Source organism: Nostoc sp. FACHB-892 (assembly GCF_014698795.1).
GTDB lineage: Bacteria > Cyanobacteriota > Cyanobacteriia > Cyanobacteriales > Nostocaceae > Nostoc.
On sequence record NZ_JACJTR010000003.1, the window covers coordinates 115343 to 230685 of the forward strand.

Genomic DNA, 115343 nt, shown 5'->3' on the forward strand with positions numbered 1-115343 from the left:
ACAGCCACAGCTTGCCAACGCTCATTGGCATAACTACCAGTTGCCCGGACTGTACCACCACTTACATTAAGAGCTACATTGCGGAAAGAAACGTTGCGATTTGGAGCGATCGCAACTTCGCCAGTTCCGGGGTAAGTTCCGTTAGGAGCTTGAAACTGTACCAAAGTTTGGACGTTGGTAGGAGCGCCAGTTAGTTGGGCTGTACCTGAGACATTGCCGATTTTGAAGGCGGGAGTTATTTCATAAACTTTTGCGATCGCATCCCCTGGAACATTCTTAGCAGCAAAATTTATATCCAGTTGCGGGTTTTTACCGAGTTGAATTGTGCCAGCGCCCGTGATATCACCACCAAATTTAACTTTACCTTGAATATCTTTTAGGGCAATTAAAGAGGAACTAGTAGCAAGTTCAAACTTACTACTGATGCTATTAAAATCAACTTTATCAATCCGAGCAGTTTGAATAGTGGTGACTGTGCCTGAGAGAATTGGCTCTTTAGTTGATCCAGTAATCTGCAAATCAGCTTTTACTTGTCCAGCGATCGGCATAGGTAGTTTTACCTTGAGGGTATCCTGGGCATTAGCCAAACTTACCGCATTTACACGCCCTGCCAACTTAAAGCCTGCTTGAGCGTCGATGATTCCCGCAGCCACTACGGGAATTTTGCCGTAGTTAGTAGTAACATTGTTTAACTGCAACTCCGTCCCCTGGAAGCGGAGATTTCCTTGGCTATTGCTCAACAGTTGCGGGACTTTGGGTATTTGAAGTGTTACCCCTTCCACAGCAGCACTGCCATACAATAAAGTCTGCTGTCCTGGTGTTAACCGAACTAACAAATCGCCATTGGCTCGACCCGTCTGTAAGTTCACTGGCAACTTAATCAACCGAGTAATATCCGCAGCCAACAAGTCTTGTGCTTGCAACTGAAAGTTGCCTGCTAGCACCTTGGAACGCGTCTCTCCCTGAATAGAAATACTGCCACCACTGTCAGCTTGACCCCCTACATTAAACCTGATCAACTGATTATTTGCTAAAAGTTGGGCAGAACCGTTGATTTGAGAAAATGTTACGGGAGATGAGGACGATCTTGCTCCCCCTGCTCCCCCTGCCTCCCCTGCCTCCCTTGCCTCCTCTGCCCTCTCCTGCGGCATCAAAGCCAGCTTGGCATTACGGAACCGCAGGTAATCCAAATCGGTTTTAATTGCACCGCCTTCACGTGACGACGCTATTTTAGTGGAAATCCAGCGTCCTTGGTCATCCTGGTCAATGTAAATATCTGGGTTGACTAAGGTAACATCTAGCTTTAAGTGGCGGTTAAAGATTAGTTGTAACAAGTCAAAACCCACCTCTACAGTTTCGACTGCGGCCCGATCTGGATCTGTGGGTGTCGCCGGGATAGCTGAAGCCCCAAACTGCACTCCTGTCAAGGAAAATTGTGTGACTCTTCCTAGTTTTACCGGACGGTTGAGTGTAGTAGTCAGACTTTGTTGTGCCAACGGCGTTAACTCTGTTTGGACAAAAGTCCACAACCGCCAAATACCGACGACAACTCCTAACAGTAAAAGTCCGCTCAAAGTAATGCTACCCCGACTCAACACCAGCAACCACAGACGCTTGCGGATAGGCGACGGAGACAGAATATCTTGATTGGGAGATTTAGTCATTTGCTTTCACTGTATTAATTGCCGGATGTTGCTGGCACAGACAAGCATTAACTGACACATTGATTCAGTATGCCATTTCCAGGATACGCCAACTAAACCCAAGACCTAATTGGTTGAGTTACAGTATTTCCCTGATCCAATACTTATGCTTAATAATATTGGCGTTTTCCGGTAAATCTGATCTGAATAGAGTGAAAATTGTTCCTGTGACTTTTGCACAGGCACAACGTCGAACTTTAATATGAATAGACCTTAAAAAAAGACAGATGATTACACCAATGCGTGTCTTTGTGTTAATTTTTAATGCTCGAACCGAAAATGAGGGAATTCACACAATTCGGGAGGGCGATCGCAATAAAATTCTGATGTTCGAGTCAGAAGACGACGCGACGCGCTTTGCCCTGATGCTGGAAGCTCAGGATTTCCCCTCACCTACGCCAGAGCCAATCGATGCTGAGGAAATCAAGGAATTTTGCGAAAGTGCTGGATATGAATGGGAAATCATCCCAGAAAACAGCAATTTAGTTGTAACTCCCCCAGAACTTAACGTCGAACAAACCGACTGGCAAGTAGATGCCCAGAAGGAGGATACTGTTGAAGACACTTTCCCTCTCAATCAACAGCCACTAGAAGAACCAGAATTATCTGATTCTGAACTAGAGAAGATGCGTCGCAAATTGGAAGGATTGTTGTAATTAGTCGTTAGTCACTGGTCATTGGTCGCTAAGTGACTAATGACAACGGACAACGTGACAACGGACAACGGACAAAGGATAAATGACAAACTTGCAGGAACGTGGACATCTTTTAACCGAGCTGGTAAATCCTAACAGTCTTAACTTAGACCAGCTCAGTTCTCTGGAATTGGTGGAGCTGTTTAATAGCGAAGACCAAAAAGCAGTCGAGGCGGTTGCGGCGGCGAAAGTTCAGTTGGCACAAGCAATTGAGCGTACCGCAGAACGTTTGCGCCACGGAGGACGCTTATTTTATATCGGTGCAGGCACAAGTGGCAGATTAGGAGTGTTGGATGCTGCTGAGTGTCCACCTACTTTTTGTACACCCCCAGAGTTGGTACAAGGGATTATTGCTGGTGGGGCTGGCGCACTGGTACGCAGTTCCGAGGATTTAGAAGATAGCATCCAAGATGGCGAGGCTGCGATCGCAGGGCGACAAATTACCCAGCTAGATGTAGTAGTTGGGATTACTGCTGGTGGAACAACTCCTTATGTCCACGGTGCGCTTCATGCTGCACGTCAACGGGGAGCCACTACTATTTTTATTGCCTGTGTTCCAGCCGAACAAGTTAGCTTTGATGCCGATATTGACATTCGCCTATTGACAGGGCCAGAAATAATCGCTGGCTCAACTCGCCTGAAAGCTGGTACAGTCACAAAATTAGCTTTAAATATCCTTTCCACTGGAGTGATGGTCAAGCTAGGCAAGGTTTATGGCAATCGGATGGTGGATGTAGCAGTAACAAATCAAAAGTTACGCGATCGCGCTTTGCGAATTTTGCAAGACCTCACAGGTTTAAGTCGAGAAGCTGCTGGCTTTTTATTAGAACGCAGTGGTAAATGGGTTAAGCTAGCGCTATTAATGCACTGGACTGGTTTGGAAAAAGACGAGGGCGATCGGTTGCTTTCAGAACATCAAAGTAATCTCAGAGCAGCTGTTTTAAGTTATCAAAACCACAACCAAGCTTAAAGAAATTTTTCTCAATAAATACTCTATTAATGGCTGTTACTTTTCTTAGTAGCACGCCTTTTTTGTAAGTATAATGTTTTCTAGATAACTTCAAGCTCAGTAAGATGTATGAACAAATGTTAATTTAAATCAATAGTTTTAACATTTGTTACCAATCTCAATAGCTAAAACAAAAATTTCTAGAAACTGCTAATTATTTTCAAACGAAAATTCAGAACTTATACGGATATGATTTCCTAGAAAAATTCTTAAAATAATATATCAATAATGATGTGGATTATAGCAGCTAATCGAGCGATTAAATATTAGGAGAGCAATAAAGTATACCAATAATCAACTCTCTACTAAATAGTTTATTTTCTAGCAAAAATTTTGCAATTTCACATCTTTCTTACTTTTAATAAACTTGATTTAGGCTATATACCAAATGTATTTCCACTTTTTGACATATCTACTGACCACTATATAGCTAATGTGGGTTTTTCAACGCCTGGCTTTTCAATAAAAGGAATAAAGTATGACCCACCCAGAACTTATTTTTTCAAATAACATAGTTAATGAATTTAAAACTTGTACTCAGTTGCAATACAATGGCAAATTAAATATTAAAAGTTCAAAGGGTAGTCAATGGACTTTTTATTATCGGCTAGGACGCATAGTTTGGGCAACAGGTGGAACTCACCCCTTCCGGCGCTGGCGTAGACATATGTCTCAAAATTGTCCTCAAATTGATATTGATAAATTGCAGTTGCGTTTACAAGACGTATCAATTGATTACTGGGATTATCGCCTTCTAGAAATATTTTATAAAAAACAGAAAATCCAGCGTGAACAGATTCAATCTATTGCAGAAAGCACGATAGTAGAACTATTATTTGACCTAGCTCTGCAAGGAAATTTTGCTTCTATAAGTTGCAATCGTAGCCAAGAAGTTATCTTAGAAACACCAATGAGCTTCACGAGTGCAGAAATGTCTGTAAAACATATGCAAGATTCGTGGAAAATTTGGTCAGAAGCTGGTTTAGCAAATTTTTCTCCTGACTTGGCACCAGTTCTGCGGCGGCCAGAACAACTCCAGCAGATGGTAAGCCCATCTGTCTACAAAAACTTTGTCAATTTAATCAACGGCAAATTTACTCTGCGAGATTTAGCAGTGAAAATGAAGCAGAGTGTACTGCCATTAACGCGTTCGTTGCTTCCTTACATTCTTAAAGGAATCATAGAATTGGTGGAAGTACCTGACTTGCCCTTAGGAGTTACTGAAGTCAACAATAACTCTAGCAACACACAACTAAAGAAGCGGACTGCTCCACTAATAGCTTGTGTGGATGATAGCCCTCAAGTCTGTAAAATCCTAGAGGATATTATCACTTCCAATGGACTGAGGTTTGTGAAGATTCAAGATGCTGTACAAGCTCTACCAAACCTCATTCAGGATAAACCAGACCTGATTTTTTTAGATTTGGTTATGCCAGTTGCCAGTGGTTACGAAATTTGTACTCAGTTGCGACGGATATCCACTTTTACCAACACACCAATAATTATATTAACAGGCAGCGATGGCCTTATAGATAGAGTTCGTGCCAAAGTAGTTGGTTCCACAGATTTTCTCACTAAACCTGTTGTAGCTGATAAAGTAATGGCTATAGTACGTAAGTATTTACCTACAGCGAGTGTATCTATCGATAAGAGTAAATCTAATTTAGAGGTTTGTAATTAGGTTAAATTAGTAATTTTATTGATAATTAATCTGATTACCTTGAAATTTTAATTGATCAGAAGTGTTTATTACGTACTTTTTCTGAGGTTAATAAATAAAGATTAGATCAAAATTAGACAAATACATTTTTTGTATTTTTAGCAGTCCTATTTTAGTTATGAAATAGTGGTTATGGCAAAAGAACTAGGGGTTAGCCTCTAGTGTCTTCCATGCCTTTATTCACAAATTATTTAGGACTTGTTTGTATGTCTTAATCTGTTTACATTCTGAAAATATTTTAATGGATAATTACCATGAATACTGTTTTAGTTGTTGAAGATGGCTTAACAGATATGGAAATAATCAGCCGTTACTTGCAACAGGCAGGTTATTCTGTGATTAGTGCCAAAAGCAGTGAAGAGGCTCAAGATAAAATAGATAAAAATAAGCCAGACCTAATATTTCTCGACGTAATATTACCAGGTAAAAGTGGCTTTGAAATTTGCCGCGAACTAAAAAACAACCCCAATACTAGCCAAATACCTGTAGTTTTTTGCTCTACAAAAAATAGTGATGTAGATAAAATTTGGGGCAATATGTTGGGTGCTGATGGTTATTTATCAAAACCGATTAATCGAGAGGAATTAGTAGTAACTTTGAAGCGGTTGATTAATAAATAATAATTGCAAATAGTTGCTACCAGTAAATCATCAAAGAAAAGGATCAATAAATTTGGAAACCAGAGAAAAGTTTTTAAATTTCAATTTGGGAGCCAGTGATACAGCCGTAATTTCGTTGCAAAATATCACAGAAGTTTTGCAAGTACCATTACCTGAAATATGTGGCGTTCCTCAGATGCCCAGTAGTGTTTTAGGTATTTATAACTGGCGGGGTGAGATGCTGTGGTTGGTGGATTTAGAGGCAATGTTAGGTTATCCTCCAATTTCGCAAGGATCAAACTTACTTTCAAAAATGATGGCGATTGTTCTGGAAAACAAGGGTAAGTATTTGGGATTATTGGTGCGACAGCTTATAGATATTGAATGGCTAGATATTCAGCAGATGAAACCCCCAACTACCGAATTATTTTATCCTAAAATATCACCTTTCTTGCAGGGATATTTTATTAACGATTCCGAGGATATGATTTTTAATTTGGATGCCATAACGATTATTCAAGCTCCCATGTGGGGGATTCATAATTGAACATAGATACAGTATTTTGACATCTCCTAATTATTGATGGCAAAATACCAGTTCATTCTTACCTGTAAAATATCAACCTATTACAAGCCACAAAAATTGAGGATAATCAAATGACATTTTTGTATAATAGTCACGATAATCAGCATCTAATCTCTGAATTAGAAAATCAAAATGGTAAAGCTGATATAACAAATATTGCTAACAATGAAATATCTTTATTAAATGCGATCGCTCAGGAATTTAAAACTTCGCGGCGACAGTTGCAAGACATTGCAACTCATATGCGCCAAGCTCCAGACCTTAATACACTATTCAAAATCACTGTAGCGCAAATTAGAGAGAAGATTGGCTGCGATCGCGCCTTAATTTATCAGTTTACTTCTCTGGAATCAGGTAATGTTTTAGCAGAATCTAGAACACTAGGTTGGACACCGACTTTAGGCGAAAATATTCCCGGAATTGTTTTTGGTTTATATGCCAATCAAGATTATATAGAACCTGTAGTTATTGACGATATCAATCAGATACAACTTACACCCTATCAAAAGCAACTGTTAGATAAATTTCAAATCAAAGCTAGTTTGAGTTTACCAATTGTAGTAAAAGGTAAAGTCTGGGGGTTACTGGCAGTAAATAATTGCTCCTCGACACGGCAGTGGCAAGAAGTAGAAATCAGTCTATTATCTCAAATTACAACAGAACTGACCTACAAATTGCAGAGCTTTGAATTCCAAAAAGAACAGCAACAGCGCATACTAGCAAAAAAATCGGTAGCTAAAGTCATCGACAAAATTCTGCGGGTATCAAATGTCGAAAAGCTTTTCCAAACAACCACTCAAGAAGTACGTCAATTACTAAAATGCGATCGTGTCGCTGTCTACCGCTTCAAAGATGACTGGAGTGGCGAGTTTGTTGCTGAGTCAGTGGGTAATGGCTGGATAAAAATGGTTGGCCCTGATTTTTACATGGTTTGGGAAGATAGCCACTTACAAGACACTCAAGGAGGACGTTATGCCAAGGGCGAAACTTTCGTGGCCAATGACATCTATAAAATGGGCCATGCTCAATGTCATATTGACATTTTAGAGCAGTATGAAATGAAAGCTTACATCATTGCCCCCATATTTTCTGGAGAGAAATTATGGGGCTTGCTGGCAGCTTACCAAAATTCTGGGCCTCGTGATTGGCAACCTTGGGAAGAAAGCTTTGTAACTCAGATTGGGCTGCAATTTGGTGTAGCTATCTCACAAGGAGAATATCTGGAACAAGTGCAAACGAAATCTGACCAACTAGCTCAAATAGTTGAACAAGAAAAAACTTTTACTAAGATAGTTAGCCGCATCCGACAATCCTTAGATGTAGATAGCGTCTTCAAAACAACCACTCAAGAAGTGCGTCAATCACTGCGATGCGATCGCGTCGCTGTCTATCGCTTTAACGCTGACTGGGGTGGTGAATTTGTGGCTGAGTCTGTGGGTAATGGTTGGACAAAACTGGTAGGGCCTGATATTAAAACCGTTTTGGACGATACCTACTTACAAGATACTAAAGGAGGTAGATATGCCAGAGGTGAAAACTTTATCGTTAATGACACCTATGAAGAAGGGCTTGCTCCCTGCCATATTGAGATTTTAGAGCAGTTTGAAGCCAAAGCTTACATAATTGTTCCTATATTCTTCGGGGAAAAATTGTGGGGTTTGTTGGCAGCTTATCAAAATTCTGGTCCCCGTCAATGGCAAACTTGGGAAGCGAACTTTCTGGTTCAGATTAGCTTGCAGTTTAGCCTAGCTAAATCACAAATAGATTATTTAGAATTAGTTCGCGTTAAATCTGAGAAACTAGCTCAGATAGCAGAACAAGAGAAAGCTGTTACTAAGATCAGTAACCGCATCCGGCAATCTTTAGATGTAGAAGAAATCTTCAAAACAACTACTCAAGAAGTACGCCAATTACTACGGTGCGATCGCGTTGCCGTCTATCGCTTCAACCCTAATTGGACTGGCGAATTTGTAGCAGAATCAGTAGCTCATACTTGGGTAAAACTGGTAGGCCCCGATATCAAAACTGTCTGGGAAGATACCCACTTGCAAGAAACTCAAGGAGGTCGATATGCCCAAGGGGAAAACTTTGTTGTAAATGATATCTATCAGGTAGGTCATTCTCCTTGCCACATTGAAGTTTTAGAGCAATTTGAAGTTAAAGCTTATGTAATTGTTCCTGTATTTGCTGGAGAACAATTGTGGGGATTGCTGGCAGCTTATCAAAATTCTGGAACTCGTGATTGGGAAGAATCGCAAGTTACCTTGTTAGCACGCATTGGTAGCCAGTTAGGCTTGGCATTACAACAAACCGAATATTTGCAACAAGTACAAGCACAGTCAGCAAAATTAGCAGAAGCCGCAGCACGAGAAAAGGCAGCCAAGGAGTTACTACAACAACGATCTATTCAACTCCTAACAGCCCTTAGACCCGCCCTCAACGGCGACTTAACAGTACGCGCACCGATTACAGAGGACGAACTAGGAACGATCGCAGATGCTTACAATAATACTCTGCAAGCACTGCGGCAAATAGTTCTTCAGGTACAGGGGGCTGCTCAACAAGTTGCCCAAACTTCCAGTAACAGCGACGCTTCACTAGCCGGATTGACCAATTTAGCGCAACAACAATTGGAGGAAATTACCGCAGCTTTAGGTGACATTCAACAGATGGTAGACTCTACTCAAGCTGTGGTGGCGAATGCTGAGTTAGTGCAAGTAGCGGTGCAACAAGCCAATCAAACTGTAGAGTCTGGCGATGCTGCGATGAACCTGACTGTAAAAGCAATCCAAGGAATTCGTGAAACTGTTGCTCAAACCAGCAAAAAGATTAAACGCCTCAGTGAATCTTCGCAAAAAATCTCCAAAGTGGTGAATTTGATTGGTAATTTTGCTACACAGACAAACGTATTAGCTCTGAATGCAGCCATTGAAGCCACCCGTGCCGGTGAATATGGCAAAGGCTTTGCAGTTGTCGCGGATGAAGTTCGTTCTTTATCTCGCCAGTCAGCAGCAGCAACCATCGAAATAGAAAAACTAGTCCAGGAGATTCAAGCAGAAACCGGGGAAGTTGCAGTAGCTATGGAAATTGGCATTCAGCAGGTGGTAGAAGGTACAAATCTTGTTAGTGACACTCGTCAAAACTTAAATGCGATCGTTTCTGCAACTGCCGAAATTAGTCAGCTAATTGAGCGAATTACCGCAGCGACTCAAAAACAAATGACGCAATCTGTAACAGTCACAAAGTCAATGCAAGATGTAGCAGAAATTGCTAATAAAACTTTTGCTGAATCTCAAGAAATTGCTACTGTGTTCCAAGAATTGTCAGGCATGGCGCAAGAGCTATTAACAACTGCTAGTAAGTTTAAGGTGAAATGAAAAATAGTTAGGAGTTAGGAGTTAGGAGTTATTGGGTTAAAGCATTAATTAGATAAATCACTATTTTGTTGACAAATTTAAAAATGCTTTGACCTTAATTAATTGTAGATTTTGAGTCGAAGATAGGAGAAGAGTAATTGGCAGAGAGTATTATTCAACAGAAGAGTTTTCAATTTGCTTTGGAAATTATTCACCTATATATTAAACTGCAAAAGCAACGGGAATATGTGCTTTCTAAGCAATTACTACGAAGTGGAACAAGTATTGGTGCGAATGTTGAAGAGGCTAGCGGTGGCCAGAGTAGAAAGGATTTCTTGGCAAAAATGTATATTGCATACAAAGAAGCTAGGGAAACCAAATACTGGCTACGTCTACTACAACAGTCCAAACTAGTAAATATTGATTTAACCAATGAACTAATCTATGCAGACGAAATCATTCGGATTTTGAGTTCAATAGTCAAGACAACTGAAAAATCAATTGGTTGATCAACTCCCAACTCCCAACTCCCAACTCCCAACTCCCCACTTCCAACTCCTAACTCCTAACTCCTAACTTATAACTCCCCACTCCTAATTATGATTACAGATAACGAAATTCGTGAGCAAGGATACATCTACTTTCTAGCTGAAGCTCCGGAATTAGTTCAAATTATTGAGCAAGAATTATTTAGCTTATCGGAAGGTTATAGCATTACCAAAGTTCATAACTTAATGCGGGCTACTCATACAATTAAAGGTGGTGCTGCTAATGTTGGGCTAGAAGTAATTAAGATGATAGCCCACTTTTTAGAAGATGTATTTAAAGCTCTATACAACCCAAAAGTAGTGGTTGATGATGAATTACAAACACTTTTACTACAAGCTTATGAGTGTTTGAGTATAGCATTAAATACTGAGCTAATAGGCAGCAATGTTAATAATGAAGAACTGCTGCACCGAGCAAGTTCAGTTTTTGCACAATTGCAAGAAAAACTGGGTGATGCATTTGGTGCTGAGTCTCATATTCCCACTTCTGAAGAACTGGGCTTTGATATTGTGCAGTCCGTTTTTGAAGCAGGAGTAGAACAACGTCTAAACACTATTGCTGAAGTTGTTAACAATCCACCAAATAATGAGGAGTTTATAGAGTTTTTACAATCTCAAGCTGAGGTGTTTCTCGGTTTAGCAGAATCTCTAAATTTACCTGGATTGGGAGAAATTTCCCAAACAATTTTGTCAGCGCTGCAAGCAAATCCCACTCAGGTGCAGCAAATTACAGAAATTGCTCTTGCAGATTTACAACAAGCACAAAAATTGGTACTAGAAGGCGATCGCACATTTGGTGGAGAAGCTTCTCCAGGTTTGCAAAAACTCGCAACAGTGGCGAATAATGAGTTATCTGGAGAATTGCAAAATAATTCCTCTACTGACACATTTATCATCAATGAAGAAGAATTTTACCAGTTTATCACTACCTCTGATAATACTAAAAACGAACCTGTAAACCCAACAACTGCAAAATTTTATTTAAAAGTAATCCGCTACATTTTTGGCTGGTTTAATCACGAACTACAAATACCAGAGGCAGAGCTTAGTTTAACCTTACTAGTTCCTAGACTAGGAAACAAAGAATTACTTAATTATCTTGAAAATTGGCTAAATAATTTTCTTGATTTTATTAAAGATGAAGAAGATAGTCAAAATCTTTGTATTTATCGACATGGGATCATTTTAATTATCCTATTTGCAGTAGCAAAGTTTGAATATTCTATTAACAAAGCTGACAGTTACCTCTTGGTAATTAAAACATTACAAACTCGAATTCATACATTAGCAAAAGAATATAAAAACTATCCTCCTGTTACTGGTAAAGAGAAAAATTGGCTTGATAGCCCCAAGTTACAAAAACTGCTAGTTATTAAAGAAATATCTCAGCCTCTATCTTCTCAAATAACTGATAACTTCCTAGAAGCAATATGGGGAGAAGACGCTAACCAAAATCTTATTCCTGAAGCTGTGGCGATCAAGACTGATGATTCTTTAGCTGTCAGTGAGCAGGTAGTTATAGATGTTTCAGAAACAGCTATTGAAGTCATGCCTGATTTAACTACACAAATCAATAAAGAAATAGAAGATAAATCACAGTATGTTCAAACTAAAAATCTCCGCCAACCTTCATTTATTCGAGTAGATACAGAGAGACTGCAACACCTCAATTATCTGGCAGGAGAATTGCTGATTTACCAAAAACGGCGGAGTTTGCAAGATGACCAAGTTAAAGAAATAATTGAGCAATTAACCCGGCAACTCACTAGACACCAAACCACTTTAAATGAATTACGTGATTTACCATTACAAATACAAAATATTGCCTCAAAGCAAACGCAAAGTTTTGCAGTTAAATTTGACTCTTTAGAAATGGATGTATATACAGAATTCCATACTACATTGCATGAAGCAATAGAAGAGACACTGCAACTACAAGAAACCACAGAATCTCTTGACTTGCTCGTGACGCAAGCGGCTCAAATTAGTGACAAACAAGAGAATTTGACTCTTAATATTATAGATAGCTTAGTCGAAGCACGAATGTCGCCTTTGGGCAATATCCTGAATCGCTTCCCACACATGGTAAATAAGTTGGGGAATGTTCATGCCAAACTTGTAGAATTGAAACTTACTGGTACTGAGGTACTAGTAGATAAAGCGATCGCAGAAAAGCTTTACGATCCGTTATTACACTTAGTACGGAATGCTTTTGATCACGGTATTGAAGCTCCGCAAGTTCGCCGAGAGCTTGGTAAACCAGAACAAGGTTTAATCGAAATCTGTGCCTATCATCAGGGTAGCCAAACTATTATCGAAGTTCGGGATGATGGGATGGGATTGAATTTAGACAGAATTCGCAGAAAAGCTGTTGAATTTTATCCTATACAAACTGAAGACAAAATTAGAAGCTATGGTTCTAATCTGGCTGAACCTGAACTTCTAGATTTGATATTTTCGCCTGGATTTTCTACTGCTAGTAAAGTTAGTGAAATTTCTGGGCGCGGTATGGGTTTAGATATTGTACGTACTCAAATGCGCGCACTCAACGGCTCAATTTCAGTTGAATCCTCACCCAACCAAGGAACAATATTCATACTCAAAATTCCTTTTTCTATGACTACAGAAAAATTAATGCTAGTTCAAGCCAAAGGTGTTGTTTATGCACTTCTTTTGGACAGTATTGAAAAAATAGTGATTCCTTCTGAACAACATATTAAAGAAATCGAAGGGAAAAAAGTCTTGTATTGGAACACAGATAATGATGAGACTATGGTTAGCCTTCGTCAGCTTTCAAAGTTGATTGATTATAATGGTTCATTTTTTAATAGTAGTACTCCATATAATACATCAAATACTCATGACCCAAGCGTAGCGAAAAACCCGGTGCTTTTGCTACGACGGAATCAGGAAAAGGTAGCTTTGGAAGTTGATCAAATTATTGGCGAACAAGAACTAGTAATCAGACCTTTAGGAAATGCGATCGCACCGCCAAAATACATTTATGGTTGTAGTAGTTTAGCTAATGGTAATCTCATCTTAGTGATTGATGCTTCATTGCTGGTAAAATCTTGCGAGATCCAACAAACAACGCTTGATATCATGGCGCTACCAGTAGCTTCTTCCTCAAATAAAAAAGCTTTGCCGATATCGGGACATAGTTTTTCATCTACGCCATTACTTGTTGCATCTACTTCCACAAAAACTATAGATACCCAACCCAGCTATTCTCAAGAGCCAGATAATAAATTACCCATAGAAACCCAACCTAGTTATCCTCAGGAACCAGATAATAAATCACCAAAAGTTGTTTTGGTAGTAGATGACGCAATTAGTCTGCGCCAAACTCTCTCTCTGACTCTGCAAAAATCTGGTTATCAAGTAATCCAAGCCCAAAATGGTGTAGAAGCTCTAGAAAAGTTACAGTTACATCCAGAAATTCAACTTGTCGTCTCTGATTTAGAGATGCCACGAATGAATGGTTTTGAATTGTTAAGTAACTTTCGTCAATACCCAAACTTGGCAAAAATACCTGTAGTAATCCTTACTTCTCGTAGCGCTGAAAAACATCGTCAGCTTGCTCAAGAATTGGGTGCTAAGGCTTACTTGATCAAGCCTTATTTAGAGCATGAGTTTCTCGCTACAATTAAGGGATTAATTAATAGTAATACAGATGACTTTAACCATTTACTTATGGTGACAAATCATCGATGATTTTGGAAATGCTATCGCCTTAGTTAATAGGTAGATTATTTGGATCTACACCTAAAGAACGTAAATACTGCGCTAAAGTTTCAGCCCTTTGTCGTTCCTGTTGTGCCTGTTCTGCATCTGTCAAATAGCGATTTCCTTGCTGATCGTACCAACACAAAAACTCCTGTTCTATCCCCGCAATTACAGCTTGGTGTCGCCCAATACCTAACCCCAGTTCTGACATCAAATAGGGTTCACCTATTTGTAATTGGTAGTTTCCATCTATTAACTTATACACTTCAAAGGGTTGATGTTGGTAGCGTCGCCAAAACTCAGGGTTATAAATTACGTAGTACAATACACCGAGTTTTTTATATATATCTAGCTTCTCGTCGTATTCACCTCCGGGGGTGTGGGATACCATTTCTAATGTGAATATTGGAACTACCCCATTTTCTTCCCAAACTGCGTAACTTTTGCGTGATTTCCCTCCCTTTTTCCGTTCTACTCCCACACTTAAAAAAGCATCTGGCACTACAGGTACTCTAGGATTTACTCCTGTGGTGTGATATACTCCCATATTTACCCCGAAGTACCAATCCATACGATTTGCCCAAATGGAATTGAGTAAGAAGAGTAAAATATTGGGCAAAAAGTTTTGGTCTTCGTTATCCACTGCCGTATCGTCCGAACAGGGAAGTTCATCAGTAGTCGGTAATGCATTTTTGAGATCAGGTGAGAGCATAACCGTTGTCTCGCTGGCGTTTGATGCCCTTATTATAAATGAGTGACAAAAAGTTTAGCGTTTGGGTGCAGCCTCGCCAAACTTAATTAAAAGTGCGATCGCAATACTAACAAGCAAAATTAACGTCATACTTAAAGCTGAACCAAATCCCCAATTTTGCGTTGCTCCAAGAAACTGGTTATAAACTAACCGCGCTGCCGTCATACTAGAAGCACCACCAAGTAATTCTGGATCGACAAAATCTCCTAAGCCTGTGATGAATACAAGCATAGAAGCAGCCGCAATTCCAGGGAAAATTTGCGGTACGGTTACTTGGAAAAAAGTTTCCATTGGATTTGCACCTAAATCAGCCGCTGCTTCTAACAACCGCTTGTCTAACTTTTCAAGTGAAGCATATAAAATCAAAACCATATATGGTAACAAGCTGTAACTCATGCCAATAAATACAGCTTGACTCTGGTTAAGTAATTGTAAAGTAGGCAAACCTAAACTGCTGAGTAAACTGTTCAATAAACCAGTAGGACGAAGAATTGTAATCCAAGCATAGGAACGGAGTAACGAGGAAGTCCACAAAGGCAAGACAAAGCCTAATAGTAGCAAATTTCGCCAACGCTGCGGCGCTATCTGAGCAATCCAATAGGCGACGGGGAAGCCCAAAATTAAACAAATTATTGTAGTGCCAAAGGCAAAAAATAGCGATCGCCCAATTACTTGTAAATAAAGTGGGTCGAATATTCGGATATAGTTTTGGAATCCGTTGGGATTGACCAAATCTCCTGGGCGGATGTCTGCAACTAAACTTAACTGGAAAATTATTAAAGTTGGCAGCACCAACAAAAGTAATAACCAAATCCCAGATGGTGCAAGTAATACCAAAGGTTGGAACCAATTTGCTGGTGGGCGATGCAATTCTTCTATTTTAGAAATATCACTTTTTTGAAAATTCACCACTTATAACTCCTAACTCCTAACTCCTAATTATTTTATCCACTAGTTAATTGAGTCCAATAGCGCTCATAAACCTCTTCAAATTCTCTTACAGGAGTAACACGTTCACAATTTGCTAAAAGTGCCTCTGAGGGAAATAAATTAGGATTATTTTGGATTGTTTTTGGCAATTGCTCAAATCCAGCACTATTAGGCGTAGAAATATTCAGACGTTGACTGATTTGGGCTGCTAATTCTGGTTGCAAAATCATATTAATCCAAGCATAAGCTCCAGCTAAATTTGGGGATGTTTTAGGAATTACAATAGTATCTGTCCATAGTGAAGAACCACTGCGAGGAATCACATATTTTAGTTTAGGGTTTTCTTGAGAAATTCTTACCGCATCTGCTGAATAGCACATTGCCAATAGTAAATCTCCCGCCAGAATTTGATTTTGCCAAGCGTCGGTGTCAAAACGTGCGATCGCAGGTTTTAGCACTTTCAACTTTTCATAAGCTTGTTTGATTTCTTGTTCATTTTTTGAGTTATAAGAGTAACCTAGCATCCGTAACGTCGCACCCATCACTTCTCGAACATCATTGAGCAAGGTCATTCGCTGGTTAAGTTGCTTTTGGTTTTGCCAAAGATAATCCCAGTCTTGTGGTGCATTTTTAAGTTTTTCGGAATTGTAAAGTAAACCTGTTGTCCCCCAGTTAAAAGGGATGCTATATCGGTTATTCGGGTCATAGCTAGGATTCTGAAACCGGGGGAATAAATTCTCTAAACCTATTAAGCGATCGTGATCTATTTCTGTTAACAAACCTTTGTCCACCATCTTCTGCACCATGTAATCTGATGGATAAATGATGCTGTAAGTGCCACCGCCTCCAGCTTGGAACTTAGCCAGCATGACATCATTAGAATCGTATACATCAGCTAGCACTTTCATGCCAGTTTGGGTGCTAAAAGTTTTCAGTAATTGGTTGTCAGTATATTGCGTCCAGGTAAAGATATAAAGTTGGTCACGTTGACCAGATGTATTAGAATTAGCTCGTACTTCAGCTAGCCTCCAGCCACAACTAGTTAAAGATAAGCCAGAAAGCCCTGCCACCCCTTTTAAAAATTGGCGTCTGTTAGTCATTAAGTTAGAAGCTGTTTATCAACAACCTCTAGATTACGGTATACCTAGTAGCCCCTGCCGTGATTTTTGGGGATAAATGTGTCAATCTTCACACTTACTGTAGAGCTTGCTTAATCTATGGTGATTGTCCTGCCTCAACCAGATCCTTGCATCGGAAGGAGTTCTTCATCATACGGGTATCAGTGGGACAACAAACTAGAAATTTTTGCAGATGAAATTATGTAGATTTGTGACTATATAGCTTAGACTAGTAAATCTATCATCATATTTTTATAGCTTCAATCAATAGGCTGTTATGCTCTTCCCAAGAAAGCCAAACAAGTTTGTAGAGAATTGCGGCACAAAGTAGTTAAATATGTTGTTAAACATTTGTAAACTGTTAGCAGCCGAGTAGCCGCGTGTCACATCTTGTTAAGGAATTATCATGAGACAACTTGTTATTGCTGAACGCGTATGCCTGATTGGTCATATCGTGTCAAAAGCCTTTGGACTGGTAGGGATGCTACTGGTCGTGCCTAATGCCGAAATACTTTTCAACTTATCGCAGGTTGGAGAAACTGCCGTACAGTTAAGTATGGCAGGTGGCGGTGTAGTTGATATCATCTTGGGGACAATAGCTGTCTCTATTTATGCCTACCGAACGCTGGGATTAGGAGTTTGGCTAGCATTTATGCTGCCGGCTATGTTTATTTCCTTAGGTAGTGAATTACTGGGAACCAGCACGGGTTTTCCATTTGGTGATTATAGCTACTTAAGTGGCTTGGGTTATAAGATTGCGGGGCTAGTTCCTTTCACAATTCCTTTATCTTGGTTTTATGTTGGGCTGTCGTCTTATTTAATTGCGAGAACTGGTTTGAAAGTGGCACAAAAACCTAGTTGGGGACGCCATGTTGCGGCTATAGCCGTTGGTGCTTTACTCTTCACTTGCTGGGATTTTGCCCTTGAACCAGCGATGAGTCAAACTTCTCTGCCCTTCTGGTATTGGGAACAACCAGGAGCTTTCTTTGGCACACCTTACCAGAACTATGCAGGTTGGTTTGGCACTAGTGCCCTGTTTATGACTGTGGCAGGATTGTTGTGGAGAAACGCTTCGATTAAATTAGAGCGATCGCAACTTAATCTACCCTTAGTCGTTTATTTAACTAACTTTGCCTTCGCCGCCGGACTAAGCTTGGCCGCTGGATTCTACATCCCCGTGTTGCTCGGCTTATTCCTTGGTGTAGTTCCCGCCGTGGCTCTGTGGTTAAGCAGTTCAACCACTCCTATTCCAGTTGCTGTTGAACCAGCAAGCAACGAAGTCTCGGTGGCAAGAAGCGTTAAAGTTGCCTTAAAATAAGCTTCTTTGGGGACTGGGGATTGGCGACTGAAGATTGGGGGCAGGGAAAGGATACAAGGAGAATAACCCATGCCCAATGCCCCATCCCCAACACCCCATGCCCATTTATTTTGTATAACCGCGATTTTAATTGATAAGTATTTTGACAACAGTAGACAACGCTTTGATAGTAGAAAGCGGCATTTCCCTTTTATTGCTACTTATCCAAGTACCAGCAACGGCGATTCTGTTTTCGCGCCTGTTAAAGGGCCCAAGACGGCATCCTCCAATAGAACCGCAACAGCCGACGTTAGAGCTTTTGGGTAAGGTTAGCGTTGTCGTTCCCACTTTAAACGAAGCGCTTCGCATTAGCCCTCTGTTAGCTGGTTTAAGTCAGCAAAGCTACGAAGTTCGGGAAATTATTATTGTAGACAGCAACTCCAGTGATGGTACACCCGACTTGGTAAAAGCGACACAGCAGAAAGATCCGCGCTTTCGTGTGATGACAGATGACCCCTTACCCTTTGGTTGGGTGGGACGTCCTTGGGCGTTGCATAACGGTTTTTTATTTAGCTCTGAGGGTAGTCAGTGGTTTCTGGGGCTGGATGCTGATATCCAACCGCATCCTGGTTTGGTTGCTGGCTTGGTGAAGACGGCGGAAGCACAAGGCTATGACCTCGTTTCCCTTTCACCCCAGTTCATTCTCAAATATCCAGGAGAGTGCTGGCTACAACCTGCTTTGTTGATGACTCTACTTTACCGATTTGACCCGGCTGGGATCAATACAGAGCAGCCAGAACGAGTGATGGCAAATGGGCAGTGTTTTTTGTGTCGTCGCTCCGTTTTAGCTGCTGTGGGTGGCTATAGCAGTGCGAGTGGTTCTTTTTGTGATGATGTCACTTTGGCACGAAATATTGCTGTTCAAGGGTATAAGGTGGGCTTTTTAGATGGCGCAAAGGTGCTGAAAGTACGGATGTATGAAGGGGCGATGGAGACTTGGAAGGAGTGGGGGCGGAGTCTCGATCTCAAAGATGCAACTTCTCGTTCGCAGTTGTGGGGAGATTTATGGCTACTTACATCTGTTCAAGGTCTACCTCTTTTAATTGTTCTCACTTTTCTGTTGATTTCTCCCCCACTCTCTTATTCCTTTACTCCCCCACTTATCTTACTGGGACTAAATTTATTTCTGGTGGTGATTCGCTTTGCTATGCTAATTGCGATCGCACCTTCTTACGATCGCAAAAGCGCTAAAGGTGGCTGGTTATTCTGGCTTTCCCCTTTGGCTGATCCCTTAGCTGTGCTGCGAATCTTCTTATCTGCGTTCCGCAAGCCACGCGAGTGGCGGGGACGCAAATATAGTTAGGAGTTAAAAGTTAAGAGTTAGGAGTTAAGAGTTAGGAGTTAAAAATTCATAACTCATAACTCATAACTCCTCACTCCTAACTCCTCACTCCTCTTCACCTCCTACTTGATCCCCGCGTTCCAGTTCCCAAAGAATTTGATTTCCTTCACGGCGTACCCGTGACACTATCCAGTTTCGCCAGCGCCATTGATCTCCCCGACTGGTAACAGCGCTGGCGTGGACATCCATCAAGTCTGCTAACTCAGAACTGGTGATTAAATAGCCTTTCTCTGAAATTTCGTCAGCGATACGCAGAGTTTCGACCAAGCTGCGGAGTTGCGAAACCCTCATTTCTGGCGGTTTTTCATCGGTTGCGGCCGCAGTTGGCCCAGTAGATGGTTCCATAACGATTATTTCTGGTGCAGAAGTACTGATTTGTTGCGGACTTTGGTTAGTTATTCGAGAGTTTTTTTCATAATCAGCTACTTTTGCTACATTCAGTTCATTTGTGGAAGGTAAAGATTTATAAAAATTTGTAGGTGTTAATTGTTGTAGCGAAGGAATTTTACCACTGGCGTATGTGCGAGCGATCATATCACAACGTTCGTTACCTATGTTACCAGAATGTCCCCTGACGTGTTGCCATTTTACTTGTTGGGTATTAAGTTCATCGAGAGTTTCCAAAAGCTCTTGGTTTTGAACGGGTTTTCCATCTGACTTTTTCCAGCCTTTCTTTTTCCAGCCTTTCACCCACTTGGTAACGCAGTTAATTAGGTATTCGCTATCGGTATGAAGGATGATGGGTTGGGTTTGTTGAGATGTTTGCAGGAATTGGAGGGCTGCGATCGCAGCTTGCATTTCCATTTTATTATTAGTCGTATGAGGGGATGCATCGCCCATTTCGTGGATTGAGCCATCGCTGAAGTAGACGACAACTCCCCAACCGCCAGGGCCAGGGTTACCGGTGCAAGCACCATCGGTGTATATGCTTTGGATTATAGGTTGAGTGGACATGATTAGGTTATCGAACCGCAAAGGACGCAAAGGGAAGAGTTATTAGCGGCGAATTTTTTTAAAGAATATCCAGGCTATTATACTGGTTAGTACTCCGGCTTAGGTAACTAACGATGTGGGCGGGAAGATGAAGTTAAAACTAAGGTGAGTTGTAGCAGTTTTCATGTATTTGAACCACATTTATCGTAGGGGCACAGCAATGCTCATTGGTGTCAACTTAAGTTAAAACGCTTATTCCACAGGCGTTTTACCCCACACGCCAGATGCTTCACTTGGGGAGACCCCAAGACCGCACTGGCTCCCCTTAATCCCCTCCCCGTTCACGGGGAGGGGAGGTTTTGTCGCTAGACAAAAGCGGGGTGGGGTTCCGACGACTTAATTGGTAATTGAGTAGGCTTGATATAACGTCATTACCATTCACGTTAAGTTGACACGTATGAGCATTGCTGTGCCCTTACTGCGCGGTCTTCTATTTAACTGAAAATAGCAGTAATTTTTATCAGCCGATACAATCGCATTGTTAGACGATACGATCGCATTGTCAGCCGATACAATCGCATTGTCAGTTGATACAATCACATTGTTAGCCGATACAATCACATTGTCAGTCGATACAATCACATTGTTAGTCGATACAATCGCGTTGTTAGCCGATACAATCACATTGTCAGTCGATACAATAACAATGCAGCAGGTTGCCTTTAAATAGCATTAGACGGCTGGAAGTGGTGGCTACACAGACAAAACACCCGCCTCCGCACGTTGGAAAGCATTAATTGTCCGTTACACTGCCTAGCTTCTTCCCTACTCCCCACTCCCTCTCTACACAAATAATCTCAAAAATCAAAACGGACTGCTATACATACGTTTTAAATCTTGTAAAACTGCGGCGGCTGATTGATAGCGATCGCTAAAATGATAGCAAACCATCTTATCTAAAATTGTCGCTAATCCTTCACTCACTTGCACCCTTTGCCGCCACATCACATTGCCTGTTTCTGGATCTGGGTGGAGTTCTTGCGGCAGTATTCCTGTTATGGCTTGAATACCAATCATTCCTAAAGCGTAAATATCACTGCACAAGCGGGGATGACCGGCAAATTGTTCTGGAGGCGCATAACCCCGCGTCCCGATGGCTACTGTGGCTAATTCTGTTTGCTCACTACTTTGCGGTTGCATCAATTTGACAGCACCAAAGTCAATCAATACTAGCCGATTATCTTGAGTGCATCTAATAATATTAGTTGGTTTGATATCACGATGAATCACTCGATGCTGGTGAACAAATTCTAGAACTTCTAAAACTTGTTTGAGCATCTCCATCACAAATGATTCGTTTTGCACATTCTGAACAGGTGGTAATTCCTCACTTAGGGTATGTCCCTCGATATATTCTTGAATCAAATAAAATTCTTGGTCATCTTCAAAATAAGCAAGTAATTCGGGAATCTGATGATGTTTACCCAAAGATTGTAAAATTTCAGCTTCACTATTAAACAACCTGCGAGCAACTTGTAAAAATCGTGGATCTTGACGGGCTGGCATTAACTTTTTAACTACACAAGTAGGATTACCCGGTCGTTGAGTATCTTGTGCTAAATAAGTGCGGCCAAATCCACCTGCACCAAGAACTTGAGAAATTTTGTAGCGTCCACCTAAAAGCAAATCACCTGATTTTTTTTCTGGTGAATCAACTGGGGAAGGAAAATCAAGATAGGAGTCAGGAAGCGCTGTTTTGTCTTCTAAGAGTACATTTAATTGAGCGATCGCTTCTTGTTGTTTTTCAACTTGCAGAATAATCACCTGAGTTTGTCGTTGATTTTGGTAGCTACTATAAGTAATCACACAGATGCTACTAATCACCAAAGCGAGTCCAGAGGGAACTAATGGTATCCATCCGCCTTGCAAAAACAAAGCAACGCAGATTCCTACTAAGCCAAGTAGAGTTGTCCCTCCCACCACTAGCAACAGCAACGGATTTTGCCACCGCCATGCTATGATTCCACCTAAAAGCGACCAGCCCCATACCCAAATAAGTTCCGCCGGGTCGGGCCAGTACCAAATTAGAGGTCGTCCATCCAACACTGTACTGATGAGTTGACTTGCTATCTGTGCATGAATAAACAGAGCAGGCATTCTGGGTGGTTGATCTGGCAAAGCGCTATAAGGTGTATAAAAGCTACCTGGACTTAGATTAGCCGCAGTAGCGCCAATAATTACAAGACGGTCTTTAATTAAATAGGGGTTGACTCGGCCATTAAGAACATCTGAGAGAGTTACTTCCTTAGCGAGGCTATTGGGGTGACGGTAATTTAATAATATTTGATAGCCATCTGCATCCAGATGTTGATAGCTAGCGGAATTAGGTTGTAAACGCGGGAACAGGGTTTTACCTAACTGAAAATCTCCTTTATTAGTAAAATGATATTCAATGCCTTGTTTTTCTAGATAATTAATTGCTATGAGCGCACCAAATGCAAATGATGTTGTACATTTGTTATCTGGAGAGTAAACAAATAACAAGCTGCGGCGGAGAATTTGGTCGTTTTCATTGTCAGCAACCACATTGCTAAACCCAACATTATCTATAGGGAAATTTGGTGGTGGTGGAATTTCATCTTTACCCAAGCTGCTGAAGGAACAAGTGCTGACGATGTTATCTTGATTTTGCAAATTAGCTGCAAAATTGTTGTGTTCTGGTTGGAAAAGATATAAACCAACAATTCGCGGTTGATAAGACTCTATTTTCTTTAATAGCTGATTGATTGTCCGATCTGATGGAGTCCATTTCTCTCGTTTGAGATCGTCGCCAGTGATTTTTACTAGCAAAATTCGCCGATCAGGTGCTTGTATTGGACGCGATCGCAACATTTGGTCATAAACTCTCATCTCCCAAGGCTGCAACCATCTGAGTTCACGAACTCCCCAGATTAAAGCGGTGACTCCTACACTGGTAACTACAATTATTTGCAACCAGCTTTTGCTCTTGGAAGTTTCACGAGAATCCTGAACTTTGACAAAGGGAAGACGGAGTTTTTCTAATAGTCCACTAATCACGGCGTTGCGGCGGTAGCCTGAATTGGGTAGATGTTGCAGGCGCAGAAGTTAATTTTCTGGCTCTAAGTTAAAAGCTAATTAACCTGAGCTTTTATTTATATTAATGTAATGTAGCAATTTACCTGCTGCTTAGAGGTTTCGGGGTATTCCTACTCTTAAAGCAAGCTTAAGCCCAGCGTTGACTACAGAATCAAACAAGCGATTGTGCTATGCAGTTAATCATCTGTTTGAGATATGTGAGCATCTTCAACAGGACTGGCAATTGTGAAAGAAATAGGATTAGTAGATGGGGTTAGTGAATCTAATTGAGGTTGTTCGAGTGATGCTTCGATACTTGAATCAGCAAAATAGGAATCAAAGATTTTATCATAGTTAGAAGCAACAGCTAAAAAAGCGCCACCCAAAATATAGATAGGTAATGGCAAATTAAATTCTTGCAACCAGTCAAACAGTTCTGCCAAAGCAAAAAGCACCAAAAAGCAGGCAAGCCAAACCTTCATGTTTTCTATTCCCCGATTTAAACAACTCTATTACTAGCTTAAACCGATGGGAAAACGGACGAACACAATCTTCGCCACTGGCTATGCAACAAATTGAAAAGCTACTATACGAAATGGGAGAACCCGGTAAGGCGCTTTTAGCCAGATACTTTCAAAAATGAGGAGCAGAGACTGTGACTGCTGAAGTTCCAGCAACTATCATCCCAGACGTTGAACAGGTATTAGCTAGGATCAGCGATGCTTTTGTCATATTGGATCATGAATGGCGCTACACTTACGTTAATGACAAGCTAGCTGAACTAGCTGGGATGAATAAGGAAGACTTTTTAGGCAGGAGTATTTGGGAGTTTCCTGACACAGTTAATAGCCTAATTTATACTGAACTGCACCGTGCTGTTGCTGAACAAGTTACAGTTAATTTTGAGTATTTTTATCCAGAATGGCATCGTTGGTTGGAAAATCGCGTCTATCCCTCAGAAAATGGCGTATCAATCTTAATTACAGATATTACTGAGCGCAAACGCAGCCAGCAGCTTCTGAATGCACAGTATGCGATCGCCTGCATTCTCTCTGAGGCAACCACGCTTGTAAATGTTTCAACTATATTGCGATCGCTGTGCGAAAATTTAGGATGGCAAGCAGGTATTTTCTGGAGTGTAGACGATGAAGCTAATGTTCTACACTGCATGAGTTCTTGGTATTCATCTGACTTAGAGAAAGAAGCATTCAACCAGCAGACAATTGCTTTGAGTGAAGGGTTACCCGGTCAGATTTGGGCAAGTGGCCAACCTGTTTGGATTTCCGAACCCGCCCAAACCGAGAATTATTTTGCCGCCGCCATCGGATTCCCAATTCGGCTGGATAATAAAATCTTAGGTGTGATCGAATTTTTCAGCGACCAAATTTTAGAGCCTGACACCAATTTACTGCAAATGATGAGTGCGATCGCCACTCAAATTGGTCAGTTCATTGAGCAGCAACGAAGTTCATTGTTACTGCAAGAAAGTGAGGAAAAATATAGCCGGATTTTTGAAACTTCAGCCGTCTCGATTGGGGAGGAAAATTTTCCCCTTATTAAAGATTTAATTTATAATCTAAAAGCTCAAGAGGTTACAGATTTGCGGCAATATTTGGACGAACAAGAGCAAGTAGAAGAAAATCTGCGTCATAGTGAAGCACGCTACCGCTCACTAGCAGAAGCAAGCGCATCTATCGTCTGGAGCGCGGGGCCTTGGGGCAACGTTGTTGACGATATTCCGACTTGGGAGGCGTTCACTGGGCAAAGTCCCGAAGAATATAAAGGATGGGGTTGGGTTGAGGCACTGCACCCAGATGACCGTACATCTATAACTGCTATTTGGAGGCAGGCTTTTTTTGGGCGTAGCGTTGCAGTTGCCGAGTATCGTGTTTTGCGGCATGACGGCGAATACCGTGACATGGCCATACGCGGTGTGCCTATATTTGATGAAATAGGCGAAATCCGAGAATGGGTAGGAATGTGTGTAGATATTACTGCTCGCAAGCAAGCTGAAGCAGAACGTGAACAATTGCTGGTGCTACTGAAAACAGAACAGACTCGCTTGATTGAAGCTAACGTTCTACTTGATACCCTCTTCAATAACGCACCTATAGGTATTGGTTTATGGGATGAGAAATTAAGATATGTTCGGTTGAATGACGCTTTAGCTGAGATTAACGGTCTTCCCCAAGAAGCACATATCGGTCAAACTGTTGCCGAAGTACTACCAGGAGTAGATTCTGCGATCATGGAAGCTTTCCACCATGTAGTTGAGACGGGAAAATCTATTGCCCAAGAGGCCAGTGGAGAGACACCCGCCGCCCCTGGAAAGCAAAGGCACTGGTCAGTAAATTACTATCCGATTAAACTACCAGGTAATGTTAATTGGGTGGGCGCAATCTGCCAAGAAATCACCGAGCGCAAGCAAGCCGAAGCCGAGCGTCAACAGCTATTTGAGCGGGAGCAAGTGGCTCGTGTTGAGGCTGAAGCTGCCAAAGAGCAAGTTACCCAAATTTTAGAAAGTATCACTGACGGCTTTATTGCCTTTGACAGTGAGTGGCGCTTTACCTATCTCAATCATGAAGGAAGCAGAACTTTGGGGCGTTCTTGCGAGGAACTACTGGGAAAAAATTTGTGGGAAGAGTTCCCAGAACTAGCTGGTACTAGCTTTGGTCAACTTTATCAAAGGGCAGTTACTCTAGGAATGCCGCTTGAGCTTGAAGATTATTACCCACCCTTTGATGCATGGTTTGCGGTTCGTGTTTACCCTTCAGTCACAGGGTTATCACTTTATTTCCGTAACATTAATGTACGCAAGCAGGCAGAGGCAAAACTGCGCGAGAGTGAAGCGTGTTTTCGGCTGATGGCTGAAAATTCAACTGATATTATTTCGCGCCATACAGTAGATGGAATTCTTCGGTACGTTTCACCAGCTTGCTACACAGTATTGGGGTATGAACCAGAAGAATTAATAGGTCATCACAGCCAGGAGTTAGTTCACCCAGACGATTTGGCAGAGATTGCTAGTAATTATCCAATCAATGCCGATCTACCAGATATTTATACTATTACTCACCGTGGTCGTCACAAAGACGGACATTATATTTGGTTGGAAGCAACTATTCGAGCTATTCGCGATCGCCAAACTAAAGAAATTTTAGAAATGCAGGCATCTTCGCGGGATATTACTAAGCGCAAACAGGTGGAGGAGGAGCAGCGTTTTATAGCTGAGGCTAGTGGGATTTTGGCTGGATCATTAGACTACGAGACGACCTTAACCAGTTTGACGCGTTTAGCAGTACCTGAAATAGCTGATTGGTGCGTAGTTGATATTATTTGTGACAATCAATTAGTTCGCCGGGTTGCAGCAGCCCATGCCAATCGAGCGAAACAAAAATTAGTAGAACAGTTACAAAATTATTCGCCTGATTTGACATCAAGAGAAGGTGTTGCTGAAGTAATAAGCACAGGCAAATCACAAATTACTCATTTTATTTCTGATGAACAGATACAAGCGGTAAGCCGCAATACCAATCATCTAAAAATCTTGCAAGAATTAAATCCTACATCTGGGATGAGTGTACCGCTCATAGTTCGGGGGCGGGTGCTGGGAGCTATAACTTTGGTATCTTCTTCAGCTCGTCGCTACGACACCAAAAGCCTAATGTTAGCTGAGGAATTGGCTCACCGTGCTGCCATAGCAATTGATAATGCTCGACTCTATACAGAAACACAGCAATCTCAACAAGCTGCTGAACGAGCAGCATCTCGCACTGCCCGTCTGCAAACCATTACCGCTGCACTTTCTGAATCTCTCACTCCGGCACAAGTTGCTGAAGTAATTGTAGAGCAAGGTATGGCAGCTTTGGGAGCTAGTTCTGCTTTAGTAGCACTACTGACTAAAAGCGGCACTGAACTAGAAATTGTCCGTGCAGTAGGTTATCAACAGGAAACGATAGATTCATGGCGTCGATTCTCTATTCATACATCCGCACCACTAGCAGAAGCAGTACGAACCAAAAAGCCTATCTGGCAGGAACCAACAGCAACAAGGGTAGCTCGTTACTCACATCTTGCTAAGGAATACGCCCAGGTTGACTACGGCGCTTGGATTTCGATTCCATTAATCATTGAGGGACGAGCCATAGGTGGAATGTCTCTAGCTTTTGCCGAGATTCAAGAGTTTAGCCAGGACGATCAAGCCTTTATGCTGGCATTAGCACAGCAGTGCGCTCAAGCAATGGAACGTGCCCGCCTATACGAAGCAGAGCAAACGGCACGGGAAGCAGCAGAAAACGCTAACCGGATTAAAGACGAGTTTCTAGCAGTGCTTTCTCATGAATTGCGATCGCCACTCAACCCAATTTTAGGATGGTCTAAGCTACTCCAAACCAAAAAACTTGATGAAAAGACAATCCCTCAAGCGCTGAAGACTATTGAGCGAAATGCTAGGTTACAGGCTCAACTGATTGAAGACTTGCTAGATATCTCCCGGATTTTACAAGGTAAACTCAGCTTGAATATCTACCCAGTTGATTTGGCATCTGTGATTTCGGCAGCAATGGAAACAGTCAGGCTGTCGGCAGAAGCTAAGTCAATTGAGATGCACATCAGTCTGGAACCAAATTTAGGGCAAGTTTTGGGTGACTCCGGCCGATTGCAGCAAGTCGTTTGGAACCTGCTTTCAAATGCAGTTAAGTTTACACCTGCGGGGGGACGAGTTGACATCCGACTCTCATCATGTCCTAATTCCAATTCCAACTCAGCACTAATTGAAGTCAGCGACACTGGCAAAGGCATCGATCCTGATTTTCTGCCTTACGTGTTTGAATATTTTCGCCAAGAGAACAGCAGCACCACCAGAAAGTTTGGTGGATTGGGGTTAGGGTTAGCGATCGTCCGTCACTTAGTCGAACTGCATGGCGGCACAGTCCAGGTAAAAAGCGAGGGCGAAGATCAGGGGGCAACTTTTACTGTAAGACTCCCACTGCTCCAACATCAATCAGAGGTTAAACAGGACACTAGCGACTCAGAGACATCCTCAAATTTAAATGGTGTCAATATTTTAGTAGTGGATGATGATGCAGATACGCGAGAATTTATTGCCTTCTTGTTAGAGCAATATGGGGCAAATGTGACAGCAGTGGCATCAGCAGATAAAGCACTAGCCGCTTTAAGCCAATCTTTGCCAGATATACTTTTAAGCGATATAGGGATGCCAGAAGTGGATGGATGTATGTTCATGCGACAGCTGAGAACCCTACCAAAAGAGCAAGGAGGGCAAATTCGAGCGATCGCACTTACAGCCTATGCTGGAGAAATGAACGCCAAGCAAGTACTTGCAGCCGGATTTGATAAGCATCTTGCCAAACCAGTAGAGCCAGCCGAATTAGTAGATGCGATCGCCAACTTGATAGCTGAATCAAGGAAGTAGGCGGTGCTGAAATTGCAAAGCTTTTTCTGGTTCGGGAATTTGGGATGCTAAAATCTTCACAAATTCTACACGAGAAATTTGCCCAGAAGATTTAACAGCTTTTTGGACTAGAAACTTAGCTATTGGACCAATTAAATCAGCCAATTCCCGCTCACACTGATGCACAAAGCTATCGTTGATTAATTGAGATTCTTGGCTTGGTAAATTATTTGACTTAATTTCAGATTGAGCAGTAACTTCTTGTAATAAAGTAGGTTTCTCTAGTAAAAACATTGTTTTCTTCTTAAAATCAACTTGTTGATTTCCTCGAAGATGAAGGGCCAATTGACTAATTAGTTCTTCACAGTTTGATGCTGATGCCGCAATTTGTTTTAATAATCTTGACGCAACGGGACCGACAAATTCTAAAAGAACTGTTTCCAACCGATTGTAATTTTCCGGTGACAGGGCAGAAGCAAGCGGATACTCAATTGAGTTTTGTTGAAATGAAGCTTGAGGCGGTTGTGTAGAAGATATTGGTTGAAGTGATTGCCTTCCTACTTTAGTATCGAGATGCTTCAGTACCTGTAGAACTTCAGCCGCAGATTGATAGCGCTGTTTAAAGTGGTGTAGCACCATTTTAGATAGCACAGATGCCAACTCAGAACTGACATTAGCCTGATGCTGCCAAGAAATTTCTCCTGTATCTGGATCTTCCTCAAAGTTTATAGGATGTAACCCCGTCAGCGATTGAATAGCAATTATGCCCAAGGAATAAATATCGCTATTGGGGCGCGGCCTACCTTGCCCCTGTTCTGTAGACATATATCCTGGGGTGCCAATGATAATAGTAGCCCCCGTGCCCCCTAAAAGTGTAAGCAATTGAGTTTGGACTTGTTTGACTGCGCCAAAGTCAATCAGGACTAACTTGCCGTCTTGTTGCCGCCTGATTATATTATCCGGCTTGATATCTCGATGGATAACGTTGTGGCTGTGAATAAATTGCAGAATACCCAACACCTGTTGGAGAAGTTGAATTACTTGATCTTCTGTCCAAGGTTGATTGGGGAACAGTTCCGCTTTCAGAGTATGTCCTTCAATAAACTCTTGCACTAAAAAGAACTCTTGGTTGTCTTCAAAATAAGCTAAAAGTCGAGGAATCTGGTCATGGTTACCCAGTTGTTCTAGTGTTTCTGCTTCACTGGTAAATAGCCGTCTAGCAGTTTCGAGAAATTCAGGACTATGAGTGACGGGTTTAAGGTGTTTGACAACGCATTTCGGGAAACCTGGCCGATGAGTATCTTGGGCGAGGTAAGCTTGACCGAATCCACCTCCACCTAAGATTTGCAGGACTTGGTAACGTCCGTCTAATAATTGTCCTAACATTATGTCACAAGCCTTAAGTCCTCAAATTAATCTTGGCACAACTACCAGCTTTGACAAGGTTTCTTGAGAAAGAAAGTAGGTAGGTAGTGCTGAAATTACAAGGTTTTTTTGAGGATTGTACTACAAGTTTATAAGTCAAAATTGTTATGAAATAAGCTCTTTAGAGATTTTAAATGGTTGCTCTATTTACGCCGTGGTGTACTAGTTTATAGCGGTTTCCAGGTACAGAATAAATAATTAACCATAGATCAACACAGTAGGGGCGCACAGATGAGATGTGTGCCCCTTATCTAGTACCTAATTAAGCAAAGGCAAAAATTGGCGAATTAACCCAATTGTAACTGCTGGTAACTCTAACTGCGGTGTTAATCCCACATCTTCCAACTGTTGAAAAAATCGGATCGCTTGCGGATTCATTTCGGCAAGGCGACGACCAATTGAGGGGCCTGTAAATTCGGATCTTCGTCCCCAAATAATGGCGGTGGGAACGGTTAACTGTTGAATATAAAGGGATAAATCAAAGCATAAATCGCCACGCACAAATGACAGTGCTGCATACTCAGCATTAGGCTGTTGGGCGGATTGTAAATAAGCATCTACAATTTCTTGATACACTCGATTAGACTGAGCAAATTGGCGTTGCTCTAAGAAACTGCGAATACCCCCACTGGTAGCGACCCCAGTGCTGTAAAGTAAACGGTCAACAACGGGAACGCTGATTAACTGGGCAAAAAAACTACGGGAGTAGTCTTCGCCAAAGTCTGAAAGCCCGGCAGGGGTAGTGAGAATTAAAGACTTGAATAAATCAGGATGATCTGCTGCTACTCGAATTGTAAAGGCTGCGGTCAATGAAGAAGCGATCGCAGTTACTGGCCCGGTACAAGTCTGCTCGAAAAACTCCCGAATAGTGGTTAAATAATCCTCAATCTTATAACTCCGTGCTGGATGCTCAGATTTACCCCAACCGATTAAATCGGGTGCAATGACCCGATATTCAGCAGCAAAAGCCGGATACACTTTCGACCACTCATAAGCAGAAGATCCACCACCAAAGCCGTGCAAGAACACCAAAGTTTCTCGATCATCTTTGGCAGTTACATTGCCCTGCCAAGGTGAGCCAGTGGCAGTATAGTATACCATTCTACCTAGTGAGGTATTTATGGAACGTTGTTCAAATCCTAGTGGTTGAAACATAAGTATTTTTTTTGACTGTAGTAATTAGTTGGCACAAGTAACAGAATAGACCTGTGGACGTGAAGGCACAGGGAGAGTCTTTGATAATTTCTTCACGTCACCGTGTCTTCTTTATTCACTCCAGAATACTTACCTATTTAGTTCAAACTCCCCACTGATTGTTATTATCGGCGAACCAATCACTCTAAGACTTCCCGCTACTGTCAGATTAAGTAGATATAAAATTACTGAATTACTTGTAAAGATTTGGTGATCTTTTTTCATCATAAAAAGCAACTTAGGTTGAAATTACTGTTATACAAGGGTTTTTCGTGGTAGCGAGTATCACTAAAGCGTGAATCAAACATAAGTTTTTATGGTAGTCTATCAAGAAACTCATAAAGAATTTTGAGCATCAAGAAGATTCAAAATGCTCATTTTAAGAAGCTATTAATTCTAGTTTTATATGTAGAAATAGTAGCTTTTGATGTATTAATAAATTTGATTATTATCTAGGTAATGGTAAGGCGGAATGTCATGGTGAAGCAGGCGACTCTTCAATCAAATAAACTAACAACGATTGAAGACGCTAAATTTGCGCTTGACAAATTTAATATACAAAATGAAATGAAAGCTTCAGTTTGGGGGGATCAGGTCGAGTCAGCTATTGACGCCGCCAGAGTGACTGTACCTACTTGTATTTGTTTAGACTTAGAAGATTTGAAGTGTTTTGAACCAGTAGAGTGCCAGTATGAACGCTGGGGAGTAATTTTTCACAATTCTATAGCAATACAGCCATCAAATCCAGCATTTCCAACCTATTCGGGGCTTATTGTCTTAATGGCAGCACCCAAAAGCGGATTTTTAGAAGCTACTTTCTTGCATCCGGTTAGCTCGGTTAGCGCCTTTGTCACTAGTTCCCAACGCCTAGTGCTTTCCGCCTACGATCGCGATCGCCAACTCCTCGCTCAAGCTGTACTACCAAGTGCTAATCTTGCCAATTCAGACTCGGCAATTTCCCCCAATACATTATTATCTATAAGTGTGAATAACATCTACAGTGTTACCTTCTGTGCTTTTGATGGTCAATTTACTCTTGATAATTTTCGTTTTTGTGTTTAAAAAGCCTTTATGCCCTTGCTCTGAGCCATTTAAAATGCTATCTTGATTTCCGCCGTGCTGTACTAATCTACTATAGTGTCCTTGAAAACCGGGCATCTTGTAGTTTGGGTCTTCACCCTTTCTTCATCTCTAGTAAAACTTATACAATAAGTAATTTCGTAATCAAGTAGGTAAATACTGTGGCACAGGCTTCGTCTTCTTGGCAGCAATTAATCAACCAGATCCCCAACTGGGACTGGTCGCTTCCAAAGTTCAAGACAAAGGGAGCTACAAAGCAGCAAACATTTAAGCGTTTCTCTGGGTCTGGAGGCTTTCTTGGGTTCCTAACAATCTTCATCGCCATGTTGTTGTGGAACTGGATGCTGCTATTGGCTCTCTTAATCGGCGTTGGAATAATGGTATTGGTTTACTCAATGCAAGAGTGGGACTGGCAATTACACTGGTCTAAGATACATAAGTTCTTAAACAGTTCAAATCGTCGGTTAGCCTTAGCGGTTGTCAGTGGTGGTGTTGCTACTGTCAGTACTTACATGGCCGCTGCAATTTGGGTTGACTCTCACAGTTCCTGGATTGCTGCTGGTGCTATTTTGCAAGGCGTGGGAACACTATTAACTTTAATTTTATTGGTCTGGCAAATTGTCAACTTCTATGGAAATCAAGAAGAAGACCACCTCGATCAGTTGCTAGCAAATTTAACCGAAAAAGATCCATTGAAGCGGTTGATTGCCCTACGTCAACTAACTAAATTCATTAGCCGTAAGCGAGTTGATTCTTCAGTGCAGCAAGATGTTGTCGAATGCTTGCAACTCCTACTCAGCCGAGAGGAGGAAGTTGGGATCAGAGAGGCAGCTTTTAAAACTTTACAAGCCTGCGATGACCTCCGGTCGGTCAAAGACCATCGCCCACAAGTGCTACCCCCCAAAACACCAGCAACTTTCATACCCGTATCAGCAAAAGTCAAACACCACGTCTATTAGTTATTGGTCATTTGTCCTTTGCAAATGACAAATGACCAATGACTAATGACTAATGACCAATAACTATTTTCGAGACAACTGTCCATTCCGAACTTGCACTACCGGATGATTGCATCGCCGCACCAACTGTTCATCGTGGGTAGTAACAATTACTGTAGCCCCAAAGGAATTTAACTTCTGGAGAATCTGGATCACTTGCCAGGAATTATCTGGATCAAGATTTCCAGTAGGCTCATCCGCCAGTAACAGTGGTGGTGTACCAACGATCGCACGGGCAATACTCACTCGCTGTTGCTCTCCCCCAGACAACTGATCTGGAAAGCAGTCAGCTTTACTCAGCAAACCTACCAGCTTTAAAGTTGGTTCTAAACGTCGTTGAATTTCTTTACGGGTATAACCTTGAGCTTGCAGCACAAAAGTCACATTTTCCGCTACTGTGCGTTGGGTAATTAATTTGTAGTCTTGAAACACAATACCAATCCGTCGCCGGAATAATGACAAGCGATCGCCCCGTAAACCCGCTACATTAGATCCATCAATAATTACTTTTCCCTGTGTGGGCAACTCCTGGCCATACAGCAGTTTCAAAAGCGTTGATTTACCAGAACCACTTGGCCCGGTGATAAACAGAAATTCTCCCTTTTTTACCTCAAGGTTCGCATTCAACAAGGCATGACTGCCGTTAGTATAGGTTTTGGTTACAGATTGTAATTGCACCTTTACACTAGTATTGCTACCGTGCTGTTGAGTTTCACCGTCCTCTCTATGAACGGAAAAGTCTTTCTTAGCTTGAGTTGTTAATACTGGCATTGTTAAATTTTCCTCATCCCCACAACCAAATAGCTTAATGGCTCAGATTTGATATTCTCCCCAAAATAAGGATTCCCAGGTTTCGCCTGGGAATTGAAAATTCAACAAAGACAATTTAAATTTTTTGAATACTAACTAAGTAATAGCACCCAGCACTCTTAACTAATAGCACCCCTTGCTGTCAAACGATAAACAAACGCTTTCACAGCAAACGCTGGCAAAGCCAACATCCGCCGCCAACGCCAAGGTTCTTGATAAAGCCGATACAACCATTCCAAATTATTATTTCCTAACCAAGCTGGGGCGCGAGTTTTAGTTCCCGACCAAATATCAAAACTACCACCAACGCCAATCCAAACTGCTTGAGGGCACAAATGGCGGTTTTCGGCAATCCATAACTCTTGACGTGGCACTCCCAAACCGACAAAAATCACTTGGGGCTGCAATTGAGCCAGAGTCTGTTGCAATTGTGCTTCTTCTTCTGGGGAATGGTAGCCTGAGTGAGTGCCTGCTATACTCAAATCTGGAATTTGCTGCTGCCAAAAATCTGCCGCAGTTGAGGCCACTCCAGGCGCTCCTCCATAGAAAAATACCTTTGCCCCTGTCTTGTGCTGCCCGATTTCTTCCAAAAGTTTTTCTGCCAATTCAATCCCTGGAAAACGCTGCACTTTTTGCCATAATAGCCACCGCAAATACAGAACAACCCCAGCTCCATCTGGAATAACTAGTTCAGCATTTTTAATGATGTGAGCCAGGATTTTATTCTGCTCTGCTTGCATAGTCATTTCTGCATTGAGCGTTACTACATGAGTTCCTCTACCTGCGCGCAGGCATTCTAACAACCAGCCTGGATAGTTATCCATCACATGAACTGGTATTCCCAACACTGAAAATGCTTGATTGCCTTTAGACATAGCCTATTCTGGATTAACCTCACACGAGATTTCCTTGAATGTTAAGTTTATCAAATTTTTTATATTAGAACTTAAGCATGAGAGATTCCCATTGCCCTGCAACAATAGAAAGCATAACTAATTAGTCTTGGGCTGAAACAGTTCAAATTTTATTGTTGAAGTGTAATATTCACCAAGTATAAAACACTCAACTCACAACTCTGGTTCCGGGAACAGAAGCCTCCACTATACTGCTTGCAGTTAGTGTGGGAATATGTCACGAAACTCGACTTTCTGGTTAAGGTAGTGTAACGGGCTGAAGTTGGCTATGAGTAAAATTCGTATCGCTCTGATTGAAGATCATGACCTAACTCGTGTAGGTATTCGGACAGCATTACTGCAAAAGGATGATATTGAAGTTGTAGGTGAAGCTGCTAATGCTGCTGAGGGACTAAAGATGTTAAAAATGGTACAACCAGATATTGCAATTGTAGATATTGGTTTACCAGACAAGGATGGCATAGAACTGACACGGGAGGTAAAATCTACTGATAATGGACAGCAGTTACTAACAAAGGTGTTAATTTTGACACTGCGTGATAACAAAGAAGCTGTGTTGGCAGCTTTTGCTGCTGGTGCAGACTCTTACTGTATGAAAGATATAAAATTCGATAATTTGCTGGAAGCAGTACGAGTAACTCACAATGGCAACGCTTGGATTGATCCAGCGATCGCTCGGATTGTATTACAACAAGCGCAACAAAATCCTCAAAAGTTGGAATCAGCTTTTGTAGATACCAAGACCATTGCCTCTAACCCTGATTATGTCGAGAATCTGGAAGAAATTCAACCTTATACCCTGACAGAAAGGGAGTTAGAAGTGCTACAGTTGATTGTCGAAGGTTGTAGTAATGCAGTCATTGCGGAAAGGCTTTACATCACTGTTGGGACTGTTAAAACTCACGTTCGCAATATTTTGAATAAGCTATGTGCTGATGACCGTACCCAAGCAGCAGTCCGCGCCTTGCGTTCTGGGTTAGTGGGATAAAGTTTAATTCAGTGAACAGTTATTAATGTTTGAACCACTGATAACTGTTGAAAATGATTACTTATGAATTTTTTGTTGATTGCCAGGTGGGATAAAGATTATATTATCTCGCCATTCAAATATGTGAAAAATAAAGTCAAATATGGCTGAAATCGAGGTGGAAAAACTTAAGCTCATGGTGGTAGATGATGAGCCTGATAACTTAGATTTACTCTACCGCACTTTTAGGCGAGATTTTCAAGTATATAAAGCTAATCATGCTTTTGGTGCTTTGGAAATCTTGGATAAATTTGGCGAAATGGCGGTGATTATTTCTGACCAAAGAATGCCAGAAATGAATGGCACCGAATTTTTTAGTCTCACTGTAGAACGCTTTCCAGACACGATTCGGATTTTGTTAACTGGTTTTACTGATGTCGAAGATTTGGTGGATGCGATTAACTCCGGTCAGGTATTCAAGTACATTACCAAACCCTGGAATCCAGAACGGCTTAGAGGGTTAGTTGAGCAAGCCACTGATACATATCGTCTAGTTAAGAAACGCACGCAAGAGTTGCGTCGGGCCCTACGGCGAGAATCTTTGTTTAATGCGGTAACAACGGCAATTCGGGAGTCTTTAGACTACGACAGTATGCTGCAAAAAATTGTAGCAACTCTTGGTCAAACGTTTGAAGCTACCAGTTGCTTGCTTAGACCAGTAGAGGGCGATCGCCTCATCCAAGACCAGTTCTCATACTGCGATCCTAAATCCAATGTCTTAGATTGCTTCTTCGACCCCAGTATTTTAATTGAAAAAGTGCTGGAAACCCGTCATTATCAACTTGCTCAAGAAATATATGAGGGTAACCCTTGCCACCACCTGGTTGTACCACTTAGCTACCAGCAGCATTTGTTGGCTGTGCTAGCTCTCCACCAACGAGGACGCGATCGCCCCTGGCAAGACGAAGACATCCAACTGATTGCAGGTGTTGCCGAACAAGCAGCCTTAGCTCTCTCTCAAGCAAAACTCTACCAGCGCCTCCAAGAAAAGCAACAGCAGATTCACACTGAGTTGGAGGTAGCTCGCCAAATTCAATACAACTTGCTCCGCCAAAGTTTACCTGATATCAAAGGCGTGAAAGTACAAGCCTGTTGTTATCCTGCACGGGAAGTAGGAGGCGATTTTTTTGAAGTTTTTGTTCATCCCAAAGGCGATTTATGGTTGGCTGTGGGTGATGTCTCTGGCAAGGGCGTTCCAGCTGCTTTATTTATGGCTAGTATAATTTCAGTCTTGCGCCGAGAATTATCTCAAGAAGCACCAGCTGAACCAAATGTGGTCATGCAAAACCTCAACCACGCTCTCAGTGAAGACTTGATTAGCAACAATTATTTTATCACCCTTGTCTTAGCTTGTTATACCCCTACCACTAAGGAACTCGTCTACACTAATGCCGGTCATATCTATCCACTGTTATGGTCACGCCAAGGTGCTTTAGCCGACAATCCCAATTACCTCAAAGTTCGCAGCGTTCCTTTAGGGATCTTGCCTAAATGGCAGGCACAGTCTGGTCGTTTGGTTCTCGCTGCTGGAGACACATTGTTACTGGCCAGCGATGGAATTACAGAAGCTATGGTATCAAATAATTGTTATTCAACAGTAAAAACCGGGTCTGACGTTGACCCAATTAACCGTTCTATGCTGAATCAAGATGGTCTTTGGCAACTCTTGCAACAAGAGCAACAACCGCTTTGTCTTAACGATTTACTAGCTCGTATTCAGGCAGATAATCACGTTCAAGAAGATGATCAAACTATACTTTCACTGGAGATTTTGTAAGTAATGAAAAGTGAGCTTCATGTACCAAGTGACTTGAGTTTTCTTAATATTGTCGAAACCTGGCTGTTAGGATGTTTGAAAATCCACCTAGGAGAATCTGTAGACTGGTCACGGCAATCAAGTCGTTTGAGACTGGCTTTAGTAGAAGCCTACTCAAATGCAGTTCGTCATGCCCACAAGGACAAACCTAATTTAACGATTTTACTACGTTTGGAAGTGAAAGACCGGGATCTTGCCCTAGAAATTTGGGACTACGGTGAAGGCTTTGATATGTCTAATTACTATGCTCCAAACCCTATGGAAAAACAAGAAGGTGGTTATGGTTGGCTAATTATGAATCGTCTCATGGATAAAGTGGATTACCAGTTGCAGGTTAATGGTGCCAACTGTCTCAAGTTAGAGGCGACTTTACCCGAATTAGTCCAATAGCCAAAAGTTATTATTTTTCAAGTTATGTGATTTATACAAATTTTCGATGCCTGGATTTTCTTTTGGGTATGATCCACATTGCCAAGCTATTACACTTATTTGCTAGTTCTCACGACGTAGAGAAAGTAACTCTTGCGGAGAAGCTAAAAGTTTAATTTTAGTATATGAAATTTGCCCTTGTTGATTAAGAATAAATAGCCACAAGACATTCACGCTACACCACGAAGTTTGTGCTTTGCCTGTTACCTGAACTTGAATCGTCTCATTTTCTAAAGCCTCCGCTATTCCGGTGTTAGGATAAGCCTTAATGTTTTGGCCTTCTTGTTTTAAGTAGGCTGCGATCGCATCTGTTCCCACGATATCAGATTCAAATGGTGGACGCATCACACCATCTATCGAAAATAAGGCAGCAGTTGCCTCAAATTCTCCTGCATTTAAAGTTTCAAAATAACGCAGTACATTAGTTTCTGTAATTCCCTCAATCTGGAATTCTTCTTGCAACTGCGCTGGAGAGATAAATTCAGCAGAGGTCATAAAATTACCTGTATCATACTAGCTGAATATTCATTTCAATACAAAAATAGGTAAAAAGAAAGGTACTGTTGAGATAGATTACCACATTTGTATAAATCTTCCTCACGATAGAAGTTTTGATTAGATACGGCAGTTTTCATCTGTATGAAGTACAAAACTACTAATATCTACTGGGTTAAGAACGCCGTACATTCAAGCAACACCATTCTTTTCGTTTCCACAGGGTTGCAACCACCCAGCCATTTTCTTCTAAGGCATCAGCAACAGCTTTCGATTGTTCTAGTAAAATCCCACTGAAGATAGCCCAAGTATCAGGTTTAGCGATCGCACTCATTTCTGGAATTAATTCAATAATTACATGAGCCAAAATATTGCAAACTATACCGTCTACTGGATTTTGAAGCAGTTTTGTCAAAACGTCTACACTTCCCAATGCTGGGAGTAAACGTTCTGGATTAATATCATTTAGCGCAGCATTACTAATAGTTGATTGCACTGCCAAAGGGTCATTATCTACTGCATAGACTTTCTCTGCTCCCAGTAGCAGCGCTCCAATAGAAAGGATACCAGAACCGCAGCCAATGTCCGCAATTACCAGATGTTCATGTTTGCCGCTAGTACCCACAAACGACTGAGGAACTCCACTTAGACGCATTTCCAAGGATTCCAAACATAGCTGAGTGGTGGCATGGTTGCCTGTACCAAATGCTACACCGGGGTCAAGACGAATCACTAACCGTTCCGTTGTTTCTGGTAATGGTAGCCATGCTGGGTTAATTAGAAAGTGATCGCCTATTTCCTGGGGATGCCAATATTGCTTCCAGCTAGTCGCCCAATCCTCCTCATCAATTAACTGCCATTGCAGTGAGGGAGATGAAAGCCCTACACAGAGGGCATCTTGACGGAGCAACAGCGATAGCGCTGCCAAATCTAATAGCTGCGTTTGAATTGTTGATAAGTAAGCCCTGACGAAAGATGAATTTCCTTTGTTTTCACTAGCTGTGCCACGACAGCCAAAATCTTCCAGTCGCCAAAAGATTGAATCTTCTAGGTCTGGCTCACATGAAATCTGTAGTTCCCACCAAGTGTTTGCCATATAATTTTAGATTTTAAATTTTAGATTTTAGATTGGGGACTTGGTAACGGTTAGTGACCAATGCGAAAAACAATGAGCAATTAGCCATTACCAATCCAAAATCCAAAATCCGCAATCCAAAATTAAAGAGTTACCGTATACGCGTCCCGAATCCCAGGGACTTTTATAATCTCATCCAAAATGCCCTCAGGTAAAGGGTCATCTATACTCAGTGCCATTACCGCATCACCGCGGACGATTTTACGACCTACTTGCATACTGGCAATATTCACATTAAAACTGCCGAGTAGGGAACCAAGTTTGCCGATAATCCCCGGCATATCCCGGTGCAGGGTAAATAGCATATATTTGCTGGGTGGAACGTTAATCGGGAAACCATCAACATCAGTGAGGTGAATTTCCCGTTCACCCAACAAAGCACCTGTGACAGAGTGAGTACCTAGAGTACCTGTGGCTTCTAGATGAAGTGTGCCGGCATAGTCTCTGATGGAAGCATCGCGGGTTTCAATTACCCGAATGCCACGCTCTTTAGCTTCTATGCTGGCATTGACATAATTTACCCGTTCCCGCAAAGCTTGGTAAAGTAAACCTTTCAGGGCAGCTACTACTAAAGGCTGACTTTTGTTGGTAGCAAGTTCGCCTTGCAGTCGAATATTAAGTACTTCCACCCGTCCGCCAGCTAGCTGTCCTACTAGATTACCTAGAGTTTCTGCTAGTTGCATATAGGGTTTGAGTTCTTCCAATACGTCGGGGCCAAGTCCAGGAATGTTGACGGCTGAACGCGCTGGTAGTCCTAAAAGTACATCCCGAATTTGTTCGGCAACATCAATGGCGACATTCACTTGAGCTTCTGCGGTAGAGGCTCCCAAGTGGGGAGTGAGAATCACTTCTTTGCCTAGCGATCGCAATTCAGATTCACCTAGTGGTTCTGATTCGAACACATCTAAGGCTGCACCGCCTATTTTACCTGCTTTCAGAGCTGCTGCTAAAGCTACTTCATCAATGATTCCACCACGAGCGCAGTTGACAATCCGGGCTGTAGGCTTCATCTTTGCCAAAGTTGTGGCATTGATTAAGTGAGTGGTTTCTGGGGTTTTGGGGATGTGTAGGGTGATATAGTCTGCTTGCTGAAAGAGTAAATCTAGCTCAACTAACTGACAGCCAAGTTGTTCGGCTCGGTCTGTAGAAATAAAAGGGTCATAAGCTAGGAGTTTCATCCCCATTGTTTTAGCGACAGCCGCAACATGAGAGCCAATTTTACCCAAACCGACAACGCCGAGAGTTTTTTTGTAGACTTCCGCACCGACAAAGCTATTGCGATCCCACGCACCGCGTTTCACCGAAGCGTTAGCATCGGGGATGTGGCGAGACAAAGCCAAAATCATCGCTAGTGCGTGTTCAGCTGCGGCAATTGTGTTTCCCTCTGGAGAATTGACTACTACAATTCCCCGGCGGGTGGCTGCGGGAACATCCACATTATCCACACCCACACCAGCACGACCGATGATTTTTAGCTGAGTGCCGGCTTCAATGATTTCTTGGGTGACACGTGTACTAGAGCGAATCATCAGTGCGTCATACTCACCAATAATTTGGATGAGTTCTGCTGGTTTTAGACCTAATTTGACATCAACGGTAGCAACTTGCGAAAGAATGTCAATTCCAGCTTGGTCAATAGAATCAGAGACAAGAACCTTAGACATGATTACTTCATTTAAAGCTACAGGTTTTGCTGCACAAGACTTTTTAGTTTAGTCTTTATCTGTCACAATTCAGCAAAAATTATTCGTTTTAATATCAACTTAACCTTTACTTCCGCTACGTGCTGATGGTATCGAAGCGTAAGTTGCTCCCGGTGGGTACTGCCTCCTAAGTGTTTGAAGATGAGTGGCTGTTTGCACCACCCTGTCGCTAAATATAAAGCATGAATAGCACTAAGCACCTATTATATATTTATTAATAGTTAAGAGTTACCAAAATTTTATCAGCTTCAGTTAGACCAGACTAAACCATGCCATTCGTTTGTTGCTACCAAAATCACATTAAAGGTAGGGATAACCCATAGCAATGCTGTATTTGAGGCGTTAGCCAACGATTTTTATTCGTGAAGTGCATTGCAAATATGAGGAAGAGTGTAATTACACTGCCTGAGCCAACATACTCCAGCTTTGACCAAAATATTTTTTCTCAGAGGATAATTGCTGCTGCTTCCATTGCTGCAACTGTAGCGTATCCCGCGATCGCCAGCATCATCAAAATGAAAGGATTGCTAGCCAAAGAAATTGAGCGACGCTGCCAAGCTGCAAACGCAACAGTAGCTGAAATGATTACAGTAATGCTCAGAATAACAAAGTAGAGATTGTATTGAAAAAGCATGGTGACGAAGCATTTAAAAGATGATCTCAACCTTATGAGATAAGTTTGAGCAAGTCATGATGTTGCAGTAATTTTCATACTCACTTCAAAAAAGTAAAGTTACAGCAAAATTCTGACTCCTGAATTATTACAGAAAAACTATTGCTTTTTAGGAATAACGTTCCTGATTCCACTTTTAGCAGAGACAGTATCACCTTTATAACGAGGGATAATATGAATACTGGCGTGCATAATATTTTGACCCGCAGCTCGATTGATATTCATTCCTATATTAAAACCATCAGGTTCAAGTTCTGCTTTGAGAATCTCTTGTACTTTGTTTACCATAAACCAACAAGCAGATTGCTCTTTAAATGGTAATTCAAAATAACTGCTAACATGACGTTTGGGAATAACCAAAACGTGTCCTTTACTTATTGGATAGCCATCAAAAATAGCATAAGCAGTTGCTGATTCAGTTAATAGTTTTAGATTTTTAGGAGGATTACAGAATATACAATAGTTAGATGAATTTCGCTGATGATTATAGTGGGCATACTCATATATTTCCCGATGTTCATCTAAGCAAACTGAAGTAAAGGGAAGTTTTACGATACATTGGTATGTTGGTTTTTTATGGACATAATGCTCTCGAAAACCTTCTTTTTTGATATCCCTTCTTACAGCGTAATAAGCTTTACCTCCTGGTTTTAAGAAGTGGGATATTTCCATAAGAACATTAGCTTGTTGTTCGGGGAATAAAACATTTAAAACATAAAAACAAATTATTGTATCAAATTTAGTGTCAGGATATTCTGGGAAATAATAAGGGTCATAGCCTGTAATATCAAAACCTTTTTGGCGCAATATTGTAACATCATTACCAACGCCACAACCAAAGTCTAGTATTTTGCCTTGTAAAAGGTTTTGATTTAATAAAAGCTGTGCAGGAAATGACAGATAATTTCTTTTGATCGCAGTAAGATGGCTGAACTGATTTTTTTGCTGTTTCATGGAATTTTTGGTGCTGATGTCCCAAAATTATTATTCCCAGCATCCCTTTAGGTTATGCGATGTCTACGATGGTCACTGAGCCAAGTCTCCTTCGGGGAAGTAAGCTCAAGCTACGCGGAGCGTCTGTCTGCGACACACTGCGCAAACGCAGAGAAGTGCGGGCTTACGCCCACGCATCAGGGTCAACACCTAGCTCACGTAACTTAGCTGCTAATATCTCAGCACGCTGGCGTTCCTGTTGGGCTTGTTCGCTGCTCCACAACAGCAAATTTCCTTCTGTATCCCATCACCGATCGCGGGGTTGTTGAATATTTTCAACTGGATCGTCAGGTAAAATGAAGTCGGTTGGAAATGCTTCCTAAGCTCGACTTTATCCAAAATTAAAAACTCGGTTTTCTTTATCCGGCAAAAACTCTGGCTTTTTGGCAAATACTTTTTCTACATCACATATTATCGATGAAGTTAAAAAAGTAAAACGACTGCCCCATAAAGCTTTCAGCTTAGGCGTTCACGTTGCGGCAAAAATGGATAAAGTCAAGCTAAGAAACAATTGGTTCTTTTTGGATGGGGTTAACTTGTAAAACATAAACTACTCCTAATATTAATGCACAGTATATTAGTAGGGCTAATTCTGAAGTATTCTCCGATTATTCTTACTGGTTTAAGACATCTTTCCTGTGTTGTGGTGCAGAAGCTACCGCAGCGACTTCTGCCATTAGTTCCTGAGAAATGCCCATCTCCTTCAAAGTTTCCATCAAATCCTCTGCCACTGCATCAAAGTGTTCGCTGTTTAAGCCTTGCTTTTCCACCAAATCTTTATGAGCTTGACGCATATAACGACCGTCATATTTATCAGTTCCGCCAAAGGCATAAGTCAGAAAAGCTTTCTGGTGTTCTCGTTGCTTCACCATATCCGCATCGGCAAAATAGTGCTTGATGCGGTTATCCTGCAAGACTCGCTCATAGAATTTGTCAACTGCTAAATCAATAGCATCTGCACCACCCAGTTTTTCAAATAAAGTCTTCATAATGTTTCAACATTAAATAACCATAACTGCATCAAATCATTCTGCATTTTCTTCAAGAGCTTGACGTATATCGTATTGCGTTTGTAAATTCAACCAAAACTGAGCGCTGTTACCAAAATAGCGAGATAAACGCAAAGCTGTATCTGCTGTAATAGTACGTTTTCCAGATAAAATTTCACTAATTTTTGTTTGAGTTACACCTATATCTTTGCTTAATCGATAAGGGGTGATATTTAGTGGCTCTAAAAATTCTAGTTGTAGGATTTCTCCAGGGTAGATATTTGGTAGACGGTTGTTGTTCATGATTATTTCCAGACATCAGTGATAATCTACTATTTCAACTTCCGAAGCATTGTTCTCATCCGTCCAAACAAAGCAGATTCGCCATTGCTCGTTAATACGAATACTGTACTGCTCTTTCCTATTGCTAAGTAGTGATGATACGCTGTTGACAGTCGGTAGCGAAGCGATGCTGGGCAGTTTGACGGTTTATGATTACGTCAAGACAGCAGCAAAAAAGACTCCAGGCTTAAAGACTGTAGCAGAACTGTTGAGCGATCGCTAGTTGATAAAATAGACGTTGCGTGAACGACTATCGCGCTTTTATTCAGTAAATAAACCACGCTCTAAGGGCACAGCATTGCTGTGCCCTTACGATAGATATGGTTGGAATAAATGAAAACTGCTGTAAAGTTTTGATGACTCCTGGACAGGCTAGATATCCACCCTTGATTGTTATTGCAATGCCTCAGCAGTCTTCTTCTTATCCAACTTAAGAATCAACACACCCAAAGGTGGTAAACACAAATCCAGTGAATAGGGACGACTGTGCAAAGACCAATCGTCTGTCCACTTACCACCTAAGTTGCCCATATTGCTGCCGCCATACTTACGCGCATCACTGTTAAACAACTCGGTATAAAATCCCTTTTGCGGTACACCAATGCGGTAGTGAGAATGGGGTTGTGGTGTAAAATTGCAAACGACGATCGCAAAATCATCAGAATCCTTGTCACGACGGATGAAGGAAACTACACTATGGCGGTTGTCGCTACAGTCAATCCATTCAAACCCCGGTTCAGCAAAATCCTGGGTGTACAAAACTGGTTCAGAACGGTAGAGATGGTTCAATTCCCGGAAAAACGTTTTTAACTGTTGGTGGGCTTCATGCTGTAACAAATGCCACTCCAAATCAGCCCAAGCATTCCACTCACTCCACTGCCCAAACTCCATGCTCATAAACATGGTTTTCTTACCTGGGTGAGCAAACATATAGCTAAATAAACAACGGATATTAGCTAACTTCTGCCATGTATCCCCCGGCATTTTACCGATAATATTGCTCTTACCATGCACTACTTCATCGTGGGACAGAGCCAACATGAAGTTCTCGCTGTGGTTGTACCACATACTAAAGGTGATATTGTTTTGATGGAACTGGCGGAACCAAGGATCCATGCTGAAGTAATCCAGCATATCGTGCATCCAGCCCATATTCCACTTCAAGTTAAAGCCTAGTCCGCCTGTGTAGGTGGGCCAAGACACCATCGGCCAAGAAGTGGATTCTTCAGCAATTGAGAGAATACCGGGGAAATAGCTAAAGATAATGTGATTTACCTGACGCAGAAAATCTGCTGCTTCTAGGTTTTCTCTACCGCCGTACTGGTTGGGCAGCCATTCTCCTGGTTCGCGGCAATAATCGTTATACAGCATTGAGGCAACAGCATCGACACGAATCCCGTCAATATGATACTTGTCAAACCAGAAGAGGGCATTTGCTGCGAGGAAATTACTAACTTCATGACGACCGTAGTTGAACACCAAAGTACCCCATTCTTTGTGTTCGCCCTTGCGGGGGTCAGCGTGTTCGTATAAATGGCTACCATCAAAGAAAGCTAAACCATGTCCATCTTTGGGAAAGTGACCGGGAACCCAATCTACAATTACCCCTATATCATTTTGGTGACATTTGTCAACAAAATACATGAAATCTTCGGGGCTGCCAAAACGGGAGGTAGGAGCATAGTACCCGGTTACTTGATAACCCCAAGAACCATCAAAGGGATGCTCCGCAATGGGCAGTAATTCTAAATGGGTGTATCCTAATTCTTTGACATAGGGAATTAGTCGGTCTGCTAGTTCCCGGTAAGTAAGGAAGCGTGCGCCCGGCTTGAGTTCAGAAACCACAACTACCGATTCAGTTTCACCATTGGGGAGTTTAGCAGGTTCTGCACTCGAAGCGTGTAACCAAGACCCTAAATGCACTTCATAAACTGAGACTGGTTGGGTGAGTGGATCAGTATGACGCCGTTTTTCCATCCAGCCTTCGTCATGCCAATTATAAGCATCTAAATCAGTGACAATGGATGCCGTTTTCGGGCGGGGTTCCTGCTGGAAACCGTAGGGATCGGATTTTTCGTAAATGTGTCCCTCAAAATTTTTGATTTCATATTTATAATGCTCTCCCACCCCGATTTCAGGAATAAACAATTCCCAAACTCCGGTGGGGCCTTTACGCATCTGGTGTTTGCGTCCATCCCAGAGGTTGAAATCTCCCAGCAATGAAACATTGCGGGCGTTGGGTGCCCAAACAGCAAAATAAACGCCCTTAACGCCGTTTATTTCCGTGGGGTGCGCTCCCAGTTTTTCATATATCCGGTGATGGTTGCCTTCACTAAACAAATGCAAGTCAAAGTCTGTCAAGTTTGGAGAACGGAAAGCGTAAGGGTCATAAGTGACTCGCTCATGTTCTCCTTCTTTAATCCGTAGCTGATAGTTTGCCAGTTCTGGAGTGTCAATCGTGCATTCAAAAAAGTGAGGATTATGCACTGTTTGCATTGGATATTCCTTCCGTTGCTCAGGAAGAACCACCCATACTGCACTTGCGTTTGGTAAGTAGGCTCGCACAACCCAGACAGTTTTGCCGTCTTGTTCTATGGGATGGGAACCTAATATTTCAAAGGGATCGTTATGCTGATTCCAAACGATGCTGTTAACCTGCTCAGGGGCGATCGTGGTTATGGACATGAAGCTACCTAAGTGTAATAACGTGATTGACTAAATCTACTTTTTTAATATCTATATATATTCTTTACATTTATTTGCAATTTTGTCGCCACCGTTATCCTACATCAGAATGGGACATTGGGCATTGGGCATTGGGCACTGGGGATTAAGTAGGTACGAGAGGCAGAGGGAAAAACAACTAATGACTAAATGACTAAATATTTAAAAATGGGAATAACTGAAGTAAGGTTTTACGTATACGAAGCAAGAAAACCTGATCCCGAATTTTGGAGTCTAGTTTTGGGGGCGGAGCAAGTTGGAGCTGCGCTTGTAACTCAATATATTCGGCAGCTGTTAGAAAACTTCCATCAACAGGCGATCGCGCTTCTATGATAATCTTAGTGCGTAATATTTCTTCTGGTGTATCCTCTGGTGGTGGTAATGCTATTACTGCTGATTTCCAATAAGTATTTAATACAACAAAAGTTGCAATAATTACACTTAAGCACAGTAATTTTGCTGTTTTTCTGGCTTTAACTCTCCCCATGCCCAATTGCCAAACTTATAAATTTTTCCAATAAAAATCTGGCAATATCAACAGACATCACTAAGTCTCTCCTAATACAGAATAGACTACAGGGAATGCTCTTGAGCAATTGCCAGCGATCGCAATGAATTGTTTTGCCCTCTCAAAACTCAGGAGTCTAAGCCATTTCAAATACTAAATCAGAGAAGTACTTTGCCCACAAGATGGCTTAGATTTACAGAACTCAAATTCTTTTGATGTCAAACAAAGTTCGGTCAGGCGAAAATTTCAGACGGACACATGGTTGAAGAGGTAACCCTCATAACCAGTGTCCTTTACTTGCTGCCCTACTTAGCTGGTATTTGAGCCAACTCCAGTACCTGATACACCAATAGAAAAACATAGGTTTTTACGTGAACCTAATGTAATTCAAGCTATTTAGTGACAAACGTTGTGGCTAAGTTGTCTTGGGCATAATTTAAACTAAAGCTGATTGATGCCTTATTTAGGAGTAGCTGCGGGAGTAACTGCCGGAGTAACTGCCGGAGTTGCAGCAGGTGCATCAGTTGGTTCACCTGTAGTACCACCTGGAGTAGTAGTACCAGTACCACCACCACCGCCTTCACAGGCTCCGAGAACTGTAGCCAGACTTAACATTACAGCCAAACCAAAGATTTTTGTTTTCATAACTCCTCTTTCACCAATTATGGCTAGAACAATTTTTCACCTGTTGAATACGATACCGTATTTATTGCTTTTTTTTAATATTGGGAGATTACATACTTAAAAAAACAATCTTTTGGGGTATTCTTTTTCGGATTAGTTATCATACAGCCATCTGATTAATTTCTCTTAAATCGGGAGGAAAACGGAAATTACCAAATTTTCTAGCAAAAAGAGTATCATAGCAAAAAATTTTATTTTTTACCGGAGTATTGCACCTTGCTGCCCTACGTTGCCATACTTTAGGTGCGATATCTAAAGGGCAAGCTGTCCAGTTGCTAATTGCTGATTGCAAAATTGCAATATCTAGAGGATGCAAACATTGCTACAGCTACCTATTAGCACATTTAAAAGGGTGTAGTCTGTTGATGTGTACTTGTTGCACAGAAGGGAATTTTAACCTAAGCAAAAACAGGCAATTAAGACAATCAATCTAAAGTACAGTATTTTCAATCTAAAAAATTTATGGTAGTTGCTCGTAAATCTCCTGTTTCTAAAAAGGGTACTTGGTTCCGGCGAGATTCTATCCTTTCTTTAGGGAGGCGACGCTCTGCGCGTACCGAATCAGCAGCACAAAGCTCTCCTACACCAACTGCCCAAGCTGCACCAGTATCCTCTCAAAGACGACAGCGTTCCTCGAAAAAGCTAGCGGTTTCTCCCACAAATGAGGCAGTTATACCCAAACAGGTGAAAGAGTTGGGTAGACAACAACTGCTAAATCTCAATGAGCAGTCGAGTAGAAACCAGAAAACTCCAAGGGTAGGTTTTCTTCGCCTTCCTATAATGCCTAATTCTGGAGCGGCACCTTTATGGTTACTACGCTTGTACACCTTTCATCGTTATTCGACAGTTTTGGCGTTCTTGTTAGTAGCATCGACACTTGCTGTTTACGGCTGGACGGTATATTCTCAAGACCTTTGGAGTAAGTCATATAGCAGGCTGCAAAAACTCCAACGTCATGAGCGGCTGTTAACGACAACCAACGCAACGCTGAGAAATAAAATGGCTGAGGAAGCAGAAAAATCAACAACAGGGCTGGTATCGCCGACTCCTCAAGGGATGATTTTCTTGCCTCCTGCATCTCATAATCCTAAGCCAGCATCGTCTAACACAACGCCAAATTCTCAAACGCAAGAGCAAACACTCTCGCCATTGGGATATTAAGGTTAGGAGTTGAGAGTAACTAACTTTTGATTCCGAAAAGCAATTTGCTACTGAGTAAGGCAATGCAAAAATCACCAAGCAGAACAAAATTCAGAAAGTTTCGGAATTCAGCATTCACTAGGCGACAAAAGGGTTCTAAACGAGGGTTTTTGGGGACACTTGCCTCTAGTATCCAAGACCAGACATCCAACACCAAGTCCCGACTCTTTGTAGTATGGGGTCTATTAATGGCAGCAGGGTTAGGGTTGGGTGTCAATTTATATAACCTACAAATTGTCAAGGGGCCAAAGTTAACGCAGCAGGCACGAAACCAGCAAATGGTGAATTTGCGACCTTTTATGCCCCGTCGCCCGGTGGTAGATCGCAATAATAATCTGTTGGCAATTGACCGTCCAGTATATATTTTGTATGCTCATCCCAAGCTGTTTGAGAAATCTAATGAAGAGATAGCAGAGCGACTTGCCCCAATATTGGCAAAAGATACTGCTGACTTGGTGAAAACTTTTCAAAGCAAAAAAAGCGGAATTATACTTGACCCAGCTCTGCCCGAAGAAATTATTGATCGCGTGACTGCTTTGCGCTTAAATGGCTTGGAGTTAATTCAAAAATACTCCCGATTTTATCCGCCAGACGATTTGGTTTCTGATGTGGTGGGCTATGTAAATCTTGACCGTCGTGGTCAAGCAGGGGTGGAATACTCTCAAGAGAAGTTACTAGAACGTCCTGTGCAAACAGTGCGGCTCAGTCGCGATGGTAGTGGGGCCCTGATGCCGAATCATGCGCCCGAAGGTTTTTTGCATTTTGATGATTTGCGATTAAAACTTACTATTGATAGCCGTCTGCAACGAATTGCCCGCGTTGCGCTCAAACAACAGATGGAAAAGTTTGACGCTAAACGTGGGGCGGTAATTGTCATGGATGCGTTGGATGGTTCTTTACTCGCCCTCGTTTCTCAGCCTACCTATAACCCTAATGAATATGCTAAAGCTAATATCTCGCTATTTAAAAACTGGACGGTGGCGGATCTTTATGAACCAGGATCGACTTTTAAGCCTTTGAATGTGGCGATCGCTCTAGAAAATGGCATCATCAAACCAGATGATATGTTTAATGACTCCGGTTCTGTTCGAGTAGCTAATTACACCATCAAAAATGCGATGAATAATGGTTATGGGCAAATCAGCATCGCTCAGATTTTGCAATATTCCAGCAACATTGGCATGGTGCAAATTATCCAACGCTTAAAGCCTTCAATCTACTACAACTGGCTAGAACGTTTAGGGCTAGGACAAAAAGTTGATACAGATTTACCTTTTGAAGTTGGTGGGCGGCTCAAAAGTCAAGAAGAATTTATTGCTTCACCAATTGAACCAGCTACTACTTCCTTTGGGCAAGGCTTTTCCATGACACCGTTACAGCTAGTGCAAATGCACGGTGCTTTAGCTAATGGCGGTAAGTTGGTCACACCTCATGTGGTGCAGGGGTTGGTTGATACTAAAGGGCAAATGCATGATTCACCCACTCGCACCATCCCACGCCAAATTTTTTCAGCCGCAACAGCCCAAAAGGTTGTGGAAATGATGGAAACTGTTGTTGATGAAGGCAGTGGGAAGCCGTCACAAATTCCCGGATATCGTATTGCTGGTAAAACTGGTACAGCCCAAAAAGCTAGTCCTAATGGTGGCTATATCAAGGGTGCTAGAATGACCAGCTTCGTGGCCATTTTGCCAGTGGAATCTCCTCGGTATGTAGTGTTTGCACTGGTGGATGAGCCAAAAGGAGAAAGTGCTTATGGTTCTACTGTCGCCGCCCCAATTGTGAAGTCGGTGATCGAAGCACTGATTCCTCTTGAGGAGATTCCGCCAAGTAAGGCGATCGAGGAACAGAAGAAAGCGCCGTAGGGAGTGGGGAGTGGGGGGCAGGGGGCAGGGGAAGAAAAATTATTGGTTATTGACCAATGCCCAATCCCTTTGTTCCTCTAGACTTAATTTTTCTTTATAACCAAAGAAAGAGGTACAAAAAGCTACTCGTGTGGGAAGTTAAGTATTAGAGAGAAGCTAATTTCTCACTTTTGCAAAGCTACCGAAGATTCCATGCAAAGTAATTTAGTTACATTTCCTAACGCTGGGGCTGTGAAAAACAGCACGCAAACAGAAGAGGGAACAATTACCAAGTACGACCGTGCTGAGGAGCAATTTATAAAACTACTGGCAATAGAGGATTTGGATCATCAACTTGATGTAAAACCTGCAATAGCTAGTGAGTTTGAACAGGCGCTGTCAAGGGCAATTCGCGCCGCCTATAAAAACGATCGCTTTGATGAACAGGCTCACCGTTTTCTCCAGAGGATACTTTATCGGATTAATCGGCTAAAGCTGTTTTGGTACGACGATTTGCGGCACTATACGAATGAGCGATCGCTTTACTTGTGTTCATGTCGTGACCAAATTGAAGCTGCTTGGCAAAAGTGGGAACTGGCACAACTAGATGTGCCTGCACTGCAACAATTGGATGTAAAACAAGCGCTAATTGAGCGCACATCTGCCGATTTAGATCCGCTTTTGTCGGAGAGTAGCCGCTACATTCGTGAGGAAATGACTGAGGCTGGTTACCGTCATCTGCTAGCGATCGGCTCCTTTGATGGCTTGGTTGAAGCTAGTCATCTTTCCCGCATTCTGGGCGGTGTTGCTAATGAAGTGCAGTGTACGCTGATGCGAGTACTAATAGAAGAATACGGCAATGGTCGTTTATCTCGCAAGCACTCTACATTTTTTGCCCAAATGCTTGCTGAGTTTGAAATGAACACTGAACCAGAGGCATATTTCGATTTAGTACCTTGGGAAGTTTTGGCTTCTACCAATCATAATTTTTTAGTGACTGAACGCAAACGCTATTTCCTACGTTATAGCGGCGGTTTGACCTATTTTGAAGTGGCTGGCCCTGCGGTTTACAAAAATTATATGATGGCGGCGCAACGACTGGGACTCTCAGAAGTAGCGGTGGGTTACTGGGAACTACACATCAGGGAAGATGAACGCCACGGCCGTTGGATGTTAGATGATGTAGCTTTGCCATTAGCAGAGCGCTATCCCAATGATGCATGGGAATTAGTGCTTGGGTACGATCAGCAGAAACTCATGAGCGATCGCGCAGGTGGTGCTGTTGTGCGATCAATACGTAAAGCAGAACAAGCTGGCTGGTTTATCTAAGAAATCTAAAACAATTAGAAATTAAAAAATGCCAGATTCTTTCTGACGTTTATAATTTCACATTTCTAAATCATTGTATTGCAAATCTATCTACAATCCAATTTATTTAGTAAGGGCTTCTTTACTAAAGGAAGGGTTATTTATTTACTTGATATTTAAGATATTAAATAACCTCTTATTACATTGATTATACCTTACACATTGAAGTGCAGTCAAATGAAAGATATCTTTTTTTGTCCTGAAGAATCTAATTTTTACTCAAACTGTTTAGAAAATTTTGTTCTCAGAAATTGTAAAAATTATGAATCTATTGTGGAGTTTGGCTCAGGAGATGGCAGTCCTGTAATTAATTCATTATTAAGAAACAACTTTGATGGCGTAATCCAGGGATTTGAATTAAATACCTCTGCATGGAAAGTTGCAAATTCAACTATCGATGAATATAATCTCACTAATAAATATATAATTCATAATTCATCTTTGTTTAATTCTTCTCAACTAGATGCCGAGTATCTTGTAGCCAATCCGCCGTATCTCCCGGCTCCAGATAATGATATTTATATGCCACTCTTATTTGGGGGCGTGGATGGAGCCACAGTTACCAACGATCTTTTGTCGTTAGGTTACGAAAATGTGTTGGTTTTAATATCTAGTTTTTCTAATCCAACAAGTACGCTGAACCTAGCAAAAGAAAATGGATATTGTGTTCAAAATTTCATGGTATTACCTTTACAGTTCGGCTACTATAGCTCTGATCCTAAGGTAAAGAACCATATAGAAGAACTCCGAAAAAACAATATGGCATTTTACTCTGGCGATTATTATTTTCTAGCTGGCGTTTTATTTAACAAATGCCAGGATTCTGTAGTTGATTTATCTAATCAATTGGCTCAGGTTATGACTAGTTTGTGAAAACAAATACGCTTATGCAATCCCCATCTTAGGAGTACCTTGTTCGCGTAGCGTCTGTCTGCGACACGCTGCGCGAACGTAGAGAAGATGAGGACTTGCGGAATTAGTTATTATATGAATGCACTGCTAGAGTTACGTTTGCGCTTGAGTGCTGCAAATAAAGTTACAACAGCACCGAACGACAAAATAGGAACGCCTGAAGTTGGTTCAGGTACAGAGACAGATGAGGTTGGCGTCAAGAGGAAGGCGCGTAATTCACCATTAACTGCACCACGACCGACAATTTGTCCATTATTATTAATGGCAGATGCTGCCGTTAAGGTAAAGCCAGCATCTGAACCAGGAGCAATCAGGTTATTTAAGTCGTACAGAGTGTTATCACTATAAAGAAAAGCCCGCAAACCATTGCCATCTGGTGCAAAAAAGTCAGTGTTAGTGCCAGAAAACCCGACTACTTGACCTAAATTATTGATCCCCGCAGCAAGACTGAACGAATCTGTAGGACGTAGCCTACCGAGGTCTTGGAGTCCCGTACTGGAACTGTACAAAAAAGCACGACCATCATCTACTCCAGTGAGTCCAGAACTACCTACTACTTGTCCTAAGTCATTAATATCATTTGCGACGCTGTACCCGTCACCTGGCAAAGTTCCCAGGTTAGTAGTTTGGCCGTTTTCGTACAGAAAAGCTGTGTTTGAATTGAGAATGCCTACTACTTGTCCCAAGTTATTTAAACCGTAGGCAACAGTACCAGGAGTTCCTATACTGGTTGCTATATCATCACTGTATATAAAAGGCCCAAGTTCCTCGGCTCCCCCTACTATTTGGGTGCGATTGTTAATCGCATAAGGAATAGCGTTTTGGATAGGGAGGGGTTGGGTGATGCCATTGCTGTATACGAAAGGGTTATTTCCAGTAAAGTTATTATTACCAACCGAATTACCAACTACTTGACCCAAGTTATTGATACCAGTTACTGCAAGTCCACTATCCCCAGGCAGGGGACTAATTTCTTGAAGTGAACCATTGCTGTAAAAAAAAGAACGCCCCGAAGAATTAATGGCTACCTCACCTGAGTCATTGATGTCTGTAGCGTAACTGAAGGCTTCTTTTGTAAGACTGCCTAAGTCAGTAACTGAGTATAGAGATACTGCCAATGCTGACTTGGATGCAGTAAGACTGATTGCGGTCAAGGTTATTGCTGTTATACAGGATTTCCACTTAAGTAAAAGCATCTTACTTTCCGTAATTTTTTGTTCCCCTAATAAGTTATCACTGAATAGTGGCGTGGTAAGCTGCCGTATCCGGGTAGTCACTAAATACGCCATCAACACCTAAGCTGAAAAATAGTTCATATTCCCCTTGGGGATTTCCTTGAAAGTCTAGTGGCAAAAAACAGTCTTCATTGCGGAAAGTCCAGACATGAACCAGCAAACCAGCCGCATGAGCATCAATGACTAAAGATGTTGGCGATGTCTGGCGACAAGCCGCTTTGCGTCTACGCAATTTACCACTGCTGTCTCTAGGAACCACTAAATTTTTATGAACGCCAACCGCCTGTGCATATTTAGCAATTTCTTCTAAACCTGATACAGTGACTAAATCTGCATATGTGCGTTCATCGCCACTAACGATAAAATCATAAGGTTTACCACTGTTATTCAGCAACTGCACCAGAGGTAAATCTGTCTTTATAGATAAATCTTGTAAATTACTTACTTCAAAAGACTGAATAAAAATAGGTGCATTAGCTCCCTGATAACCATTGGCTGTCAAAGTTTTAAGTAGGGGTTCTTCTAAGGCTAACCCAATAGATTTAAAGTAAGTTGGGTGTTTAGTTTCTGGGTAAATGCCGATCGCACGATTAATTCCAGCACTTTTACTTTTGACTAAATCGATGATTTCTTGCAGCGTAGGAATTTCTAAGAGTCCATCATAGGCGGTATTTTGCGATCGCAATTGAGGAATTCGCTCTTTGGCTCGTAGTGTTTTCAGTTCTGCCAAAGTAAAATCTTCAGTAAACCAACCTGTTTTCGATTCTCCATCGATTACTTTAGTGGTTCGTCGATGAGCAAATTCTGCATGATTAGCAATGTCAGTAGTTTCCGAAATTTCGTTTTCGTGACGAGCAATTAAAATACCATCTTTGGTAGAAACTAAATCAGGTTCAATATAATCAGCGCCTAGTGCAATCGCTAATTCATAGGCAGCTAAAGTGTGTTCTGGACGATAACCACTAGCGCCTCGGTGAGCAATAATAATTGGGAGCTTACGTGTAAAATTTTTAACCATGATTGCGTGCCATTTGTCATTTTGTAAGTTAAAAATTAAATATTAATTTAGGTAAGCAGATGGCAAGTAATAATATTGAGATTGTTTTCAGTTTTGATACAACTGGGAGTATGTACCCTTGCCTTACCCAGGTACGGCGAAAAATAAAAAATACTGTTACCAGACTGATAGACGAAATTCCCTTAATTAAAATTGGGATTATCGCTCATGGTGACTACTGCGACGAAGGCTCAACTTATGTCACCAAAATATTTAATATATCCGGTGATGTTGATGCTATCTGTGATTTTGTGCAAAATGTCGAACCTACTGGTGGCGGAGATGCACCAGAATGTTATGAATTGGTATTACATGAATCCCAATCTTTATCTTGGTCAAAATCAGCAACAAAATCACTGGTTTTGATTGGCGATGATATTCCCCATCCTCCAGCACACAATCCTAAAAAACTGAATTGGCGCAAAGAGTTAGATAAATTAGCTGAGGCAGAAATTACAGTTTACGGAGTTCAAGCACTCAATCGTCCTCATGCTACTCCTTTTTATCAAGAACTTGCAGAAAAGTCTGGTGGTTTTCATATCAATTTAGACCAGTTTTCGTATATTAGTGACTTGTTTTTAGCAGTTTGCTACCAACAATCTTCTAACGATCAGCTACAAGCTTATGAACAAGAAGTAATTGATCAAGGACGCATGAGCCGTGGGTTAAATAAAATATTTAACACCATGATGAACCGAGAAGCAACATCCTATTACGAATCGGCTGATTTACGGGCAGTTTCTCCAGGGCGTTTCCAGATTTTAGAGGTTGAACAAGATATTTCAATTAAAGCCTTTGTATTGGAAAATGGTTTAAGTTTTAAAGTTGGGCGGGGTTTCTACGAATTTACAAAAACAGAAACTATCCAGGCTCAAAAAGAAATTATCTTAATGGATCGGGCAACAGGTGATTTATTTGAAGGAGGTGCAGCACGAGAAATGTTAGGTCTACCGATGGATGCAACGATTCGGATTAAACCGAGTAACCTAGAAAAGTATGTTGTGTTTGTCCAAAGTACCTCTGCTAATCGTAAACTGATTGGCAAAACTCGATTTTTATATGAAGTCGAAGACTGGGATCGCTAAATCCTAATGGCTACGAGTCACGGCTACCCAAACAAAGCCTGCTCATGCAGGCTATTCTATTCGCTAGGTATTTTGTAATAAGTCTAATGACCCAGATTAAGCCGGAAGTAAAACGTACAGAAGAACTGCGCCAGTTATTGCAACAAGCAAGCTTCGCTTATTACGTTTTAGATTCTCCAATTATGGAGGATGCAGTCTATGACCAGCTATATAGAGAATTGCAACAACTGGAAATTCAATATCCAGAATTGGCGACTCCCGATAGTCCGACTCAGCGCGTGGGTGAAAGGCCAGCAACGCAGTTTACCTCGGTGCGGCATAATATCCCCCTGTACAGTCTGGAGAATGCATTTAATATCGATGAGTTGCAAGCCTGGGATCAGCGTTGGCGGCGACAAGTACCAAAAATAGACTCGGTGGAATATGTCTGTGAACTTAAAATTGATGGTTCTGCTTTGGCTCTTACCTATCAAAATGGCATTTTAGTAAGGGGTGCAACTAGGGGTGATGGGGTGACGGGTGAAGATATCACCCAAAATGTGCGGACAATTCGCTCAATTCCCTTGCGTTTGAATTTTGAAGGGTTAGAAATTCTAGAAAGGGTGGAAGTACGCGGCGAGGCGTTTTTACCGTTGGAAGTATTTAAACAAATTAACGAAGAAAGACAAAAAGCCAGTGAGCAATTATTTGCCAATCCTCGTAACGCCGCAGCTGGTACACTCAGACAACTAGACTCGCGCATTGTCGCTAAACGGCGGTTAGATTTTTTTGGCTACACCTTGCATATTCCTGGTAGAGATGACACCAGTATTGCCAATACCCAATGGGAAGCATTGGAGTTATTAGAAAAGATGGGTTTTCGAGTCAACCCCAATCATAAACTGTGTGCTTCGATCGCAGAAGTGGCAAAATATTATGAATACTGGGATACGGAACGCCTGAATTTACCCTACATGACTGATGGGGTAGTAGTAAAGCTGAATTCTTTTAAACTTCAAGAACAGCTAGGCTTTACCCAGAAATTCCCTCGCTGGGCGATCGCTCTAAAGTACCCAGCCGAAGAAGCACCCACCCGTGTAGAAAATATTGCTGTGAATGTCGGACGAACGGGGGCATTAACGCCGTTAGCAGAAATGCGCCCGGTGCAACTAGCAGGGACAACAGTTTCCCGCGCGACTTTACACAATAGCGATCGCATTACTCAATTAGACATCCGCATTGGTGATACTGTCATCGTCCGCAAAGCTGGAGAAATCATCCCAGAAGTGCTGAGGGTACTAAAAGAACTTCGTCCTGCTGACACTGAACCTTTCATTATGCCTACCCATTGCCCAGTCTGTGGTCAACCAGTAGTGCGAGAATCAGGTGAGGCAGTAACTCGGTGCGTCAATGCTTCCTGTGCAGCGATTCTCAAAGGTTCCATTGAACATTGGGTAAGTCGTGATGCCTTGGATATTAAAGGCTTGGGCGAAAAGCTGGTGCATCAACTCGTTGATAAAGGTTTGGTGCATTCTGTTGCCGATTTGCATGAGTTGACAGCAGAGAAATTATCTGCATTAGAAAGGATGGGGAAAAAGTCAGCAGAGAAATTGGTAGATGCGATCGCTCAATCGAAAAACCAACCTTGGTCGAGAGTATTGTATGGTTTAGGTATCCGTCACGTTGGCAGTGTGAATGCCCAATTGTTAACTCAAAAATATTTCACTGTAGAACAGTTAGCGACAGCAAAGCAATCAGATATTGAAGGAATTTATGGTATTGGTGCTGAAATTGCCCAATCTGTTTATCAGTGGTTTCGGATTGATGCCAACCAAAGATTGATAGAACGTTTGCAAGCAGAAGGATTGCAATTAGCTGCCACAGAGGAAACAAAAACAATTGGTGATGGTAATCAAAAGTTTGCAGGTAAAACTTTTGTAATTACGGGAGCATTGCCAACCTTAAAGCGCGATGAAGCGAAGGATTTAATTCAAAAAGCTGGTGGAAAAGTGACTGATTCTGTGAGCAAAAAAACGGATTATTTAGTAGTAGGAGAAGATGCAGGCTCTAAATTAGAAAAAGCGCTTTCTTTAGGAATTACGCAATTAAGCGAGGCGCAGTTGTTAGAAATGCTTGAGAATTGATATATATCTGTTAAACAAGTCACGCTTATATTAATGTTGATGTCGTTTACTAAATAAAACCAATGACTGAACAAAAACCCGTAAACCCCTGGAACTACAAACCTTGGTGGTGTCAGCCCTGGTCTATAGTTCTCACAGGTGTAACCCTGATTAGTGGTAGCTGGTTACTATTTAAAACTATTTGGCTAACAGTTCTCATCTCCATTCCTGTAATAACATGGATGGGATTTTTTGTATTGTTTTGGCCACAACTAATGATTCGCAGTGGCATTTTGGAGTCGTACAAGGAATAATTTGAGCTTGATGTGTTATTAGAAATTTGTCCAGGGAGAGAAAATTATTCCACCGTGTTAAGAGATTTAGCAGCAAAGTTACGTGCAGCAGAAGAGAAAACTTCATTTAACAATTCATACTACTGATGTAACGCTTTCCCTGGAATAATTTCTAATGTATTTATCAGGTAGTGGGTAAGTCTTCTTCCGGCAAGATTTCATCTATGCTGAGTATCCACGGTATACCTTTGTCAGATGGAGGGCTAACAGTAATTCTACCTCTGTTAGTAAATCTTTTTAACATATCGGTGAATTTGGGAACAGTTCTCATAATGTTCTGATAACTTTCTATATCAGGACAAATCATGATTAACATTAGGGTTCCACTATTAATTTTGAAATACCAATGGCAACTTGCCAACAAAATACGTGTCATGCGATCGCTTGCTAAAAAAAAGTTTTTTTTCGTTGCCTCTTCGAGTTGTCTGAATAGTATTTCACTTACCTGAATTGTCAGATTTGAAGGCAAATCGTCTGGAGATAGGTAGGGCTGACTCATAAGATTTTTCTTTGTTTTAAGACGTTAACAAACTGAGGGTTTTGCATGATTAATATTACAGAACATTCCAGTTCTCATGATTCTTGCTTTTGCGTCACAATCCACATCAAATCTAACCACAATTGAGGATAAGCCTTTTTAAGCTGTGATTTGGGATCGTGCAATAGATTTGTAGCATTCAAGCAAACAACTTCAACTAGACCAAGATATTCTGCCACTTCTATCAGTAAATCTTTTTCTGCTACTACAGCAGCAATCAGTCTGTCAGGACAGTAAATCCTTATATATTTGGCATGAGCAATATATGCTCCTTTTGAACGAGAGTTTAGCACTTTTACATAACAGTGGCGTAGTATTTTCCACGCTCTTGGGTGAGCTTGCTCAATAATAAGGGTAAATTGTTGGGCTAAGTTTTCTTCGGTAATCATTACTCTCTCCATTATTGTGCTAAAAACTGTAGTTTTTTCTCATCTCTGCACAGTAAAGGTGGCGCAGTATTACTATGAGTAAAATTAACAGTTTTTAGTTTGGGTAAAATTTACCCATGCAGCAGAATTTTTTGGTAAGTTTTCTACGGCTTATGTTACTTTCCTATCAAGCATCAAAGCTGAAACCGATTAATAAAACTGTATCAATCGCTGCTTTATACCAAATTAATTGGTATAAAGCCAAATTACTGAAAACAGAATTAAGGAGCCAGAATAACTCTTGTGCAAGTGGCAGATGAATTAGAGCAAAAATTTTTGCACATCGCAAGAATATTTGCGAGATTTATGATATTCTGGTTTTAGAGGGAATCAAGAGTGCGATCGCCACCGGAAAGGGCGGGGTACGCCATCGCACAAAAAGTCTTTGAATAAAAATGGTATACATTCAAAGATCGTGCTTTTGCCTTGGTAGATTTAGTTAAATCCGCTACGGCTTTTTGAAACTAAGAGATTAAAGCCAATGAAGCAGGATAGTAATCTTCGTAATAACTTGAAGTCAATTAGAACCCGTCTAGGCATGAGCCAGCAAGACTTGGCGAACATCGCTAGTGTTACCCGTCAAACCATTAGTGGTGTAGAGTCGGGACAATATGCTCCCTCAGTTGCGATTACACTCCGCCTAGCAAAAGCGCTTGGCTGTCAAGTTGAGGATCTATTCTGGCTAGAGCAGGATTTACCTGAAATTGAAGCAGTTCTTGTCAAATCTGTTCCTTGTGATCAGCAACTACGAGTCAGTCTGGCTAGGGTTGGGGGGCAATGGATAGCTTATCCCTTGATTGGCAAGGATGCTTTTCGCCAAGACATGATCCCAGCTGATGGTGAGGCAGTTGCGGTGGACGGGTTCCCCGGCATAAGCAAACTGCCGAACCCGAAGGGAGAGAGTGAGAGCCGGAATGGTACAGATAAAGTCCGAGTCCGGCTGCTCGACGATAATATGGACACACTTCACAACACAGTCGTGATTGCTGGCTGTGCGCCTGTGATTTCACTTTGGGCGAGAGCTACCGAACGTTGGCATCCCCAGTTGCGAGTCCAATATAACTTCGCCAACAGCATGGCTGCATTACACAGTTTATGTCGAGGTGAAGCTCACATCGCAGGGATGCACCTATACCACTCCGCAACAGGTGAGTACAATATTCCCTTTGTACGTGATGTTCTTTCTAGAAGAGAAGCAGTTGTGATTACGCTCGGATTTTGGGAGGAGGGACTAATGGTACAGTCTGGTAATCCGATGGGAATCAGAACAGTTGCCGACTTAGTGCAAGCTGGAGGAACTATTGTCAATCGGGAACCAGGTTCCGGTAGTCGTTTACTTTTGGAACAAACACTTCAACAGGAGCAAGTGCCATTCCATGCAGTCCAAGGCTTTGACTGTATTGTTCAAAGCCACCAAGATGTTGCTCAAGAAGTAGCATTAGGATCTGCCGATGCAGGTATCAGCACGGCATCTGTAGCTACTACCTTTGGGCTAGGATTTATTCCTCTGCATCAGTCACGATATGACTTAGTGATTCTCAAAGAATATCTGGAAGAAGCGCCAGTACAGCAGTTGCTTAGTACTTTGGGACATAGGTTAGTTCACTCGCAATTTGAAGTTCTTGGCGGCTATGACACAAGTAAAATCGGGGAAGTTGTAGCGACCATTTAGAGTGGATTGCAATTTTGGTTGGTTTGATTATAAAGGAAAACTCTGCATAAATTTGAATTCCTGCTGTAACCACTCTTAAGGCTTGAGCAACCATTTGTGATTCTGTGACAACAACTGACAATGCTTAGGTCAAAGTTTTCCAAGCTTTGAGTTTCTCTATATCGGATCATCTCTGCGATTATACGCAGAGATGATCGGGACTGGGCTGCAAAGTTAAGCGATCGCTCATGAACCAACAGAGTAAACAAACAATTCTAGGATAAATCATCATGTCCGACGACAAAATTAGACAGATTGCTTTTTACGGTAAAGGCGGTATTGGTAAATCTACCACCTCCCAAAATACTCTAGCTGCTATGGCAGAAGTGGGTAAACGGATTTTAATTGTGGGATGCGACCCCAAAGCCGACTCTACCCGCTTGATTCTGCACTGTAAAGCCCAAACCACCGTGTTGCACCTCGCTGCCGAACGGGGCGCTGTCGAAGATATTGAACTTGAAGAAGTGGTTATCACTGGCTTCCGAAATATCAGATGCGTAGAATCTGGTGGCCCAGAACCTGGTGTAGGTTGCGCCGGTCGGGGGATTATCACCGCCATCAACTTCTTAGAAGAAAACGGTGCTTATCAAGACGTAGATTTCATATCCTACGACGTGTTAGGTGACGTTGTATGTGGTGGTTTTGCTATGCCAATCCGGGAAGGTAAAGCCCAAGAAATCTATATTGTTACCTCCGGTGAAATGATGGCAATGTTTGCTGCTAACAACATTGCTCGCGGCGTTCTCAAATACGCCCACACTGGCGGCGTGCGTTTGGCTGGTCTAATTTGTAACAGCCGGAAAACAGACCGGGAAGACGAACTGATTAGTACACTTGCGGCCAGATTGAGTACCCAGATGATTCATTTCGTGCCACGTGACAACATCGTGCAACACGCAGAATTGCGCCGGATGACTGTCAACGAGTATGCACCTGATAGCGGACAAGCTAATGAATACCGGACATTAGCCGACAAGATTATCAACAATCAGTTTTTTGCTGTTCCTACACCCATTGAGATGGATGAGCTAGAAGATTTGCTGATTGAATTCGGTATCCTCGAAAGCGAAGAAAATGCTGCAAAACTGACTAATGCTGCCATAGCTCAAGCAGATGGTGAAAAAAGGCAAGAAGACGCTCAAGGCGAAGCACTAGAAGCACTTGCAAAAGGAAACATTGAAATCGTTGCTGGTAGCGAGAAAAAGTAAGTCCAGTTTTGTACGCCTACTCTTAAAGCTATTTTCAAGTAAACGGTAATGAGAAGTTCCGAGCGTTGGAAGCCAACCCTCGGAACTTCTGTACATCTATGCAAACTTGCAGTATTAAAAAGTCAACTTTTGACCAGGAACTCTGACAGTATAATAAGTTTTGATAAATTTTAGTGTATATTAATAATTTTCAACCTGGCTTTGGGCAAAAGACCTTGTAAGCATCTGCATACTCAGGGAATTTGCACAGTGAAAGCTAAGGTGACATGAACAATAGAGCAAACCAAAGGCATGAGGAATACAATATACTACAATATTTCTGTATATTCAACCGAATGTTGATTTTTGTTGCAGAGATGTTTATATCATGCAGCCCTGATGCTGGACAGGTAACCCTGCGGTTGTTGCAAAATTTTCAGCCTACCAGACTTTCCTGGCTAAAGCTCAGACATTTATTTGTGAAAACGCCAGATGTTTCTCGTGACTTTTCACGTCATCTGGAAAAGTTAAAGCAAAACCTAACCCCCCAACGCCCAACCCTTGTAGGGAATGGGGAGAAGTCAAAGCTTTTCCACGAAAAGGGGAAAGGTTTGGAGACAGGTTTTCCAAATCCCGTCAAAAGTCAGATTCCTCTACCTGAAAATGAAACAGAAAGGCTCAAAATATTAGCAGACTACAATATTCTAGATACACTACCTGAACAAGCATTTGATGATATAACTGCTCTTGCTGCCTACATTTGTAAGACTCCAATTGCTTTAATTAGCTTAGTTGATGCCGATCGCCAATGGTTTAAATCTAAGGTTGGACTAAAAGCTAGAGAAACACCCAGAGAGTGGGCTTTTTGTGCCCATACTATTCTTCAACCAGAAGATATATTAGTGATTCCCAACGCCATCAAAGACGATCGCTTTACTAACAATCCCCTAGTCAAAGGTAATCCTAAAATTCGTTTTTATGCTGGTGTCCCGCTAGTTACGCCCAATGGTTTTCCTCTCGGAACGTTGTGTGTAATGGATACCATTCCTCGTTGTTTAAGTTACCAGCAGTTGGATGCACTGCGCCGCCTAACCCGGCAGGCGATCGCTCAGATCGAACTTATGCAGGAAGTTCGCAACCGTAAACAAGCAGAGATTGAAGGAAGGCAGTTATCGCTGACTGATGAACTAACAGGTTTGCATAACCGACGTGGCTTCTTCCTGATGGCTGAACAACAATTAAAAATTGCTCATCGCATAAAAGCGTTGTGCTGGGTTATCTTCATTGATTTAGATGGGCTAAAACAAATTAACGACACCCTTGGTCACGACATCGGAGATGCTTTGATTGTTGATGCTGCTCGATTACTCAAGCAAAGTTTTCGGAACTTGGATATTGTCGCCCGCTTGGGTGGAGATGAATTCATTGTTTTCATCTCCAGTTACTTTAAAGACGCTGATAGTATCCAAGCGTGTCTGCAAGCAAATATCGCCAACTTTAATCAACAGCAAAAACGTAGCTATGAACTTTCGATGAGTATGGGGATAGAGCGTTACTCACCAGAAAGCAATATGTCACTAGAACAACTAGTCGCCAAGTCTGACGAATTAATGTACGCTCATAAGCGTCTCAAGCGGCAATCTATTGCATGAAAGAGGCGGGGATCGCTTCTTCTCTGGGGAGTAGGCAGGGGGCAAGAGATAGAAACTCTTTATATCTAATGCGTGAGTGCTGCATTTTGTAATTCATTTACTTGCAATTTGCTGTAACAGCAGGTGTTAGCTGAAATTCCCCCCATGCTGCTAATTTACCACTTGGCTACCATGAGTGCGGGGGTCATCTTGATTAGCCGTTGGTGCTACTGGGGCTGAAAATTTAGAAACTTTTCCGCTAGCTTGGGCATAGGGAAGAGATGAACCAGTAACTAAAGCTTCTAAATTGCTAGCCATAATCGTGCGGGGTTGATCGCCGATCGCTTGGGCTATGGTTTCCCCTTGCTTACTCAAAAATACAAAATGGGGAATCCCATCTACCCGATATTTGAGCATTTCTGGTAGCCACTTTGTATTATCCACATTCAGCATGACAAAATTCATCTTGTCAGCATACTCTGTTTCCAGTTGAGCGATATCTGGTGCCATTTTCTGACAGACAGTACACCAATCAGCATAAAACTCCACTAGAGATGGTTTGCCGTTGCTCACAGCTACATTTAGCGGTATGGAAGTATCACTTAACTTAGCTAGAGTTGCCGAAGTTGTTTCAGTTCGCAATCCTAAAACGAGGGCAACACTAAGAGCGATCGCTACCATTACAACTAAAAAGTTTCTCAAACGCTTCCCTAAGCTAGATTCAGACTTATCGGGAGAATTAACAGGTGAATCAGTACTCATAACAAAATTATTAAAACTTATTAAACAATTTCTTCTTAAGTTTAGCTGACTCTAACCGCTCTTAAATAGGTAATTCAATCTTCAAAATGGGTATTACAAATAAATACTTGAGATGAAATAGGTTTTAAAAGATGATTTTAAACTTCAGAAATACCAGCGCTGTGTGTGCCGTATTTTTATTAGTCAATGTTAGCAGTTTTTACAAGTCAGCCATAGCCATTATAAACAACCAGTCCCAATTAATAGCACAGCAGAGTCAAACCCAGCTACACCCAGTTTTTAAATCTATTCTGCCTAAATTAAAGCAAAAAACTCAAATTAAAATTTTATTGCCGAAGTTTATTCCTGAGTCGGATGGGGAAAATCCAATTTATGCGATTATAGAAGCTGCGACCCAAAAGAAGTACGAGATTTTACTGGGTTTTAGTCCTGACTGTAATGGTGCTTCTGCCTGTCGTTTGGGTGTTATTTCTGCCGAATCAGTAAGCCGCAAAACACCCCGCATGGCTGGGAAACGTATATCCTTAGCTAAGGGCATCACTGGCTATTTTGTAGATTTTACTTGTGGTGCGGGTTGTTCAGATGCTACCTTGACTTGGAGACAACGAGGTGTGCAATATGTTGTAGGGTTGAAAGCAGGCGATCGCATTTCTTTAATAAAAATGGCTAACTCTGCGATTAATCCCTAGCTCACATTAGAGTTTGACTTTACTTCCCAATTAAACAGCCGTGGCAATTGAGACACATCTATAGCGTAGTTAACAATCCATAGCGCCAATTCAAAAACCAACAAATATCGTACCCACTGCAACTCGCTTTTGGAATCCAAAAGCGTCAAACCCTCATACAACTGCCAGAAGCGGTAAGGCAAGTATATATAAGGAACTATCACCCACACTACATTTTGCAACTGTCTGAGTGTTACTCTTTCAGAGATGATTTGCAGCCCTAATACGATAAAATACCAACCAAGCACAGTTAACACACTGCGTTCGCCCCACCATACACCCCACAAAAGCATAACTACTAATGGCAGCAAAACTCCTAGCAGCTGCACTGAGCCAAACCAGATTTTATACCAAGAGGGAAATGGTAGAGGTAGAGTATAAGGCTTTGTGTGTTTCCACCCCCAATTTACAACCACAATAAAAAGTGTGGCAATTAGGAAAAAGAGGAGATTTTCTAAGAACAGATAGAGGTTGGTGTTTAAGGGAGCCATCGTGATATTATCAACCTCTGATGTTCGTGTGTCATTCTACTCAAGTAATATTTTTGCTATTTAACGACCTAGCCAAGTCTTGATAATGTCAAGAAGACTAGAACCACCCCAAATCAATGCCAACAGTATGGAAGTAGTCAACGCTGCCCCTATCACACACATAACTAAACCAACCAGGCTAATAGCGCCATCATCTTCCGATAAGCCAAAGCTAGTTACAAAAACTCCCATTGCTGGCAGGGTATTAGTTCCTGGAATCGGAATCATCATGGAAATTGCCATCAAGGCGATCGCTATACCAATGGTTACTCTACCTGGTAAAGTAGTACAAATGTAGCTTAAACGAGGACGAGCGATCGCTTCAATTCTTTTTAACCAAGGAATCCCTGCCTTCAAAAACTTCTGAACTGTTGTAAGTTGCATAGAATGATTCATCATCCGCTTGGGTAGCCAAGGGGTTTTGGCACCGACAATTAGCTGTATCGCTAACAGAAAAATCAAAATGCCGAAAGGAGTTGAGTATCCCGGTGCTGGAACTGGCAAAGCGGAAGGTAAAGACAGGATAACCAGCAAAAATCCAAAAATTCTTTCTTTTGCTAACAATAGAATCTCTGCCAAAGTTACTTTTGATGGTCGGTCTTCCTCAAAAAAATAACGGTCTAATTCGTTAGATAGTCTAGCCATGTATCACCAATATTTAGCAAAATTTAGTAAATAAATATACCAATTAACAAGCCAGATTCAGCAAATACAATAGCTTATGTCCTAAAAGAGATAAGTAATTCCATTAGTTCTGGTAAATCCAGATGTATAGAATTTCTGATCTTTTAACAATAGATCCACAACATCTTAACGTTTAGCAATTTTCTTGAATAAAAAGTAATATTAAATTTACGTAAAGTTATTGTGTAATCTTTGAAATTATAGTGACAGATGATACATATTGGGTTATGGGTGCAAGATGCAAAGATATTTGAAAGTACTAAGACTATTTTGGGGTGCTGCGATCGCAGCAGAGTTAGAGTATCGGATTAACTTTTTTATAGCTACCCTCAGTAGCTTGGGAAATCTTGCAGGCAGTCTCTTTGGACTATTCTTGTTTTACCGGACTGGCTACACTTTTAGTGGCTGGTCATGGGAAGCAGCTTTAGTAGTTCTAGGAATTTTTACTTTACTACAAGGATTTTCTGCTACTTTTCTAGCGTCGAACTTGAATCGCATTGTCCGCCATGTCCAAGAAGGCACTTTAGACTTTATATTATTAAAACCTATCCGCAGTCAGTTTTGGCTTTCCACCCATACCCTTTCACCTTGGGGACTGCCGGATCTAGTTTTTGGTGGTATTATTATTGCCTATGCAGGTAAACGTCTCGGTGTAGGCATAGACGACTATCTACTTGGTGTGCTGCCGTTATTGTTCAGCTTTGTGATTCTGTACAGCCTGTGGTTTATGCTGGGAGCGATGAGCATCTGGTTCGTGAAAATATACAACGTTACCGAAGTACTACGTGGTTTGTTGGAAGCTGGACGATATCCTATAGCAGCATATCCTACTGCTTACCGCTTTTTCTTCACTTTTGTGATGCCAGTAGCTTTTTTAACTACTGTACCAGCCCAAGCGCTACTGGGTCGAAGTGAAATTAGCTGGTTGATAGGTGCGACAATATTAGCAGTAGCATTGTTTTTCGCTTCCACTTGGTTTTGGCGATTTGCATTGCGATTTTATACCAGTGCTTCGAGTTAGAGAGCTACAGAAACGCCTTTCAACTAATGTAGAGCGACAAATTATCTAACCATAGCGACAAATAATTTGTCAAGTTATTCAAGTTTGTAAGCTTTGCTTTAGAAGAATCTGATTTTTAGTGTTTCTGATATGAAGCTATAGAAATTGCTTGAACAAGCAATGTAGAAGAATTTGGATTGTTGACAAAGAATCTGCCGTTTTGGTCAAATAATTTGTCGCTCTACAAGTACATCGGGATGACTGGATTCGAACCAGCGGCCCCTTCGTCCCGAACGAAGTGCGCTACCAAGCTGCGCCACATCCCGTCATAAAAATGGCATTGTAAATTAAGAATATCACAACCTGTGCCAAATGACAGAATTACATCTATATATGATCGCTTCACCCAAGGCTTTGCTTGCTACGATTAAATTTGTATAACTCTAGTGGTAAAAGCGGATTGTGACTGTAAAACCAGACTGGTTGCGGGTAAAAGCACCTGGGCGTGAGCGCATCGGTAACGTTAAAGATATTTTGCGGGATTTAGCCCTTAATACAGTTTGTGAGGAAGCGTCCTGTCCGAATATTGGTGAATGCTTCAATGCTGGGACTGCCACGTTTTTAATTATGGGCCCGGCTTGTACACGCGCTTGTCCCTACTGTGATATTGATTTTGAGAAAAAACCCAAACCACTAGACTCTACGGAACCTGCACGACTAGCGGAAGCTGTTCGCCGCATGAAACTTAATCATGTAGTAATTACTTCTGTAAACCGAGATGATCTGGCAGATGGTGGTGCGTCACAGTTTATAGCGTGTATTAATGCGGTTCGCTCTGTTTCACCTAACACCACAATTGAGGTACTAATTCCTGACTTGTGCGGTAATTGGAATGCTCTAGAGTTAATTCTACAAGCTGCGCCAGAGGTATTAAACCACAATACAGAAACTGTTCCACGCCTGTATCGTCGGGTGCGTCCCCAAGGAAACTACGATCGCACTTTAGAATTATTGCACCGCTCTCGCCAAGTTTCTCCCAGCACTTACACTAAATCTGGAATCATGGTTGGACTCGGTGAAACTGATGTAGAAATCCGCCAAGTCATGCAAGACTTACGAACTGTAGATTGCGACATTTTGACAATCGGGCAATACCTCCAACCTAGTCAAAAACACTTGCAAGTAAATGAATTTATCAACCCAGAACAATTTGCTGCTTGGAAGGCATTCGCTGAAGAAATCGGATTTTTACAAGTTGTTTCTTCCCCTTTGACAAGAAGCTCATATCATGCAGAACAAGTCAGAGAATTAATGGAACGTTATCCCCGCAATCAATTTTAGATTTTAGATTGCTAAGAGGATGGGGTGATTGGGTGATGGAGAGACTGTTGATTAATGAATAAGCCAAAATCTGTAGCAATTCTGGGTGCGGGTGCTTGGGGTGCATCTCTAGCAAATCTCGCCGCAGCCAATGGTCATAGGGTGCGCGTGTGGTCGCGTCAAGGTTCCCAAATAGAAGCAGTTTTAAAAGATGTCCAAATAGTCGTATCTGCTATCTCAATGATTGGTGTAAGGGATGTTGCTTTCCAAGTCCAGTCTTTCCCCCTTTCTCCAGAAACAATTTTTGTGACGGCGACGAAAGGTTTAGACCCCCAAACCACCTGCACGCCGTCACAAATTTGGCAAACAGTATTTCCTAGCCATGCAGTGGTTGTCCTTTCTGGGCCTAATTTATCTAAAGAAATTCAACTAGAGTTACCAGCAGCAACAGTCGTAGCCAGTAATATTCCCACGGCTGCGGAAGTAGTGCAGTTAGTATTTTCATCTCATCGTTTCCGGGTATATACCAATCCCGATCCCTTGGGCGTGGAATTGGGGGGAACCCTGAAAAATGTTATTGCGATCGCAGCCGGTGTGTGCGATGGTTTACAACTGGGAACTAATGCCAAAGCTGCTTTAGTCACCCGTGGACTTACAGAAATGGTTCGCATCGGTAACGACTGGGGTGCAAAGACGGAAACATTTTATGGTTTATCGGGTCTTGGAGATTTGTTAGCAACCTGCAATAGTCCCTTAAGCCGCAATTACCAAGTCGGCTACCAGCTAGCTGGTGGTAAGTCACTAACAGAAACTCTCGCAAATTTACAAGGAACTGCTGAAGGAGTGAACACTTGTCAAGTTTTAATGCAACGAGCCAAGCAACAAAACATTCCTGTTCCAATTACTGAGCAAGTTTATCGGTTACTTCAGGGTGAAGTCACACCCCGACAAGCACTTGATGAACTGATGCTGCGAGATATCAAGCCAGAATACAACTACTAGTCATCTGTCAAGTTGAAATTGCTAGCTTAAGACCGACACGTAAGAGGACGGGTCACTCACTATTTATGTCACTCACTCTCCGTATGGATTGAATTTTTGCAGTTAATACTAATAACTTAGACGATATGTATTAGTTCTACTTATACGTAAATAATCCTGAGAAAAAATTAGTAAATCATCAGGATATTACTTTTGCAGCCATGTAAAGGTGACTATGCCAATTATAAAGATGACATTCACTGAAGGATGTTTATACTGTGTTGCAAAAGTTACTATTAAAAACCATCTAGGTTGAAATGTTAACTAAGTAGTTTGAATATTGAAAGCCCAGCCGCGGATTTGAATAGCTATTGGTTTAATCAAAAGTTTAGCAGCCGATTAAGTTCAGTAATGCTGTATCCAATGAAACCTTTACAGTTAATTTCTAAAAAAATTGTAATGGAACCTTCAACCATGTTAGTTCATCGTAAATCACGGGAACAATAGCAACAGTTGAATAGCTGACCGTAATCTAAGCTGACCGAAATCTATTGTTACCTGGAGCCATTGAGACGATCTTTATGCCAGCAACATCTTTTTATGCAGATGCCCCCTACAATACCAAAAAGTCCCGCCAGGCTTTGGACTCGGATCTCACGGTTGACGAAAGTGAGTTATCGGTAGATGACCTACAGGAGCTAGAAATGGCTGCTGCTGACAATGCTAACTTTGCTGCTAACACTAACCGTCGTAGTACCGACCTAGTACGTCTATATCTTCAGGAAATTGGTCGGGTTCGCTTGTTAGGGCGGGATGAAGAGGTTTCAGAAGCTCAAAAAGTTCAGCGTTACTTGCGGATGCGGATAGTGCTTGCTAACGCTGCAAAGCAAGGGGATGAAGTGATTTCGCCTTATCAAAGGTTAATTGAAGTTCAAGAACGTCTAACCTCAGAACTAGGACATCGCCCGTCTTTGGAAAGGTGGGCTGCCACTGCTGGTATAGTAGTATCGGATCTCAGACCGACTCTGGCAGAAGGCAAACGTCGCTGGGCTGAAATTGCTAAGTTGACAGTAGAAGAGTTGGAGCAAATTCAATCCCAAGGACTCCAAGCAAAAGAACACATGATTAAGGCAAATCTTCGCCTAGTTGTGTCTGTTGCTAAGAAATATCAAAATCGCGGTTTGGAATTGTTAGATTTAGTCCAAGAAGGCACACTAGGTTTGGAGCGAGCTGTAGAAAAATTTGACCCCACTAAGGGTTACCGCTTCAGTACCTATGCTTACTGGTGGATTCGTCAGGGAATTACACGGGCGATCGCTACTTCTAGCCGCACGATCCGCCTCCCTGTCCATATTACCGAAAAGTTAAACAAAATCAAAAAGGCTCAACGCAAAATTGCTCAAGAAAAAGGTCGCACCCCAACTCTAGAAGATTTAGCAACTGAGTTAGAGATGACACCGACCCAAGTCAGAGAAGTTTTGTTGCGGGTTCCTCGCTCCGTTTCATTGGAAACGAAAGTAGGCAAGGATAAAGATACTGAGTTAGGCGAATTACTCGAAACTGACAGTGTAACTCCAGAAGAAATGTTAATGCGAGAATCTTTACAAAGAGACTTGCATCATCTTCTTTCAGATTTGACTAGCCGCGAACGTGATGTAATATTGATGCGGTTTGGTTTGGCAGATGGTCATCCTTACTCTTTAGCAGAAATTGGCCGCGCTCTCGACTTATCACGGGAACGAGTCAGACAAATAGAATCTAAGGCTTTGCAAAAACTACGCCAACCCAAGCGTCGCAACCTCATCCGTGACTATTTGGAGTCTTTAAGTTAGTCATTAGTCATTAGTCATTTGTCATTAAAAACTATACTTGACAAATGACTACGGACAAGGTATACATTTGATTCCCAGGTCAAAAGCTTTTTACAGGCTTGTAGCAAATTATTTGCATTTAGTTGTACAAGAGTTTCCCCAGACCTTTGCTCAAATATCTTGAAGGTCGGGATCAACTGAGCAATTCAAAATTAACTTATACAAAATTCAAAGTCAAGGGATGCAATCGTTATAAGTATCCTAACTATTAGCTGTATGTAAATTAAATACAATACAGCTTGTTACTTGATTTTTGCTCAAGATTTGATGAATTGTTCTTAAATATTTAGTAATGATTGTCAATAGGCAATGATTGTTGCAAATTGCTCCCAAGATTTGTTATATTCTCAATTAACGAGCTTTGTTGAGAAATATTAGTATGACTGTCTACACAACTACTTCACTCAAGGCAGAACTGAACGAACGAGGCTGGCGATTAACTCCCCAGCGCGAAACAATTTTACACATTTTTCAAGAACTTCCGCAAGGTGAACATCTGAGTGCGGAGGATCTTTATCAGCGACTAGAAACTGATGGTGAAGGTATCAGCCTGTCAACTATATATCGGACTTTGAAGTTGATGGCCAGGATGGGAATTTTACGGGAACTCGAACTGGGCGAGGGACATAAGCATTATGAGATCAACCAGCCCTATCCCCATCATCACCATCACTTAATTTGTGTTAGATGCAACTCAACTATTGAGTTCAAAAATGACTCAATTTTAAAAATTGGATCTAAAACTGCTCAAAAAGAAGGTTTCCACCTGCTTGACTGTCAAATGACCATTCATGCAGTGTGTCCCAAGTGCCAACGGGCACTGATGCCGCTATAGCACTTGGATGGATAAACAAGACGAAACTACTCAAATTAGCCAAATACGAGGAATTTTGAGCAGTTCGTAATTTGCTGTTACTTGAGGCAAGCAACAAATTGGGAAGTGATACTAACAACACCAAAGCGGATGTTAAAAGCGTCCGCTCTTAAGATCCTTGAGACTTATGCCGTAGAATTCTTGGGCTTGTTTAATCGCTTTTTTGGTGTCAGCTGCCATTACACCGTTCAGCTTGCCTTTATAAAAACCCCGCTCTCGTAGTCGCGTTTGAATTTCCAGGGTATTAAATTCGCTTTTAGGGGCAGTATCTATTGAGCTATATAACTTAGCTCGCGTAGTTGGGCCAGCAACGCCACTTGCTGCTAAATAGTTAGCTGCCTGAAATCTCTTTACAGCATCAGCAGTATAGGGGCCATAATAGCCATTTGGCTCTCCCTCTAAATATCCTGCTTGGATCAATTGTTCTTGGATAACTCTAACTGGCTCACCGCGATCGCCTATACGGAGTTTATTTCGATTGGCTACCTTTTCCTTTCTGGGAGCTTCTTCTCCACTACCGATGCCAACTCCTGGCAATTTACCTAATGTTGCTGGACCAACAACACCATCAACGCTTAATTTATAAGCATCTTGGAACCGCTTGACAGCTTCTTCGGTAATGGGGCCAAATATTCCTGTGGCATTCCCGTAATAAAAGCCTGCGACTCTTAAGCGTTCTTGCAAAGCCCTGACATTTTCACCTTCATCTCCCTTAGAAAGGTAGTTGGAATTACGGCGCTGGGTAGTTGCTGAACTAGCTGAACTAGTAGTGCTGGGCTTTTTGGCTTGTGTACTTACAACAGTAGCTTTTTTAGCTTGTGTAGTCGTAGTACTTGGCTTTTTAGCTTGCCAGCTTTCTAATTTTTGCAGGGTTCTTGCTCCAACAATGCCATCCACTGGTAAACCAGCAGCCTTTTGGAAGCGCCGCACAGATTCTTCTGTGGACACGTCATATACTTGGGTGACTGGAGCTTGATGAAAACCTGCTGTTTTCAACTTTTGTTGTAGATTTCTGACAGAAGGGCCTTGATCGCCTTGTTCCAGTGCCATGACGCTGCTAACAGCGCCAAGAATAGACAAGGACAGAGCAAGGGGCAACATATACTTCCAAGCCCTACCAGAAAGCCGTTTCCAGTCTGGTGCAGCTGCTTTGTTAAACAAAGAACTGAAGGAGACCAATTCACTGGGTGTACTGTCTTCGTAGGCGAAAGCTAGGTGCAAATACGCAAGATTCTCCATATTTATTTCCTACACCATTGATTTTTCTTCGATAACTGCTTCAGCTTGATGTACTAGGTTCCTTAAAGCTTCTAATGTTCCTATACATACATCCTCCCACAAATTGCGCTTGTGTGCTTCTAATAATTTTTCAGCAATATCACGCAGTGCATAAGGATTCTTTTGCTGAATAAATTCTGACATAACTGGGTCGAGCAAGTAAGCTTCTACTATACCTTGATACATATAATCTTCTACACATTTGGCTGTTGCATCGTAAGCGAATAAAAAATCTACCGTCGCCGCCATTTCAAAAGCACCTTTATAACCGTGACGCATGACTCCTGCAATCCACTTGGGATTAACTACGCGAGAACGATACACCCGTGCAATTTCTTCTTTGAGTTGGCGGACTCGTGGTTGAGCGGGTATGGAATTATCACCAAAATAAGTTTGGGGATTTTTTCCTTGTAGAGAACGCACCGCAGCAGTTAAACCACCCTGAAATTGGTAATAATCATCAGAATCGAGTAGGTCGTGTTCACGGTTATCTTGATTGTGCAGGACAACTTGCATTTTCGCCAAGCGTTGCTCGAAAGCTTCGATATTGGGCATTGGGCATTGGGCATTGGAAATTTTATCTTCCCCTGCTCCCTGCTCCCCTGCCTCCCCTGCTCCCGAAGAGTAGGCGTAAGAACTCCAATTAATGTAGGCGCGGGCTAAATCTTGATCATTTGTCCAGTTTTGCGATTCGATTAAACCTTGGAGTCCTGCGCCGTAAGCACCTGGACGAGAACCAAAGATGCGATAGCGCGATCGCACTACTGCTTCTTCTAAAGTTAATCCTTGGCTTGTCCACAAATCAGTCTCTTGGCGAACCGCATCTGCTAGGGGATTTTGTTCTGGCGGTTCATTCAAGCCTGCCACTGCTGATACTGCTTGATCAAATAAATCAATTAAGTTGGGAAAAGCATCTCGGAAAAATCCAGAGATTCGCAAGGTGACATCTACACGGGGACGCCCCAAAATCGCCAGGGGCAAAATTTCAAAATCCACTACTCGCCGTGCTGCACCATCCCATACAGGTTGGACTCCGAGTAAAGCTAAGGCTTCGGCAATATCATCACCTCCAGTCCTCATGGTGGCTGTTCCCCACAATGATAAACCTAGTGTTTTTGGATACTCACCATGTTCTTGAGTGTAATATTCAACGAGGGTTTCAGCAGCTTTTCTACCGATATCCCAAGCTGTCTCTGTGGGAATGGCGCGAATATCGACAGAATAAAAGTTTCTCCCAGTTGGTAGAACTTCTGGGCGGCCGCGTGTGGGTGCGCCCGATGGGGCACTTGGGACATAACCACCATCAAGTCCGTGTAATAAATGGGTGATTTCTTGGGGGGTTTGTTGTAAAGCTGGAAGCAGGCGATCGCGTATCCAGTTAAGGACAATGGAGAGTGGGGAGTGGGGAGTGGGGAGTAGTAAGTTAGGAGTTATGAGTTGTTCTACTAAAAGGGCGGCGTGTTCTTCTAGGACTTCGACAATATCACCGAATGTACGGCATTCTGTGCCATTGACTATTGAGTATTCACCGCTAGGCATTGACAAATCGGCTGTGAGGGGGTCGAAGTCTAAACCCCAATCTTGAGCTATGGCACGGGTAATACCTGAAGAATGGCGATTGGGTATACGAGCGATCGCTACTATTAAATCTCGTAGCTGCCTTCCTTGGGGACATTGCCCAAAAATGTGCAATCCATCGCGGATTTGGGCTTCTTTCAATTCACAAAGATAACCACCGATGGAATTCAAAATTAAGGATTCAGACTTAAAAATTTCTGTTTCATTTTGGATTCCTAAATCTAGATGGAGATTTTCTTTGATCACCAGTTCGTGGATGCGATCGCGAATCACTGGCAAACGCGAAGGATCTAAACTGTCCGCTTCATAATACTCATCAATTAAATTTTCTAACTGTTGCAAAGAACCGTAGAGTTCCGCACGAGTCATTGGCGGTGTTAGGTGATCTATAATCACCGCTTGAGCGCGACGTTTGGCTTGGGAACCTTCACCAGGATCGTTGACAATAAACGGGTACAGGTGGGGAAGTGCGCCTAAAGCGACTTCTGGATAACAATTACTCGATAAAGCCACACTTTTACCAGGTAGCCATTCTAGATTTCCGTGTTTTCCCACATGAACTACGGCATCAGCACCAAAACATTCTCTTACCCAATAGTAGAAAGCTAAATAAGCATGAGTTGGTTCTAAATCCGGTGCATGATAATTCAAACTGGGGTCATTATCATAACCCCTTGCTGGCTGAATTCCCACGAAAACGTTGCCGAGTTGAATTCCGGGAACGGGGATTGGGGATTGGGTATTGGGTATTGGGTATTGGGGATTCCTATTGTCTCCCCCGTTTTCCTTTTCCCCAGCCCCTAGTTCCCAGTCCCCAGTCCCTATTCCCCACCTTTCACTAATACCTTGCTGAACTGCTGGCGGTAAAGAAGCGAAATACTTTTGATACTCTTCCCAAGAAACACTTTGGTGTACCGGAAGCGATTCTTGGCCTTCTGGATCATTTGTTACACCAGCTGTTAGCTGTTGAATCAACTCGTCTCCTTGAGCAGGCGGATTTTCTACTTCATACCCAGCCTGATGTAAAGCTTGTAGGATTTCTACACAACTAGCCGGAGTGTCGAGTCCTACACCATTGGCGAGGCGGCCATTGCGGTTGGGGTAGTTTGCCAAAATTAGGGCAATTCGCCGTTCTTGGGGTGGTTTGGAACGTAGACGCGCCCAATTTGCTGCTAGTTTGGCAACGAACTCGATGCGATCGCTCACTGGTTCATAAACTACTACATCTGTTTCTAGATGGGGATTACGAGTTTGTACGGCTTTAAAAGACACAGCACGAGTAATAATCCGCCCATCTACTTCTGGTAGCGCCACATTCATCCCAATATCGCGGGGAGAAAGCCCTTGAAACTGTGACTCCCACTGCTCAATTGATCCGCCACTGAGGATTACCTGCAACACAGGCACATCTAATTTTTCCCAGAGTTCAGTTTGGGGTGTTTCGCTTTCCAAACGTGCTAGAGAAAAACTGGTGGTATTCAGCAGTACAGCTATTGATTCAGCTTCTTTGGGTTGGAAAAATTCATTCAACTCAACCTGAACATCGGGTTCACGCAATGAAGAAACAAACACTGGCACAGGTTGTAAATTTTTCTGTACCAAAGCTTCGCATAAAGCATCAATTACTTTAGTGTTTCCTGCTAAATAGTGAGCGCGGTAGAAAAGGATGCCAATTTTGGGCATTGGACATTGGGAGATTTGAGGTTCCAAGGTGGATGAATGAGGTTCTAACTCTCCCCTGCTCCCCTGCTCCCCTACTCCCCACTCATACAATCCCACACGCCCAATTGGCCGGGGTAACGGTGGATTGTATGCAGTTAACAGGCAACTGTCAGAGATAAATTGCAGAGCATTAACGAAATTTTCGACGCCGCCTTCGCTAAAATACTGCCATACTTGGTTAACAATGCCCAAAGGCAGGGTAGACTGAGAAATTAAGTCGGGATCAAAAGCGTCGTCCCCTGACATTACAATGAGGGTTTTACCATTACGTTGCACAATTTCTTGCACTACTTCTAAGCCATAACTCCAGTAGGAACGTCCTCCCAACAGGCGTAAAATGATTACCTGGGCAAGTTCCAAAACTTGCTCTCCATAAGTGTCTATGGTTAATTGTTGCTGTAATTGCAACAGGTTGGCGACTCTTAATGCAGGAAAGCTTGTAGGTAATTTTGGAACCGCAGCTGCCAAAGTTTGAATGTCGGTATCAGCAGCTGTAATCAACACGAAAGGCGCTGGAGTTTGTTCTAAAAAAATTAAACCCTCTGACTGATTCCATCCACCCGATGTGCTACTTATACGATGCATAATGCTGTATTACCGTTTTAAACTATTGGTTAGTACAAAAAAACAAACTTTTTCCCTGAATTCAGCCCCATCTTACCAAAATGATTGAAAATGCTTAGTTCTCCTGATTTGAGCTTTTCTCGAACCTTGCCTATTGTTGTATTTGATCAGCTTGGGAAATTGTTGGAACAGATGGCTCAAAGGGAGACAAGTGCCGCTCTGATACTGACAGAAGCTGTGTTGATGCGGGTTTACATACCTGCAAAATGGCAAAGGCAAAGGTTTACATTGGTGATTTCTGAGCAGTTTAGTGCGCTCTTGGTAGGAAATTTAGAGGAGGGGGAGCAAGGAATTGGTTCGGCACTCAATGCTAAGTTGACATTTAATTTAGAGGCGATCGCAACATTTGTCTCCGAATTAAGAGACTTGTTTGAGTGCGATTCCTATACTCACCAAAATCTCGAACGCTATCACCAAATTATTCGGCCCAATGATGCCACACTCCAAAGTCAATTTTCGCTGTTGTTATTAGAATATTTTTTAACTCAGCCAAACCAAGAAATAATAGCACCTCCAAGCCCAACTGCGCCGGCAGTTTATATCTGTCAGCCAGTGGAAGATGCTTTAAAAAAACAGATTTCCCAGGAGCGGTTATTAAATCAGGTAACAACGCAGATCCGCAAAAGCCTGGATTTGTCAGTAATTATGGCAACCGCAATTACACAGGTGCGTGAATTTCTGGAATTAGACAGATTAGTAATCTATAAATTTGAAGCTTCCAAAGTCAAAACCCAACAATATCAGTCTTTTATACACGAGAAGAACGGTAAACACTCGCCTTCTGTGTTAGTCAATAATCAGCCATTACTAGAAGACTGCCAAAACTATGGAGGTTATATTGTCTATGAAGCCCGTGCTACAGATGCTATTACATCGGTCTTAAATTACACCGAAAGGAATTGTTTTAGGCGAACGTCTCAATGTTGGAAAAAGTATCGCCAAGGCTTTACCTTAGCTGTGGATGATGTCGAAAAAACTTATGCTCTAGAAGAGTGTTTGCTGAATTTTTTGAGGGAAAGCCAAGTTAGGGCAAAGTTGGCAGCACCAATTATATTTGAGGATAAACTTTGGGGATTGCTGATTGCTCACCAGTGTGATAATCCACACCAGTGGACTGAGAGTGAAAAAAACTTGCTGAGTTCGATCGCAGAACAATTAGCGATCGCAATTCACCAAGCTGAGTTAATGCAAACGCTTACCCAAGAAAAACAAACTCTTGAACAACGAGTTATTGAACGCACAATGGCTCTGCGTGATGCTCTCCTCGCCGCCGAAGCCGCTAGCCGCCTCAGAAGTGAGTTTCTCGCTACTATCAGTCACGAATTGCTCACACCTTTGACTTATGTGATTGGGATGTCATCTACATTATTACGTTGGCCTTTGGGTGAATTGAGTCAACGACAACGGGGTTATCTGCAAACAATCCACGACAGTGGAGAACATTTATTAGAAATGATTAATGACATCCTCGATTTATCGCAAATCGAGGCTGGGAAGACAGCTTTAAATATTTCGGAATTTTCTTTAGTAAGTGTTGCTGAAAATGCTGTAGAGTCACTGCGAAAAAAAGCAACAAGCGAACAAATTAATCTCAACCTTGATTTGCAAATCGATCCCAATCGCGATCGTTTTACCGCCGATGGAGAACGAGTAGAACAAATTCTTTGGAATCTGTTAACTAATGCTGTTAAATTCACCCCTGAAAATGGCAGCGTAACTTTACGTCTTTGGGTGGAAGATGATACCGCTATTTTTCAAGTGGAAGACACTGGAATCGGCATTCCTGAAGAACAATTACCATTAATTTTTGATAAATTTCAGCAACTTGATACACCCTATCGCCGCCGCTATGAAGGTACTGGGCTGGGACTGGCTTTAACGAAACAACTTGTAGAACTTCATCGCGGTCGCATTGAAGTAGAATCAACTGTAAGTATTGGTTCAATTTTTACTGTATGGATACCAACTCAAGTAACGAGAGTGGTGAATGGGGAGTTAGGAGTTAGGAGTTAGGAGTTAGGAGTTAGGAGTTAGGAGTTAGGAGTTAGGAGTTAGGAGTTTGCTGGTTTTTGCATTTTCTCCATGCCAACTGAATTTTCAATTTTTTATGAAGCTAGGCTAATAAGCATTTTTTCAAAAATTTTCAACACAGGCTCCTCTCCATTGTCTCTAGTAAAAATAGTATAATTTGGACTTGAGTTCACTTCAATCAACCAATATTGGTTATCTCGATCTAAGACTATATCTAAACCACCATAATCAAGGTCTAATTCTTCAAAAACTGGTTTAGCAAAATTAGCAATCTCTGACAATATTTGTGGATCGTCAATATATTTGGCTTTTGCACCATCCCAATGTAAAGGACTAAGATTACCTGCAAACTTTGCATCAGTTATATCTTTTTCATAAAGTAAAACTAATTGTTTATTTAAGAAAACCGCTCTATATTCATATAAAATCTGAATATATTCTTGAGCGATCGCTACATAATCATACTTTTTATTATTTATATTAAAAATCTCTTTTAAAGCAGTTTCAATCTCATCTATATTATGACATAAAAAGACGTTACATCCACCAGAGCCAGAATTCCTTTTAATAATAACAGGTATTTCAAATTTATCTTTTATTTCTAATATAATATCTTGAAAGCTGGGAAATTTTAAGTATATTTTATACTGAAGATCACAAAAAGGTGAAAGAAAACCTATTGTCTTAGGAAGTTTAACTTTTTGCTTTAAAATATGGTAAGTGTATTCCTTGTCTTTTATGATTTGTGCTACTGCTTGATTGATTAAGGGAGTACTATAATTACAAAAGTAATGCTGCTTATTATTCAGTTTTATTTTTACTAAGTTCTCAGCCGGATGAATAATTTCATAATTAATGTTTAAGTTTTCACAAGCTTTGAGCAATAACAAAACATTGTCTAACATAAATAATTAAAGTTAAAATTACGAATTACGTTAGCTTAGCGGGGCGTAGCCCATTACGAATTATTTAAACTTGTTGTTTGCCGTTTAAAAATCACCATCTCAGTACCAACAACTGGGTTACGCGCTATCAGCTTATCTTGGGAGTCGATAATTTCTAAATGAGTAAAATCAAGTTCTTGAGAACGTTGTAATATCTCCGCAGCTAGTTTGTCCTGTTGAGATTCTGGGAGAGTGTACCAATTATCACTGATTTTGACAGTCAGATTACTGGTACGAAAGTTGGCTTGAATTGACTTTATCAGACCAGAGGCAATGCGATCGCTAATTTCGGCTACCTGATTCTCAACAGCCGCTATCAAAGCTTGTTCAGGTGTTAATTCTATGGTTGGTGTTGGTGTTGGCGTGGGAATTAGTTCTGGTTCCGGCGCTGGTGGAGTAGTTTGTACTTCTGGCGGTGGTGTAATTTCCTCTGGTGGCTGTGGCGGCTGCGGTTCTGGTGCAACTGACTCCGGTGGAGTAGTTATCGTTGGTGTCGGTGCAGGAACTTCTTCAACCGGTGGAACTGTAGCTACTTCAGTAGGTTTACCAGTAAAGACAGTCGCAGTCGTCCAAACGATAATTACAGCAATTCCAGTAACAATTCCCGTCAAAGCTGTATCTGATAACTTTGTTGACCAATTTGATGGTAAAAACAAGCGGATTGTTCTTAACAGTCCACCCCATCGCAACTGAAGTTGCTGGAAAAAACTGGGTGTTTCCTTCGTACCAGGTGGGGGTGCTGTCTCCAGTTTTTCCACCGTTACTTCTAAAACCCCAATTGTCCCTTGGAGAATTTGGATAATTTTAGCCTTCCAAAATGGCTGAACTCTTTGGTAAGGTTTTTGGGGAGGTTGAGTTACCTGCTCATCCGTCGGTTTTGACTGATTGTCTTGTGGCATGGAACTTTCACCAAAAGCAGCGAATCAAAGACAAACAACCTACATTATTACTGGTGCTGCCTTCTTTTGCCTTAATGTATCACTACATTGCACATTGCTTCAGATAAACTGACTATTTATTAAATTTGGTGAGTTATGAACCTAAAACGCCGTCAATTTTTATTTTTAAGTAGCCTCAGCGCTATTGGTGCAGGATTTTTAGGCTGGACATTTCGTCAAAATCATCAAAGTGCTGATATTACCGATTCAACAACCGCCATAGCCGCCACCTCAGCCAAAAAAGGCTTATTATTACGTTTTGTATCTGTCGCTGATACAGGGACTGGGGCTAAAGGACAGTATGCTGTAGCTGGAGCGATGAATGCGTATCACAAACAAAATCCTTATGATTTAGTCGTTTTAGCTGGGGACAATATTTACAATGACGGCGAAATCGAAAAAATCAATGCAGTTTTTGAGCGTCCTTATCAAGCTTTGCTGAGGCAAGGCGTGAAATTTCAGGCTTGTTTAGGTAATCACGATATTCGTACTGCCAATGGTGATCCGCAAGTCAAGTATGCCGGCTTCAATATGAATGGAAAACGCTACTATACATTTCGCCGTCGCTCTGTGCAATTTTTTGCTTTAGATACTAACAGTAATGCTGATTGGAAAAACCAGCTACCTTGGTTAGAAAAAGAATTAAGCCTTAGTAAAGCTCCTTGGAAAGTCGTATTTGGCCACCATCCAATTTATTCATCCGGTCACTACGGAGTCAATCAAACTTTTATTAAAACCCTCACTCCTCTGTTTCAAAAATACGGCGCTCAACTCTATATCAACGGTCATGATCATAGTTATGAACGCACTCGCGTTATTAATGGAACGACTTATCTAGTTACTGGTGCAGGCGCAGGTACTCGTCCTGTAGGGCGTTCGGAGTGGACAGAGCATTCTGCTGAAAAGCTGAGTTTTGCAGCCTACGAGGTGTATCCAGATAGAATAGAAGTAAGTGCGATCGCTACTGATAATCGCGTTTTTGATAAAGGCATTATTCAATTAAAATCAGCTTAGTTATATGACTCAGCATAACCTTCCTCCTGCACTTAACAATATTGTAGAATCATCTCAAACACCAGATGCGATATTTTCTGCGCTATTGCCAGCTGTAGGCAATTTTTTACAATCTGATAGATGTTTTTTATACCTACACAATCCACAGGCAAACCTCGGTAGAGTTGCCTTTTGTTGGATTCGCACTCCAGATGTACCTACTGTTTATAATAAAGAATGGGCAGCACAACCCCCAACTGTAACAGATGAAGATCCGATGTTTGCGGCTGCGCTACGTGCCGAACCTTCAATCTTTGTAGAGGATGTAGAAACTGCTGAACCTCAAGTTTTAAATCGGGAATTTGAACAGAAAAATTTTGGACACCGCGCCCTTATTCATGCCCATATTCGCCAGGATGGTCAACTCTGGGGAATTTTACAACCATGCATTTTTGGGCATCCCAGAATTTGGACTGAATATGAACGAGGGGTAATTAATAATCTTGTCGAAAAAATCACACCTATTGCAGTTGATTATGTCAAGTCTAGTTTTGATTAGCTGTAGACTAGGATATAATTCTCTTGCTCCAGACAATTTGGTTGTTTAGATTTACTCAGTTGATAATCCTCAAAAATAACTTCATACCCATCTCCCTGTAGTGATATTTCTTGCTCCTGCTGTTGCTGTTGGGTATGGCTGATTTATCTTGCCTAGTGACTACTTAAAAAGTGTTTTACTAGGTGCAGTACATAAGTTTGGGTTTGTGGATTTCTGCACAAGAATACTGTGTAAAGTCTGCAACAAGTCCTTGGTCGTATATGGTTTACCAATAAACTTTTTAACTCCAGGTATCTTAGCCAGTTTCTCACTAACGTTCAGACCGCTAACAGCCACAACCTTGACTTGGGAATTAATTTTTTGCAACGTAGTGATAGCAGTTGCACCATCCATTAAGGGCATCATCATATCCATCAACACTACGCTTATTTCGTCTTCGTGTTGAACATAAAGCGCGATCGCTTCAATCCCATTACTAGCTGTCAGTACTCTGTAGTTGTAAACTTCTAATAATATTTTAGTAGTTTCCAAAATTCTGGTTTCGTCATCAACAACTAAAATTAATTCTCCATTACCTTTAAATAACTCCAGGTCTTCTACTAGGGGCGTTTTTGCTACTTCCACTGCCGGCAAGTAAACTTTAAATTCCGTACCTTTGCCGACTTGACTAGTCACAGTTACAAAACCACCATGACTTTGGATGATACCTTTGGCGGTAGACAAACCCAATCCTGTACCCTTGCCAATCTCTTTAGTAGTAAAAAACGGCTCAAAGATTCTATCGATAATCTCTGAGCGCATCCCCATGCCTGTATCTGCAACAGTAATAGCAATGTAAGGACTAACATGGGCATCCAGATTCATGCGTGCATAATCTTCATCAATCAAGAGATTTTCCGCAGAAATTTCGATATGGCCACCTTCGGGCATAGCATCACGAGCATTAACTACTAAGTTGATCAGTAGCTGATGTAGGTGCGTTGCATCACCAATTACAGCCCAAAGTTCAGGCTGAATATGCTCTGTCAATTCAATCGATTTCGGAAAAGTCTCTTGGACAATTTGCTGAATTTCTGAAAATAAATGGTTCATTTGCACAACGGTACGCTGACCATCAATTCCTCGAGCAAACTGCAAGACTTGCTTGACTAAAGCAGCCCCACGTTTAGAGTTATTTTCTATAGTTTTTAACATCTGTTGATTACGCTCATCAGTATCGGGCATTTTCATCTGTAACAATTGTGCTGTCGTTAAAATCGGAGTCAGTATATTGTTCAGATCATGAGCTATGCCACTAGCTAGGGTGCCAATACTTTCTAGACGTTGCGCCCGTAAAACTTGAGTTTCTAAATGCTTTTTTTCGGTAATATCAGTATTTACTGTTAAAATCGATATTGCTTGCCCGTTGCGATCGCGCATTAAAGTCCAACGGCTGGCAACAATAATATCTTGCCCTTTTTTATTAACTTGGTGTAATTCACCATGCCAGAAACCAGACTTAGCTATATTTGCATAAATATCTTGGATTTGAGACAAGGTTTCTGGTAGATATAAAATTTGATTAACACTCTTACCAATTACTTCCGTAGCTTTCCAGCCATACAAATGTTCTGCTCCTTGGTTCCAGAAACGGATTTGATTATCAAAATCTTTGACAAGAATTGCATCGCTTGTAATATCTAGTAAAGCAGCTTGTTCGCGGATTTTTTCTTCTACTTGTAAGCGTTCAGCAATTTCATTTTCCAAGCGTAAATTTTGTTCTTGCAGGGTTTTTGTCAGAGATCGTAACTTGAGATGGAGTTGAATTCTAGCTAAGACTTCTTGGTGCTGAAGCGGTTTAGTGAGATAATCGACTGCACCCAGTTCAAAGCCTTTGACTTTATCCACGGTTTCGGAAAGTGCAGTCATAAAAATGATCGGAATATCTTGCGTTAATCCACTCTTTTTCAGCAACCGACAAGTTTCAAAACCATCCATTCCCGGCATGAGGATGTCTAACAAAATTAAGTCTGGTGGGGCATATTCAGCTCTAGCGATCGCACTTTCGCCGTCTTCAGCAATCAAAACCGTAAATCCAGCTTTGCCTAAAAAATCATAAAGTACTTCTAAATTGATAGGAGTGTCATCAACGATTAAAATGACACTAGATTTATTAGAATCATTTTTCATATAGCCCCAAAATACTTTTGAATAAACTCTAATATTTGTTTGCCTTTAAAACCTTTAGCCAGTTGATATAAATGACTAGCAAAAGGTTGCAACTTCTCATCTATTTTTTCTAGTTCTACAGCTCGTTCAGCAATGCTTATTAAATTCCCCCGCATAGCCAAATCTAGCAAAATTGTCAGTTCGCTTGCTGAAGGAGGTATAATAGGAGCCTGAGATGTCAAGTGTAAACTATTAGTAAGACTTTTCTTTTCGTCTTTTATCTTTTTTGCTTTACCTTGATCTTTATATACCCATTCTAACCCTAAGTAAACCTGTAACTTGTCTAAAAGTTCTACTCTTTGAATTGGTTTTGGCAGAAAACCATCACACCCTACTTTGCGACTTTCTTGTTGATTAAATTCAAATACACTAGCTGAAATGGCAATCACTATCACTTCTTGAAAGTTTTGTAAGGCTCTGAGGCGACGCGTAGCTTCAAATCCATCCATTCTTGCCATTACCAAGTCCATAAGAATCAAGTCTGGCTGAAATTCAGGAACTTTATGAAGGCAATCTAAACCATCAGTTGCTTCTAGAACTTCAAAACCCAAAGGTTCTAAGATATTAACCAATACAGACCGATTTTCCCATTTATCGTCCACTACAAGAATTTTGCGTTTAGTCCCTAAAAAACCAATGATGTTAAGTTCATTAGCAGCAATTTTAGTATATTGAAAAACTTCTGGTAATTCCAAATCTAGCCAAAAAACACTGCCTTTACCTAATTCACTTGTAACATATAATTCACTTCCCATCATTTGAACTAATTGGCGGCTAATAGTCAAACCCAATCCGGTTCCTTCTATCTTTAAGCTATCTTCACCTACTTGCTTGAAAGGTAAAAATATCTCTTCTAATTGCTCTGAAGCAATACCAGTTCCTGTATCTTCTACCTGGAATCTAATTTTGGAGTTTGATAATTGGCCTGCCAGGCTACCTGTATTTATTGTCCAGTCTCTATCCTGATTTACATAGCCTACTTTAAAAGTAATGCTACCTTTTTTTGTAAACTTAACTGCATTACTTAGTAAATTAATTAAAATTTGACGTAAACGTTTATTGTCGGCACGAACTAAACTAGGTAATGGATATAAAGGGCGGTAAATTAAGCTGATTCCCTTATGTTCAGCCCGAATCCGACAAATTTCTACTATTCCTTCTAAAAAAGCTGATAAATTAAACTCTTGTAAGTAAAGCTCCATTTTTCGAGCTTCTATTCTGGAGATGTCTAAAATATCATTAATTAATGTTAGTAGATGTTCACCACACTGATGAATAATATTTACGCCATTCCTTTGCTGAGGAGTTAAAGATGTATCTGTCTGGAATATTTGAGTATAACCCAAAATACCATTGAGCGGGGTTCTGAGTTCATGACTCATGTTAGCGAGAAATTCACTCTTGGCACGGTTAGCAGATGCGGCTATTTCTTCAGCTTTTTGCCGTTCGCTAATTTGCTGTTGTAATTCTAAGTTTTTATCTTGTAATTCTAGAGTGCGCTCTTTAACTTTTATTTCTAACGTCCGATTATATTCTTCTAAATCATTATATAGACGAGCATTTTCTAACGAAATAGCTGCTTGTGATGATAAAAGTTGTAAAACTTCTAATCGTTCCGGTGTAAATGCCCCAGCAATCAATTTATTTTCTAAGTAAAGGATACCAAACAGCTTACCTTGATGAATAATTGGGCTACATAAAATAGATTTTGGTTTGTGCTGAACAATATAGCTATCTGTCGTAAATTTTCCCTCACAGGTAGCATCGCTGAGTACAATATGTTCCTGAGTCCGATGTACATAATTAATTATATATATAGGTAATTGCTGACTCAGTTCTACAGGGGTTGATTGCTGCACATTTATTTCAGTTTGACCAAATCTACCTGAAGCTTCGATAAATAAATTACCTGCTCTCTCTAAAATCAAAAATCCTGTTTCTGCACCAGCATTTTCTAGCACAATTTGCATTAATTTAGCTAGCAACTTTTCAAAAACTATTTCTCCAGAAAGTGCTTGTGAAGCTTTGATAAATGTTGCTAAGTCAAAAGGTTTACTAATACTTGAATTTAATGATTGAACAAGTGGGCTTTGATTAGGGCTGTACGTTCTTTGCTCTAACAGCCGGGCAGAAATTTTAGAATATTTTATTTCTAAATCTCTAAGCTTTGCTATTGCTCCCCAGCGCATATATCCATAGTATGCATCAGCGAGATAAGCCTGAGCTACCTTTTCTCTACCGCACTCAAAATAAAACTTTGCTGCTAGTTCATTGGCAAGAGCCTCTTCTTGGATGTATCCTTGTTCTTTAGCTCCACCAATGGCTCGGTCATAATATTCCATTGCTTGCCAATATTGACCTAATACTCGTGCTTTCTCTGCTTCTACTAGATCATATTTATGCTGAAAATTCATGGGTGCATGGTCTGCCCATTTTCGCATTTTTTGTTGATTAATTTTCACTTTGTCTGGAAGATTTTCTTGAGATCCGAATGAAGCCGATGGATAGATTGCAAGTTGTGCTAGAGAATCGTAGAAATGGAATAATGGCACATTTAACCAGCCTGTCACTCCATCTAAATACTGTTCTGCTTTAATAGAATTTTCTAAAGCTTGAGTAAATTCACCAAATAGATAACATAAAATTAGTTTATTAAGGAATACATAGTGTATTATTGTTCGCTCGTTTGATTTAATATGCAGTTTTAATAATTTATCTTCATTGTAAGATTCACCAATTAAATGGCAAGGATTTTCAGATAATCCTATTAAATTCAAAACTGCTTGGTGAAATACTTGATGCCATTTCAGGGCAGTCTCTTGATGAATTTGAGCAATCAACTTGCTATATCTTGCCATTTCCTGTTCTAGGCTTTTTAATTCCGAACCACTCCAGTATGAATATTGACACTTATTGCTAGCTGAGTATCCAGTATGTACTAAATCCCCAGAGTCTAATCCGCTAGAGTAAGCATCTTCTAAAAGTGGTAAAGTATCTCTAACATGATGCTTCCAATGGATTATAAAAGTTGATACTTTAAATAAGACTTGGCTTCTAACTTCAACAGCATCTAACCGCTCTAATAAATTTAAAGCTAATTGTCCAATTTGATAAGCAGCTTCAATATCTTGTGATAAGCCGCTAAAAACCACTCCATAATCAGCAAAACCGCTAGCCGAAAAAGGCGTATTTCCATTTTTAATAGATAAATTTACTTGTTGGCAAGCCATCAAAATAAATAATGCAGGTGCAGATTGATAGGCAGCAGGAACTAAACTTGATATAAGCCTCATAGCTGCTAGCTTATGAATATCTGTCATTGAAGGCAAATTAATTAAATCTTCTATTTCTTTGCCCGCTAAATTGTTTGTAGTTTCTTGAATAGCTTCCTGAATATCTAATGGAGTTGGTGAGTGATTGAGTTTTACTCCCAACATTTCTAGAACTTTTAGTCCAAGCTGCACTGCTTCAATTAATTTTCTTTGCACTTCACAACTTTTGATACGCAACTCATAAACTTTGATTTTTTCCAGTTGCGTTTTAGCTTGTTGTAGCACGATTTCAGCTAATATCTCCATTTGCTCAAAGTCACCGCTAAGAAATGCCGCTTCTGCTGCCTCCTGATGCAAAGTTAATGTAAGTTCATATTTCTGATTCCAACTAGAAGCTGTCAATAGGCTCAAAGCTACCTTGAAATAGCGCATAGCTGACTCATAGGCTGCTGCTGCTTTCGCTTTCTGTCCCGCTATGAGATTGAGTGCAGCTAACTCATATTTCTCTGACTTTGAAGTTAGTAAATCTCTGCCATAGTTTAGGTGGTTTACTAAATAGAAAATATTTTCTTTTCGCTCTTCAAGCGAACTCTTTTGAAGAAGTAATTGTCCAATTTTTAGGTGAATTTCTTTCTTATTAATATCTGGAATTAAAGAATAAGATGCTTGCTGTACACGGTCGTGCAAAAACTTGTATGCAATTATTTTCTGTTCTTGCTCTATTAGCTCTATTATCAGTTGTTCTTCTAGCTGCTCACTAACAACCAAAGGTATTTTATAAGATGAATCTATAGGTAAAATTAAACCTGCTTGCAGAGCCTCCCATAGTTCTTTAGCCGTTTCCGACAAAGATTTTTGGTTGACAATACTTAAAATATCTAAACTAAATTTATCACCAATGCAAGCAGCTAATTTTAAAACTTCCTGTGTTGTTGGTAATAGTCTTTGAATTTGATTAACCATTAACTCAACGACATTATCAGTAATATCAATATCTTTGATAATTTCAATATCCCACTGCCAAAAACCTGTGTTAAAATTAAAATATAACAAGTTATCTTGGTAAAGAGATTTGAGTAACTGAGTTACAAAAAATGGATTTCCTTGCGTTTTACTAAAGACTAAATTAGCTAGGTTATCTGAATTCTCTAGACAACTACGCAGTGTATCGTTAACTAACTGATTTATATGATAAATATCTAAAGGTTGGAGAACAATATTATTGACATTTACACTAGATTTTTTTAATTCTTTTAGAGTTAGTATTAATGGATGAGTTGGACTCACCTCGTTATCTCTATATGCTCCTATTATTAAAAAATATTTACTCTCAGGGTCACTAATTAGCAGTTGAATTAGCTTAAGAGAAGCTGAGTCTGCCCACTGTAAGTCATCCAGAAAAATTACTAGTGGATGTTTGGCTTGAGAAAATACATAAATAAGTTGTTGAAATAATCGATTAAAGCGATTTTGAGCTTCGTTAATTCCTAGCTGTGGTATTTCAGGCTGAGAGCCGATGATTTTTTCAAGTTCAGGAATAAAGTCAATAATAACTTGGCCGTTGACACCAACCGCTTCTAAAAGTTTCTTTTTCCAGTTTGATAGCTTTTCAGCATTTTCTGTTAATATCTGTTGCATTAATTCTTGAAAAGCCTGAATTAATGAAGCATAAGGAATATTACGTTTATACTGATCAAACTTTCCAGAAATAAAATAACCACGCTGCCGGATAATAGGTTTATGAACTTCATTCACTAACGAAGTTTTACCAATTCCAGAATAACCGTTAACTAGCATTAACTCAGTTACGCCAGAGCTAACTCGCTCAAAAGCATTCATCAATTCCGCAACTTCTCGTTCTCGACCGTAAAGTTTTTGGGGAATAAGAAAACGGCTAGATAAATCAAGTTGACCAATAGCAAAATTTTCAATTTTACCAGTCGTTTCTAATTGATGTAAACATACTTCTAAATCTGCTTTTAATCCTAAAGCATTTTGATATCTTTCCTCAGCAGTTTTAGCTAATAATTTCATGACAATATCGGAAACTGCTACCGGAATTTTGGTATTTAATTCGTGAGGCGGGAGTGGAATTTTAGCAATGTGTGAGTGAACTAATTCTAAAGGATCATCTGCGACAAAGGGCAGCTTGCTAGTTAACATTTCGTACAATGTCACTCCTAATGAGTAAAAATCAGTTCTATAGTCTATTGAGCGGTTCATTCTCCCAGTTTGCTCAGGCGAAATATAAGCTAGGCTACCTCCCAGCAAATTGAAATCATTAACTATCTGATTTTCTCTAGATAGGCGTGATGCAATGCTAAAGTCAATAATCTTTATTTGACCTGTGTTGGGATTGATGAGTATGTTATGAGGTTGAATATCTTTATGAATAAGATTATTTTGATGTAGTTGATATAGTGTTGCAGCTAATTGAATAGCAATTTGCAAAAAATTGTTGAGTTCCAAATTAGGCGTGCTAATAATATCTTTGAGCGTCTCTCCTTCAAAATCTTGCAAGATAAGTGCTACACCATTTTGTGTACTTTCTAAACCTAAGGGTTGAATAGCTCCGTCTATCTGCAAAAATTGCAGTATTTGATACTCATGCTTGATGTAGGCAATTTGTTCTCTAGTAGGATACTCAGCTTTTATAGTTTTAATAATTACTGAGGTTCTTTCTGGCTCTTTAAAAGCCCGATAAAGACAAGTATTTCTACCATCATGAATAACTTTGATGAAGTTGTAATTGGTAAGGGTAATATTCATATTTATATTGCAACTTAAGTGAGCTAAATTTTTAAATTAGCTACAAAAAACTTATTGTGATACTAAAAAGGATTAATTATAAATGTTAAACTGCTTCATGCAAATAATTACAAGGTAGTTGTGAGCGGTTCTTGCTCGTTTATTATATGTTTAGGGGAAATAATGTTACCTACCTACTCTACTATCGTTATTTGAAATGTTATGATCCTACACTGCTGATTTTTAATTTCTATTTTATTAGATTTATCTCAATTCTAAATCCTACTGTGATTTAAACTGGAAATTATTATTAATTTTTGACATATTAAAGGGAAATTATTACTGATGACCAAGGGCGGGAGTGTGTTTCACTCTACGATTTTCCAAGTCAATTGGCTCAAATCGGTTTTGTCTTGCGGTAACTTTATCCTTTAAGCTACATATATTGAGGCTATGGCGGATTACCCTTGTGGAGGTCTAGATGGCGATAGTTAAGCGTCGTATCGGTCTGGAGCAAGAATTTTTTCTGGTAGATGAAGCTGGTAGCTTGAGCGATCGCGCCGATGAGTTTTTAAAGAGTTGTCACCTCAAAGCTCAAGCACAAGGTTTAAACCCAAATTACTTTGTGGCAGAGTTCGTTAAAAGCATGGTAGAAATTAACACACCTCCTGCTGACACTGCCAAGGAACTAGCGAGAGTCTATCTCAAAAATCTCAAATTGGCGATCGCTGTAGCGCAACAGATGGGTTTACGCCTTTACCCTCTGTCTAGCTATCCTTTGCCTACTATGCCAGTTATGCGAGATCACCCTAATTACCATATCCAAGCGCAAACTGTCGGCATTTCAAAATTTTTGCACGCCGGGAAATGTACAGGTACACACCTGCATTTGGAAGTCCCGCCTGGGGTAATTGACCCTCGTGTTGCAGTATCTTATAACTCGACATCAGTTGAGCGAGAAGAACTATTAAATATCTATAATTTAGCTACAGCTTGCGACTCTGCACTTATTTCCCTGACGCGGGCGTGTCCTTTTTATGAAGGACAGGCGTTAGGACTAGCCGTGCATACAATTCGTTATCGAGGTAGCGAAACCTTCGGTTGGGAGGGAGTTTATACTAATTTACAACCTGTCGGTGGACTTATGCCTTATGCCGAAAGTGTTGAAGGTTTAGTTGAGCAGCAGTTCGCTCGTTATTATGCTTGGCTGCAAGCGATGGAAAAAGCCTTAATTGAAGCGAACCTGTTCAAAGAAACGGGAGTTAGCTTACTCAAGTCAGCTTGGAATCCAGTTCGACTCAACAAACTTGGCACAGTAGAAATCAGGTGTATAGATAGCAACTTTCCCTCTGTAATTTTAATTGTAATTACATTACTAGAAAAATTAGCTGATCGAGTCAGGCATGAGAAGTTAACAGTAAGACCATCTAAAGGAATGCAGATATTTGAACTAGTTGGCAATCGCTTGTATGTACCAGATTTTGAATATCTATCAGGGGAATTGCTCTTAGCCTCAGCTACAGAAGGAATTAAAAACCCCAAAGTTAGAGCTTACGTCGATTCCATTTTGCAGTTTGCCAGCGCTGTTGGTGGCGAAGGAGCAGATTTTCTGGCAAAACTCAGCAGAAACCTTGATCAGTATCAGACGATAGAAGCCAGCATCTTGCAAGACTTTACCCCAACAACAACTCAACTTTCATTAGATGCCGGTTTGCGTTTAGTGCGCTCAAGTTGTGACAAGCTAGAAGCTATTGTTTCATCAATAGATATAGAAAATCCCCTCGCAGCTTTGGATACTGATGAAGGATTGTTGCTACAGCATTAATCGAATCTTAATTCATACAAAACCCCATAATTGCTGTAAATTTCTAATCAGGAAAAATCTTTCCAAAATGATTTACTAACAATTTTAGTAAGCTCCCACTCCACACCTGTCATTAGATTCATGGAATGTCAGACAATAAACCCAATTCGCAATGGGCTTCTCTACGTTCCCTGCGGGTAGGATGCCTCTCAGCTTGTCCATCTTACCAATTGTTGCTCCAAAACTTGTACAAAACCGATCGCAATTTGAATTAACGGCCAGCCTACTAAACAAATAAATGTTGCTCGTTGAGTAGTAATATCTAACCCTTGGCGTACTGCGACAATTACCGCCAATAAACTCCACAACGCCAATATAAGCTCAATTGGTCGTCCTAGTAAGGGAATGAGAGTTAAAAAATTTAGTACTTGCGGTGCATAGGCAAAGCCTATAGGAATAAGTAAGTCACCGTAAGTAGGATCGATGGGTTTGAGCCATTGCCCAATCTTCAAAATTGTGAATGTCCAAAAATAGTATCCTGCAATGATAGCGATCGCATCAATCAAAAGACCTGCCAAAAGTACAAAAACTGTAGCTCGATTTATTAATAAAATTACGCCACTACCTATGGCATGAGAAATAGCAGCTAGAATTACAATACTTAGAGCTAACCTCTGGTTTTGCTGTGTATTGCGAGCATTTTCATAAAAGTCGCCATTCAAAGCTAGAGCATACCGAAGTGTATGACACAAACCATGCCTTGATTTATTATTACTGCTCATTTTTTCTAACTAATGAGGGATGACAAATTACAAAAAGTAGAATTTTATAGAATAAATAATTAAAAATCAAAGCTTTAAGCTCAAAATTATTTTATTTATCAACTATATAAAACAATAATCTCAAATGCGTAGGATTGGCGGACAAATACTGCTATGGTTGCAAAGTGGAACATTAAGGCTGTTGGTTTTAGCAGGTATAATACTTCTTGCCTGGGGAACTTTTGCCCCTGTGGGAACATTGGTATGGTGGTTGAGTCAAAGTTCTGAAAGCTTGGGGATTAAGAAAAATTCAACGAAAAAGTTCCCCAGGGATAACCCTTTACTGAAAGTTGACAAATCGAGAAATATTGATTGCTATATAGTTTTTTTACCAGGAGTAGGAGATTTTTCCGCCAACCAATTAACTCCAGGTGAAGAATTTTTTTTAAATAAATTAGAGCAAATTCATCGTAATTGTGTAACAGTGCGGGATGTTTTTCCTTACTCTGCTGCTAACGAAAGTTTAGAAGGGCAACGGTTATTAGCACCTCTGTGGAGTGCAGCTGAAAAAGCCGATGGTTTGTTCTCTAATACAGATGTTTTAATTAAAATCCGTAATCTCTGGCGGTTTGCTATTTCTGCCGATGACCGTTATGGACATATTTATAACTTGGGAATTGCGAATGCGATCGTTGATCGTATGAATGCCGTATACCCTTTATCCAAACGTCCTAAACAAGGGCTGAAAATAATTTTAGTTGGAACCAGTGGTGGAGTGCAAGTTGCTCTTGGTACAGTTTCTGATCTCGAACAGTGGCTAAATGCTCAATTAATTGTTGTTTCGATAGGTGGTGATTTTGATGGCGAAAAAGGCTTTGATAAAGTTGACCATGTGTACCAACTCGTAGGTAGTCGAGACTGGATTGAAGATATTAGCCAAATTGTATTTGCTTCACGCTGGCCAATTACAGTAGGCTCACCTTTTAATCAAGCTCGTCTTCAAGGACGTTATACACTTCTGAAAACAGGCCCTCATGCTCATAGTGGCTCTCAAGGCTATTTTGGTACAACAACAATTGGACAAAGCCAAACAACTTATGTAGAATTAACATTTGAAAAAGTCAATAAACTGCCAATTTGGTCTAATCAAAATCAACGGCAATAATTCTTTTGCTGAATGCCAAACTAATTCAATCAAATTATAATCTGGACTGGACTCTGGTAAGAATTACCGGATAATATTTGGCGTTTTTACCTCAATCTGAGCTAAGATATCTTTTCTTTTATGGAAACTGGCATTATCGAGGATAATCACTAGCTCATGGAATATAGTATGTTTTGTCTATGTCCCCAACCTGTATAAAGGATAGGTTTTTTTGTTGCTTTTTAGATTTTGCATCACTGAAATAATACTTTGACGAAAATCAATCCAATACCACACTTTAGCTATTCCAGCAATGTAGTACTTTGCCATAAATTTTAAGCGGAGCAATAAATCTAAATTACTCTCTAATCAATAATTCCTAATGTTGTTCCTCCTATAATTGCAGGGCTTAAGGCTTGCAAATCAAAGTTACCGCTTGCTGGGTTAACAAATAAAGGGTCTTTCCCAATGATGTTACCGCTTCCGCTTCCTGTATTTTTGAAACTGCCATTGTAAACAAGGTTATCTTCAAAAGAGAAACCTGTGGATTTTGAAATCGGGTTAATGGCTTGTCCACCTTTGCCGACAAAGATACTGTTCTCTACATCTACGTCATTAGCTTTGTTAATGAATATTTCACCTGTTGTCAAAACTTGAGAGTTTTTGTAGGTCGTGTTGTGCAAGACATCTATGGGATTATCCGCTCTGAAAAGCTGGATACCTGAACCACCATTCTTGTAGATTAGATTATCGCTGATTAGGACTTTTCCTTTATAGGAATCACTACCAATATAGGCACGGTCAACCATTACGCCGTGTCCTTCTGTGATTTCTCCTACAGCGTAGTAGGGAACCAATTGTTTATTATCGAAAACAGTATTGTCTTCAATAACTATTTTGTAATCTTTGGTATTCTTATCAGAATTCCACAGGTGCAACATTGAGATTCCTTGAGCTCCAAAAGGTGAGTACCAGGCATTTCCAGAAACAACGTTATCTTTTACGGTAATGTAATCTGCTTCAATAGCTGTAATTCCACCACCGGGAAAATTAGAAACCTTGTTGTCGCTGATTGTGATGTGATGCGATCGCTTTTTGGAATCTTCTTGACTATAAGTAATGTTGATGCCATTCCCAGAGGTGGCGGGATTATTTAGATTTGTCTTTTCTTTGAGTGCGTAAGCTAGTGTGATTTTGTCTCGCGCACCTTTGAGCGTCAATCCTTCAATATTAATATAAGAAGAACCAGTGATTGAAATGGCATTCCAATTATGTTTATCTGTAACTAAAACTGGGTTGTGCCCTGACAATGCTTTAAAAGTAATCGGCGCATTGGCACTACCATTTTTATTGTCGATACTTAAAATGTTTGCATAAGGATTTGTGTAAGTACCATTCATCACGTAGACGGTATCACCTGCTTTCACCAAATCCCCAGCTTTTTGGAGAGTGCGAAATGCGGCTTTCTGGTTCGAGCCATCATTTTTATCATTACCTGTTCCAGAAACGTAGTATGTTTTGCCAGCCATTGTTTTACTCCGAATATGTGTAAGGTGAATTGGTAGTACGTTCTCAGCAATAAACAGCGCAAAGCCGGAGACATTTCGTGTCTTCTCTGCGTTTGTTGAGTGGTCAAACTTGAATTGGTTGAAACTTTAGTAGGTTTACCCCTTAACTTAAGGGAACTAATGTAACAACTTCGTCGAACTTGTTGTACGCGGTGTAACTGAGCCTTGGGAACTCATGTATTAAAACTAACCTTTACACAGGCAATGCACTTCAGTAAATATTCTGAAATGTGTTGCTTTTTTTACAACAAATGCCAAAAATTTATGGAGATGTCGTGGTAGAGTCCTGTTAATTTCCAGAGTGATATGGGAGTGGAGAGCCTTTTGTGCAAGGATTTGATAAAGTTTCTCTAACAATTTTTAAAGAAACGATGCTTCCTGCAAGGTAGGACACAAACAAAAGAAGAAACTAGAAGCCAAAAAAATTGGCGTAGCTTCATAAAAAAATAGTATGAGAATTTGCCAGATCCGCATTTCTCACAAGCTTGAGGGGAAGAAGGAGCAGAGGGGCTTTTTGAGGCTGAACGACCGAAATTGTTTCTTCGCCAAAACTAGATATCAAAAAATGAATAATTGTCGTGTTTTATAGTGATAATATGATATTTGCTCGTGTTTACTCCTAACCAATTCATGTCTTCCAGGATTCACAATCCCGAAACACTTCGTCGATTACCGCAACAAACCCGCAGTCGCCAACGGGTTAATCAAATCTTGGATATAGCTGCTCAGTTATTGGAAGAAGTAGGCTATGAAGCGGTTTCAACCGAATTGATTGTAAAGCAGGCAAATATTTCAATTGGTTCACTCTACCGCTTTTTCCCTGATAAGGAGGCTATTGTTCATGCGCTATCAGAGCGATATGCACAGCAAATGCGAGAGTTATTTGCCGCTAGGTTTAATCCCTCAACGATTAATTACCCCTTAGCAATATTGTTGAGTGAAGCAATTGAAGACTTTGATAAATTTTATACTACTCAACCAGGTTGTCGGGTAACTATGCTGCGATCGCGAATATCTGGCGAATTGCAGGCAGTAAATCAGCGAGTTGACCATGAGATTGTAGAGCAATTAGATAACTTCTTTGCTTTACGGCAACCGCAAATGAATTCACAACAACGGCATTTAGTAGCTTTAGTCAGTGTAGAAATTGCGGGGGCGCTTCAGTTAATGTCGCTCGCACAAGACGATCACCTACGACGGCAACTAGTAGCACAGACTAAACAAGTTTTGATTGGTTATCTTCAACCACTCTTTCCTGACAGTATCGATTGCCCAAGTAAATGAGGAGTTTATCTATGTCAAAAAACATTGCAATTGTCGGAGCCGGCCCTGGTGGTCTAGCCACAGCTATCCGTCTTGCTGGATTAGGGTATCAAGTGCAAATATTTGAGGCGGCTGAACGTATAGGTGGGCGGATGCGTGGCTTAGAAGTTGATTCATACGCTTTTGATACAGGGCCGACTATTCTCCAACTGCCACACTTATTTGAAGAGCTTTTTCAGGAAGCTGGCTTAAATTTTGCTGACTATGTTCAACTCAAAAGATTGGAACCCTATACTCGCATTCGATTTTGGGATGGTACACAACTGGATTTAACCTCGGATTTGGAAGCCTTTAAAACACAATTGGCAAACCTGCGTTCAGATTTACCATTAGCATTTGAGCGCTGGTACACAGAGCATATCCGTAAATATGAATTGGGCTATAAACCTTATCTAGGCAGTCCTGTACGATCTCTATTGGGTTACTTGCGTTGGAATGAAATTGTCTCTCTAGTTTCATTTCGTCCTTGGGAAAGTTTATATCAACACTTTTGGCGATTTTTCCAGGATGAGCGTTTGGTCTATGCTCTCAGCTATCCCTCGAAATATTTGGGAATGCATCCTACTGTGGCAGCGAGTGTATTCAGTCTGATTCCATTTTTGGAATTTGCCCAAGGAGTATGGCACCCATTGGGAGGATTCCGGGCATTGGCGCAGGGGTTGGGCAAAGCTGCTCAAGACTTGGGCGTGCAAATTCACCTCAATTGTCCAGTGCATCAAGTCTGGATTGAGCAGGGGCAGGCGCGTGGTATTGAATTAGCAGATGGTGAGCGCCTAAATTTTAATGCAGTAGTGATCAATGCTGACTTTGGATACGCTATTCGTCATTTGCTACCAACTTCAGCACGAGGTCGCTACACTGACCGCAAGCTTAACCAAATGCAATTTTCATGCTCTACCTTCATGCTTTATTTAGGTATAAATCGCCGCTACGAAGACTTACCACATCATCAAATCTATTTATCAGAACAGATTCGACGACGCGATCGCCCTTGGGTAGATGATTCTGCATTAGATGAAACTGATCCGCCGATTTATGTCTGCAATCCAACAATTATAGATCCTAGTAATGCACCAGATGGACATAGCACATTATATGTGTTAGTGCCAATTCCAAATACTTCTTATGCTGTTGACTGGGATATTAAACAAAAAAGCTACCAAGACTTTATTCTTAAACGTCTAGGTTTACTAGGATATGACAATATTGAGCAACATATTGTCACCCAAAGGTGTTATACTGCACCAACTTGGCGCGATGATTATTTAGTTCATTTGGGTGCTGTGTTTAATCTCAGCCACAATTGGAGCCAACTTGGGCCATTTCGCCCTCCAATTCGTTCTGAAAATATTAGTGGATTGTACTGGATTGGTGGTGCAGTTCACCCAGGAAGTGGATTACTCACAATCTTAGAAGCAACACGCAGTGCTGCTGGGTTTATTAACCAAGATTTCCCGTTAACCTGAGACAGTCAGGAAACAACCTGACTTCACAGCGATTAGTTAAATTCAAGCCGCAAAAGTTTATGATTATTGAGGCAGTAATGCTTCCTGTTAAACCTGGCCTAGAATCTGATTTTGAAGATTCTTTCAAAAAAGCTTCTAAAATTATTTCCTCAATGGATGGATATTTGTCCCATGAATTGCATAGATGTATAGAAGACCAAAGTAAATATTTATTACTTGTGAGATGGGAAACTTTAAAATCTCATACTGTCGGATTTAGAAGTTCTGCTAAATATCAAGAGTGGAAAAAACTTCTGCATCATTTTTATGAGCCATTTCCCACTGTTGAACACTTTGAAGAAGTTGAAATATGAAAAATAAGAACCTCAACTTATTGGAAAAGTTGAGGTTCTGCGATTGTATCACTCTACTCGTTGCAACTGCGCTACTCTTGGGTCAACAATTTTTTGTCCCAAGCTGGCAAATTTAATTGCCACAGACATTTTATTACCTGTTCCGAAGACATGAGTTATTTCACCAAGCCCAAAAGTTTTATGTAATACTTGATCGCCTACTTGCCAATTCTGCGTTGAGTCTTGCTTTCCATTAGGAGTGGAGGCACTTTTGGTATAACTTTGACGACTTAGACGTTGAGTAGTTAATAATTCTTCTGGTAATTCGTCGAGAAATTGCGATCGCATGGCGGGTTCACGAGAACCATATAAACGCCGTTCCCGCGCGTGTGATAAATACAACCTCTCTTGGGCGCGGGTAATCCCCACATAACACAAACGGCGTTCCTCTTCCAAAGATGCGGGATCGCCCAACGATCGGTAGCCGGGAAATAGCCCTTGTTCTAATCCCACCAAAAATACTACGGGAAATTCCAAACCTTTGGAAGCGTGCAAAGTCATCAAAGAAACGGCTGTCTGTCCTTCTTTTAAGTTATCCAAATCGGAACTGAGGGCGGCACTATTCAAAAAGTCTTGGAGGGAAACCTCTTCGTTTTCTTCTTGAAATTGCAGTGCGGCGTTGTAAAGTTCTTGAACGTTTTGTACCCGATCTGTGGCTTCATCTGTCCCTTGACTCATCAAGTCTTGAACGTAACCAGAATCTTCTAATATTCCTTGCAAAACCTCAGTCACGGGAAGCGTGCCAATTTGCCCTTGCCAACGGCTAATCATTTCGGCAAAGCTATTCACAGCTTTTGTAGCGCGTCCAGCTAATGTATTAACTGATGTTTCGTCGCTGAGTATTTCCCACAGAGTTGTGCCTAGTTGCTGGGAGGCATTCATCAAAGCATCAATAGTGGTTTTGCCAATTCCCCGCCGGGGAGTATTGATAACTCGTAATAAACTGACTGTATCAGATGGGTTAGCGATCGCTCTTAAATACGCGATGACATCTTTAATTTCTTTGCGATCGTAAAATCTCATTCCTCCCACAACTGTGTAAGGAATTTGATATTTCACCAACAATTCTTCAAAAGGGCGAGATTGGGCATTTGTCCGATAAAGTATGGCAAAACTACCCCAGTTTAACTCTGGATTTTGCTGTTCTAAAGTGCTAATTTGATTAATCACAAATGCCGCTTCTGCCAGTTCTTCATCGGCTTTGTGACAAGTAATCTGCTCACCTGCTCCCCGCGTCGCTTTAAGGATTTTATCAATCCGTTGGGTGTTATTTTCAATCAGTTCATTAGCTGCTTGCAGAATGTTTTCACAAGAACGATAATTTTCTTCAAGCTTAACCATCGTTCGGGTGTCATCATCTACTAAACCATCACCAAAATCCTCCTGAAATCCCAGCAATATAGTGAAATCTGCCATCCGAAAGCTGTAAATGGATTGATCTGCATCGCCAACAACGAAAACTGAGCGATTTTGCCATTCCCATTCGCTCTTTCTGGTTTCGCCGTTAGTAACCAATAAATGAATAAGTTGATATTGAGTACGATTAGTATCCTGATATTCATCTACGAGGATATGGCAAAACTTGCGATGCCAGTAACCCAATACTTGCTCATTTTGCTGAAATAATCTAGTAGGTACAAGAATTAGATCATCAAAGTCAAGAGCGTTGTTTTCTGCTAACTTATCTTGATATAAATTGTAAACTTGAGCAATTACCCGTCCGCGATAATTGGGTTGATCTTGCTCAAATTCTTGGGGCGTTAAACCTTGGTTTTTAGCGTTACTAATAGCGTAGCGGACAGAGCGAGCGTCAAATTTTTTATCGTCTAAATTTAACTGTTTATTGACTATTTCTTTAATCAGAGTCATCACATCTGATTCATCAAAGATAGAAAAATTACGGTTCCAACGCCGTCCTTTTTCGTCTACATATTTTTCAATATCAAAACGGAGAATACGAGAAAATAGGCTGTGGAAAGTCCCACACCATAAGTCTTTGATCGTGTTTTTGTAAACTTGCGATCGCAGTTGTGTTTGTTGGTATTCTGTCAACAAATCCAACCTCTGACCGTGTTGTTTCATAGCCAGTTGTTCAGCAAATAGCCGTTGAATCCGGTCTTTCATTTCCCGTGCGGCTTTGTTCGTAAAAGTAACCGCCAGAATATTTTCTGGATCAACACGGTGTTGCAAAATCAGATTCGCAATGCGATAAGTCAGCGCTCGTGTTTTACCGGAACCTGCGCCAGCAACAACTAGCAACGGACCGCAGTAATGTTCGACAGCTTGACGTTGGCTGGGGTTAAGGTGACTGAGAAAGTCGATGGTTGTTGTCATGGATGTGAAAAAGCGATTGCCTGGCGTCACATCAATAGAGAGTTGCTATTGCCCAGGTTACAATATCTTAACGAAACTTGGTCAATAAAGATTGTGTAGGAATATTCTTAACCAGAATGGTACTCTATCATGATTTATGTAGAAGCAAGAAAAAGCTATGCTGTCAGTCAAAGGCACATTCCAAAACGGCGTGGTTCATCCTAATGAACCAATTGAAGGGCATGAGGGGCAGTCAGTTATCATCGTGTTTGTCGAAGAAAACCACATACCTCAGCCAACAACCCCAGAAAACTCAGATTGGGATAAACTGAGGCAGTTAATAAAAAACTGTGCAATTGATACAGATATTGGCGATCTGGCACACCAGCATGACCATTATCTCTATGGAATGCCAAAGCGAGAATCATAACTTTGACGAAAGTTTTTGTAGATACAGCTGCCTGGATTGCGCTTCTTAATGTTAGGGATAATCTTCATCAGCAGGCAAATGAGGTAATGGATAGACTGTTGCACTTAGAAACGCCTTTGGTGATAACGGAGTTTGTACTATTGGAGGTTGCAGATGCTCTGTGTAAACCAGTCAGCCGTATTCAGACAGTTGCTTTCATCAACAGTTTGCGAGTTTTAAAAAGTGTGCAAATCATCCCTTTCGACCAAAAGTTGCTGGATGAAGGTTGGATGTTATACAGCCAGCGTCCTGATAAAGATTGGGGGCTAACTGACTGTATTAGCTTTGCGGTGATGACACAGGAAAGGATTACTCAAGCCTTTACATCTGACCGTCACTTTGAGCAAGCGTGATTTACCAAATTGTTGTAAATCAAAAAATACTGGGATTTAGACAAGGTTTGTATTGTGGCAATTCATGATTGCCATGACAGTACGTTAACTTTTCTACATAGATAAGTTAGCCATCAGTTATTCCTGCGCTTTCTATCGTAAAATCAGCGACGGGGAATTAAACATCATAAAAATACTGGGCAAGCTCTAACTTGCTTTGTTATCAACAGAGTAGTAGCGACAATAAATACCCTGGGGGAAGCCGCTTTGCGTCTACATGAATTGCCCCTACAGATTTTCATAGGAACACCGCAATGTTCCTTAGCTTGTGGTTTATTTGCTTGAAAAACGCTGTAATATCAACCGAGACTATTGTTACCAATAGGACTATTCACTCCTTGAGTACCCAATTGACATTGGGGAGCAACACACGATACATCATGATTCAACCGTTAAATTTTTAAAGATGAGAAATTTCTTTAATTTCAGGTTTAACCAATACAAGGAGGGGTGGATATGGATATTAGCTTAATTGTATCCAATATTTTGAATCCGCCAATCCTGTTTTTCTTTTTAGGCATGACTGCTGTTTTTGTCAAGTCTGATCTGGAAATTCCCGCACCAATGCCCAAACTATTTTCGCTGTATCTGCTGTTTGCTATTGGTTTTAAAGGAGGCGTAGAACTAATCAAAAGTGGCATCACTCAAGAAGTGGTTCTAACACTTGCGGCAGCAATGATGATGGCTTGTGTTGTTCCAATTTACACCTTTTTTATCTTGAAGTGGAAATTGGATACTTACGATGCGGCTGCGATCGCAGCAACCTACGGTTCTATCAGTGCCGTCACCTTCATCACAGCTAGCGCCTTTTTAACTGAGCTTGGCATTGCTTTTGATGGTTACATGGTGGCAGCCCTTGCCCTGATGGAATCCCCAGCAATTATAGTTGGTCTAATTTTGGTGAATATATTCACCGTCGATGGAAAGCGGGACTTGTCGTGGCCGGAAGTTTTGCAAGAAGCATTTCTTAATAGTTCAGTTTTTCTATTAGTAGGTAGTCTACTAATAGGTGTTTTGACAGGAGAACGCGGTTGGCACGTATTAGAACCCTTTACTCAAGGGTTGTTTTATGGCGTTCTCACCTTCTTTTTACTGGACATGGGATTGGTCGCTGCTAGAAGAATTAAAGACTTGCAAAAAACCGGAGTTTTCCTAATTTTATTTGCCATACTAATTCCTATACTCAATGCAGGCATTGGGTTGGTGATTGCCAAATTGATCGGTATGCCTCGCGGAGATTCGCTGTTGTTCGCTGTATTGTGTGCCAGTGCTTCTTACATCGCTGTCCCGGCGGCTATGCGGATGACTGTTCCAGAAGCAAATCCCAGCCTGTATGTTTCCACCGCTCTAGCGGTGACATTTCCATTCAATATTATTGTGGGAATTCCGTTATATCTCTACGGAATTAACCTATTCTGGAGGTAATAATATGCACGTAGTTAAAAAGATAGAAATTATCGCCAACTCTTTTGAACTTGCCAAAATTTTAGATAATTTAGACAAGTCGGGTGTACATAACCATGCCGTAATTAGAAATGTTGCTGGTAAAGGATTACAAGGAACGACAGAAGATTTAGACATGACCATGCTTGATAATGTTTACATCCTTGCGTTTTGTATGCCAGAACAACTCAAGCCTGTTGTAGAAAATATCAAGCCACTGCTCAATAAATTCGGAGGTACTTGCTACGTTTCGGATGTGATGGAGATTCGCTCTGTCAGATGTGTCGCGTCAATGTAAAAAAATTATAAATTCAATGAAGCATTTCATGGAACGTCGTGACTTTTTGAAGTTGGGAATGACCGGGGCTTTTGGAATGATGCTATCCGCCAGCGATTTGCTTTGGCGGGTGGAACAGGCTAAAGCTGCCGAAATACCCTCAACTTCCCCTGAATCCCTCAGTCCCGATGCAGCATTGCAAAAGTTGATAGAGGGGAATCAGCGATTTGTTCAGCATCAACCCCAATACCCCGATCAATCTGCACTGCGGTTGAAGGAAGTTGCTCAAGCTCAACATCCATTTGCAACTATTCTTAGTTGTGCTGATTCACGAGTACCCGCAGAAATTGTTTTCGATCAGGGCATTGGAGACATCTTTGATGTTCGGATTGCCGGAAATATTGCCACACATGAAGCGATCGGTAGTATTGAATATGCGGTTGTCTTATTAGGTTCTCCACTGCTAATGGTGATGGGTCATGAGCGTTGTGGGGCAGTAACTGCTGCTGTCCAAAATGAATCGTTACTCGGTGATATTAGTACTTTTGTGAAAGCAATTAAGCCAGCAGTAGAAAAGGTCAAGAGTCAGCCGGGTGACGCGGTTGAGAATGCTGTGGTGGCAAATGTGCAATATCAAATTGAACAGTTGAAGCACTCAAAGCTTTTAACTGAGCAAGTGCAGTCAGGTAAATTGAAAATCGTCGGGGGTCGTTATGACTTGGATACAGGGAGGGTGACTATTATTACCTAATTCGGCAGAGGATTCCCAATAATTAAACAATTCAAAATTCAAAAATTGTTGGAGACTCTGATTCCCGACTGAAAAACTGTTTGCTGTTCACTGATAAGCTAATGAGCATTTAAGTTGCATATAGCGGTTTTCAATTGCATAAGCTGATGCACATCTAAACTATATATAGCAATCCGATAGCGTTCGCGTAGCGTCTCGTAGAGAAGCGGTAGCGAGTCAGACGCTCCTGCGTCGCTCTAAGCGTTGGCGCAGCCTCTCGTAGAGAAGCCATGCCGCAGGCTTTACGCTGCGCTATCGAGCGTCTTTGATTTGGAGAATCACTCGTAGAGGTAAGGGACTCTTTATTGGGAGCTTGGAACTGGGAAGAAGGAATAAAGGTGTACTGAGTTTTTTTCAAAAATCAAATATGAGTTCTATAAACACTTTTGATGTCGTTAAATGTTGACTGTTGACGGGTTTTCAGTCATCAGTCATCAGGTAAATGTACAATATTATTTGCGTAACAGCTTAGAATACAGACCATTTGTAGGGGCACAGCAATGCTGTGCCCTATTGTGTATTGCATCCAAACGATAGCCGCTGACTACATCTTCTGTAACGATATCGAATTGTTAGCTCAGTAATTACACGATACTAGAGAACAAATGGTTGAGAACGGACTTGTGTTCTAAACGAATGGACTTGTGTTCTAAACGAATGGACTTGTGTTCTAAACGAATGGACTTGTGTTCTAAACGAATGGACTTGTGTTCTGGACGAATGGACTTGTGTTCTGGACGAATGGACTTGTGTTCTGAACGAATGGACTTGTGTTCTGGACGAATGGACTTGTGTTCTGAACGAATGGACTTGTATTCTGGACGAATGGACTTGTGTTCTGAACGAATGGACTTGTCCGCTTGATTTCTACAAGCCGCACACTCGTGACTTCCAGTCATGAGTTAGGCGCTCCATATTTCTCTCTCCTACAAGGAGAGAGACTTTGAATTTTCCCCCTTCCCGTGTCGGGAAGGGGGCTAGGAGATTAGGTCTTTCATGGGCTTTTCCACATGACGTGAAAAGTCAGGTCGCAGACAAGCCATACCGCAAGCTTTAAGCTGCGCTATGCTGCCTGCTCTTTCCCAATGCCCAATGCCCCATGCCCCATTCAATCCTGCACAGTCATTGGCAGACGAATGGTGAAAGTAGAGCCAACTCCCGGCTGACTTTTGACAATAATCTCACCACCCATCATTTGGCAAAAGTGGCGGCTAATTGCTAACCCCAGTCCCGTACCTCCATACTTTTTGGTAGTTGAGGTATCTCCTTGTGTAAAAGGCTGAAATAACCGCTGTTGTTGACGGCTAGACATACCTATACCTGTGTCGGTAACGGTAAAAGTAATCATACCTAAAGGAGCATCCAGTCGTAATTCATCCTTGTCTCTTTTGACCGTGAGCGTCACCTTGCCGTTTGTAGTGAATTTACTGGCGTTGCTTAGTAAGTTTAACAATACCTGCCGCATCCTGGTTTGATCGGCGTACATGGTGCCAAGTTGCTCATCAAAATCCACTTCTAAAACATTGGCATTTTTTTCTATAGCTGGTTTAACTGTGAGGACGACGTTATGAATCAGCGTTGCAATCTCGAATGTCTCAGGATAGAGGGTCATTTTCCCCGCTTCAATTTTTGACAAGTCGAGGATTTCGTTAATCAAGTGCAATAGATGCTTACCAGCAGAGTTAATTGTTTCTAAATCTGTGATAAAGTCTACCGATAAACCAAGATCGGTAGCATCATCTTCTAAAAGTTGGCTCAAGCCAATGACAGCATTTAATGGTGTGCGTAATTCGTGACTGACATTGGCCAGAAATATGCTTTTTGCTTTGCTAGCAGCTTCCGCTAGTTCTTTAGCTTGTTGTAGTTCTTTTGTTCGCTCAGATACCCGCTCAATCAGACGATTTAGAGATTTGGCGAGTAGTCCAATTTCATCTTCAGTGGTGACGGGCGCTCGCAAATCAAAATTATGTTTTCTCGCCACTTGTTCAGCTACTTGGGTAACAGTGATAACTGGTTCCGCGATCGCTCGACTGGTACGCCAAGCTACAATAGCTGCGATCGCCACCGAAACCAGCATGCTCATCATCACGATGAATCGCTCAACTACTTTTGCCTGCTCGACCGCTTTTTGCCTTTCTTGCTCTTGAACTTCAGCAGTTTGCAGGATGTTAGCCAAGTTTTGAGAAAGCTGGTCTAGCCGCACGGCTGTTTCACCACGCATAATTGTCAATAACTGCGATCGGGCAGAGGAAATCTGCTGAGGCTGCACTTGTGAGGAGTCAACTTCCTTTAAGACGACCTCGATTTGGTCAACATAAGCTTTTAAATTATTCTTGTAATCCAGCAATAACGTCTGTAAAGTTGAACTTGTTGCTGCTAGTCTTTTAGGTTTACTGTCAATAAATCCGGAAATTTTTGATTCTAATTGCTTGGCTTTTTCAACATTCTTCAGAAAATCGGCTTTTTTGCTTTCTAGCTGTTGTGGATTTTCCAATACAGCAACTAGGTTAGAGCTATGTAATTGTGCCCCTACTACTGCATCTTTATAATTACTCAGTAGTTGCCCTTGTTCATAGGCTTGATTGAATTGCCTGACTTCCCTTCCCCGGTAGTAGTTGGCGATCACTAACCCAGTCAGTGAGCCAAAAAAGCCAATTCCGATAGCTACAAAATACCCATAGCCAATTTTTTGATGGATGCGCCAAGAACTGGCTTTGAGTTTCCCTCGTGAGGGAAATTCTATGGTTGGGAGTTCGTCTGTCGATGGCTCTTCGGCTGACACTTTTTTGCTTTCTGAACTGCTGTCGATAGGGTTGGCTTTTGAGGAACGCATTTCTTAAACCTCCTAGCCTTCCCGCAAAAATCACCAAATCAGTTTAGCTTGTGCAAACAATTTAATTGGTGATTAACATTTACATTATCTTCTTTTATAGCAATAGCAAATCATTACTTACTAGATAATTAACAGAACCTTATATAGTATGAGTAGTTTTGATAGCAATGCTGCTAAGTACACTTACTGACAGCGAATAAATTCACTTTTTTCAGCAGTAACGAATAATTTCCTACACTAAAAGACCTATCTGAGACTGTCTTCTCCTTACCACAACACTTTCCTCAATATCTGGTTGATAGCAATAAGTTCTTGCCATCAAGTATGCCACTACTCTACCTTAACTGCTTCCTTATAAAATTAATACAATCAGGAAAAAAACAAAAGCTTTAAGATTCCTTGGGCATGGGGCACTTATCCTGAGCTATGCCGTAAAGTCTACTGCATAGCTATGCTTTGAGCGCAACCTCTCGTGGAGAAGATATGAACTATTTCTCCCTTATCTGCCTGATCCTCAATCAATAGGCACACATATCATAAAATAATTCTACAGTCTAGTCTATGTGAATACACAAAAACCTTTATTACGTATTAATATCAATACGAATGCGTTAATTGACGAATGCGGCTTAAGATAGCTTTAATATCGGCTAAAATCGGCTTTTAGGCTTATATAAATGAGATGTGGATAGATTTTTGCATGATTGTACTTAAATTTAGTACGATTATGAGCGAATGACACGGAATGGGATAATCACAACCTGAGGATTCGAGTTGATTCAAAAAAGAACTCAGAAAGCTGGCTATAGTACATCCTGCTGTCTTCTTAGTTCTATCCTCCTACTGGCTTTCTACCTTGTAGTTGATGCAGTAGATATTATGAGGCAATTATAGTTATAGGACACTAAAACCCTTTTGTGCCCTTTACACAATTGTACTAATGCACTTGTGCATTACCTAATCAACAGCCTTGTGGTTGTAATTATCCAGATTAGAAAAACTCAACTGTCAAATTTACGGGAGTTAAAATGCCAGAACAAGAATTTACCGAAACCACATCTAAAGATACTACAGTGGCAGAGATCAACAGCCAAACGGGAACCATCACCAAACTCCAACCTCCCGCACAGTCTCAAGATGAATGGCAAAAATATGGTGAGCAAATTTCTAGCTTTTTAGCAACATTGCCAGAATATCTAGGAAGCTTTTTTAATCAATACAAGCAACCCCTGATCACTGTTGGTATAATTGTGGGATCAATTGTTGGGGTTAAAGTACTCTTGGCAGTATTAGATGCTTTGAATGATATCCCCTTGGTAGCACCTACTTTTGAGTTGATTGGTATTGGTTACTCTGCCTGGTTTGTTTACCGCTATTTACTCAAAGCCTCAACCAGGAAAGAGTTAACTAATGAAATTACCACTCTTAAATCACAAGTGGTTGGTAAAGGAATTCCAGAAGCTTAATATTTAAATTATCGCTTCTCTATAAGACGTTACGCCTAGCTTGTTCCTGTGTAAGAGCAAGAGCTAATTCAAAATCACAGAAGTCTGATCGCCGGAAGTCGGTGATCAGACTTCTCTCAAAATTACTACGAATTAGTAATTATTGTTGAGACGAGTTTTCTGCTGACAAGTTACCTTTTAAGTTCGGTTTTGGAGTGCGCGAAGATACTGAAGAAAAGCTACGGCTACGTACAATATTTTGAGATGGGATTGCCTCCAACTTGCCGCGTTTTACTAAAGCTTGATGAATCATTGCTGCTACTTCAGTACGAGTAGCTGCTTTGTTGGGAGCAAGAATTTGTGAATTTGGATAGTTAACTACCAAACCATTGGCTGTAGCAGCAGCTATTTTGCTGATAGCATAGGTTGGAATATTTTTAGCATCTTTATAAACACTTAAAACCTGATTTGGGGAAGTAGGTGCTTTCAAATTTAACCCACTAGCAAGGGCAACTAAAACTTGCACTCGTGAAATATTTTGTTGTGGTTTGAAGGTTTTTTTCGGGTACCCTTTGAGAAATCCGGCACTTATGGCTTGGTTAATTGCTGGAGTTGCCCAGAATTTTGCTGGTACATCTTGAAATGCGATCGCAGTTTTAGTTCGGTCTTGGTCAAAGGCTTTTTGCAGTATAGCAGCAAATTCGGCGCGGTTTACAGGCTGATTTGGTCTAAAAGAATAATCAGGAAAACCCTTGAGAATACCACGGGAAGAAAGAACATCTATAAAAGGCCGACCCCAAAAGTTATTGGTTACATCGTTAAATGCAATTGGCGGCGGAATGATGGATTTTTGTTTTGCTGGAGTTACTAAAGGCAATGCTGATAACGTAACTGATGACTCAAGTCCTGCTGAAGAGGGTACAGGTGTCTGTAGTTGTGAGGATTGAGTTGGGATTACCTGAGCAGATGGTAACACTGGGCGGGAAGAAGTTGTGCTGTTACTCGGGGATGAAAGTGTCGTGGGTTCAACAACAGCCTCAGGTGGAGCTGATGGCAAAACGTTGTTGCGATCTGCATTTGGCTCTACCTTGGGAGTAGAAGAGGGCAATACTTGATTTGGTTGAACACTTCTAGACGGAGTAGAGGAAGGCGATACCACCCCGTTGAAGTTCCAGCTAGAATCCCTGCGGGACAATGACCAAAAAAGAATTGCTCCAATAGTGGCGAAGGCAACCAGAATGGCTATAAACTCATCAAAGCCAAGGGCAGTTCTTTGGGATGACTCCGGTTCAGAAGGAGGTCTATTTGTCATCGTGATTACCCTAGTAGCAGTAAAATTCGTGTCTAAACAAATTAAGCCACAGATGGCTCTTTTACACCACCCCTTTTTAATTCGTAATTCGTAACTTGACACTCCTCGCTCTAATGAAAGCCAAGTTTAGATTTCACTTGAGCAATTTTAAGGTCAAAGGTAAAAAAGGCACATCGATAGTGAAGTGTTAGCGAGTATTTGTACCCTTAGAGGGAAGCAAGCAAGAGCGTCCGTCTGCGACACGCTCCCGCGAACATAGACACTGCTTGTCTCCACAACCGCCTCAGAATAAATAGCTAGCTATACTAGTTTAATTAAATACCTCAATCGAAACCGGATTTAGACGGTGGCAGAATGTAAAATATTAACTTATTGTTTACCTGTCTTTGTAAAAATCAGGGTGTCTAGTGTCAGAAGAATTCAGTTGCCAAATCTCACCACCATTTGTGTCTCTTGGTAGCGATCGCGATATCGATTTAGATTCAACCCTCCAAGAACTACCAATGTACAACTTCCCAGTGGAAATCAACCGCACTGGTATGGAAGTAGCTAATTTTTTGGAAAAATACCCTCTGCTACCAGGAGTAATTTTGGTAGAACAAGGAAAGTTCATTGGGATGATTTCGCGGCGGCGACTGCTGGAATTTTTGATTCGTCCCTATGGACAAGAGTTATTAGTTCAGCAACCATTAGCCGTTCTCTACACCTATGCGCGGATACCAATGTTGCTGCTTGCTGATACAACATCGATTTTAACTGCAATGCAACTTAGCTTAAAGCGATCGCCAGAGTTCTTAGCAGAACCAATTGTAGTAGAAACAGAATCTGGTACTTATAGATTGTTAGATGTACAAGAATTAAATATTATTTCTTGGCAAATTCGAGGAATCGACAATCTGGTACGGTATGAACGCAGCCAAGCCCAAATGATTCAAAATGATAAAATGGCAAATCTGGGACGTTTGGTAGACGGCGTAGCGCACGAAATTTTAGACCCAGTGGGTTTTATTTGGGGTAACATAACTTACGTTTCAAACTACAGTCAAGATTTGCTCAAGTTGATAGCGGCTTATGAGCAAGAGTTACCATCGGCTTCCCAGGCAATTAATCAAATTAAAGAAGAGATTGAATTTGATTTTTTAGAACAAGATTTGTCGCGATCGCTTGCTAGTATCCGTACCGGAGCAGAAAGATTAAAAAAACTCGTTACCAGCTTACAAAACTTCTGCCATATCGACGAGCTTTATCCCAAACCAGTAGATTTACACGCTTGTATAGATAGTATTATTTTATTAATTAATAGCCGTCTTCAAGGAGAAATTGAAATTGTCAAATACTATGGTCAATTACCTCCAGTCTATTGCTTCATGGGACAAATAAACCAGGTTTTGATGAATATTTTCAGCGAAGTTGTGGATACTTTACTTAATGAAGCAGTGCGACAGCAATTGCATATAGAAGATACAAAAACTGTTCAAAAACCCCGAATTGAGATTACTACAGAAGTAATTTCGCAAGAAGCAAACAACCCAAATGCACCAGATTCTCGTTGGATATTAATTCGCATTGCTGACAATGGGCCTGGAATGTCTCAAGAATTACAACAGCAAATTATGGAGTCTTTTTCGCTTGAAACAAAAAATAGTAAAAATACTAGTTTAGCAGTAAGTTATCGAATTATAACAGTAAGACATGGTGGAAAATTAAATTTCAATTCGCAAATTGGTATAGGTACAAAATTTGAAATTTTATTGCCTTTAGTTTAATTAAAAAAATCCGCTTTTATTTATAAATAAAAGCGGACACGATATTAGGGAGAATCAAACCTTAACCCAAGCAAGCATATTTTTGGTGTTTGAATACTTATTTATACCCGTTCCAGCTCACAGTTCAATTTATCTGCAATAAATTTTCGCCACGTTGATAAATTTCCCGTGCATAGTCAGTCCAAGCGCCTTGTCCCCAATAACGAAAACAACTGGTTTGCAGCAAAAGATTATGTAAAAGAACGTTACGGTAATGAGATTGTCTGGTAACAGGTTCTCCTGAATCAATTTGCTGTAATGGATCAAATTTTTGATGAAATAAACTGCTTAATCGATACATGGGAGATAACACATTTTCATATCCTTTTACCCAACTGATATGATTTGTCCAGGAAGCTCCATCTAAATGAAAATTAGAGTTTATTTGCTTTAATTCTTGAATGGCATTCTCTACAGCTTCCGGTTGACAATTGTCTGGTGAAACTCGCTCCCAAATCTGATGTTGTCCCACTGGCTGACAAGTTGGATAGTCTTCTGGGTTGTATCCGGCAGCTTCGATTAATTCTAAATATTCTGTACCGCCCATCCCGACAACACCTGATTTTCCTCCCCCGTTATTGACCATATCCCACCAAGCTTGTTTAAAAGCGTTAGGAAATTCATTCATCATCACGCCGCCATTTTCACCATCTCCAATTTGGCTAACTATTGGTGGTATAAAAACATTACCA

The 115343-nt window shown here is 41.1% G+C and carries 92 protein-coding genes, 1 tRNA gene and 1 pseudogene (2 of these 94 running past the window's edge); 48 read left to right on the plus strand and 46 right to left on the minus strand.

Annotated elements, in window-relative coordinates:
- Positions 1 to 1664, minus strand: partial view of a translocation/assembly module TamB gene (locus H6G96_RS05350; RefSeq protein WP_190910474.1) — the start only. The gene continues 4249 nt to the left of window position 1, outside the view; 1664 of the gene's 5913 nt are visible here — the first part of the coding sequence; its start codon is at positions 1662 to 1664; its stop codon lies off the left edge, out of view.
- 266 nt (positions 1665 to 1930) lie between these two features.
- Here H6G96_RS05350 and H6G96_RS05355 point away from each other — a divergent pair, with 266 nt between their 5' ends.
- The 8 genes from H6G96_RS05355 (at position 1931) to H6G96_RS05390 (ending at position 13930) form a co-directional block, all read left to right on the plus strand.
- A complete protein-coding gene (locus H6G96_RS05355; RefSeq protein WP_190910475.1) occupies positions 1931 to 2359 on the plus strand; it encodes a DUF3110 domain-containing protein in 429 nt (142 codons plus the stop codon).
- Between the two features lie 82 nt (positions 2360 to 2441).
- A complete protein-coding gene (murQ, locus tag H6G96_RS05360; protein WP_190910476.1) occupies positions 2442 to 3368 on the plus strand; it encodes an N-acetylmuramic acid 6-phosphate etherase in 927 nt (308 codons plus the stop codon).
- A gap of 517 nt (positions 3369 to 3885) precedes the next feature.
- Positions 3886 to 5088, plus strand: coding sequence for a response regulator (locus H6G96_RS05365; RefSeq protein ID WP_190910477.1), 1203 nt, complete (start codon positions 3886 to 3888; stop codon positions 5086 to 5088).
- A 293-nt stretch (positions 5089 to 5381) separates the two neighbouring features.
- Positions 5382 to 5747 (plus strand): response regulator, encoded by a 366-nt coding sequence (locus H6G96_RS05370; RefSeq protein ID WP_190910478.1) that lies wholly within the window; start codon positions 5382 to 5384, stop codon positions 5745 to 5747.
- 52 nt (positions 5748 to 5799) lie between these two features.
- A complete protein-coding gene (locus H6G96_RS05375; RefSeq protein WP_190910479.1) occupies positions 5800 to 6273 on the plus strand; it encodes a chemotaxis protein CheW in 474 nt (157 codons plus the stop codon).
- 110 nt (positions 6274 to 6383) lie between these two features.
- Positions 6384 to 9689: a GAF domain-containing protein gene (locus H6G96_RS05380; RefSeq protein WP_190910480.1), complete on the plus strand. Its 3306-nt coding sequence runs from the start codon at positions 6384 to 6386 to the stop codon at positions 9687 to 9689.
- A gap of 137 nt (positions 9690 to 9826) precedes the next feature.
- Positions 9827 to 10177: a four helix bundle protein gene (locus H6G96_RS05385; protein ID WP_190910481.1), complete on the plus strand. Its 351-nt coding sequence runs from the start codon at positions 9827 to 9829 to the stop codon at positions 10175 to 10177.
- Positions 10178 to 10267: 90 nt separating this feature from the next.
- Positions 10268 to 13930 (plus strand): response regulator, encoded by a 3663-nt coding sequence (locus H6G96_RS05390; RefSeq protein ID WP_190910482.1) that lies wholly within the window; start codon positions 10268 to 10270, stop codon positions 13928 to 13930.
- A 19-nt stretch (positions 13931 to 13949) separates the two neighbouring features.
- On the opposite strand, the gene H6G96_RS05395 is transcribed toward H6G96_RS05390, so the two are convergent.
- From H6G96_RS05395 to H6G96_RS05405, 3 genes are read right to left on the minus strand one after another with little or no spacing between them, the layout of a single operon-like run.
- Complete coding sequence (locus tag H6G96_RS05395; RefSeq protein WP_190910483.1) at positions 13950 to 14654, minus strand: Uma2 family endonuclease; 705 nt, start codon at positions 14652 to 14654, stop codon at positions 13950 to 13952.
- Positions 14655 to 14708: 54 nt separating this feature from the next.
- Positions 14709 to 15602: an ABC transporter permease subunit gene (locus H6G96_RS05400; RefSeq protein ID WP_190910484.1), complete on the minus strand. Its 894-nt coding sequence runs from the start codon at positions 15600 to 15602 to the stop codon at positions 14709 to 14711.
- A 35-nt stretch (positions 15603 to 15637) separates the two neighbouring features.
- Positions 15638 to 16723 (minus strand): spermidine/putrescine ABC transporter substrate-binding protein, encoded by a 1086-nt coding sequence (locus H6G96_RS05405; protein ID WP_190910485.1) that lies wholly within the window; start codon positions 16721 to 16723, stop codon positions 15638 to 15640.
- A 424-nt stretch (positions 16724 to 17147) separates the two neighbouring features.
- Between H6G96_RS05405 and cruF the strand changes: the two genes are divergently transcribed.
- Both cruF and cruG read left to right on the plus strand, forming a co-directional pair.
- Positions 17148 to 18059 (plus strand): gamma-carotene 1'-hydroxylase CruF, encoded by a 912-nt coding sequence (cruF, locus tag H6G96_RS05410; RefSeq protein WP_190910486.1) that lies wholly within the window; start codon positions 17148 to 17150, stop codon positions 18057 to 18059.
- A 133-nt stretch (positions 18060 to 18192) separates the two neighbouring features.
- Complete coding sequence (cruG, locus tag H6G96_RS05415) at positions 18193 to 19401, plus strand: 2'-O-glycosyltransferase CruG (RefSeq protein WP_347242186.1); 1209 nt, start codon at positions 18193 to 18195, stop codon at positions 19399 to 19401.
- A gap of 84 nt (positions 19402 to 19485) precedes the next feature.
- Here the strand turns inward: cruG and rnhA are convergent, their stop codons facing one another.
- The 3 genes from rnhA to H6G96_RS05430 form a co-directional block, all read right to left on the minus strand.
- Entirely contained in the window at positions 19486 to 20394 is a 909-nt protein-coding gene (gene rnhA, locus H6G96_RS05420; RefSeq protein ID WP_190910488.1) for a ribonuclease HI, read from the minus strand.
- Between the two features lie 843 nt (positions 20395 to 21237).
- Positions 21238 to 23451, minus strand: a complete 2214-nt coding sequence (locus H6G96_RS05425) for a CHASE2 domain-containing protein (protein WP_190910489.1) — start codon at positions 23449 to 23451, stop codon at positions 21238 to 21240.
- 215 nt (positions 23452 to 23666) lie between these two features.
- Positions 23667 to 23951, minus strand: a complete 285-nt coding sequence (locus H6G96_RS05430) for a hypothetical protein (protein ID WP_190910490.1) — start codon at positions 23949 to 23951, stop codon at positions 23667 to 23669.
- 173 nt (positions 23952 to 24124) lie between these two features.
- Between H6G96_RS05430 and H6G96_RS05435 the strand changes: the two genes are divergently transcribed.
- Positions 24125 to 28903 carry a PAS domain S-box protein gene (locus H6G96_RS05435; RefSeq protein WP_190910491.1) on the plus strand — a complete coding sequence of 1593 codons (4779 nt, stop codon included), beginning with the start codon at positions 24125 to 24127 and terminating at the stop codon, positions 28901 to 28903.
- Here H6G96_RS05435 and H6G96_RS05440 read toward each other — a convergent pair.
- Together H6G96_RS05440 and H6G96_RS05445 are read right to left on the minus strand one after the other, a co-directional pair.
- A complete protein-coding gene (locus H6G96_RS05440; RefSeq protein WP_190910492.1) occupies positions 28892 to 30268 on the minus strand; it encodes a serine/threonine-protein kinase in 1377 nt (458 codons plus the stop codon). The genes H6G96_RS05435 and H6G96_RS05440 overlap by 12 nt on opposite strands.
- Positions 30269 to 30565: 297 nt before the next feature.
- A complete protein-coding gene (locus H6G96_RS05445; protein ID WP_190910493.1) occupies positions 30566 to 31462 on the minus strand; it encodes an alpha/beta hydrolase in 897 nt (298 codons plus the stop codon).
- A gap of 516 nt (positions 31463 to 31978) precedes the next feature.
- Between H6G96_RS05445 and H6G96_RS05450 the strand changes: the two genes are divergently transcribed.
- Both H6G96_RS05450 and H6G96_RS05455 read left to right on the plus strand, forming a co-directional pair.
- Positions 31979 to 32563 (plus strand): hypothetical protein, encoded by a 585-nt coding sequence (locus H6G96_RS05450; RefSeq protein WP_190910726.1) that lies wholly within the window; start codon positions 31979 to 31981, stop codon positions 32561 to 32563.
- Between the two features lie 179 nt (positions 32564 to 32742).
- On the plus strand, positions 32743 to 33540 hold the full coding sequence (locus tag H6G96_RS05455; RefSeq protein WP_190910494.1) for an armadillo-type fold-containing protein: 798 nt from the start codon (positions 32743 to 32745) through the stop codon (positions 33538 to 33540).
- A gap of 63 nt (positions 33541 to 33603) precedes the next feature.
- On the opposite strand, the gene ftsE is transcribed toward H6G96_RS05455, so the two are convergent.
- Together ftsE and H6G96_RS05465 are read right to left on the minus strand one after the other, a co-directional pair.
- Entirely contained in the window at positions 33604 to 34350 is a 747-nt protein-coding gene (gene ftsE, locus H6G96_RS05460) for a cell division ATP-binding protein FtsE (RefSeq protein ID WP_190910495.1), read from the minus strand.
- A gap of 158 nt (positions 34351 to 34508) precedes the next feature.
- Positions 34509 to 35264: a WecB/TagA/CpsF family glycosyltransferase gene (locus H6G96_RS05465; RefSeq protein WP_190910496.1), complete on the minus strand. Its 756-nt coding sequence runs from the start codon at positions 35262 to 35264 to the stop codon at positions 34509 to 34511.
- Between the two features lie 307 nt (positions 35265 to 35571).
- On the opposite strand from H6G96_RS05465, the gene H6G96_RS05470 reads away from it, so the two are divergent.
- From H6G96_RS05470 to H6G96_RS05480, 3 genes are all read left to right on the plus strand, one after another.
- Positions 35572 to 36291: a response regulator transcription factor gene (locus H6G96_RS05470; protein ID WP_190910497.1), complete on the plus strand. Its 720-nt coding sequence runs from the start codon at positions 35572 to 35574 to the stop codon at positions 36289 to 36291.
- Between the two features lie 142 nt (positions 36292 to 36433).
- Entirely contained in the window at positions 36434 to 38107 is a 1674-nt protein-coding gene (locus H6G96_RS05475; protein WP_190910498.1) for a SpoIIE family protein phosphatase, read from the plus strand.
- 3 nt (positions 38108 to 38110) lie between these two features.
- Positions 38111 to 38536 (plus strand): anti-sigma regulatory factor, encoded by a 426-nt coding sequence (locus H6G96_RS05480; RefSeq protein WP_190910499.1) that lies wholly within the window; start codon positions 38111 to 38113, stop codon positions 38534 to 38536.
- A 102-nt stretch (positions 38537 to 38638) separates the two neighbouring features.
- On the opposite strand, the gene H6G96_RS05485 is transcribed toward H6G96_RS05480, so the two are convergent.
- The 10 genes from H6G96_RS05485 to H6G96_RS05520 all read right to left on the minus strand — a co-directional run bounded on the left by H6G96_RS05485 (position 38639) and on the right by H6G96_RS05520 (position 45043).
- On the minus strand, positions 38639 to 39070 hold the full coding sequence (locus H6G96_RS05485; protein ID WP_190910500.1) for a ketosteroid isomerase family protein: 432 nt from the start codon (positions 39068 to 39070) through the stop codon (positions 38639 to 38641).
- A gap of 175 nt (positions 39071 to 39245) precedes the next feature.
- Positions 39246 to 40166: a 50S ribosomal protein L11 methyltransferase gene (gene prmA / locus H6G96_RS05490; protein WP_190910501.1), complete on the minus strand. Its 921-nt coding sequence runs from the start codon at positions 40164 to 40166 to the stop codon at positions 39246 to 39248.
- A gap of 122 nt (positions 40167 to 40288) precedes the next feature.
- Positions 40289 to 41869: a phosphoglycerate dehydrogenase gene (gene serA, locus H6G96_RS05495; protein WP_190728761.1), complete on the minus strand. Its 1581-nt coding sequence runs from the start codon at positions 41867 to 41869 to the stop codon at positions 40289 to 40291.
- 287 nt (positions 41870 to 42156) lie between these two features.
- Entirely contained in the window at positions 42157 to 42234 is a 78-nt protein-coding gene (locus tag H6G96_RS42810; protein WP_347242187.1) for a hypothetical protein, read from the minus strand.
- Entirely contained in the window at positions 42204 to 42347 is a 144-nt protein-coding gene (locus H6G96_RS41135; RefSeq protein WP_347242188.1) for a histidine kinase N-terminal 7TM domain-containing protein, read from the minus strand. The genes H6G96_RS42810 and H6G96_RS41135 overlap by 31 nt, the downstream gene beginning before the upstream one ends.
- Before the next feature lie 6 nt (positions 42348 to 42353).
- Positions 42354 to 42542 carry a hypothetical protein gene (locus H6G96_RS41140; protein ID WP_242063177.1) on the minus strand — a complete coding sequence of 63 codons (189 nt, stop codon included), beginning with the start codon at positions 42540 to 42542 and terminating at the stop codon, positions 42354 to 42356.
- Between the two features lie 138 nt (positions 42543 to 42680).
- Positions 42681 to 43535: an HIT family protein gene (locus H6G96_RS05505; protein ID WP_190910502.1), complete on the minus strand. Its 855-nt coding sequence runs from the start codon at positions 43533 to 43535 to the stop codon at positions 42681 to 42683.
- Positions 43536 to 44188: 653 nt separating this feature from the next.
- Positions 44189 to 44563, minus strand: coding sequence for a group 1 truncated hemoglobin (locus H6G96_RS05510; RefSeq protein WP_190910503.1), 375 nt, complete (start codon positions 44561 to 44563; stop codon positions 44189 to 44191).
- A gap of 36 nt (positions 44564 to 44599) precedes the next feature.
- On the minus strand, positions 44600 to 44866 hold the full coding sequence (locus H6G96_RS05515) for a HigA family addiction module antitoxin (RefSeq protein ID WP_190910504.1): 267 nt from the start codon (positions 44864 to 44866) through the stop codon (positions 44600 to 44602).
- Positions 44867 to 44881: 15 nt separating this feature from the next.
- Positions 44882 to 45043: a type II toxin-antitoxin system RelE/ParE family toxin gene (locus H6G96_RS05520; protein ID WP_190910727.1), complete on the minus strand. Its 162-nt coding sequence runs from the start codon at positions 45041 to 45043 to the stop codon at positions 44882 to 44884.
- On the opposite strand from H6G96_RS05520, the gene H6G96_RS05525 reads away from it, so the two are divergent.
- The gene (locus H6G96_RS05525; RefSeq protein ID WP_190910741.1) at positions 44988 to 45128 is read left to right on the plus strand and encodes a hypothetical protein; all 141 of its coding nucleotides are present in this window, start codon (positions 44988 to 44990) and stop codon (positions 45126 to 45128) included. The two genes, H6G96_RS05520 and H6G96_RS05525, sit on opposite strands and share 56 nt — an antisense overlap.
- Positions 45129 to 45298: 170 nt before the next feature.
- Here H6G96_RS05525 and glgB read toward each other — a convergent pair whose 3' ends face one another.
- The 3 genes from glgB to H6G96_RS05540 all read right to left on the minus strand — a co-directional run bounded on the left by glgB (position 45299) and on the right by H6G96_RS05540 (position 48782).
- On the minus strand, positions 45299 to 47590 hold the full coding sequence (gene glgB, locus H6G96_RS05530) for a 1,4-alpha-glucan branching enzyme (RefSeq protein ID WP_190910505.1): 2292 nt from the start codon (positions 47588 to 47590) through the stop codon (positions 45299 to 45301).
- 193 nt (positions 47591 to 47783) lie between these two features.
- Positions 47784 to 48116, minus strand: coding sequence for a hypothetical protein (locus tag H6G96_RS05535; RefSeq protein WP_190910506.1), 333 nt, complete (start codon positions 48114 to 48116; stop codon positions 47784 to 47786).
- Between the two features lie 480 nt (positions 48117 to 48596).
- The gene (locus tag H6G96_RS05540; protein ID WP_190728752.1) at positions 48597 to 48782 is read right to left on the minus strand and encodes a hypothetical protein; all 186 of its coding nucleotides are present in this window, start codon (positions 48780 to 48782) and stop codon (positions 48597 to 48599) included.
- Positions 48783 to 49283: 501 nt separating this feature from the next.
- Between H6G96_RS05540 and H6G96_RS05545 the strand changes: the two genes are divergently transcribed.
- The 4 genes from H6G96_RS05545 to H6G96_RS05560 all read left to right on the plus strand — a co-directional run bounded on the left by H6G96_RS05545 (position 49284) and on the right by H6G96_RS05560 (position 54103).
- Positions 49284 to 49982 (plus strand): hypothetical protein, encoded by a 699-nt coding sequence (locus tag H6G96_RS05545; RefSeq protein ID WP_190910507.1) that lies wholly within the window; start codon positions 49284 to 49286, stop codon positions 49980 to 49982.
- Positions 49983 to 50044: 62 nt separating this feature from the next.
- Positions 50045 to 51883: a penicillin-binding protein 2 gene (locus tag H6G96_RS05550; protein WP_190910508.1), complete on the plus strand. Its 1839-nt coding sequence runs from the start codon at positions 50045 to 50047 to the stop codon at positions 51881 to 51883.
- Between the two features lie 192 nt (positions 51884 to 52075).
- Positions 52076 to 53191: an iron-containing redox enzyme family protein gene (locus tag H6G96_RS05555; RefSeq protein WP_190910509.1), complete on the plus strand. Its 1116-nt coding sequence runs from the start codon at positions 52076 to 52078 to the stop codon at positions 53189 to 53191.
- Between the two features lie 216 nt (positions 53192 to 53407).
- Positions 53408 to 54103 (plus strand): SAM-dependent methyltransferase, encoded by a 696-nt coding sequence (locus tag H6G96_RS05560; protein ID WP_190910510.1) that lies wholly within the window; start codon positions 53408 to 53410, stop codon positions 54101 to 54103.
- Positions 54104 to 54213: 110 nt separating this feature from the next.
- On the opposite strand, the gene H6G96_RS05565 is transcribed toward H6G96_RS05560, so the two are convergent.
- Both H6G96_RS05565 and H6G96_RS05570 read right to left on the minus strand, forming a co-directional pair.
- The gene (locus tag H6G96_RS05565) at positions 54214 to 55296 is read right to left on the minus strand and encodes a DUF3466 family protein (RefSeq protein ID WP_190910511.1); all 1083 of its coding nucleotides are present in this window, start codon (positions 55294 to 55296) and stop codon (positions 54214 to 54216) included.
- Between the two features lie 79 nt (positions 55297 to 55375).
- On the minus strand, positions 55376 to 56395 hold the full coding sequence (locus tag H6G96_RS05570; RefSeq protein WP_190910512.1) for a glycerophosphodiester phosphodiesterase: 1020 nt from the start codon (positions 56393 to 56395) through the stop codon (positions 55376 to 55378).
- Between the two features lie 59 nt (positions 56396 to 56454).
- Between H6G96_RS05570 and H6G96_RS05575 the strand changes: the two genes are divergently transcribed.
- The 3 genes from H6G96_RS05575 to H6G96_RS05585 all read left to right on the plus strand — a co-directional run bounded on the left by H6G96_RS05575 (position 56455) and on the right by H6G96_RS05585 (position 59935).
- Positions 56455 to 57519, plus strand: coding sequence for a vWA domain-containing protein (locus H6G96_RS05575; RefSeq protein ID WP_190910513.1), 1065 nt, complete (start codon positions 56455 to 56457; stop codon positions 57517 to 57519).
- 86 nt (positions 57520 to 57605) lie between these two features.
- Positions 57606 to 59642 (plus strand): NAD-dependent DNA ligase LigA, encoded by a 2037-nt coding sequence (gene ligA, locus H6G96_RS05580; RefSeq protein WP_190910514.1) that lies wholly within the window; start codon positions 57606 to 57608, stop codon positions 59640 to 59642.
- A gap of 62 nt (positions 59643 to 59704) precedes the next feature.
- Positions 59705 to 59935, plus strand: a complete 231-nt coding sequence (locus H6G96_RS05585; protein WP_190910515.1) for a DUF6737 family protein — start codon at positions 59705 to 59707, stop codon at positions 59933 to 59935.
- A 163-nt stretch (positions 59936 to 60098) separates the two neighbouring features.
- On the opposite strand, the gene H6G96_RS05590 is transcribed toward H6G96_RS05585, so the two are convergent.
- Entirely contained in the window at positions 60099 to 60473 is a 375-nt protein-coding gene (locus H6G96_RS05590; RefSeq protein WP_190910516.1) for a hypothetical protein, read from the minus strand.
- A 74-nt stretch (positions 60474 to 60547) separates the two neighbouring features.
- Positions 60548 to 60901, minus strand: coding sequence for a hypothetical protein (locus H6G96_RS05595; protein ID WP_190910517.1), 354 nt, complete (start codon positions 60899 to 60901; stop codon positions 60548 to 60550).
- Positions 60902 to 61421: 520 nt separating this feature from the next.
- On the opposite strand from H6G96_RS05595, the gene H6G96_RS05600 reads away from it, so the two are divergent.
- The 3 genes from H6G96_RS05600 to H6G96_RS05610 all read left to right on the plus strand — a co-directional run bounded on the left by H6G96_RS05600 (position 61422) and on the right by H6G96_RS05610 (position 65490).
- Positions 61422 to 62612: a substrate-binding domain-containing protein gene (locus H6G96_RS05600; RefSeq protein ID WP_190910518.1), complete on the plus strand. Its 1191-nt coding sequence runs from the start codon at positions 61422 to 61424 to the stop codon at positions 62610 to 62612.
- 269 nt (positions 62613 to 62881) lie between these two features.
- The gene (gene nifH, locus H6G96_RS05605) at positions 62882 to 63859 is read left to right on the plus strand and encodes a nitrogenase iron protein (RefSeq protein ID WP_190910519.1); all 978 of its coding nucleotides are present in this window, start codon (positions 62882 to 62884) and stop codon (positions 63857 to 63859) included.
- Between the two features lie 266 nt (positions 63860 to 64125).
- Positions 64126 to 65490, plus strand: a complete 1365-nt coding sequence (locus H6G96_RS05610; RefSeq protein WP_190910520.1) for a sensor domain-containing diguanylate cyclase — start codon at positions 64126 to 64128, stop codon at positions 65488 to 65490.
- Between the two features lie 150 nt (positions 65491 to 65640).
- On the opposite strand, the gene H6G96_RS05615 is transcribed toward H6G96_RS05610, so the two are convergent.
- A complete protein-coding gene (locus H6G96_RS05615) occupies positions 65641 to 66231 on the minus strand; it encodes a thioredoxin family protein (RefSeq protein ID WP_190910521.1) in 591 nt (196 codons plus the stop codon).
- Positions 66232 to 66362: 131 nt separating this feature from the next.
- Between H6G96_RS05615 and H6G96_RS05620 the strand changes: the two genes are divergently transcribed.
- A complete protein-coding gene (locus H6G96_RS05620; protein WP_190910522.1) occupies positions 66363 to 66920 on the plus strand; it encodes a hypothetical protein in 558 nt (185 codons plus the stop codon).
- On the opposite strand, the gene H6G96_RS05625 is transcribed toward H6G96_RS05620, so the two are convergent.
- Together H6G96_RS05625 and H6G96_RS05630 are read right to left on the minus strand one after the other, a co-directional pair.
- Positions 66917 to 67450 carry a hypothetical protein gene (locus H6G96_RS05625; protein ID WP_190910523.1) on the minus strand — a complete coding sequence of 178 codons (534 nt, stop codon included), beginning with the start codon at positions 67448 to 67450 and terminating at the stop codon, positions 66917 to 66919. The two genes, H6G96_RS05620 and H6G96_RS05625, sit on opposite strands and share 4 nt — an antisense overlap.
- Before the next feature lie 60 nt (positions 67451 to 67510).
- Positions 67511 to 68134: an exopolysaccharide biosynthesis protein gene (locus tag H6G96_RS05630; protein WP_190910524.1), complete on the minus strand. Its 624-nt coding sequence runs from the start codon at positions 68132 to 68134 to the stop codon at positions 67511 to 67513.
- Between the two features lie 277 nt (positions 68135 to 68411).
- Between H6G96_RS05630 and H6G96_RS05635 the strand changes: the two genes are divergently transcribed.
- The gene (locus H6G96_RS05635; RefSeq protein WP_190910525.1) at positions 68412 to 69194 is read left to right on the plus strand and encodes an ABC transporter permease; all 783 of its coding nucleotides are present in this window, start codon (positions 68412 to 68414) and stop codon (positions 69192 to 69194) included.
- Positions 69195 to 69425: 231 nt separating this feature from the next.
- Here H6G96_RS05635 and H6G96_RS05640 read toward each other — a convergent pair.
- Positions 69426 to 69499, minus strand: a tRNA-Pro gene (locus tag H6G96_RS05640).
- Positions 69500 to 69635: 136 nt separating this feature from the next.
- Here H6G96_RS05640 and lipA point away from each other — a divergent pair.
- The 4 genes from lipA to H6G96_RS05660 all read left to right on the plus strand — a co-directional run bounded on the left by lipA (position 69636) and on the right by H6G96_RS05660 (position 74180).
- A complete protein-coding gene (lipA, locus tag H6G96_RS05645; protein ID WP_190910526.1) occupies positions 69636 to 70514 on the plus strand; it encodes a lipoyl synthase in 879 nt (292 codons plus the stop codon).
- Between the two features lie 54 nt (positions 70515 to 70568).
- Positions 70569 to 71495, plus strand: a complete 927-nt coding sequence (locus H6G96_RS05650; protein WP_190910527.1) for an NAD(P)H-dependent glycerol-3-phosphate dehydrogenase — start codon at positions 70569 to 70571, stop codon at positions 71493 to 71495.
- A 560-nt stretch (positions 71496 to 72055) separates the two neighbouring features.
- The gene (gene sigC / locus H6G96_RS05655) at positions 72056 to 73306 is read left to right on the plus strand and encodes an RNA polymerase sigma factor SigC (RefSeq protein ID WP_190910528.1); all 1251 of its coding nucleotides are present in this window, start codon (positions 72056 to 72058) and stop codon (positions 73304 to 73306) included.
- 418 nt (positions 73307 to 73724) lie between these two features.
- The gene (locus H6G96_RS05660) at positions 73725 to 74180 is read left to right on the plus strand and encodes a transcriptional repressor (RefSeq protein WP_190728729.1); all 456 of its coding nucleotides are present in this window, start codon (positions 73725 to 73727) and stop codon (positions 74178 to 74180) included.
- A 132-nt stretch (positions 74181 to 74312) separates the two neighbouring features.
- On the opposite strand, the gene H6G96_RS05665 is transcribed toward H6G96_RS05660, so the two are convergent.
- Positions 74313 to 75458, minus strand: a complete 1146-nt coding sequence (locus H6G96_RS05665; protein ID WP_190910529.1) for a peptidoglycan-binding protein — start codon at positions 75456 to 75458, stop codon at positions 74313 to 74315.
- 9 nt (positions 75459 to 75467) lie between these two features.
- Complete coding sequence (gene cobN, locus H6G96_RS05670; RefSeq protein ID WP_190910530.1) at positions 75468 to 79382, minus strand: cobaltochelatase subunit CobN; 3915 nt, start codon at positions 79380 to 79382, stop codon at positions 75468 to 75470.
- Between the two features lie 90 nt (positions 79383 to 79472).
- Between cobN and H6G96_RS05675 the strand changes: the two genes are divergently transcribed.
- Positions 79473 to 81434 (plus strand): GAF domain-containing sensor histidine kinase, encoded by a 1962-nt coding sequence (locus H6G96_RS05675; RefSeq protein WP_190910531.1) that lies wholly within the window; start codon positions 79473 to 79475, stop codon positions 81432 to 81434.
- A 92-nt stretch (positions 81435 to 81526) separates the two neighbouring features.
- On the opposite strand, the gene H6G96_RS05680 is transcribed toward H6G96_RS05675, so the two are convergent.
- Together H6G96_RS05680 and H6G96_RS05685 are read right to left on the minus strand one after the other, a co-directional pair.
- Positions 81527 to 82357 carry a YheC/YheD family protein gene (locus H6G96_RS05680; RefSeq protein ID WP_190910532.1) on the minus strand — a complete coding sequence of 277 codons (831 nt, stop codon included), beginning with the start codon at positions 82355 to 82357 and terminating at the stop codon, positions 81527 to 81529.
- 53 nt (positions 82358 to 82410) lie between these two features.
- Positions 82411 to 83295 carry a hypothetical protein gene (locus H6G96_RS05685; RefSeq protein WP_190910533.1) on the minus strand — a complete coding sequence of 295 codons (885 nt, stop codon included), beginning with the start codon at positions 83293 to 83295 and terminating at the stop codon, positions 82411 to 82413.
- A 135-nt stretch (positions 83296 to 83430) separates the two neighbouring features.
- Here H6G96_RS05685 and H6G96_RS05690 point away from each other — a divergent pair, with 135 nt between their 5' ends.
- Both H6G96_RS05690 and H6G96_RS05695 read left to right on the plus strand, forming a co-directional pair.
- Entirely contained in the window at positions 83431 to 84348 is a 918-nt protein-coding gene (locus tag H6G96_RS05690) for a metallophosphoesterase (protein ID WP_190910534.1), read from the plus strand.
- Between the two features lie 4 nt (positions 84349 to 84352).
- Positions 84353 to 84886, plus strand: coding sequence for a GAF domain-containing protein (locus tag H6G96_RS05695; RefSeq protein ID WP_190910535.1), 534 nt, complete (start codon positions 84353 to 84355; stop codon positions 84884 to 84886).
- A gap of 159 nt (positions 84887 to 85045) precedes the next feature.
- Here the strand turns inward: H6G96_RS05695 and H6G96_RS05700 are convergent, their stop codons facing one another.
- Both H6G96_RS05700 and H6G96_RS05705 read right to left on the minus strand, forming a co-directional pair.
- Complete coding sequence (locus H6G96_RS05700; RefSeq protein ID WP_190910536.1) at positions 85046 to 87055, minus strand: response regulator; 2010 nt, start codon at positions 87053 to 87055, stop codon at positions 85046 to 85048.
- Positions 87052 to 93135, minus strand: coding sequence for a hybrid sensor histidine kinase/response regulator (locus tag H6G96_RS05705; RefSeq protein ID WP_190910537.1), 6084 nt, complete (start codon positions 93133 to 93135; stop codon positions 87052 to 87054). The genes H6G96_RS05700 and H6G96_RS05705 overlap by 4 nt, the downstream gene beginning before the upstream one ends.
- A 460-nt stretch (positions 93136 to 93595) precedes the next feature.
- Between H6G96_RS05705 and H6G96_RS05710 the strand changes: the two genes are divergently transcribed.
- Positions 93596 to 94939 (plus strand): glutamate-cysteine ligase family protein, encoded by a 1344-nt coding sequence (locus H6G96_RS05710; RefSeq protein ID WP_190910538.1) that lies wholly within the window; start codon positions 93596 to 93598, stop codon positions 94937 to 94939.
- Positions 94940 to 95127: 188 nt separating this feature from the next.
- Here the strand turns inward: H6G96_RS05710 and H6G96_RS05715 are convergent, their stop codons facing one another.
- Positions 95128 to 95700, minus strand: a complete 573-nt coding sequence (locus H6G96_RS05715) for a YIP1 family protein (protein WP_190910539.1) — start codon at positions 95698 to 95700, stop codon at positions 95128 to 95130.
- Positions 95701 to 95824: 124 nt separating this feature from the next.
- On the opposite strand from H6G96_RS05715, the gene H6G96_RS05720 reads away from it, so the two are divergent.
- A complete protein-coding gene (locus H6G96_RS05720; RefSeq protein WP_190910540.1) occupies positions 95825 to 96844 on the plus strand; it encodes a hypothetical protein in 1020 nt (339 codons plus the stop codon).
- Here H6G96_RS05720 and H6G96_RS41145 read toward each other — a convergent pair.
- Together H6G96_RS41145 and H6G96_RS05725 are read right to left on the minus strand one after the other, a co-directional pair.
- A pseudogene (locus H6G96_RS41145) lies at positions 96839 to 97000 on the minus strand (transposase); the annotation flags it as partial. The gene H6G96_RS05720 and the pseudogene H6G96_RS41145 overlap by 6 nt on opposite strands.
- Before the next feature lie 188 nt (positions 97001 to 97188).
- On the minus strand, positions 97189 to 98352 hold the full coding sequence (locus H6G96_RS05725) for a right-handed parallel beta-helix repeat-containing protein (RefSeq protein ID WP_190910541.1): 1164 nt from the start codon (positions 98350 to 98352) through the stop codon (positions 97189 to 97191).
- A 669-nt stretch (positions 98353 to 99021) separates the two neighbouring features.
- Between H6G96_RS05725 and H6G96_RS05730 the strand changes: the two genes are divergently transcribed.
- Genes H6G96_RS05730 through H6G96_RS05740 form a run of 3 tightly spaced genes read left to right on the plus strand, consistent with a single transcriptional unit; the run spans position 99022 to position 101533 of the window.
- Positions 99022 to 99675, plus strand: a complete 654-nt coding sequence (locus tag H6G96_RS05730) for a TetR/AcrR family transcriptional regulator (protein WP_190910542.1) — start codon at positions 99022 to 99024, stop codon at positions 99673 to 99675.
- Between the two features lie 11 nt (positions 99676 to 99686).
- Positions 99687 to 101180 carry a phytoene desaturase family protein gene (gene crtI / locus H6G96_RS05735; protein WP_190910543.1) on the plus strand — a complete coding sequence of 498 codons (1494 nt, stop codon included), beginning with the start codon at positions 99687 to 99689 and terminating at the stop codon, positions 101178 to 101180.
- A 59-nt stretch (positions 101181 to 101239) separates the two neighbouring features.
- Positions 101240 to 101533: an antibiotic biosynthesis monooxygenase gene (locus tag H6G96_RS05740; protein ID WP_190910544.1), complete on the plus strand. Its 294-nt coding sequence runs from the start codon at positions 101240 to 101242 to the stop codon at positions 101531 to 101533.
- A 48-nt stretch (positions 101534 to 101581) separates the two neighbouring features.
- Here the strand turns inward: H6G96_RS05740 and pcrA are convergent, their stop codons facing one another.
- Positions 101582 to 103906, minus strand: coding sequence for a DNA helicase PcrA (gene pcrA / locus H6G96_RS05745; RefSeq protein ID WP_190910545.1), 2325 nt, complete (start codon positions 103904 to 103906; stop codon positions 101582 to 101584).
- Between the two features lie 157 nt (positions 103907 to 104063).
- Here pcrA and H6G96_RS05750 point away from each other — a divergent pair, with 157 nt between their 5' ends.
- From H6G96_RS05750 to H6G96_RS05770, 5 genes are all read left to right on the plus strand, one after another.
- Complete coding sequence (locus H6G96_RS05750; RefSeq protein WP_190910546.1) at positions 104064 to 104315, plus strand: hypothetical protein; 252 nt, start codon at positions 104064 to 104066, stop codon at positions 104313 to 104315.
- A gap of 2 nt (positions 104316 to 104317) precedes the next feature.
- On the plus strand, positions 104318 to 104707 hold the full coding sequence (locus H6G96_RS05755; RefSeq protein ID WP_190910547.1) for a PIN domain-containing protein: 390 nt from the start codon (positions 104318 to 104320) through the stop codon (positions 104705 to 104707).
- A gap of 495 nt (positions 104708 to 105202) precedes the next feature.
- The gene (locus tag H6G96_RS05760; RefSeq protein WP_190910548.1) at positions 105203 to 106171 is read left to right on the plus strand and encodes a sodium-dependent bicarbonate transport family permease; all 969 of its coding nucleotides are present in this window, start codon (positions 105203 to 105205) and stop codon (positions 106169 to 106171) included.
- Between the two features lie 4 nt (positions 106172 to 106175).
- Positions 106176 to 106487, plus strand: a complete 312-nt coding sequence (locus tag H6G96_RS05765) for a P-II family nitrogen regulator (RefSeq protein ID WP_069068948.1) — start codon at positions 106176 to 106178, stop codon at positions 106485 to 106487.
- A gap of 28 nt (positions 106488 to 106515) precedes the next feature.
- On the plus strand, positions 106516 to 107217 hold the full coding sequence (locus tag H6G96_RS05770; RefSeq protein ID WP_190910728.1) for a carbonic anhydrase: 702 nt from the start codon (positions 106516 to 106518) through the stop codon (positions 107215 to 107217).
- Positions 107218 to 107371: 154 nt separating this feature from the next.
- Here the strand turns inward: H6G96_RS05770 and H6G96_RS05775 are convergent, their stop codons facing one another.
- Positions 107372 to 107614 (minus strand): hypothetical protein, encoded by a 243-nt coding sequence (locus tag H6G96_RS05775; RefSeq protein ID WP_190910549.1) that lies wholly within the window; start codon positions 107612 to 107614, stop codon positions 107372 to 107374.
- Between the two features lie 750 nt (positions 107615 to 108364).
- Positions 108365 to 110089, minus strand: coding sequence for an ATP-binding protein (locus H6G96_RS05780; RefSeq protein WP_190910550.1), 1725 nt, complete (start codon positions 110087 to 110089; stop codon positions 108365 to 108367).
- A 1028-nt stretch (positions 110090 to 111117) separates the two neighbouring features.
- On the opposite strand from H6G96_RS05780, the gene H6G96_RS05785 reads away from it, so the two are divergent.
- Positions 111118 to 111555 carry a CAAD domain-containing protein gene (locus H6G96_RS05785; protein WP_190910551.1) on the plus strand — a complete coding sequence of 146 codons (438 nt, stop codon included), beginning with the start codon at positions 111118 to 111120 and terminating at the stop codon, positions 111553 to 111555.
- Positions 111556 to 111694: 139 nt separating this feature from the next.
- Here H6G96_RS05785 and H6G96_RS05790 read toward each other — a convergent pair whose 3' ends face one another.
- Positions 111695 to 112846 (minus strand): S-layer homology domain-containing protein, encoded by a 1152-nt coding sequence (locus H6G96_RS05790; RefSeq protein ID WP_190910552.1) that lies wholly within the window; start codon positions 112844 to 112846, stop codon positions 111695 to 111697.
- Positions 112847 to 113253: 407 nt separating this feature from the next.
- Between H6G96_RS05790 and H6G96_RS05795 the strand changes: the two genes are divergently transcribed.
- On the plus strand, positions 113254 to 114612 hold the full coding sequence (locus H6G96_RS05795) for an ATP-binding protein (protein WP_190910553.1): 1359 nt from the start codon (positions 113254 to 113256) through the stop codon (positions 114610 to 114612).
- 124 nt (positions 114613 to 114736) lie between these two features.
- Here the strand turns inward: H6G96_RS05795 and H6G96_RS05800 are convergent, their stop codons facing one another.
- Positions 114737 to 115343, minus strand: the 3' portion of a protein-coding gene (locus tag H6G96_RS05800; protein WP_190910554.1) for a glycosyl hydrolase family 57. It continues 890 nt past the right edge of the window; only the last 607 of its 1497 coding nucleotides appear in the window; its start codon lies off the right edge, out of view; it ends in the stop codon at positions 114737 to 114739.

Excerpts from the sequence above, each read along its gene's own strand:
- H6G96_RS05790 (WP_190910552.1), bottom strand. The coding sequence starts at position 112,846 with ATGACAAATAGACCTCCTTCTGAACCGGAGTCATCCCAAAGAACTGCC.
- ligA (WP_190910514.1), top strand. The coding sequence starts at position 57,606 with ATGACCCAGATTAAGCCGGAAGTAAAACGTACAGAAGAACTGCGCCAG.
- crtI (WP_190910543.1), top strand. The coding sequence starts at position 99,687 with ATGTCAAAAAACATTGCAATTGTCGGAGCCGGCCCTGGTGGTCTAGCC.
- H6G96_RS05635 (WP_190910525.1), top strand. The coding sequence starts at position 68,412 with ATGCAAAGATATTTGAAAGTACTAAGACTATTTTGGGGTGCTGCGATC.
- H6G96_RS05440 (WP_190910492.1), bottom strand. The coding sequence starts at position 30,268 with ATGTTAGGACAATTATTAGACGGACGTTACCAAGTCCTGCAAATCTTA.
- H6G96_RS05480 (WP_190910499.1), top strand. The coding sequence starts at position 38,111 with ATGAAAAGTGAGCTTCATGTACCAAGTGACTTGAGTTTTCTTAATATT.
- H6G96_RS05355 (WP_190910475.1), top strand. The coding sequence starts at position 1,931 with ATGATTACACCAATGCGTGTCTTTGTGTTAATTTTTAATGCTCGAACC.
- pcrA (WP_190910545.1), bottom strand. The coding sequence starts at position 103,906 with ATGACAACAACCATCGACTTTCTCAGTCACCTTAACCCCAGCCAACGT.
- H6G96_RS05740 (WP_190910544.1), top strand. The coding sequence starts at position 101,240 with ATGATTATTGAGGCAGTAATGCTTCCTGTTAAACCTGGCCTAGAATCT.
- H6G96_RS05630 (WP_190910524.1), bottom strand. The coding sequence starts at position 68,134 with ATGGCTAGACTATCTAACGAATTAGACCGTTATTTTTTTGAGGAAGAC.
- H6G96_RS05685 (WP_190910533.1), bottom strand. The coding sequence starts at position 83,295 with ATGCCACAAGACAATCAGTCAAAACCGACGGATGAGCAGGTAACTCAA.
- H6G96_RS41140 (WP_242063177.1), bottom strand. The coding sequence starts at position 42,542 with ATGCTTTTTCAATACAATCTCTACTTTGTTATTCTGAGCATTACTGTA.
- H6G96_RS05590 (WP_190910516.1), bottom strand. The coding sequence starts at position 60,473 with ATGAGTCAGCCCTACCTATCTCCAGACGATTTGCCTTCAAATCTGACA.
- H6G96_RS05730 (WP_190910542.1), top strand. The coding sequence starts at position 99,022 with ATGTCTTCCAGGATTCACAATCCCGAAACACTTCGTCGATTACCGCAA.
- H6G96_RS05510 (WP_190910503.1), bottom strand. The coding sequence starts at position 44,563 with ATGAAGACTTTATTTGAAAAACTGGGTGGTGCAGATGCTATTGATTTA.
- sigC (WP_190910528.1), top strand. The coding sequence starts at position 72,056 with ATGCCAGCAACATCTTTTTATGCAGATGCCCCCTACAATACCAAAAAG.
- serA (WP_190728761.1), bottom strand. The coding sequence starts at position 41,869 with ATGTCTAAGGTTCTTGTCTCTGATTCTATTGACCAAGCTGGAATTGAC.
- H6G96_RS05675 (WP_190910531.1), top strand. The coding sequence starts at position 79,473 with ATGCTTAGTTCTCCTGATTTGAGCTTTTCTCGAACCTTGCCTATTGTT.
- H6G96_RS05705 (WP_190910537.1), bottom strand. The coding sequence starts at position 93,135 with ATGAATATTACCCTTACCAATTACAACTTCATCAAAGTTATTCATGAT.
- H6G96_RS05380 (WP_190910480.1), top strand. The coding sequence starts at position 6,384 with ATGACATTTTTGTATAATAGTCACGATAATCAGCATCTAATCTCTGAA.
- H6G96_RS05650 (WP_190910527.1), top strand. The coding sequence starts at position 70,569 with ATGAATAAGCCAAAATCTGTAGCAATTCTGGGTGCGGGTGCTTGGGGT.
- H6G96_RS05700 (WP_190910536.1), bottom strand. The coding sequence starts at position 87,055 with ATGAAAAATGATTCTAATAAATCTAGTGTCATTTTAATCGTTGATGAC.
- H6G96_RS05485 (WP_190910500.1), bottom strand. The coding sequence starts at position 39,070 with ATGACCTCTGCTGAATTTATCTCTCCAGCGCAGTTGCAAGAAGAATTC.
- H6G96_RS05550 (WP_190910508.1), top strand. The coding sequence starts at position 50,045 with ATGCAAAAATCACCAAGCAGAACAAAATTCAGAAAGTTTCGGAATTCA.
- H6G96_RS05390 (WP_190910482.1), top strand. The coding sequence starts at position 10,268 with ATGATTACAGATAACGAAATTCGTGAGCAAGGATACATCTACTTTCTA.
- cobN (WP_190910530.1), bottom strand. The coding sequence starts at position 79,382 with ATGCATCGTATAAGTAGCACATCGGGTGGATGGAATCAGTCAGAGGGT.
- H6G96_RS05445 (WP_190910493.1), bottom strand. The coding sequence starts at position 31,462 with ATGTTTCAACCACTAGGATTTGAACAACGTTCCATAAATACCTCACTA.
- H6G96_RS05600 (WP_190910518.1), top strand. The coding sequence starts at position 61,422 with ATGAAGCAGGATAGTAATCTTCGTAATAACTTGAAGTCAATTAGAACC.
- H6G96_RS05535 (WP_190910506.1), bottom strand. The coding sequence starts at position 48,116 with ATGGGGAGAGTTAAAGCCAGAAAAACAGCAAAATTACTGTGCTTAAGT.
- H6G96_RS05570 (WP_190910512.1), bottom strand. The coding sequence starts at position 56,395 with ATGGTTAAAAATTTTACACGTAAGCTCCCAATTATTATTGCTCACCGA.
- H6G96_RS05715 (WP_190910539.1), bottom strand. The coding sequence starts at position 95,700 with ATGAGCAGTAATAATAAATCAAGGCATGGTTTGTGTCATACACTTCGG.
- nifH (WP_190910519.1), top strand. The coding sequence starts at position 62,882 with ATGTCCGACGACAAAATTAGACAGATTGCTTTTTACGGTAAAGGCGGT.
- H6G96_RS05545 (WP_190910507.1), top strand. The coding sequence starts at position 49,284 with ATGGTAGTTGCTCGTAAATCTCCTGTTTCTAAAAAGGGTACTTGGTTC.
- glgB (WP_190910505.1), bottom strand. The coding sequence starts at position 47,590 with ATGTCCATAACCACGATCGCCCCTGAGCAGGTTAACAGCATCGTTTGG.
- ftsE (WP_190910495.1), bottom strand. The coding sequence starts at position 34,350 with ATGCCAGTATTAACAACTCAAGCTAAGAAAGACTTTTCCGTTCATAGA.
- H6G96_RS05720 (WP_190910540.1), top strand. The coding sequence starts at position 95,825 with ATGCGTAGGATTGGCGGACAAATACTGCTATGGTTGCAAAGTGGAACA.
- H6G96_RS05540 (WP_190728752.1), bottom strand. The coding sequence starts at position 48,782 with ATGAAAACAAAAATCTTTGGTTTGGCTGTAATGTTAAGTCTGGCTACA.
- H6G96_RS05770 (WP_190910728.1), top strand. The coding sequence starts at position 106,516 with ATGGAACGTCGTGACTTTTTGAAGTTGGGAATGACCGGGGCTTTTGGA.
- H6G96_RS05585 (WP_190910515.1), top strand. The coding sequence starts at position 59,705 with ATGACTGAACAAAAACCCGTAAACCCCTGGAACTACAAACCTTGGTGG.
- prmA (WP_190910501.1), bottom strand. The coding sequence starts at position 40,166 with ATGGCAAACACTTGGTGGGAACTACAGATTTCATGTGAGCCAGACCTA.
- H6G96_RS05515 (WP_190910504.1), bottom strand. The coding sequence starts at position 44,866 with ATGAACAACAACCGTCTACCAAATATCTACCCTGGAGAAATCCTACAA.
- H6G96_RS05620 (WP_190910522.1), top strand. The coding sequence starts at position 66,363 with ATGATTTTAAACTTCAGAAATACCAGCGCTGTGTGTGCCGTATTTTTA.
- H6G96_RS05430 (WP_190910490.1), bottom strand. The coding sequence starts at position 23,951 with ATGAAGGTTTGGCTTGCCTGCTTTTTGGTGCTTTTTGCTTTGGCAGAA.
- rnhA (WP_190910488.1), bottom strand. The coding sequence starts at position 20,394 with ATGTCCACTCAACCTATAATCCAAAGCATATACACCGATGGTGCTTGC.
- H6G96_RS05710 (WP_190910538.1), top strand. The coding sequence starts at position 93,596 with ATGGCGATAGTTAAGCGTCGTATCGGTCTGGAGCAAGAATTTTTTCTG.
- H6G96_RS05695 (WP_190910535.1), top strand. The coding sequence starts at position 84,353 with ATGACTCAGCATAACCTTCCTCCTGCACTTAACAATATTGTAGAATCA.
- H6G96_RS05555 (WP_190910509.1), top strand. The coding sequence starts at position 52,076 with ATGCAAAGTAATTTAGTTACATTTCCTAACGCTGGGGCTGTGAAAAAC.
- H6G96_RS05665 (WP_190910529.1), bottom strand. The coding sequence starts at position 75,458 with ATGGAGAATCTTGCGTATTTGCACCTAGCTTTCGCCTACGAAGACAGT.
- H6G96_RS05450 (WP_190910726.1), top strand. The coding sequence starts at position 31,979 with ATGGTGAAGCAGGCGACTCTTCAATCAAATAAACTAACAACGATTGAA.
- H6G96_RS05595 (WP_190910517.1), bottom strand. The coding sequence starts at position 60,901 with ATGATTACCGAAGAAAACTTAGCCCAACAATTTACCCTTATTATTGAG.
- H6G96_RS05690 (WP_190910534.1), top strand. The coding sequence starts at position 83,431 with ATGAACCTAAAACGCCGTCAATTTTTATTTTTAAGTAGCCTCAGCGCT.
- H6G96_RS05365 (WP_190910477.1), top strand. The coding sequence starts at position 3,886 with ATGACCCACCCAGAACTTATTTTTTCAAATAACATAGTTAATGAATTT.
- H6G96_RS05610 (WP_190910520.1), top strand. The coding sequence starts at position 64,126 with ATGAACAATAGAGCAAACCAAAGGCATGAGGAATACAATATACTACAA.
- H6G96_RS05750 (WP_190910546.1), top strand. The coding sequence starts at position 104,064 with ATGCTGTCAGTCAAAGGCACATTCCAAAACGGCGTGGTTCATCCTAAT.
- H6G96_RS05505 (WP_190910502.1), bottom strand. The coding sequence starts at position 43,535 with ATGAAACAGCAAAAAAATCAGTTCAGCCATCTTACTGCGATCAAAAGA.
- H6G96_RS05760 (WP_190910548.1), top strand. The coding sequence starts at position 105,203 with ATGGATATTAGCTTAATTGTATCCAATATTTTGAATCCGCCAATCCTG.
- cruF (WP_190910486.1), top strand. The coding sequence starts at position 17,148 with ATGAGACAACTTGTTATTGCTGAACGCGTATGCCTGATTGGTCATATC.
- H6G96_RS05780 (WP_190910550.1), bottom strand. The coding sequence starts at position 110,089 with ATGCGTTCCTCAAAAGCCAACCCTATCGACAGCAGTTCAGAAAGCAAA.
- H6G96_RS05395 (WP_190910483.1), bottom strand. The coding sequence starts at position 14,654 with ATGCTCTCACCTGATCTCAAAAATGCATTACCGACTACTGATGAACTT.
- H6G96_RS05475 (WP_190910498.1), top strand. The coding sequence starts at position 36,434 with ATGGCTGAAATCGAGGTGGAAAAACTTAAGCTCATGGTGGTAGATGAT.
- H6G96_RS05680 (WP_190910532.1), bottom strand. The coding sequence starts at position 82,357 with ATGTTAGACAATGTTTTGTTATTGCTCAAAGCTTGTGAAAACTTAAAC.
- H6G96_RS05560 (WP_190910510.1), top strand. The coding sequence starts at position 53,408 with ATGAAAGATATCTTTTTTTGTCCTGAAGAATCTAATTTTTACTCAAAC.
- H6G96_RS05465 (WP_190910496.1), bottom strand. The coding sequence starts at position 35,264 with ATGTCTAAAGGCAATCAAGCATTTTCAGTGTTGGGAATACCAGTTCAT.
- H6G96_RS05370 (WP_190910478.1), top strand. The coding sequence starts at position 5,382 with ATGAATACTGTTTTAGTTGTTGAAGATGGCTTAACAGATATGGAAATA.
- H6G96_RS05405 (WP_190910485.1), bottom strand. The coding sequence starts at position 16,723 with ATGACTAACAGACGCCAATTTTTAAAAGGGGTGGCAGGGCTTTCTGGC.
- H6G96_RS05470 (WP_190910497.1), top strand. The coding sequence starts at position 35,572 with ATGAGTAAAATTCGTATCGCTCTGATTGAAGATCATGACCTAACTCGT.
- H6G96_RS05615 (WP_190910521.1), bottom strand. The coding sequence starts at position 66,231 with ATGAGTACTGATTCACCTGTTAATTCTCCCGATAAGTCTGAATCTAGC.
- H6G96_RS05725 (WP_190910541.1), bottom strand. The coding sequence starts at position 98,352 with ATGGCTGGCAAAACATACTACGTTTCTGGAACAGGTAATGATAAAAAT.
- H6G96_RS05575 (WP_190910513.1), top strand. The coding sequence starts at position 56,455 with ATGGCAAGTAATAATATTGAGATTGTTTTCAGTTTTGATACAACTGGG.
- murQ (WP_190910476.1), top strand. The coding sequence starts at position 2,442 with ATGACAAACTTGCAGGAACGTGGACATCTTTTAACCGAGCTGGTAAAT.
- H6G96_RS05765 (WP_069068948.1), top strand. The coding sequence starts at position 106,176 with ATGCACGTAGTTAAAAAGATAGAAATTATCGCCAACTCTTTTGAACTT.
- H6G96_RS05625 (WP_190910523.1), bottom strand. The coding sequence starts at position 67,450 with ATGGCTCCCTTAAACACCAACCTCTATCTGTTCTTAGAAAATCTCCTC.
- H6G96_RS05785 (WP_190910551.1), top strand. The coding sequence starts at position 111,118 with ATGCCAGAACAAGAATTTACCGAAACCACATCTAAAGATACTACAGTG.
- H6G96_RS05660 (WP_190728729.1), top strand. The coding sequence starts at position 73,725 with ATGACTGTCTACACAACTACTTCACTCAAGGCAGAACTGAACGAACGA.